The sequence below is a fragment of the Micromonospora zhanjiangensis genome, from assembly GCF_042650605.1.
Taxonomy (GTDB): Bacteria; Actinomycetota; Actinomycetes; order Mycobacteriales; family Micromonosporaceae; genus Micromonospora_J; species Micromonospora_J zhanjiangensis.
Map to the genome: position 1 here is coordinate 113041 of NZ_JBHSBN010000001.1, position 114023 is coordinate 227063.

The 114023-nt window shown below is 73.1% G+C and carries 102 protein-coding genes, 1 tRNA gene and 1 riboswitch (2 of these 104 only partly in view); of the genes, 44 read left to right on the forward strand and 59 right to left on the reverse strand.

From position 1 onward, the window contains the following. The 4 genes in view from hisC to hppD are tightly spaced (at most 31 nt apart) and all read right to left on the reverse strand, a layout consistent with a single transcriptional unit that may run on beyond the window. Window positions 1–412: the start of a histidinol-phosphate transaminase gene (gene hisC / locus ACFOX0_RS00525; RefSeq protein WP_377541350.1), read on the reverse strand. The gene continues 695 nt to the left of window position 1, outside the view; 412 of the gene's 1107 nt are visible here — the first part of the coding sequence; it begins with the start codon at window positions 410–412; the stop codon falls past the left edge of the window. Next, window positions 409–1467, reverse strand: coding sequence for an RDD family protein (locus tag ACFOX0_RS00530; protein ID WP_377541352.1), 1059 nt, complete (start codon window positions 1465–1467; stop codon window positions 409–411). The genes hisC and ACFOX0_RS00530 overlap by 4 nt, the downstream gene beginning before the upstream one ends. A 31-nt stretch (window positions 1468–1498) precedes the next feature. Continuing rightward, window positions 1499–2161 carry an RDD family protein gene (locus tag ACFOX0_RS00535; RefSeq protein WP_377541354.1) on the reverse strand — a complete coding sequence of 221 codons (663 nt, stop codon included), beginning with the start codon at window positions 2159–2161 and terminating at the stop codon, window positions 1499–1501. Between the two features lie 10 nt (window positions 2162–2171). Then, a complete protein-coding gene (gene hppD / locus ACFOX0_RS00540) occupies window positions 2172–3386 on the reverse strand; it encodes a 4-hydroxyphenylpyruvate dioxygenase (protein ID WP_377541356.1) in 1215 nt (404 codons plus the stop codon). Between the two features lie 137 nt (window positions 3387–3523). Here hppD and ACFOX0_RS00545 point away from each other — a divergent pair, with 137 nt between their 5' ends. The 4 genes from ACFOX0_RS00545 (at window position 3524) to ACFOX0_RS00560 (ending at window position 10544) form a co-directional block, all read left to right on the forward strand. Continuing rightward, a complete protein-coding gene (locus ACFOX0_RS00545; RefSeq protein WP_377541358.1) occupies window positions 3524–4054 on the forward strand; it encodes an Lrp/AsnC family transcriptional regulator in 531 nt (176 codons plus the stop codon). Between the two features lie 35 nt (window positions 4055–4089). Beyond that, window positions 4090–5523, forward strand: coding sequence for a hypothetical protein (locus ACFOX0_RS00550; protein WP_377541360.1), 1434 nt, complete (start codon window positions 4090–4092; stop codon window positions 5521–5523). A gap of 68 nt (window positions 5524–5591) precedes the next feature. After that, window positions 5592–7262, forward strand: a complete 1671-nt coding sequence (locus tag ACFOX0_RS00555; RefSeq protein WP_377541362.1) for a fumarate hydratase — start codon at window positions 5592–5594, stop codon at window positions 7260–7262. A gap of 282 nt (window positions 7263–7544) precedes the next feature. Next, window positions 7545–10544 carry an AfsR/SARP family transcriptional regulator gene (locus ACFOX0_RS00560; protein WP_377541364.1) on the forward strand — a complete coding sequence of 1000 codons (3000 nt, stop codon included), beginning with the start codon at window positions 7545–7547 and terminating at the stop codon, window positions 10542–10544. Window positions 10545–10626: 82 nt separating this feature from the next. Here ACFOX0_RS00560 and ACFOX0_RS00565 read toward each other — a convergent pair whose 3' ends face one another. Then, on the reverse strand, window positions 10627–11871 hold the full coding sequence (locus ACFOX0_RS00565) for an acyltransferase family protein (RefSeq protein WP_377541366.1): 1245 nt from the start codon (window positions 11869–11871) through the stop codon (window positions 10627–10629). 100 nt (window positions 11872–11971) lie between these two features. On the opposite strand from ACFOX0_RS00565, the gene ACFOX0_RS00570 reads away from it, so the two are divergent. Beyond that, on the forward strand, window positions 11972–13372 hold the full coding sequence (locus tag ACFOX0_RS00570) for a class II fumarate hydratase (protein ID WP_377541368.1): 1401 nt from the start codon (window positions 11972–11974) through the stop codon (window positions 13370–13372). Between the two features lie 136 nt (window positions 13373–13508). Here ACFOX0_RS00570 and ACFOX0_RS00575 read toward each other — a convergent pair whose 3' ends face one another. From ACFOX0_RS00575 to ACFOX0_RS00585, 3 genes are all read right to left on the reverse strand, one after another. After that, window positions 13509–13976 (reverse strand): GNAT family N-acetyltransferase, encoded by a 468-nt coding sequence (locus tag ACFOX0_RS00575; RefSeq protein WP_377541847.1) that lies wholly within the window; start codon window positions 13974–13976, stop codon window positions 13509–13511. A gap of 73 nt (window positions 13977–14049) precedes the next feature. Then, window positions 14050–14322: a hypothetical protein gene (locus tag ACFOX0_RS00580; protein ID WP_377541370.1), complete on the reverse strand. Its 273-nt coding sequence runs from the start codon at window positions 14320–14322 to the stop codon at window positions 14050–14052. Then, entirely contained in the window at window positions 14319–14498 is a 180-nt protein-coding gene (locus ACFOX0_RS00585; RefSeq protein ID WP_377541372.1) for a hypothetical protein, read from the reverse strand. Before ACFOX0_RS00585 ends, ACFOX0_RS00580 begins: the two co-directional genes overlap by 4 nt. Window positions 14499–14753: 255 nt before the next feature. On the opposite strand from ACFOX0_RS00585, the gene ACFOX0_RS00590 reads away from it, so the two are divergent. Together ACFOX0_RS00590 and ACFOX0_RS00595 are read left to right on the forward strand one after the other, a co-directional pair. Beyond that, on the forward strand, window positions 14754–15563 hold the full coding sequence (locus tag ACFOX0_RS00590) for a helix-turn-helix domain-containing protein (protein ID WP_377541374.1): 810 nt from the start codon (window positions 14754–14756) through the stop codon (window positions 15561–15563). Next, complete coding sequence (locus ACFOX0_RS00595; protein WP_377541376.1) at window positions 15554–15733, forward strand: DUF397 domain-containing protein; 180 nt, start codon at window positions 15554–15556, stop codon at window positions 15731–15733. The genes ACFOX0_RS00590 and ACFOX0_RS00595 overlap by 10 nt, the downstream gene beginning before the upstream one ends. A gap of 369 nt (window positions 15734–16102) precedes the next feature. On the opposite strand, the gene ACFOX0_RS00600 is transcribed toward ACFOX0_RS00595, so the two are convergent. Both ACFOX0_RS00600 and ACFOX0_RS00605 read right to left on the reverse strand, forming a co-directional pair. Beyond that, entirely contained in the window at window positions 16103–16582 is a 480-nt protein-coding gene (locus ACFOX0_RS00600) for a DnaJ family domain-containing protein (protein WP_377541377.1), read from the reverse strand. Between the two features lie 55 nt (window positions 16583–16637). Then, a complete protein-coding gene (locus ACFOX0_RS00605) occupies window positions 16638–17192 on the reverse strand; it encodes a CGNR zinc finger domain-containing protein (RefSeq protein WP_377541378.1) in 555 nt (184 codons plus the stop codon). Between the two features lie 87 nt (window positions 17193–17279). Between ACFOX0_RS00605 and ACFOX0_RS00610 the strand changes: the two genes are divergently transcribed. The 3 genes from ACFOX0_RS00610 (at window position 17280) to ACFOX0_RS00620 (ending at window position 20983) form a co-directional block, all read left to right on the forward strand. Beyond that, a complete protein-coding gene (locus tag ACFOX0_RS00610) occupies window positions 17280–18293 on the forward strand; it encodes an EamA family transporter (protein WP_377541379.1) in 1014 nt (337 codons plus the stop codon). A 77-nt stretch (window positions 18294–18370) separates the two neighbouring features. Beyond that, on the forward strand, window positions 18371–20053 hold the full coding sequence (locus tag ACFOX0_RS00615; RefSeq protein WP_377541380.1) for a S8 family serine peptidase: 1683 nt from the start codon (window positions 18371–18373) through the stop codon (window positions 20051–20053). 279 nt (window positions 20054–20332) lie between these two features. After that, entirely contained in the window at window positions 20333–20983 is a 651-nt protein-coding gene (locus tag ACFOX0_RS00620; protein WP_377541381.1) for a hypothetical protein, read from the forward strand. A 17-nt stretch (window positions 20984–21000) separates the two neighbouring features. On the opposite strand, the gene ACFOX0_RS00625 is transcribed toward ACFOX0_RS00620, so the two are convergent. Continuing rightward, window positions 21001–21684, reverse strand: coding sequence for an IclR family transcriptional regulator (locus ACFOX0_RS00625; RefSeq protein WP_377541382.1), 684 nt, complete (start codon window positions 21682–21684; stop codon window positions 21001–21003). A 56-nt stretch (window positions 21685–21740) separates the two neighbouring features. Between ACFOX0_RS00625 and cysS the strand changes: the two genes are divergently transcribed. Then, window positions 21741–23156 (forward strand): cysteine--tRNA ligase, encoded by a 1416-nt coding sequence (gene cysS, locus ACFOX0_RS00630; protein ID WP_377541384.1) that lies wholly within the window; start codon window positions 21741–21743, stop codon window positions 23154–23156. Continuing rightward, on the forward strand, window positions 23156–24316 hold the full coding sequence (rlmB, locus tag ACFOX0_RS00635) for a 23S rRNA (guanosine(2251)-2'-O)-methyltransferase RlmB (protein ID WP_377541385.1): 1161 nt from the start codon (window positions 23156–23158) through the stop codon (window positions 24314–24316). The genes cysS and rlmB overlap by 1 nt, the downstream gene beginning before the upstream one ends. 77 nt (window positions 24317–24393) lie before the next feature. On the opposite strand, the gene ACFOX0_RS00640 is transcribed toward rlmB, so the two are convergent. Further along, window positions 24394–25008, reverse strand: coding sequence for a hypothetical protein (locus ACFOX0_RS00640; RefSeq protein WP_377541386.1), 615 nt, complete (start codon window positions 25006–25008; stop codon window positions 24394–24396). Window positions 25009–25171: 163 nt separating this feature from the next. Beyond that, window positions 25172–26263, reverse strand: coding sequence for an ABC transporter ATP-binding protein (locus tag ACFOX0_RS00645; RefSeq protein WP_377541387.1), 1092 nt, complete (start codon window positions 26261–26263; stop codon window positions 25172–25174). A gap of 363 nt (window positions 26264–26626) precedes the next feature. Here ACFOX0_RS00645 and ACFOX0_RS00650 point away from each other — a divergent pair. Continuing rightward, window positions 26627–26700 (forward strand) — tRNA-Thr (locus tag ACFOX0_RS00650). An 85-nt stretch (window positions 26701–26785) separates the two neighbouring features. Here ACFOX0_RS00650 and ACFOX0_RS00655 read toward each other — a convergent pair. Together ACFOX0_RS00655 and ACFOX0_RS00660 are read right to left on the reverse strand one after the other, a co-directional pair. Beyond that, a complete protein-coding gene (locus ACFOX0_RS00655; RefSeq protein ID WP_377541388.1) occupies window positions 26786–27322 on the reverse strand; it encodes a hypothetical protein in 537 nt (178 codons plus the stop codon). A 38-nt stretch (window positions 27323–27360) separates the two neighbouring features. Continuing rightward, on the reverse strand, window positions 27361–27555 hold the full coding sequence (locus ACFOX0_RS00660; protein WP_377541389.1) for a hypothetical protein: 195 nt from the start codon (window positions 27553–27555) through the stop codon (window positions 27361–27363). Window positions 27556–27800: 245 nt separating this feature from the next. Between ACFOX0_RS00660 and ACFOX0_RS00665 the strand changes: the two genes are divergently transcribed. Both ACFOX0_RS00665 and ACFOX0_RS00670 read left to right on the forward strand, forming a co-directional pair. After that, window positions 27801–28988, forward strand: coding sequence for a GDSL-type esterase/lipase family protein (locus ACFOX0_RS00665; RefSeq protein WP_377541390.1), 1188 nt, complete (start codon window positions 27801–27803; stop codon window positions 28986–28988). Window positions 28989–29105: 117 nt separating this feature from the next. After that, entirely contained in the window at window positions 29106–29342 is a 237-nt protein-coding gene (locus tag ACFOX0_RS00670; protein ID WP_377541391.1) for a hypothetical protein, read from the forward strand. Between the two features lie 150 nt (window positions 29343–29492). On the opposite strand, the gene ACFOX0_RS00675 is transcribed toward ACFOX0_RS00670, so the two are convergent. Together ACFOX0_RS00675 and ACFOX0_RS00680 are read right to left on the reverse strand one after the other, a co-directional pair. After that, window positions 29493–29936, reverse strand: coding sequence for an HNH endonuclease (locus ACFOX0_RS00675; RefSeq protein ID WP_377541392.1), 444 nt, complete (start codon window positions 29934–29936; stop codon window positions 29493–29495). A gap of 142 nt (window positions 29937–30078) precedes the next feature. Further along, the gene (locus ACFOX0_RS00680; protein ID WP_377541393.1) at window positions 30079–31674 is read right to left on the reverse strand and encodes an FAD-dependent oxidoreductase; all 1596 of its coding nucleotides are present in this window, start codon (window positions 31672–31674) and stop codon (window positions 30079–30081) included. Between the two features lie 149 nt (window positions 31675–31823). Between ACFOX0_RS00680 and ACFOX0_RS00685 the strand changes: the two genes are divergently transcribed. Beyond that, window positions 31824–33641 carry a potassium channel family protein gene (locus tag ACFOX0_RS00685; protein ID WP_377541394.1) on the forward strand — a complete coding sequence of 606 codons (1818 nt, stop codon included), beginning with the start codon at window positions 31824–31826 and terminating at the stop codon, window positions 33639–33641. Window positions 33642–33645: 4 nt separating this feature from the next. On the opposite strand, the gene ACFOX0_RS00690 is transcribed toward ACFOX0_RS00685, so the two are convergent. Further along, window positions 33646–34866: a DUF4032 domain-containing protein gene (locus ACFOX0_RS00690; protein WP_377541395.1), complete on the reverse strand. Its 1221-nt coding sequence runs from the start codon at window positions 34864–34866 to the stop codon at window positions 33646–33648. Window positions 34867–35004: 138 nt separating this feature from the next. Between ACFOX0_RS00690 and ACFOX0_RS00695 the strand changes: the two genes are divergently transcribed. Together ACFOX0_RS00695 and ACFOX0_RS00700 are read left to right on the forward strand one after the other, a co-directional pair. After that, entirely contained in the window at window positions 35005–35820 is an 816-nt protein-coding gene (locus tag ACFOX0_RS00695; protein WP_377541396.1) for a phosphatase PAP2 family protein, read from the forward strand. 245 nt (window positions 35821–36065) lie between these two features. Beyond that, on the forward strand, window positions 36066–36809 hold the full coding sequence (locus ACFOX0_RS00700) for a DUF4232 domain-containing protein (protein WP_377541397.1): 744 nt from the start codon (window positions 36066–36068) through the stop codon (window positions 36807–36809). A 47-nt stretch (window positions 36810–36856) separates the two neighbouring features. Here the strand turns inward: ACFOX0_RS00700 and nagA are convergent, their stop codons facing one another. The 3 genes from nagA to ACFOX0_RS00715 are packed head-to-tail and all read right to left on the reverse strand — an operon-like array spanning window position 36857 to window position 39883. Beyond that, window positions 36857–37972, reverse strand: coding sequence for an N-acetylglucosamine-6-phosphate deacetylase (gene nagA / locus ACFOX0_RS00705; protein WP_377541398.1), 1116 nt, complete (start codon window positions 37970–37972; stop codon window positions 36857–36859). 16 nt (window positions 37973–37988) lie between these two features. Further along, entirely contained in the window at window positions 37989–38936 is a 948-nt protein-coding gene (locus ACFOX0_RS00710; protein WP_377541399.1) for an ROK family protein, read from the reverse strand. Window positions 38937–38953: 17 nt separating this feature from the next. Further along, window positions 38954–39883 (reverse strand): SIS domain-containing protein, encoded by a 930-nt coding sequence (locus tag ACFOX0_RS00715; RefSeq protein ID WP_377541400.1) that lies wholly within the window; start codon window positions 39881–39883, stop codon window positions 38954–38956. A gap of 189 nt (window positions 39884–40072) precedes the next feature. Between ACFOX0_RS00715 and ACFOX0_RS00720 the strand changes: the two genes are divergently transcribed. The 4 genes from ACFOX0_RS00720 (at window position 40073) to ACFOX0_RS00735 (ending at window position 43590) form a co-directional block, all read left to right on the forward strand. Next, window positions 40073–40858: a DeoR/GlpR family DNA-binding transcription regulator gene (locus ACFOX0_RS00720; RefSeq protein WP_377541849.1), complete on the forward strand. Its 786-nt coding sequence runs from the start codon at window positions 40073–40075 to the stop codon at window positions 40856–40858. Between the two features lie 189 nt (window positions 40859–41047). Then, the gene (locus tag ACFOX0_RS00725; RefSeq protein WP_377541850.1) at window positions 41048–41965 is read left to right on the forward strand and encodes an ABC transporter ATP-binding protein; all 918 of its coding nucleotides are present in this window, start codon (window positions 41048–41050) and stop codon (window positions 41963–41965) included. Next, entirely contained in the window at window positions 41962–42975 is a 1014-nt protein-coding gene (locus tag ACFOX0_RS00730) for an ABC transporter permease subunit (RefSeq protein WP_377541401.1), read from the forward strand. Before ACFOX0_RS00725 ends, ACFOX0_RS00730 begins: the two co-directional genes overlap by 4 nt. 123 nt (window positions 42976–43098) lie before the next feature. Then, a complete protein-coding gene (locus ACFOX0_RS00735) occupies window positions 43099–43590 on the forward strand; it encodes a DUF3263 domain-containing protein (protein WP_377541403.1) in 492 nt (163 codons plus the stop codon). A 4-nt stretch (window positions 43591–43594) separates the two neighbouring features. On the opposite strand, the gene ACFOX0_RS00740 is transcribed toward ACFOX0_RS00735, so the two are convergent. Next, window positions 43595–43807 carry a hypothetical protein gene (locus ACFOX0_RS00740; RefSeq protein WP_377541404.1) on the reverse strand — a complete coding sequence of 71 codons (213 nt, stop codon included), beginning with the start codon at window positions 43805–43807 and terminating at the stop codon, window positions 43595–43597. A gap of 406 nt (window positions 43808–44213) precedes the next feature. On the opposite strand from ACFOX0_RS00740, the gene ACFOX0_RS00745 reads away from it, so the two are divergent. Further along, window positions 44214–44708, forward strand: coding sequence for a GNAT family N-acetyltransferase (locus ACFOX0_RS00745; RefSeq protein WP_377541405.1), 495 nt, complete (start codon window positions 44214–44216; stop codon window positions 44706–44708). 66 nt (window positions 44709–44774) lie between these two features. Here the strand turns inward: ACFOX0_RS00745 and ACFOX0_RS00750 are convergent, their stop codons facing one another. Genes ACFOX0_RS00750 through ACFOX0_RS00810 form a run of 13 tightly spaced genes read right to left on the reverse strand, consistent with a single transcriptional unit; the run spans window position 44775 to window position 60623 of the window. After that, entirely contained in the window at window positions 44775–46232 is a 1458-nt protein-coding gene (locus ACFOX0_RS00750; RefSeq protein WP_377541406.1) for an amidase family protein, read from the reverse strand. Continuing rightward, window positions 46225–47406: a 3-deoxy-7-phosphoheptulonate synthase gene (locus tag ACFOX0_RS00755; RefSeq protein WP_377541407.1), complete on the reverse strand. Its 1182-nt coding sequence runs from the start codon at window positions 47404–47406 to the stop codon at window positions 46225–46227. The genes ACFOX0_RS00750 and ACFOX0_RS00755 overlap by 8 nt, the downstream gene beginning before the upstream one ends. Beyond that, the gene (locus ACFOX0_RS00760; protein ID WP_377541408.1) at window positions 47403–48704 is read right to left on the reverse strand and encodes an ATP-grasp domain-containing protein; all 1302 of its coding nucleotides are present in this window, start codon (window positions 48702–48704) and stop codon (window positions 47403–47405) included. Before ACFOX0_RS00760 ends, ACFOX0_RS00755 begins: the two co-directional genes overlap by 4 nt. 2 nt (window positions 48705–48706) lie before the next feature. Further along, the gene (locus ACFOX0_RS00765) at window positions 48707–50146 is read right to left on the reverse strand and encodes an MFS transporter (RefSeq protein WP_377541409.1); all 1440 of its coding nucleotides are present in this window, start codon (window positions 50144–50146) and stop codon (window positions 48707–48709) included. After that, a complete protein-coding gene (locus tag ACFOX0_RS00770; protein ID WP_377541410.1) occupies window positions 50143–51468 on the reverse strand; it encodes an ATP-grasp domain-containing protein in 1326 nt (441 codons plus the stop codon). Before ACFOX0_RS00770 ends, ACFOX0_RS00765 begins: the two co-directional genes overlap by 4 nt. Beyond that, on the reverse strand, window positions 51455–52882 hold the full coding sequence (locus tag ACFOX0_RS00775) for an amidase family protein (protein WP_377541411.1): 1428 nt from the start codon (window positions 52880–52882) through the stop codon (window positions 51455–51457). The genes ACFOX0_RS00770 and ACFOX0_RS00775 overlap by 14 nt, the downstream gene beginning before the upstream one ends. Beyond that, complete coding sequence (locus ACFOX0_RS00780) at window positions 52879–54159, reverse strand: phenylacetate--CoA ligase family protein (RefSeq protein ID WP_377541412.1); 1281 nt, start codon at window positions 54157–54159, stop codon at window positions 52879–52881. The genes ACFOX0_RS00775 and ACFOX0_RS00780 overlap by 4 nt, the downstream gene beginning before the upstream one ends. Then, window positions 54156–55211: an AMP-binding protein gene (locus tag ACFOX0_RS00785; protein ID WP_377541414.1), complete on the reverse strand. Its 1056-nt coding sequence runs from the start codon at window positions 55209–55211 to the stop codon at window positions 54156–54158. The genes ACFOX0_RS00780 and ACFOX0_RS00785 overlap by 4 nt, the downstream gene beginning before the upstream one ends. Then, on the reverse strand, window positions 55208–55492 hold the full coding sequence (locus ACFOX0_RS00790; protein ID WP_377541415.1) for an acyl carrier protein: 285 nt from the start codon (window positions 55490–55492) through the stop codon (window positions 55208–55210). The genes ACFOX0_RS00785 and ACFOX0_RS00790 overlap by 4 nt, the downstream gene beginning before the upstream one ends. Continuing rightward, window positions 55489–55902, reverse strand: a complete 414-nt coding sequence (locus tag ACFOX0_RS00795; protein WP_377541416.1) for a hypothetical protein — start codon at window positions 55900–55902, stop codon at window positions 55489–55491. The genes ACFOX0_RS00790 and ACFOX0_RS00795 overlap by 4 nt, the downstream gene beginning before the upstream one ends. 9 nt (window positions 55903–55911) lie before the next feature. Continuing rightward, the gene (locus ACFOX0_RS00800) at window positions 55912–57849 is read right to left on the reverse strand and encodes a prenyltransferase/squalene oxidase repeat-containing protein (RefSeq protein ID WP_377541417.1); all 1938 of its coding nucleotides are present in this window, start codon (window positions 57847–57849) and stop codon (window positions 55912–55914) included. Further along, a complete protein-coding gene (locus ACFOX0_RS00805) occupies window positions 57846–59162 on the reverse strand; it encodes a phenylacetate--CoA ligase family protein (RefSeq protein ID WP_377541418.1) in 1317 nt (438 codons plus the stop codon). The genes ACFOX0_RS00800 and ACFOX0_RS00805 overlap by 4 nt, the downstream gene beginning before the upstream one ends. Before the next feature lie 15 nt (window positions 59163–59177). Next, the gene (locus ACFOX0_RS00810; protein WP_377541419.1) at window positions 59178–60623 is read right to left on the reverse strand and encodes a KamA family radical SAM protein; all 1446 of its coding nucleotides are present in this window, start codon (window positions 60621–60623) and stop codon (window positions 59178–59180) included. Between the two features lie 277 nt (window positions 60624–60900). Between ACFOX0_RS00810 and ACFOX0_RS00815 the strand changes: the two genes are divergently transcribed. Beyond that, on the forward strand, window positions 60901–61629 hold the full coding sequence (locus ACFOX0_RS00815; RefSeq protein ID WP_377541421.1) for an SDR family NAD(P)-dependent oxidoreductase: 729 nt from the start codon (window positions 60901–60903) through the stop codon (window positions 61627–61629). Window positions 61630–61687: 58 nt separating this feature from the next. Here ACFOX0_RS00815 and ACFOX0_RS00820 read toward each other — a convergent pair whose 3' ends face one another. From ACFOX0_RS00820 to ACFOX0_RS00845, 6 genes are all read right to left on the reverse strand, one after another. Continuing rightward, window positions 61688–64630, reverse strand: a complete 2943-nt coding sequence (locus tag ACFOX0_RS00820) for a helix-turn-helix transcriptional regulator (protein ID WP_377541422.1) — start codon at window positions 64628–64630, stop codon at window positions 61688–61690. 535 nt (window positions 64631–65165) lie between these two features. Next, on the reverse strand, window positions 65166–65588 hold the full coding sequence (locus ACFOX0_RS00825) for a VOC family protein (protein WP_377541423.1): 423 nt from the start codon (window positions 65586–65588) through the stop codon (window positions 65166–65168). A gap of 1 nt (window position 65589) precedes the next feature. Further along, window positions 65590–66363 carry a GNAT family N-acetyltransferase gene (locus ACFOX0_RS00830; protein WP_377541424.1) on the reverse strand — a complete coding sequence of 258 codons (774 nt, stop codon included), beginning with the start codon at window positions 66361–66363 and terminating at the stop codon, window positions 65590–65592. A gap of 323 nt (window positions 66364–66686) precedes the next feature. Then, window positions 66687–67109, reverse strand: coding sequence for a hypothetical protein (locus tag ACFOX0_RS00835; protein ID WP_377541425.1), 423 nt, complete (start codon window positions 67107–67109; stop codon window positions 66687–66689). 51 nt (window positions 67110–67160) lie between these two features. Continuing rightward, the gene (locus ACFOX0_RS00840) at window positions 67161–67352 is read right to left on the reverse strand and encodes a DUF397 domain-containing protein (protein ID WP_377541426.1); all 192 of its coding nucleotides are present in this window, start codon (window positions 67350–67352) and stop codon (window positions 67161–67163) included. Further along, window positions 67340–68083 (reverse strand): Scr1 family TA system antitoxin-like transcriptional regulator, encoded by a 744-nt coding sequence (locus ACFOX0_RS00845; RefSeq protein WP_377541427.1) that lies wholly within the window; start codon window positions 68081–68083, stop codon window positions 67340–67342. The genes ACFOX0_RS00840 and ACFOX0_RS00845 overlap by 13 nt, the downstream gene beginning before the upstream one ends. Window positions 68084–68317: 234 nt before the next feature. On the opposite strand from ACFOX0_RS00845, the gene ACFOX0_RS00850 reads away from it, so the two are divergent. Then, window positions 68318–68617, forward strand: coding sequence for a hypothetical protein (locus ACFOX0_RS00850; RefSeq protein WP_377541428.1), 300 nt, complete (start codon window positions 68318–68320; stop codon window positions 68615–68617). Window positions 68618–68881: 264 nt separating this feature from the next. Here the strand turns inward: ACFOX0_RS00850 and ACFOX0_RS00855 are convergent, their stop codons facing one another. From ACFOX0_RS00855 to ACFOX0_RS00885, 7 genes are read right to left on the reverse strand one after another with little or no spacing between them, the layout of a single operon-like run. After that, a complete protein-coding gene (locus ACFOX0_RS00855; protein WP_377541429.1) occupies window positions 68882–71197 on the reverse strand; it encodes an AAA family ATPase in 2316 nt (771 codons plus the stop codon). 44 nt (window positions 71198–71241) lie between these two features. After that, window positions 71242–71763 carry a hypothetical protein gene (locus tag ACFOX0_RS00860; RefSeq protein WP_377541430.1) on the reverse strand — a complete coding sequence of 174 codons (522 nt, stop codon included), beginning with the start codon at window positions 71761–71763 and terminating at the stop codon, window positions 71242–71244. A gap of 42 nt (window positions 71764–71805) precedes the next feature. Next, the gene (locus ACFOX0_RS00865) at window positions 71806–72606 is read right to left on the reverse strand and encodes a GTP-binding protein (protein WP_377541431.1); all 801 of its coding nucleotides are present in this window, start codon (window positions 72604–72606) and stop codon (window positions 71806–71808) included. Next, the gene (locus ACFOX0_RS00870) at window positions 72584–73075 is read right to left on the reverse strand and encodes a DUF742 domain-containing protein (RefSeq protein ID WP_377541432.1); all 492 of its coding nucleotides are present in this window, start codon (window positions 73073–73075) and stop codon (window positions 72584–72586) included. Before ACFOX0_RS00870 ends, ACFOX0_RS00865 begins: the two co-directional genes overlap by 23 nt. Continuing rightward, a complete protein-coding gene (locus tag ACFOX0_RS00875; RefSeq protein ID WP_377541433.1) occupies window positions 73072–73545 on the reverse strand; it encodes a roadblock/LC7 domain-containing protein in 474 nt (157 codons plus the stop codon). Before ACFOX0_RS00875 ends, ACFOX0_RS00870 begins: the two co-directional genes overlap by 4 nt. Continuing rightward, a complete protein-coding gene (locus ACFOX0_RS00880; RefSeq protein WP_377541434.1) occupies window positions 73542–76307 on the reverse strand; it encodes a sensor histidine kinase in 2766 nt (921 codons plus the stop codon). The genes ACFOX0_RS00875 and ACFOX0_RS00880 overlap by 4 nt, the downstream gene beginning before the upstream one ends. Then, window positions 76294–77634 (reverse strand): hypothetical protein, encoded by a 1341-nt coding sequence (locus ACFOX0_RS00885; protein WP_377541435.1) that lies wholly within the window; start codon window positions 77632–77634, stop codon window positions 76294–76296. Before ACFOX0_RS00885 ends, ACFOX0_RS00880 begins: the two co-directional genes overlap by 14 nt. Window positions 77635–78007: 373 nt before the next feature. Between ACFOX0_RS00885 and ACFOX0_RS00890 the strand changes: the two genes are divergently transcribed. The 3 genes from ACFOX0_RS00890 (at window position 78008) to ACFOX0_RS00900 (ending at window position 82430) form a co-directional block, all read left to right on the forward strand. Next, window positions 78008–80887 carry an alpha/beta fold hydrolase gene (locus tag ACFOX0_RS00890; protein WP_377541436.1) on the forward strand — a complete coding sequence of 960 codons (2880 nt, stop codon included), beginning with the start codon at window positions 78008–78010 and terminating at the stop codon, window positions 80885–80887. Next, window positions 80887–81858, forward strand: coding sequence for an ABC transporter permease (locus ACFOX0_RS00895; RefSeq protein ID WP_377541437.1), 972 nt, complete (start codon window positions 80887–80889; stop codon window positions 81856–81858). The genes ACFOX0_RS00890 and ACFOX0_RS00895 overlap by 1 nt, the downstream gene beginning before the upstream one ends. Window positions 81859–81980: 122 nt before the next feature. After that, window positions 81981–82430, forward strand: coding sequence for a DoxX family protein (locus ACFOX0_RS00900; protein ID WP_377541438.1), 450 nt, complete (start codon window positions 81981–81983; stop codon window positions 82428–82430). Between the two features lie 143 nt (window positions 82431–82573). On the opposite strand, the gene ACFOX0_RS00905 is transcribed toward ACFOX0_RS00900, so the two are convergent. Continuing rightward, complete coding sequence (locus ACFOX0_RS00905) at window positions 82574–83209, reverse strand: flavin reductase family protein (RefSeq protein ID WP_377541439.1); 636 nt, start codon at window positions 83207–83209, stop codon at window positions 82574–82576. A 249-nt stretch (window positions 83210–83458) separates the two neighbouring features. Here ACFOX0_RS00905 and ACFOX0_RS00910 point away from each other — a divergent pair, with 249 nt between their 5' ends. Together ACFOX0_RS00910 and ACFOX0_RS00915 are read left to right on the forward strand one after the other, a co-directional pair. Beyond that, on the forward strand, window positions 83459–84001 hold the full coding sequence (locus ACFOX0_RS00910; RefSeq protein ID WP_377541440.1) for a dihydrofolate reductase family protein: 543 nt from the start codon (window positions 83459–83461) through the stop codon (window positions 83999–84001). Between the two features lie 241 nt (window positions 84002–84242). Next, window positions 84243–84371: a GntR family transcriptional regulator gene (locus ACFOX0_RS00915; RefSeq protein ID WP_377541851.1), complete on the forward strand. Its 129-nt coding sequence runs from the start codon at window positions 84243–84245 to the stop codon at window positions 84369–84371. A gap of 3 nt (window positions 84372–84374) precedes the next feature. Here the strand turns inward: ACFOX0_RS00915 and ACFOX0_RS00920 are convergent, their stop codons facing one another. Continuing rightward, complete coding sequence (locus ACFOX0_RS00920; RefSeq protein ID WP_377541441.1) at window positions 84375–84752, reverse strand: VOC family protein; 378 nt, start codon at window positions 84750–84752, stop codon at window positions 84375–84377. Window positions 84753–85111: 359 nt separating this feature from the next. Continuing rightward, window positions 85112–85246, forward strand: a riboswitch (SAM riboswitch). Between the two features lie 21 nt (window positions 85247–85267). Between ACFOX0_RS00920 and thrC the strand changes: the two genes are divergently transcribed. The 3 genes from thrC to paaN all read left to right on the forward strand — a co-directional run bounded on the left by thrC (window position 85268) and on the right by paaN (window position 89616). Next, the gene (thrC, locus tag ACFOX0_RS00925) at window positions 85268–86575 is read left to right on the forward strand and encodes a threonine synthase (protein ID WP_377541852.1); all 1308 of its coding nucleotides are present in this window, start codon (window positions 85268–85270) and stop codon (window positions 86573–86575) included. A 286-nt stretch (window positions 86576–86861) separates the two neighbouring features. After that, on the forward strand, window positions 86862–87881 hold the full coding sequence (locus tag ACFOX0_RS00930) for a GNAT family N-acetyltransferase (protein WP_377541442.1): 1020 nt from the start codon (window positions 86862–86864) through the stop codon (window positions 87879–87881). A 61-nt stretch (window positions 87882–87942) separates the two neighbouring features. Next, entirely contained in the window at window positions 87943–89616 is a 1674-nt protein-coding gene (gene paaN / locus ACFOX0_RS00935) for a phenylacetic acid degradation protein PaaN (protein WP_377541443.1), read from the forward strand. Between the two features lie 93 nt (window positions 89617–89709). Here the strand turns inward: paaN and ACFOX0_RS00940 are convergent, their stop codons facing one another. Continuing rightward, entirely contained in the window at window positions 89710–90165 is a 456-nt protein-coding gene (locus tag ACFOX0_RS00940) for a GNAT family N-acetyltransferase (protein WP_377541853.1), read from the reverse strand. A 445-nt stretch (window positions 90166–90610) separates the two neighbouring features. Here ACFOX0_RS00940 and ACFOX0_RS00945 point away from each other — a divergent pair, with 445 nt between their 5' ends. Continuing rightward, window positions 90611–90814: a cold-shock protein gene (locus ACFOX0_RS00945; protein WP_377541444.1), complete on the forward strand. Its 204-nt coding sequence runs from the start codon at window positions 90611–90613 to the stop codon at window positions 90812–90814. Between the two features lie 520 nt (window positions 90815–91334). Further along, the gene (gene groL / locus ACFOX0_RS00950; protein WP_377541445.1) at window positions 91335–92957 is read left to right on the forward strand and encodes a chaperonin GroEL; all 1623 of its coding nucleotides are present in this window, start codon (window positions 91335–91337) and stop codon (window positions 92955–92957) included. A 78-nt stretch (window positions 92958–93035) separates the two neighbouring features. On the opposite strand, the gene ACFOX0_RS00955 is transcribed toward groL, so the two are convergent. Beyond that, window positions 93036–93980 carry a GNAT family N-acetyltransferase gene (locus tag ACFOX0_RS00955; RefSeq protein WP_377541854.1) on the reverse strand — a complete coding sequence of 315 codons (945 nt, stop codon included), beginning with the start codon at window positions 93978–93980 and terminating at the stop codon, window positions 93036–93038. 151 nt (window positions 93981–94131) lie between these two features. After that, the gene (locus ACFOX0_RS00960; RefSeq protein ID WP_377541446.1) at window positions 94132–96831 is read right to left on the reverse strand and encodes a S8 family serine peptidase; all 2700 of its coding nucleotides are present in this window, start codon (window positions 96829–96831) and stop codon (window positions 94132–94134) included. Window positions 96832–96907: 76 nt separating this feature from the next. Here ACFOX0_RS00960 and ACFOX0_RS00965 point away from each other — a divergent pair, with 76 nt between their 5' ends. After that, window positions 96908–98746, forward strand: a complete 1839-nt coding sequence (locus ACFOX0_RS00965) for a glycerol-3-phosphate dehydrogenase/oxidase (RefSeq protein ID WP_377541855.1) — start codon at window positions 96908–96910, stop codon at window positions 98744–98746. 44 nt (window positions 98747–98790) lie between these two features. Here ACFOX0_RS00965 and ACFOX0_RS00970 read toward each other — a convergent pair whose 3' ends face one another. Further along, window positions 98791–99195: an SH3 domain-containing protein gene (locus ACFOX0_RS00970; protein WP_377541447.1), complete on the reverse strand. Its 405-nt coding sequence runs from the start codon at window positions 99193–99195 to the stop codon at window positions 98791–98793. Window positions 99196–99301: 106 nt separating this feature from the next. Beyond that, complete coding sequence (locus ACFOX0_RS00975) at window positions 99302–100696, reverse strand: FAD-binding oxidoreductase (protein WP_377541448.1); 1395 nt, start codon at window positions 100694–100696, stop codon at window positions 99302–99304. Window positions 100697–100901: 205 nt separating this feature from the next. Between ACFOX0_RS00975 and ACFOX0_RS00980 the strand changes: the two genes are divergently transcribed. After that, on the forward strand, window positions 100902–102245 hold the full coding sequence (locus ACFOX0_RS00980; protein WP_377541449.1) for an FUSC family protein: 1344 nt from the start codon (window positions 100902–100904) through the stop codon (window positions 102243–102245). Between the two features lie 73 nt (window positions 102246–102318). Further along, complete coding sequence (locus ACFOX0_RS00985) at window positions 102319–103866, forward strand: PrsW family intramembrane metalloprotease (protein ID WP_377541450.1); 1548 nt, start codon at window positions 102319–102321, stop codon at window positions 103864–103866. Between the two features lie 13 nt (window positions 103867–103879). Here ACFOX0_RS00985 and ACFOX0_RS00990 read toward each other — a convergent pair whose 3' ends face one another. Next, entirely contained in the window at window positions 103880–104218 is a 339-nt protein-coding gene (locus ACFOX0_RS00990; protein ID WP_377541451.1) for a GroES family chaperonin, read from the reverse strand. A 38-nt stretch (window positions 104219–104256) separates the two neighbouring features. Between ACFOX0_RS00990 and ACFOX0_RS00995 the strand changes: the two genes are divergently transcribed. Beyond that, on the forward strand, window positions 104257–105681 hold the full coding sequence (locus ACFOX0_RS00995) for an AI-2E family transporter (RefSeq protein ID WP_377541452.1): 1425 nt from the start codon (window positions 104257–104259) through the stop codon (window positions 105679–105681). 99 nt (window positions 105682–105780) lie between these two features. Here ACFOX0_RS00995 and ACFOX0_RS01000 read toward each other — a convergent pair whose 3' ends face one another. Next, window positions 105781–107946, reverse strand: a complete 2166-nt coding sequence (locus tag ACFOX0_RS01000; RefSeq protein ID WP_377541453.1) for an ATP-dependent DNA helicase — start codon at window positions 107944–107946, stop codon at window positions 105781–105783. Window positions 107947–108115: 169 nt separating this feature from the next. Between ACFOX0_RS01000 and ACFOX0_RS01005 the strand changes: the two genes are divergently transcribed. The 4 genes from ACFOX0_RS01005 to ACFOX0_RS01020 all read left to right on the forward strand — a co-directional run bounded on the left by ACFOX0_RS01005 (window position 108116) and on the right by ACFOX0_RS01020 (window position 111440). After that, on the forward strand, window positions 108116–108619 hold the full coding sequence (locus ACFOX0_RS01005) for a DUF402 domain-containing protein (RefSeq protein ID WP_377541454.1): 504 nt from the start codon (window positions 108116–108118) through the stop codon (window positions 108617–108619). Between the two features lie 48 nt (window positions 108620–108667). After that, complete coding sequence (locus ACFOX0_RS01010; RefSeq protein ID WP_377541455.1) at window positions 108668–109555, forward strand: PPK2 family polyphosphate kinase; 888 nt, start codon at window positions 108668–108670, stop codon at window positions 109553–109555. A gap of 169 nt (window positions 109556–109724) precedes the next feature. Next, complete coding sequence (locus tag ACFOX0_RS01015) at window positions 109725–110351, forward strand: DUF47 domain-containing protein (RefSeq protein ID WP_377541456.1); 627 nt, start codon at window positions 109725–109727, stop codon at window positions 110349–110351. Between the two features lie 81 nt (window positions 110352–110432). Further along, the gene (locus tag ACFOX0_RS01020; RefSeq protein WP_377541457.1) at window positions 110433–111440 is read left to right on the forward strand and encodes an inorganic phosphate transporter; all 1008 of its coding nucleotides are present in this window, start codon (window positions 110433–110435) and stop codon (window positions 111438–111440) included. 56 nt (window positions 111441–111496) lie between these two features. On the opposite strand, the gene ACFOX0_RS01025 is transcribed toward ACFOX0_RS01020, so the two are convergent. After that, entirely contained in the window at window positions 111497–112555 is a 1059-nt protein-coding gene (locus ACFOX0_RS01025; RefSeq protein WP_377541458.1) for a Gfo/Idh/MocA family protein, read from the reverse strand. Between the two features lie 182 nt (window positions 112556–112737). On the opposite strand from ACFOX0_RS01025, the gene ACFOX0_RS01030 reads away from it, so the two are divergent. After that, complete coding sequence (locus tag ACFOX0_RS01030) at window positions 112738–113592, forward strand: NUDIX hydrolase (protein WP_377541459.1); 855 nt, start codon at window positions 112738–112740, stop codon at window positions 113590–113592. Window positions 113593–113595: 3 nt separating this feature from the next. Here the strand turns inward: ACFOX0_RS01030 and pstB are convergent, their stop codons facing one another. Further along, a protein-coding gene (gene pstB, locus ACFOX0_RS01035; protein WP_377541460.1) for a phosphate ABC transporter ATP-binding protein PstB crosses the window boundary here: on the reverse strand, window positions 113596–114023 show its 3' portion. 349 nt of this gene lie beyond the right edge of the window; only the last 428 of its 777 coding nucleotides appear in the window; its start codon lies beyond the right edge, outside the window; it ends in the stop codon at window positions 113596–113598.

Consider the following 114023-nt stretch of genomic DNA (forward strand, 5'->3'; position numbering starts at 1 on the left):
CGCCGCTGGTCGCCGCGATGATCGGGTACGCCTCGAACGAGCGCCACGCGTAGAGCAGTTCGTCGCCGGGCAGGCAGGTGGCCCGGACCAGGTGCTCGGCCAGCGCCACCGACCCGCAGCCGGTGGCGATCCGGTCGGCCGCCACGCCGTACTGGTCGGCCAGGGCGTCCCGCAGGGCGACCACGCCCATGTCCGGGTAGCGGTGCGAGCTGACCACGGCCTCGGTGACCGCCTCGACCACGCCGGGCAGCGGGCCGTACGGCACCTCGTTGCTGGCGAGCTTGATCGCCTTCGGCAGGCCCAGTTCCCGGGCCAGGTCGGCCGGGTTGCGCCCGGGTACGTAGTTGGGCAGCACGTCCAGGTCGGGCCGGGTCAACCGGGCCGACGGGTCGGGGCGACCGGGCGTGGTCATGCGGAACCTCCAGGGGTCTCGGCGTGGTCGTCGGACCGCGTCGTCGGGTCAGCGACGGGGGTCCGGGGCACCTGGACCACGACCGTCATGGCACGTTTGTCGTGCAGGGCCTGCCGCAACGGCCGGTCGAACAGCGGGAACGCGCAGTCGACCAGCTGCAGCAGCAGGCCGGCGAAGCAGCAGTACCAGAGGAACACCGGCAGGCCGAGGGTGTTCCAGCGGCGCATCGACTGGCCGAAGCTGAGCTGCGCCTGCTCGCCGAGCCCGACGACCCGGACCCCCAGCAGCCGCTTGCCCAGGGTCTGCCCGTTGTTGCGGGTGGCCGGCACCTCGTAGGCGAACCAGAGCGCGACGGCGATCAGCAGGATGGCCACCATCAGGCCGTCGGCCTGCGCGCCGGGCTGGGGCAGGTCCGTGTACGGGGTGCCCGGCGAGCGCAGCGCGGCCCGGTAGACCGGTGCCACCTCCTGCGCGTACCGCCAGACGAACCACCCGTTCACCACGACGTTGAGCAGCAGCACGACGCCGATGTCGATCAGCCGGGCGGCCAGCCGCGCGCCGAGCGGCGCCAGCGCCATCCCGTGCGGTCGGGGCGCCGGCTGGCCGTACGGGTAGGGCGGCCAGCCGGGCGGCAGCTGGCCGGGCGGGACGGCCCCCCACGACGGCGGTGTGCCGGGCCCCCACGGCGGCGGTGTGTCGGATCCGCCCGCCGGCTGGCCGGGCGTCGGTTGGCCCCAACCGCCCGTCGGCGTGGGCCAGCCGCCGCCGGTCGGTCCGGTCGGCGGCGGCGAGCCGGGGGCCGGGGACTCCCCGGGCGAGACCGGGCGGTCGCCCGGACCGCCGCCGATCGCCGGGCCCGCGCCGATCGCCGGACCGGCACCGGCCTCCGCCGCGGCACCGGGCGCCTCCGGTTCGGGTTCCGGTTCGGGCGGCGGCGGACCGTCGGGCGGGGTGGCGTCGGCGGGCAGCGGCGCGCCGACCCAGCCGTCGCCGTCCCACCACCGCTGGGTGGTCGGTTCGGCGGGGTCGCGGTACCAGCCGGGTTGTACCGTCACGGTGCCAGCCTCTGTTCGTTCACCCTGTCGTTCACCCTGGAACCTTAACCACCACGGTCCGGGCGAACTTGTCGTGGAGGCACTGCTGGTAGGGCTTGTCCCAGAGCTGCCACAGCCCGTCGAGGTAACTCAGGAACGGAACCACCGCGCTGGCCGGGTACTGCACCAGGTAGCGCCGGGCCGCGTGGCCGCGTCCGAGGGTCTCCGCCGGGTCGAGCGGTACCACCCGCAGCTTCATCGTCTTCTTGCCGAAGGTCTGCCCGGACCGGAACATCATCTCGACGTAGTAGACGTAGGCCAGGATTATCATCAGCGCGAACAGGCCGAGTTCGACCCAGAGCAGCGGCAGGAAGACGTCGAGGAAGTCCGGCGGTGGCACCGTCCCGTCGGGGTCGACCCGTACCGCGTCCGGCAGCACGGTGAACAGGACGATCAGGACGGCCGGGACGGCGAGCACCATTCCCACCGCGACGAAGATCGCCGAGTCGATCAGATGGGCGAGGAACCGGTCGCCGAAGCCGGCCAGCGGCTGGCCGGCCGGGCTGACCGGGGGCGGCGGGAACGGCGGGTGGCCACCGGGGCCCGGCATCGGCCGGTGCCCCGGTGGCTCCCACTGCCGCGGTACGTCCGGCCGTCCGGCCGGGTCCCAGGGCTGCGCGCCGGCTGGATTCGCGGCGTACGGGGGCTGCGTCACGGGAACAGTGTTACAAATTCCCGCGAGCCTCCTGCTCCCGCTCGATCGCCTGGAACAGCGCCTTGAAGTTGCCCTTGCCGAAGCCGAGTGAGCCGTGCCGCTCGATCAGCTCGAAGAACACCGTCGGCCGGTCCTGGACCGGCTTGGTGAAGATCTGCAGCAGGTAGCCGTCCTCGTCCCGGTCGACCAGGATCTTGCGGGACTGCAGCTCCTCGATCGGGACCCGGACGGTGCCGATCCGCTCGCGCAGTTCCGGGTCCTCGTAGTAGGAGTCCGGGGTGTCCAGGAACTCGACCCCGGCGGCCCGCATCGCGTCCACGCTGGCCAGGATGTCGTTGGTGGCCACCGCGATGTGCTGGGCACCCGGACCGTCGTAGAACTCCAGGTACTCGTCGATCTGCGACTTCTTGCGGGCCACCGCCGGCTCGTTCAGCGGGAACTTGACCTTGCGGGTGCCGTTCGCCACCACCTTGGACATCAGCGCCGAGTAGTCGGTGGCGATGTCGTCGCCGATGAACTCGGCCATGTTGGTGAAGCCCATGACCCGCTTGTAGAACTCCACCCACTCGTCCATCCGGCCGAGTTCGACGTTGCCGACGACGTGGTCGACCGCCTGGAAGTACCGCTTCGGCTGCAGACCCGCCTCGATCATCGGCTTGCGGTCGACGATCGGTCCGCGGGCCACGAAGCCCGGCAGGAACGGGCCGGTGTAACGGGACCGGTCGACCAGGGTGTGCCGGGTGTCGCCGTACGTGGCGATGCTGGCCACCCGGACCGTGCCGTGCTCGTCGTGCAGGTCGTTCGGCTCGACCAGGCCCTTGGCGCCCTGCCCGACGGCGTGCGCGTACGCGGCGTCGACGTCCGGCACCTCCAGCGCGATGTCGATCACCCCGTCGCTGTGCCGGGTGACGTGCTCCGCGCCGGTGGCGTCCGGGCGGACCGCGCCGGTGAACACGAACCGGGCCGAGCCGCTGGTCAGCACGTACTCGGCGTGGTCCCGGAAGCCCTGCTCCGGACCCCGGTACGCGACGCAGGTCATCCCGAACGCGGTCGAGTAGTAGTGCGCCGCCTGCTTCGCGTTGCCGACCATGAAGTGGACGAAGTCGAGTCCCTTGACCGGGAACGGGTCGTGCGTGATGTCGTGGTCGACGGCGCCGATCAGTTCGTCGACGTCCACGTGGTCGCCGGGGCCACCGGCCTGTGGCCGGTCGATCGCCTGGGTCATCGCGACTCCCTCCAGTTGCCGTGTTGCTGTCCGCTTCGTGGGCGGCGTCCTGTGGCGAGGATCGCGTCCGGACCTGATGTTGGGCAACTGTCTCGGAAAAAACTGGTCAGCTTGCGCATTCGGTATGGTGTTGACCCGTGACCGCTGCACAGAATGTCCAGCTCGACCGGCTCGACGTCGCCCTGGTCGAACTGTTGGCCGCCGAGCCCCGGATCGGCGTACTGGAGTGCTCGCGGCGGCTGCGGGTGGCCCGCGGCACGGTTCAGGCCCGGCTGGACAAGTTGGTGGCCAAGGGGGTCGTGCTGGGGTTCGGGCCGGATCTCGCGCCGGCCGCGATCGGGTTCGACGTGACCTCGTTCGTGACGCTGGAGATCAGTCAGCGGCACGGGCACGACGTGGTCACCGCCCACCTGTCCCGGATCCCGGAGGTGCTGGAGGCGCACACGATCACCGGTTCCGGGGACATGCTCTGCCGGATCGTGGCGCGGTCCAACGCCGACCTGCAGCGGGTGATCGACGAGATCCTCTCGCACGAGGGGATCAGCCGGGCGTCGACGATCATCGCGTTGGCCGAGCAGATCCCGTACCGGGTGTTGCCGCTGGTCCGTTCGGTGGCCGGCGCCCGGGAGGTAAAAGATGAAAGCCGCGACACGGACAAATCGGCTTAACGTTCTCCGGTGGTACGCGCCGCTACCGTAGCCGGGTGGCGAAGGGGAGCGGCCCGTGCGTGAAGTGCTGGCTCGCCCTGGCGCTGGTCGGCGTGATCATCCTGGTCGCCACCGGGGTGTGGAACCCCTTCCCCGACCTGTGGCAGTGGGCCAGCCAGAACCGCGCGCTGTCCGAACCCGCCCCGGCCTGGCAGCAACGGCTGGGCGGCAGCCCGACCAGCGTCACCATCGCCGGCAACACCGCCGTGGTCGAGGAACGCACCTCGGTCGAGGCGCGCAGCCTGGCCACCGGGGTCAAGCTCTGGGACCGTAAGGCCGACTGGGCCGCGGTCGCCGGCGCCGACCGGGACGCGGTGGTCGCGGTGGGCAAGCTGCTGGAGAAGGGCTACCAGGTCCTCGACCCGGAAACCGGGGCGGTACGCCGGAGCGACAAGGACGCCGTCGCGGTCTGGACCTACCGCAACGCGCTGCTGGACGTGCGCTGCGTCAACGCCAAGGACTGCACGCTGACCGCCTGGGACCCGCGTGGCAGCACGCCGGCCTGGAGCGCCTTCCTGCCCGGGGTGCACGCGGGGCTGCTCGCCGACAACCCGAAGCTGCTCGGCACCCGCCGGCTGACCGCCCGTCGGGTGGCCGACGACGCCAGCGGGCCGGAGCTGATGCCCGGCCTGCTCGGGCTGCCGGTGGACGGGCGGGTGGTCATCGTGGACACCGCCGCCGGTCGGGTGATGCAGGACGTCCAGCCCGGCCGCGAGGACCGGGTCGTCGTGGTGGGCGGCCGGATGCTCCGGATCGAGGCCCGCGCGCGGGACGCGAGCTGCTACTTCACGGTCATCGCCCGGGACCCGGCCACCGGCCAGGAGGTGTGGCGGCGGACCAGCCTCAACCTGCGGACCGCCGACGGCGCCGGGTGCGTGCAGCGGGACGATCCGCAGGGCGGCCAGAACGTCGTCGTCGCGGTCGGCCCGGACGGCCGCGAGGTGGTGCTCGACGCGTACGACGGGCGGTACCTCTGGGTCGGCGCGGCCGGCGAGAAGCTGCTCGCCGTCGACGACCGGTACGCCCTGGCCCGGTCCGCCGACGGCGGCTCGGTGAACGTGCACGAGCTGCCGGTTGAGGCCACCCGGTGGAGTCGCCCGCTGGCCAAGGAGGGGCCGGCCGCGCTCACCCGGTACGCGGTCGTACTGATCGACGAAAAGCCGGACCGGATCATCGCGACGGAACCGCGCGGCGGCCGCGAGCTGGTCAACATCCGGTCGGACGCCAAGGTGTTCGCCGTCGGCCCCGGCGGGATGATCATCGGGGACGGCCGGGACCTCGGCTACGTCCGGTTCAGCGGCTCGGGGTCCGACCGGCCCGGTCCGGGTGCCGGGCGTCCGGACGCCGGACCGGGCGACGGGAAGGCGGGCACCACCGGCCCGACCTGCGACGGCCCGAAGAACGAGGTGTGCCCGCCGCGGGGTGGGTGAGATCTCCGGTCCCAGGAAAGCCCCGTCGGGTACGACCGGACCGACCGGCTGGCCTAGGCTTGCGGGTCATGAGCAGTGCCGCCGCGTTCTCCTACGCACCCCTGCTGCCCCTCGGCCCGGACGCGACCGAATACCGCCTGGTCACCGACGAGGGCGTGGACGTGGTCAACGGTCCGGGTGGCCGCCGCTTCCTGACCGTCGAGCCGGCGGCGCTGACCGCGCTGACCGCCGAGGCGATGCACGACATCGCCCACTTCCTGCGGCCGGCGCACCTGGCCCAGCTCCGCTCCATCCTCGACGATCCGGCGGCGTCGCCGAACGACCGGTTCGTCGCGTTGGACCTGCTGCGCAACGCCAACATCGCGGCCGGCGGCGTACTGCCGATGTGTCAGGACACCGGCACCGCGATCGTGATGGGCAAGCGCGGCCGGCACGTGCTCACCGACGGCACCGACGCGGAGGCGATCGCGACCGGCGTCTACCAGGCGTACACCCGGCTCAACCTGCGCTATTCGCAGCTCGCCCCGCTGACGATGTGGGAGGAGCGCAACACCGGCAGCAACCTGCCGGCCCAGATCGACCTGTACGCCGAGGACCCGGACGGGCACCCGGACGCGTACAAGTTCCTGTTCATGGCGAAGGGCGGCGGCTCGGCCAACAAGTCGTACCTCTACCAGGAGACCAAGGCGCTGCTCAATCCCACCCGGATGATGCGGTTCCTGGAGGAGAAGCTGCGGCTGATCGGCACCTCGGCCTGCCCGCCGTACCACCTGGCGATCGTCATCGGCGGCACCTCCGCCGAGTACGCCTTGAAGACCGCCAAGTACGCCTCCGCGAAGTACCTGGACAGCCTGCCCACGCACGGCTCGATGAGCGCGCACGGCTTCCGGGACCTGGAGCTGGAGGCCGAGGTGCTGGAGCTGACCCGGCAGTTCGGCATCGGCGCGCAGTTCGGCGGGCGTTACTTCTGCCACGACGTACGGGTGGTCCGGTTGCCCCGGCACGGCGCGTCCTGCCCGGTGGCGATCGCGGTCTCCTGCTCGGCGGACCGGCAGGCGGTAGCCAAGATCACCCCCTCCGGGGTGTGGCTGGAGCGGCTGGAGACCGACCCGGCCCGGTTCCTGCCGGACGTCACCGACGGCCAGCTCGAATCCGGTTCCGAGGTGGTCCGGGTCGACCTGAACCGGCCGATGGCCGAGATCCGGGCCGAGCTGTCGAAGTATCCGGTGCAGACCCGGCTGTCGCTGACCGGCCCGCTGGTGGTGGCCCGGGACATCGCGCACGCCAAGATCGCCGAACGGCTGGACGCGGGCGAGCCGATGCCGCAATATCTGCGCGACCACGCCGTCTACTACGCCGGCCCGGCCAAGACCCCGGAGGGCTACGCCTCCGGCTCGTTCGGCCCGACCACCGCTGGCCGGATGGACGCGTACGTGGAGAAGTTTCAGGCCGCCGGCGGGTCGCTGGTGATGCTGGCCAAGGGCAACCGGTCCGCCCAGGTGACCCGGTCGTGCGCCACCCACGGCGGCTTCTACCTCGGCTCCATCGGCGGCCCGGCGGCCCGGTTGGCCCAGGACTGCATCAAGCACGTCGAGGTCCTGGAATACCCCGAGCTGGGCATGGAGGCGGTCTGGAAGATCGAGGTGGAGGACTTCCCGGCCTTCATCGTGGTCGACGACAAGGGCGAGGACTTCTTCGCCGAGGTCACCAAGCCGGTCCTCACCATCGGCCGCCGCTGATCCACGTGGTCAGCGCCGCCGGCTCGGGTGGCGGAACGGACAACCGGACCGGCCGGCGTGACGACGGTCCGGCCGGTCCGGGTAGCGCGGCGATCCGGTGCGCCCGCCCGCCATACCCTGCGGGCGGGCGCGCCGCCCCCGTCAGGCGCCGTGCCGCGCGGTCCGAACTGGATCCTCCGCCCGCGCGCTCTCAAACCGCTTTCAGACCGCTATCAGCCTCCCCTGGCGCGCAGTGAGCGACGGACTACTCTGCATGAGAGCGAGGCTCGGGCGGGAGCGCGGATGCGGTGCGGAATTCTGGGTCCGCTGCAGGTCGGTGATGGCCGTGCGGCGATCACGGCCGGTCGGGACCGGACCGTGCTCGCCGTGCTGCTCCTGCGGGCCGGCCGGGTGGTCCCGGTCGGCGACCTGATCGACGCGGTCTGGGAGGACGATCCGCCGGCCACCGCTCGGGCCCAGCTGCAGACCTGCGTCTCCCGGCTGCGCCGCAGATTGAGCGAGAGCGGCCTGCCGGGCGAGGTCATTGTGACCGACCCGGTGGGCTACGGGCTGCGAGCGGGCGCCGTTCTTCTCGACGTCGACGAGTTCCGCCGGCTGACCGCCGCAGCCCGCGCCGCGGTCCTGGCCGACCGGCTGCCGGCCGCTAGTCGGGAGTTCCGGGCCGCCCTGGCGTTGTGGCGCGGGCCGGCCCTGAGCGGCATCACCAGCCCGGCGGTGCGCCGCGGCGCCGTGCCGTTGGACGAGCAACGCGCCGCTGTCACCGAGGAGTGCCTCGACGTCGAGCTGCGGCTGGGCCGGGCTCCGGATCTGATCGGCGAGCTGACCGACCTGGTGGAGCGGCATCCGCTGCGGGAGCGGCTGCGCGGCCAGTTGATGCGCGCCCTGTGCGCGGTGGGCCGGCAGGCCGAGGCGTTGACCGTCTACCGGGACGGGCGCCGGATCACCGCCGACCAACTCGGCATCGAGCCCGGGTCGGCGCTGCGGGAGCTGCACCAGCAGGTGCTGGACGGCACCGCCGACGTCGGCAGCGTGCAACGGGCCGGGGCCGCGGCCGGGGCGCGCTGCCTGCCGAGGGCGATTGACGACTTCACCGGCCGGCAGGACGCGGTGTCCCGGCTGGTCAAGGAAATCGAGGAGGGCGGGTCGGGGATCCAGGTCGTCGACGGCATGCCGGGCAGCGGCAAGACGACCCTGGCTGTGCACGTGGCCACCGTGCTCGGGTCGAGATACCCGGACGCCCACCTCTTCGTCGACCTGCACGGCCACAGCGAGCGCCGGCCGGTGCCGCCGGTCGAGGCGCTGGCGGTTCTGCTGCGCCAACTCGGCGTACCGGGTGACGACATCCCGACCGAGCTGGAGGACCGGGTCGCCCGGTGGCGCAGTGAGCTGTCCGGCCGGCGGGCGGTGATCGTGTTGGACAACGCCGCCAGCGCCGCGCAGGTCGCCCCGCTGCTGCCCAACGGGCCCGGCTGCCTCACCCTGGTGACCAGCCGGCGCCGGCTGACCGGGCTGGACGGCGTCCGCCCGCATGCGCTGGCCGTCCTCGATCAGGACGAGGCGACCCAGCTGCTGGCCCGGATCGCCGGTGCGGAGCGGGTCGGTGCCGATCCGGCCGCCTCGGCCGAGGTGGTCCGGCGGTGCGGCTATCTTCCGCTGGCCATCCGGTTGGCCGGCGCGCGACTGGCCCACCGACCCCGTTGGCGGGTCGCCGACCTGGCCGAGCGGCTCGGAACGGATCGATCCGTGCTGGCCGGTTTCACCGCCGAGCACCGCACCGTCACCGACGCGTTCGCCCTCTCGTACGCCCAGCTCACCGAGCCGGCGCAGCGGGTGTTCCGGCTGCTCGGCTGCCACCCCGGCGACCGGTTCGACGGATATGTCGCGGCGGCGCTCGCCGCCCTGCCGTTGCCGGTGGCATGGGACCTGTTGGACGAGTTGGTGGACGCCCACCTCGTCGAGGAGCCGGAGGTCGGTCACTACCGCTTCCACGACCTGGTCCGGGAGTACGCCCGCGGGCTGGCCACCGCCACGGAGAGCACCGACGGGCGGCGGGCCGCGGTCGAACGCCTGCTCGACTTCACCCTGCACGCGGTGAGCGCGCTGACCGAGCCGATCGAGTCGCCGGCCAGCCGGGTCAACTTCGTCCTGTCCCCGCCGGGGCGGCCGGACCTGGTCGAGGACTGCGTCCGGCAGGAACCGGACTGGTTGACCGGTCAACGCGCCAACCTGGTCGCGCTGGTCCGGTACGCCGCCGACGGGGGGTTGCCGCGCCAGTGCTGGCAACTGGCCAGGGCATCATGGCGGTACTGGTACATGCGCGGGCACCTGGACGAGCTCATCGAGACGCACACCATCGGGCTGCGGGCGGCCGACGCGCTGGCCGACGACTGGGCGAGCGCCACGATGCGCAACTACCTGGCGTCGGCCTACTACCGGCTCGGTCGCTACCAGGACGCGATCGACGCGGTGGAGGCGGCGCTGACCATCCGGGAGCGGATCTCCGACCTACTCGGGATCGCGTCCAGCCACAAGAATCTCGGGATCGCGTACGCGATGAGCGGCCAGCCGCGGATCTCGCTGGAGCATCTGCACCAGGCGTTGGCGATAGCGCGGCGGCTGAGCCATCTGGCGATGATCGCGAACGTCCTCAACGACGTGGGAATGGCCTATCTTCAGATCGGCCGCTACGACAAGGCGCTCGAGGTCTTCCGGCGCCAGTTGCCGCTGAGCAGGCAGCTGGGCGACCTGCACCAACTGGGCAGTGCCATCGGGCACATCGGAGCCGTACTGAGCCAGCAGGGTCGGTACGAGCCGGCGCTGCGCCGGCTCCGCCTCGCCCTGTATCTCAAGCGGACCACCGGCAACCGGGTCGGCGAGGGGGAGGTGCTCAACGACATCGGATTCGTCGAGCGCGCCCTCGGTGACCCGGAATCGGCGGTGGCCCGGCACCGGGAGGCCCTCGCCGCGATCGTCGACGGCCGCGATCGCACCGGCGAGTGCGCCAGCCGGAACCTGCTCGGCCGGGCGCTGCTGGACCTGGGTGACATCGCCGCCGCCGTCGAGTCGCACCGCCGGGCCCTGGCCGACGCCACGAAAATCAAATCCCGGTACGAGCAGGCGCGCGCCCTCGACGGTCTGGCCGCCTGTGCGCGGGCGACCGACCCGGAGCAGGCCCGCGCGTACTGGCAGCGGGCGCTGGCGCTGCTGGAACAGATCGAATCGCCGGACCGGCATGAGGTACGGGCCCGGCTCGCCGACCTGACCGCCTCGCCGACGCGCTGACCCCGGCGGGTCGGCCGGCCCGGGCCCGCGGCACGGCCACCGGGCCGGTTCGCACGATCGGCAGCCGGTAACCGCCGGACCGTCATAAACGCGGGCCGGGCGTGCGGGTCGGTTCGTCGAGCCGGACGGCCGGCGTGGCTTTCTGACCCGGTGGCCGCTGCCCGGTCGCCGTCCGCCGGGCGGCCACCCCGCTCCGGTCGGTCACCCAGCGCCGGGCAAGGGCGTGCCACCACTCGCTCCGGTGGTCCAGGATCCGGGTGAGCGCCCGGCGGAGGCGGGGTTGCAGCGGCACCTCGACCAGGCGGTTCATGGCCCACGCCAGCAGGCAGAGGCCGACCACCAGGCAGCCCAGGAGCAGCCATCGGTTGACGGCTGACCCGAACACGTTGAGCACGGCGTACCCGACGGTCGCGTGCACGAGATAGAGCGGATAGGTCAGGTCGCCGACCGGTTTCCAGCTCCGGCTGCCGAACCGGGCCAGCGCGCCGGTGGCAACCAGGATCATGACCAGGAAGAACGCGGTGATCACCGCGACGACGACCGCCGGCTGCAGAGGAACGAGCTGCCGGGAGCGTTCCGCGGCGTGCTGGACGCCCTGGTGGAGCGCGTTGCCGTAGGCGACGGCGAGCAGCGCGGCCCGGTTCGCCGTGAAACCGGACCGGTGGACCAGATACAGCGCCATCCCGGCGATGAAGTAGTGGCTGTAGACCGGCTGGAGGACCAACTCGATCGGGTGACCCACGGCGTACGGCAGCGGCAGGACCTCGACCAGAAGGGTCGCCACCAGCCAGCCCCAGAGGAACACGTGAGTGCGCCCGAGGGTGATCCCGATCAGGCTGAACGCGAAGAGCAGGAAGTAGAACCGCCACTCGGCCCAGAGGGTCCAGTAGACGCCCTCGACGACCGGTACGTCCAACGGCTGGGCGAACATGGTCAGGTTGACCAGGTAGTCGCGGAGCGTCGGTGCCGGGCGGGTGACCGCCCCGGACAGCAGGACCAGGCTGGTCGTCGTGACGCCGGCCCAGAAGGCGGGATAGAGGCGGGAGACCCGGGACACCACGAAGGCACCGGGCGTGCGCCCCCACAGGCTCATGAACACGACCAGCCCGCTGATCATGAAGAACAGGTCGACACCCAGGTAGCCGTAGCGGCCGACCCGGCCGACGCTGTCGGAATAGTCGATCCTGGTGACGCCGAGCCGACCGCCGCAGGACAGGTGGACCAGGACCACCATGATCGCCGCGAGGAACCGCAACAGGTCGATCTCGTACAGCCGCCGCTCCGGCGTGGCCGGCGCCGTGAGCCGGCCGGGCGATGGTGGACGCACACCGGGGACAACCTCCGACCCGCCGGCCGCGTAACGGACGGTCCGGTCCCCGGTCCGCGATCATCTGCGGCCGGCCCGGCGGCGAGGCAGGATGGAACGCGTGACGACTCCAGAGGCTGCCGGGTACCGGATCGAACGCGACACGATGGGCGAGGTGGAAGTGCCCGCCGACGCACTGTGGGGGGCGCAGACCCAGCGTGCGGTGCAGAACTTCCCGATCTCCGGGCGTGGCCTGGAGCCGGCGCACATCCGGGCGCTGGCCCAGATCAAGGGCGCCGCGGCCCAGGTCAACGGCGAGCTGGGCGTCCTCGACGGGGACGTCGCGGAGGCGATCGCCACCGCCGCCGCGCACGTCGGCGACGGCACCTACGACGAGCACTTCCCGATCGACGTCTTCCAGACCGGCTCGGGCACCTCGTCGAACATGAACGCCAACGAGGTCATCGCCACCCTGGCCGCCCGGGAACTGGGTCGCAAGGTGCACCCCAACGACGACGTGAACGCCTCCCAGTCCAGCAACGACGTCTTCCCGTCGTCGATCCACCTGGCGGCCACCCAGTCGGTGCTGCACGACCTGATCCCCGCGCTGGAACACCTGGCCGGCACGCTGGAGACCAAGGCGGACGAGTTCGGCACGGTGGTCAAGGCCGGCCGTACGCACCTGATGGACGCCACCCCGGTCACCCTCGGGCAGGAGTTCTCCGGGTACGCCGTCCAGGTCCGCTACGGCGTGGAGCGGCTGCGGGCGGCGCTGCCCCGACTGGCCGAGCTGCCGCTGGGCGGCACCGCCGTCGGCACCGGCATCAACACCCCGTACGGCTTCGCCGGCAAGGTGATCGAGAAGCTGCGCGAGCAGACCGGACTGCCGGTGACCGAGGCCCGGAACCACTTCGAGGCGCAGGGCGCCCGGGACGGCCTGGTCGAGGCGTCCGGCCAGCTCAAGACCGTCGCGGTCGGCCTCTACAAGATCGCCAACGACATCCGCTGGATGGGCTCCGGCCCCCGGGCCGGCCTGCGCGAACTGCACATCCCGGACCTGCAGCCCGGCTCGTCGATCATGCCCGGCAAGGTCAACCCGGTGGTCTGCGAGGCGGTCCGGCAGGTCTGCGCCCAGGTGATCGGCAACGACGCCGCGGTGAGCTTCGCCGGCAGCCAGGGCGACTTCGAACTCAACGTGATGCTCCCGGTGATGGGCCGCAACCTGCTGGAATCGATCCGGCTGCTGGCCGCCGTCGGCCGGTTGCTCGCCGACCGCTGCGTGGCCGACCTGGTCGCGAACGCGGACGTCTGCCTGGCGTACGCGGAGGGCTCGCCGTCCATCGTCACCCCGCTGAACCGGCACCTCGGCTACGACGAGGCGGCCTCGATCGCCAAGGAGGCGCTGGCCAACGAGACCACCATCCGCGCGGTGGTGCTCTCCCGCGGCCACGTCGCCGAGGGCCGTCTCACCGAGGAACAACTCGACGAGGCGCTCGACGTCCTCCGGATGACCCACCCCTGAGCGCCCGCGGCCCGCATGACTCACCCCTGAGCAATCGCGGCGGCCCCGGGCAGCGGCCGGTCTCGCCGCAGGTCGGGGCGCCGGGCGGGCCGGCGGCCGTACCGCCGCAGGTCAGTGCGCCGCGCGGGCCGCCGATTCAGTCGCGCGGCGTCGGCAGCGGTTTGACCCAGCGGGACCACTCTTCCTGCCGGGTGTAGCCGGCGGCCCGCCAGGCATGGTGTGCCAGCTCGTTCTCGTCGAGGACCATCGCGTCGACCCGGGTCCCGCCGAGGGCCACGAACCGTTCCTCGGCCGCCCGGACGAGCATCCGGCCGATGCCCGTACGCCGCCGGTCCGGCGCCACGGCCAGCCGGTACAGGTGGCAGCGCCAGCCGTCCCAGCCGGCGATCACCGTGCCCACGATGATGTCCTGCTCGACGGCGAGGATGAGCGCGTCGGGATCGCGGGCCAGCAGCGCGCGCAGCGCAGCCGCGCTGTCCGGGGGCCGGTGCGCGTCCTCGGCCGCCACCGCCCACAACTCCAACACGGCCCGCACGTCATCCGACGTCGCCCCCCGCAAGATCACCGCCCGAGTGTAGGCCCCCGCCTCCTGGGCGTTGATCATGAAGTTGTTGTCAGCCTTTCCGGCGTGTCGCGACAACAACTTCATGATCAACCGTGAGACGGCGGGGGTGGGGTCAGTCGGGGAGGCGGGGTTTGGCCCAGGCTACGAAGCGGGTGAAGGTGGCGTGCGGGGCGGGCGGGTTGGCCGGGTCGAGGCGGCACAGGTCGGCGATCGCCTCGTGCAGCACCGAGCAGAGGTAGACCGACAGGCCGGTCCGGTCGTCGGCGTACTCGCACTTGAGCTTGAGCCGGGCGGTGGCGCACGGCCACGGCGTGCCGCAGACCCGGCACAGCCAGAGTGGACGCAGCGGCAGGTGCGGGCGTACCCCGTCGGGCAGGCCCGTCACCAGCGACCGCCGTTCGCGCGCCGCGCGGCGGCGGTCGGGCCGGCGGCCCGCCGGTCCGGGCAGGTGGACCAGCGCAGCCCACAGGAGCAGTAGCGGCGCAGCCGCCGCCAGACCGGGCGGTGCGCCGGCGCGAGCGGCACCGGCTGCGCGGACCGGTCGCGGTGGGACCAGGGCATGACAGACCTCCGGGTACGACTGGCAGGTGCGACGTCGTCCGGGAGGCGTCCCGTTGCCGGTCGGGACGCCTCCCGCCGGTCCCGCCGGTCCGTTCGGGTCGGATCGGTGGGATTTCGGCCTTCACAGTCTGGTGATCGGGCCGCTACGGTGTGAAGCTGTTGCGCTCGCTGGTTGGGAGACCCTGCGGGCGTCCCCCGGGTTGCCGCCGTGCCGGTGGAGTCGATCGTGGGCCGAGTGGCAGGAGCATGCGGACAATGGACGAACAGAAGACGGCGGCGGCGTTCCTGATTGCCGAACTACGCCGGGCCCGGCTGCGTCGGGGTTGGAGCCAGGAGGAGTTGGCCAAGGCCATCAACTACTCGGCGTCCCTGGTCAGCGCGGTGGAGAAGTTCCAGCAGCCGCCGACCCTCAAATACCTGGAGCTGGTCGACACGGCACTGGACACCGGCGGCCTCTTCACCCGGATGCTGACCGAACTGGTCACCCTCGACCAGGCACAGCCCTGGCTGCGAGGTTGGAATGCCATCGAGGAGCAGTCCAAGACCCTGCGTTGGTACCAGTCGCTGTATGTGCCGGGAATTCTTCAGACCGAGGACTATGCCCGAGCGGTCTTCGAAGCGGGTGGCTTGCTCGACCCTGACGAGGTGGAGAAGCGTCTCGCTGCGCGGACCCGGCGGCACGAAATCCTCTTTCGCGAATGTCCGCCCATCTTGGTCGCGGTGCTGGACGAAAGGGCCATCCAGCGACCGGTCGGTGGCGAGAAGGTGATGCGTGAGCAGTTGCTCTATCTGGCAAAGCTGGCCGAGCAGCACCGCCGCATCTGGATCCACGCGGTTCCAACGTCGGCTGGCGAGTATCCCGGCCTTGGTGGCCCCTTCATCATCGCCACCGCCCACGACGGCTCGGAGTTGGCGTTCCAGGACAGCCAGGTGCGTGGCCAAGGACTGGAACAGCCGGTGGATCTGGCGCGGCTCCGACGGGTCTGGGAAATTAGCCTGGGCTGTGCGTTGCCCGTGCAGGAATCGACCGACCTGATCCGGAAGGTGGCGGAACAATGGGCTTGACCGGCGCCCACTGGCGAAAGAGCACCCGCAGCAACCAGGACTCGACCTGCGTCGAGGTGGCGACGAATCTGGTGGGGGTGGTCGGGGTGCGGGACAGCAAGGATCGCACCGGTCCGACCCTCACCTTCGGTCCGGCGGCCTGGTCCACCTTCCTCACCGGCCTCCGATGACCCGATCCCGGTCTGCGGTTGATCTGGGCATCGTGGGTCGGCTCGCCGCGGTCCACCCATAGGCGTCCATTCGGGCCCACATCGAAAATGGTGTTTTTCACATCATCTTCGATGTGGGCTCGAACGCGAGGCCGGCTTCCCTGCGGCGCGCTGACATCGGCAAGGGGTTTGTGCGCATCTGGTGTCGTTCCAGCGACACTGGATGCGCACAAATCCGGGGCGCGGGATGCCCCAACCGGTCGTCGACCTGCGGACGGGTCGGAGCGGCGCGGTGAGCGGGCGCGGGGGCAGGGGCAGGGGCAGGGGGTAGGCAGGGATCTTGATCCTTGCTGGTGAGCCGCCGCGCGGCCGGCGTGATCGAGTGCCGCCTCAGGCGGACGTACGGCGGCGGTGGAACCAGCGGCGGCGCGGGCGGGCCGGCGGCGCGGGGGCGGGTGCTTCGCCGGCCGTCGGTGCGCGGGCGGCCTGCCAGTCACGGACGACCTGGTCCGGGTCGAGCCGGCGCAGCGGCACGTACGGGCCGGGCGGGGGGAGGCGGAGGTGGTCGGCGATCCGGCGGTTGAGATCGGCCACCGCCTCGCGGACCAGGCTCTCGGCGGCCAGCCCGGCGACCCGCCCGGGGAGGTGTTCGATCTCCCGGGCGAGGCGCAGGGCGGGCGGCAGCAGCGCGTCGGTGGGCAGGCCCTCGCGGGCGATGTAGTCCTTGATCCACCACAGTTCGTCGTCGGGGCTGTGCCGCTTGGGCAGCGGCTTGCCGGCGCCGGGCAGGTTGTCGAACTCGCCGCGCTCCCGGGCGGCCCGTAGTTGCGCGTCGACCAGCGACTCCAGCCGGTTTGAGGCGTCGGACACCTGGTCACCTCCTCGGCGCGTCGACCAGACCCGATGCTACCCGGGCGTACCGCGTTCAGACCGGGTCGGCGGACTTGCGGGCGCGGTAGGCGGCGACGGCGGCGCGGTTGCCGCAGACGGTGCCGCAGAACCGCTTGGACCGGTTCTTGGACAGGTCGACCAGGACGTTCCGGCAGTCGGGGCGTTCGCAGGTGCGCAGCCGGCTCAACTCGCCGCCGCGCACCAGGTCGGCCAGCGCCATCGCGAACTCCACCGCCATCCGGGTCGCCAGCGGTGCGTCCAGGGGGACCGCGTGCACGTGGTACGGCTCGTCGTCGTGCCGGATTAGTTGGGGGAGCGCGGCGTGCTCGCGGAGCAGCCCGTTGACGATCTCCACGATGGTGTCCTCGTCGGACTCCCAGATCGTCCGTAGCCGGGGGCGCAGGGCGCGCACGGCCGCCAGTTCCGTCTCGGTGCGTTCGTGCCGGCCGGTGTACCGGTGGATGACCATGAACTCGGCCAGCGCGGCGACGTCGGGCAGCTCCTCGTCGTCGCCGGCCGGGTCGGGCGCGGTGTTGACCAGCGCGGCGGCTGCGGTCAGCGCGCACTCGGTGTCATGAGCAAAAAGCAACTTGACTCCTGTCGGAGGTCGGCCTAGCGTCATGAGCATAACTTCTTTTGCTTGTGACGGGTGAATCGTGCCTGAGGGGGAGAGGCGATGCGTCACCGTTCGTCCGCCGGGATCGGCCTGATCCTGGCCCTGTTGTCCGCGCTCAGCTTCGGCACGTCCGGGACGTTCGCGCACAGCCTGCTCGAGGCCGGCTGGTCGGCCGAGGCTGCCGTGATCGCCCGGGTCGGCATCGCCGCCCTGGTCCTGGTGGCGCCCGCGGTCTGGTCGTTGCGCGGCCGGTGGCAAACGGTGCGCGGCAACCTGCGCCTGATCGGGCTGTTCGGGGCGCTCGGCGTGGCCACCGCGCAGGCGTGCTTCTTCAACGCGGTCCGCTACCTGCCGGTCGGGGTGGCGCTGCTGCTGGAGTACCTCGGCGTCGTGCTGGTCGTCGGCTGGTTGTGGCTGGTCCGCGGCCAGCGACCGGGACGGCTGACCCTGGTCGGTTCCGCGGTCGCCCTGGTCGGGCTGGTGTTGATCCTCGACCTGACCGGCGCGGGCCGGCCCGACCCGGTGGGCGTGCTCTGGGGACTGGGCGCGGCGTTCGGGCTGGCCGGCTACTTCGTGATCGCCTCCCGCGCCGACACCGGCGTACCGGCGGTCGCCATGGCCAGCGGCGGGATGGCGGTCGGCGCGCTCCTGCTGACCGTCCTCGGCCTGCTGCGGGTGCTGCCGCTGCACGCCACCTTCGGCGAGGTCACCTTCGCCGGGCAGCGGACCAGCTGGCTGGTGCCGATCCTCGGCCTGTCGCTGGTCGCCGCCGCCTTCGCGTACGTCACCGGCGTGGTCAGCGTACGGATGCTGGGCGCGCACCTGTCCTCGTTCGTCGGGCTGACCGAGGTGATCTTCGCCGTGCTGATCGCCTGGCTGGTGCTGAACGAGCTGCCGACCGCGATCCAACTGCTCGGTGGCGCGCTCATCGTCGCCGGAGTGGCCCTGGTCCGGCTCGCCGAACTGCGCACCGACCGGACGGCCGCGCCGTCCGTACCGGACGCCCCGCCAGCGCAACCGGCCCTCGTCGGCGACGGCCGACCGGCGTCGACCTCCGCCTACAAAGCCCCATAATCCGGTCGCCCCCCTGGCGAACACCCTGATCATCGGGTGTGATGGCCACCACGTCCCTCAACGAGAGGATCCATGTGGTGAGCAGACGCTTCACCGCCAGCGCCGTCGCGACCGCGGCGGCCCTGGCATTCGTGGTGACGGTGCCGGCCTCGCAGGCCACCGCCGGTACCGGCAGCACCACCGAATACACCGTGGTAGCCGAGGACGGTGTCTCCGCCGACGCGGCCGTCGCGGCGATCAAGGCGGCCGGCGGCACGGTCGTCTCCCGGACCGACGACGTGGGCATGTTCCAGGTGGTCAGCGACTCCGCCGGCTTCGCCGCCCGGGCGACGGCGTCGTCCGCGCTGGTCGGCGCCAGCCAGAAGCGCGCGATCGGCGTGGCCCCAAAGGCCAAGCGGCTCGACGGGGTCGAGCGGGAACAGTTGCTCGCCGACCGGAAGTCCAAGGGCACCGAGAAGAACCGGGCCACCAAGGCCGACCCGCTGGACGACAAGCTCTGGGGCCTGGAGATGATCCGGGCCGACAAGGCCCGCGCGGTCGAGCCCGGCAAGCGGGGCGTCACCGTCGGCGTGCTGGACACCGGCCTGGACGCCAGCCAGCCCGACCTGGCGCCCAACTTCAGCTGGTCGCTGTCCCGCAACTTCGCCCCCGACAAGACCGACATCGACGGGCCGTGCGAGGTGGCCAGCTGCCTCGACCCGGTCGGCACCGACGACGGCGGGCACGGCACGCACGTCGCCGGCACCATCGGCGCCGCCGCCAACGGGTTCGGCCTGTCCGGCGTCGCACCGAACGTGACCCTGGTCGAACTCAAGGGCGGCCAGGACTCCGGCTACTTCTTCCTCGACCCGGTGGTCAACGCGCTGGTCTACGCCGGCAAGGCCGGTCTCGACGTGGTCAACATGTCGTTCTACGTCGACCCGTGGCTCTACAACTGCACCGCGAACCCGGCCGACTCGAAGGAGGCGCAGGCCGAGCAGCGGGCGATCATCAAGGGCATGACCCGGGCGCTGAACTTCGCGCACAAGCACGGCGTCACCCTGGTCGGCGCGCTGGGCAACAACCACGAGGACCTGGGCGCGCCACGTACCGACGGGTCCAGCCCGGACTACGGCAGCGACCCGTACGACCGGCCGATCGACAACAACACCTGCCTCGACCTGCCGGCCGAGGGTCCGCACGTGATCGGGGTCTCCGCCCTCGGCCCGTCGGGCCGCAAGGCGGACTACTCCAACTACGGCACCGAGCAGATCTCGGTGGCTGCGCCGGGCGGCTGGTTCCGGGACGGGCTCGGCACGCCGACCTACCGGACCAACGGCAACGAGATCCTGTCGACGTACCCGAAGAAGGTCCTCCAGGAGGAGGGCTCGGTGGACGAGAACGGCAACATCGTGCCGGGCAACGAGGACCTGGTCTACAAGGAGTGCAACCGCAAGGGTGAGTGCGGCTACTACACCTACCTGCAGGGCACCTCGATGGCGTCGCCGCACGCCGCCGGGGTCACCGCGTTGATCGTCAGCCGGTTCGGCAAGGCCGACCGTAAGAACGGCGGGCTGACCATGGACCCGGACGCGGTGGAGCGGCAGCTCTACCGGACCGCGGCCGAGCACGCCTGCCCGGAGCCGCGCCTGGTGTCGTACGTCGACGTCGGCCGCAGCGCCGAGTTCGACGCGTACTGCGCGGGCGGCCGAAGCTTCAACGGCTTCTACGGTCACGGCATCGTCGACGCCTACGCGGCGGTGAAGACGCCGCTGCGGTAACCCGGAGTCGGTACGTCGCGCGGGGCCCGGTCGCCTGTCGACCGGGCCCCGTTCCGCGCCCGGCCGGACCCGTCACGGTGTGCTGCCGGCGCGGATGGCTGTCCTTTTCGATGGCTAATGCCGTTTGTGCTGGTCGGAGCCGATGTGTCGGATTGGTAGCCCTGGCAACACGGGCGCCTTCTGTCGTTGACTTACTACCGACAGTCACCGCATGGTGCGGGTGGGGTCGAGGCGCGGACGGCCCGGAAGGGCCCCGCCGGGACAGACAGGAGTGGGCCGATGTCGGACAGGCTTGCCCGTATCCCCACCGGACGTCCACCGGACGTCGACCGGGACCCGGTGGTCCGGCTGCTGCCGGACGTACCGACCGGACTGGTCGCCACGCCGGCCTGCGGAACACCCACCGTGCCCCCCGCGATCGTGCTGGTCTGGACCAACCACGGCGACCCGGCCACCCCGGCGGTCCGCAACCGGCTGGAGCGGTCCGCCGACCCGTCCTTCGCCACCGGCCTGACCAGCATGGTCCTGCCGGGTGCGATCAGCCGGCACACCGATGGCGACGTCCTGCCGAACACCACCTACCACTACCGGGTCCGGGCCGAGTACCCGACCGGACACTCGGCCTGGTCCAACCTGGCTCCCGGCTGCGTCCCGCTGCTGGCGCCGGTCCGGTTGACCGCGCTGGTGCCGCAGGTCGGGCCGCCGAGGCTGTTCTGGACCAACCGGTCCTTCGCCGACGGCGTGGAACTGCAACGCGCGACCAACCCGACCTTCAGCTCCGGCCTGGTCACCCTCGCGCTCCCGACCTGCGCGACCTGGACGGATCCCACGGTCGGCCCGGAGACCACCTACTACTACCGGGTGCGCACCGGTTACCTCGGCACGTTCTCGCCCTGGTCCACCCTGGCCGTGGTCAGCACCCGCCGCTGACCGCCGGACCGGCCGGATCAGGCCAGGGACCGGCCGACCGCCTCCGCCGCGGCCAGCACCTGCCCGCCGACGACGGTCACGTCCAGTGGGGCCAGCGCCACCACCCCGACGCTGGCCTCCAACCCCGGCACGTCCAGCACCGGCGCGGCCACCCCGTACGCCCCGGGTTGCAACTCGCCGGTGGTGGCGACCGGGCCGGGCTGCCCGGCGCGGCCGGCGAGGATCGCCTGGCCGGCGGCCCCGCGGTCGAGCGGGTGCCGGGACCCGGTGCGGTAGGCGACGTGGAACGCCGTCCAGCTCGGCTCGACCACGGCGAGTGCGACGCCCTCGCCGTTCTCGACGACGGTGAGATGGGCGGTGGCGCCGGTCTGCTCGGCCAGCCGGCGCAGCGCCGGCAGCGCGCCGTCGGCCAGCAGCGGCTGGGCCCGGCGGGCCAACTGCAGCACGGCGGCGCCGAGCCGGAGCCGGCCGCCGGCGTCCCGGCGGACCAGGCCGTGCTCGACCAGCGCGCCGACCAGCCGGTAGACCACCGTCCGGCCGACGCCGAGCCGGGCCGCCGCCTCGGTCACCGTCAGACCGCCCGGCGCGTCCGCCACCAGATGCAACAGCCGCAGGCCGCGGTCCAGGGTCTGCGCCGTCTCACCGGTACGCCCGCCCGCCTCCGCCACTCCCGCAGCGTACGCGGACCCGGTCGGGCACATACCCTGGCGGGAAGCTCGGGTCAACCCGGAACAGGCGTGACGGCTACCCTTGTGAGGTGACGCTACGCCTGTATGACACCGCCACCCGTACGGTGCGGGACTTCGTTCCGCGGGAAGCCGGCAAGGTGGGGGTCTACCTGTGTGGGCTCACCCTCCAGTCAGCACCGCACATCGGCCATCTCCGTTCCGGGGTCAACTACGACGTGCTGCGCCGGTGGCTGCTGCACCGTGGCTTCGAGGTCACCTTTATCCGCAACCTGACCGACATCGACGACAAGGTGCTGGCCAAGGCGGTCGAGCAGGACCGGCCGTTCTGGGCGATCGCGTACGCCAACGAGATCAAGCTGGAGCACGCGTACCGGTCGTTGAACGTGCTGCCGCCGACGTACGAGCCGCGGGCCACCGGGCACATCCCCGAGATGCACCAGCTGATCGCCCGGCTGATCGAGACCGGGCACGCCTACCCGGCCACCGACGGTTCCGGCGATGTCTACTTCGACGTGGCCTCCTGGCCGGCGTACGGGTCGCTGTCCGGGCAGTCGCCGGACGCCATGCAGCCCGCCGGGGACGCCCCCGACCGGGCCAAGCGCGACCCGCGTGACTTCGCCCTGTGGAAGGGCGCGAAGCCGGACGAGCCGGCCGACGCGTACTGGCCGTCGCCGTGGGGCCGGGGTCGGCCCGGCTGGCACATCGAGTGCTCGGCGATGTGCTGGCGCTACCTCGGCCCGGAGTTCGACATCCACGGCGGCGGGCTGGACCTGACCTTCCCGCACCACGAGAACGAGATCGCCCAGTCCCAGGCCGCCGACCTGCCGTTCGCCCGCTTCTGGGTGCACCACGGCCTGCTCAACCTGGGCGAGGCCAAGATGAGCAAGTCGCTGGGTAACGTCCTCGACCTGGACCACGTGACCGGGCTCGGGGTGCGCCCGGTGGAGCTGCGCTACTACTATGTCGCCGCGCACTACCGGTCCCGGATCGACTTCTCCGAGGACGCCCTGCGCGAGGCCGCGACCGCGTACCGGCGGATCGAGGGGTTCGTGCAGCGGGCCGTCGAGCGGGTCGGCGCGGGCGAGCCGGGCGGGCTCCCGGCCGGGTTCACCGCCGCGCTGGACGACGACCTCAACACCTCGGCCGCGCTGGCCGTCCTGCACGAGGTGGTCCGGGACGGCAACACCGCCCTCACCGGCGGGGACGATGTGACGGTGCGCACGGCACTGGCCGCCACCCGGGCGATGCTGGATATCCTCGGCGTCGATCCCCTGGACCGGGCCTGGACCGGCGGCGGCCGCGCGGACGACCTGCGCGGCGTGGTGGACTCCCTGATCGCGCTCGCTTTGGAGCAGCGCGCCCAGGCCCGCGGCCGTAAGGACTGGGTCGCCGCCGACGCGGTGCGCGACCAGCTCAAACGGGCCGGCGTCGTCGTCGAGGACACCCCGCAGGGGCCGCGTTGGACTATTGGAGGGCAGGACTGATGGCCGGCAACTCGCAGCGCCGTGGCCGACGGGTGACCACCAAGTCGAGCGCCCAGAAGGGCTCCGGCGGCAAGAACCGCGGCTCGCTGGCCGGCAGGGGACGCACCCTGCCGGCCGACGAGCGGCCCTGGCACAAGGGTTACTCGGGCACCGAGAAGCTGCCGCAGCGCACCGCCTGGAAGCAGGAGAAGGAGCGCCGCGCGGCGGCCGAGGAGGGCCGAGCCCCCAAGATCGGCAAGCCGGGCACCAAGGACACCACCTGGGGTGCGGGCAGCGCCACCGGCAAGGGCGGCCGGGGCGCCGGCGCGGCCAAGGTGCCGACCCGGGGCGCCGGCGGCCGGGGCGCGGGCGGCCGGACGCCGACCCGGTCCGGGCCGCGGGTCGCGCCGGGCCGCCGGTCCAACCCGGCCCGGGACACCCCCGAGCTGCTCGTCGGGCGCAACCCCGTGCTGGAGTCGCTGCGCGCCCAGGTGCCGGCCACCGCGCTGTACGTGGCGCAGGGCATAGACATCGACGACCGGGTCAACGAGTCGGTGCGCACGGCCGCCGACCGGGGCATCGCGATCATGGAGATCAGCCGCGCCGAACTGGACCGGATGACCGGGGGCGTGCTGCACCAGGGCATCGGCCTGCAGGTGCCGCCGTTCGCGTACGAGCCGTTCGAGGATCTGGTCACGGCGTCGCTGGAGCAGACCGCCCCGCTGCTGGTCGCACTGGACGGGGTGACCGACCCGCGGAACCTGGGTGCGGTGATCCGGTCCGCCGCGGCGTTCGGCGCGCAGGGGATCTTCGTACCGGAACGACGGGCCGCCGGGATCACCGCGACCGCCTGGCGGACCAGTGCCGGCGCGGCGGCGCGGGTGCCGGTCAGCCAGGTGACCAACCTGACCCGCTCGCTCAAGGCCTGCCAGCAGGCCGGTTTCATGGTCGTCGGCCTGGACGCCGACGGCGAGACCGATCTGTACGACCTGGAGATCGCGGTCGGACCGCTGGTGGTGGTGGTCGGCTCGGAGGGCCGTGGGCTGTCCCGGCTGGCCGGGGAGACCTGCGACCTGCGGGTCAGCATCCCGATGGTCTCCGAGGTCGAGTCGCTCAACGCCAGCGTCGCCGCCGCGGTGACCCTGGCCGAGGTGGCCCGCCGCCGCGCCGCGGCCCGCTGACGGTCCGGGACGGCCCCCGCCTGGCGACCCGGTGTCGGCTCCCGGGCGCCCGGCGGGTGGCGGGTGGCGGGTGGCGGTCAGATCTGCCGGGTCCAGGCGAAGACGAACAGGCCACCGGCCAGGGCGACGAGCAGGGCTACCGGGACCAACCAGCCGGCCCGCCGGTGCCCGTCCAGGCCCCGGGTCAGCCGCTGGTGCACGGCGGCGATGCCGACCAGCGCCGCCAGCGAGGCCAGCGTGAACGGGACGCCGACCAGGAAGTGCGCCAACCACGCGCCGGCCCTGGTCGGACCACCCCATGACGTGTCGTACGGGCCGGGGTCGACCAGGCCGTAGAGGACGCCCCGGAACACCATGAGCACGAGGACGCCGAGCGGCGCCAGGGCCGCCGCGCCGAGCAGCAGACTGAGCAGGGCGTGGCCGGCGGCGGCGAGCACGCCGGGCGTACGCCGGGCCGGCTCCGGACCGGCGCCGAGCACCCTGGTCCGCATCGTCCGCCACCAGTTGGCGGTCGTAGCCGCCCCGCCGGCCAGGCCGGTCGGCAGGGCGGCCACCGCGACCGGCAGCAGCAGGGCGCAGTAGAGCGTGGCCCGCCCCGTGGCCCGGACCAGCCGACGCGGCCACCGGCTCGGGCCGGGGCGGCCGACCCCGGTCGGGCGGATCGGGGTTTGGGCGTCCAGTTGCGCGTTCACGGCGTCTCCTCGGTCGTTCGATCGGCAACGACCAGGACCGTACGAGTGCGCGACCGACTACCGGATCAACCCACGGAGCCACGTTCGCGGTAGTCCCCGGGTACTACGAACGACGGAGGGCGGCCCGCGAAACGCGGACCGCCCTCGCACGGGTGCTCGCCGGTCAGATGCGCGACCCGCTCACGGCGTGGAACGCGTGGTTCTGGCCGGTACGCGGCTTCACGTAGACGGTGTCGCCCATGTTGGGCATGTGCCGCCGGTCGGTGCGCACGACGAACCGCTCCGAGGAGCCCTCGAGCGCGGCGTGGCCGTACACGTTGGCGTCCGAGCCGAGGTCCTCGACCAGCTCGACGACGACCGGCATGCCGCCCTCGGTCGCACTGACCAGGTCGCAGTCCTCCGGGCGGAACCCGACGGTCACCTTGTTCTCGCCGCCCTCGGCCTTGGCCGCCGCCACCTGCTCGCGGGTCAGCGGCACGATCATGTCGGCGAACTTGGCGCCACCGTCGGTCAGCGGGACGGTCTTGATGTTCATCGCGGGCGAGCCGATGAAGCCGGCGACGAACACGTTGGCCGGGGTGTCGTAGAGCGCCCGCGGGGTGTCCACCTGCTGGAGGACGCCGTCGAGCAGGACCGCCACCCGGTGGCCCATGGTCATGGCCTCGACCTGGTCGTGCGTGACGTAGACGGTGGTGATGCCGAGCTTCGCCTGCAGCGTCGCGATCTGGGTACGGGTCTGCACCCGCAGCTTCGCGTCGAGGTTGGACAGCGGCTCGTCCATCAGGAAGACCTGCGGCTCCCGGACGATCGCCCGGCCCATCGCGACCCGCTGGCGCTGGCCACCGGAGAGCGCCTTCGGCTTGCGGCCGAGGTACTCCTCGAGCTGGAGCAGCGCGGCGGCCTCCTTGACCCGACGGTCGATCTCGGCCTTCGAGGTCTTGCGCAGCTTGAGGGCGAACGCCATGTTCTCGTACACCGTCATGTGCGGGTAGAGCGCGTAGTTCTGGAAGACCATCGCGATGTCGCGGGCCTTCGGGGGCAGGTGCGTGACGTCCCGGTTGTCGATGTGGATCGAGCCCTCGTCGACGTCCTCCAGGCCGGCGAGCATCCGCAGGCTGGTGGACTTGCCGCAACCGGACGGGCCGACCAGGACGAGGAACTCGCCGTCGCCGATCTCGAGGTTGAGGTGATCCACCGCGGGACGCTCGGTGCCGGGGTAGATCCGGCTCGCGTCGGTATAAGTAACCGTGGCCATGGTGAGGTGCTTCCTTTCACCGGCAGGAACGTGCCGGACGATCCGAGTGAAGGAGCGACCGGCACGCGTGTGCCGGCCAGGCGGAGGACGAGCCGGGCGGCCAGGGCAGCGTCGGGGTGTCGTCCGCGTCACGCCACCGTAAACGGCTTTTCGCGTTGTGCCAAGGTGGGCGCCGCCGAATGAGACCGGACGAACGTACATTCCGGTCATCGAGGCACGGCCGACTATCAATGGGACAGTGCTGGTCGCCGCGTTCCGCTACGGCCCGCTACCGTCCGGTCGCCCAGGCAATCTTCCCGCTCGTCGAACCGCTTCGAGAGGGCCGAAACCCGACGTCAGTGGCTATGCTGACCCCGAACAACTGCCCCTGTAGCTCAGTTGGCCAGAGCACTCGCCTTGTAAGCGAGATGTCGCCGGTTCGATCCCGGCCGGGGGCTCCGAGTGGCACCGACGGTTTCCGGTCGAGCTTGCCGCCGTCCGTTCGTGCCGGCGGCCGGGCCCCGGCACTGGCTTTCGTCTTCGTTAGCGCATGTTCGGCGCAACGCTCCAGGTTCGGTACAGGACGTGCGGCGTCTCGGCTGCCGTCAACCTGTCGTCCCAGTCGGCACACAGTGGTTCGACGCCGTATTCGATGGCTTGGCGAATCACCTGCTCGAAGGTCACCCTTCCGGTCAACAGGTGCTGCTTCTTCGTCATGACAGCGTTGGGCCGAAGTTGGGCGGTGCCGAGGTGCACGTGCGGGCGGTCCTCGTGTGACAGCCCACCCGGGTGCCAGTGGTACTCGACGACCGCTTGACCACCGGATTCCTGAAGTGAGTATTCGTACCACCGAGTGGTGACGCGGTACGGCCCCATACCCTCGCGGTCATCTTCGATGATCTCGTACCGCATCCGTGCGCGTAGCTCTAGATCAACATCACCCTTGAGTTTGACGTAGGCACCTTCGTCAACGCCGCCTAGCAGAAGTAGGTGGACCTTGCCGAGTTGGCTGTTGCCGCCCCTCGTGCAAACGATCTTCGCTCTCGCGACGCAAGACAGCGCGCTCGCGAGTGGGGTCACGAACGCGCTGTATGCGTTGTACGGGCTCCGGCCAGGCATCAGGGCAGCAGCATTGCCACCTGTGTGACCCGGGGGTCTTCGTCTTCCTTGTAGAGCCCTGCCTCCCAGCGTTGCCGGAACTCTGCTGCGGTCAGGTTGAGCAGGCTCCGTGCCGCACGCTCCAGCATGCCCTGCTGCTCCTCGGCGGAAATCTCACCGAATTCGATCAACTCAGCGCCGGTCTCCGTGGCCATCTTCGCTGCCCCCGTCCTCGTCGCTCCTGCGCTACTTCCCAGGGTAGATGCGAACAGCATGGCACGCTGGGGTGACGAATTGTAGTAAGCAAAGCGCGCAAAAGGGGTCGAGACTTCCAGTCGACCTTTGGACGCCACAACAGCTCCCGTCAAAAGCCGAGACGGTTGCACCTTAGGGGTGCCCTGTGCCACAGGTGGCGCAAAATCACCTGCCGTTCTGATGTCCGGTCGGCAGGCTGGAGCTCATGAACTCCCGGCCGGACAACTGGACCACCACGCTCATCACCATGGATCTGCTGCGTGGCGCGCTCGACCTGGAACGCACCGAACGCGGGGTACTACCGCACCGACTACCGGCCCGGGCCCGCGCGCAGTGCGCCGACGGGCAGCTCGCCATGGCGGAGGCGATGCCCTCCGGCGTACGGCTGGTCTTCCGCACCGCGGCGACCGCTGTCGAGTTGGACGTGTTGCCGACCAGGACGGTCTACCGGGGGGTCCCACCCCGGCCGGAGGGCGTCTACGAGGTGCTGGTCGACGGGCGGTCGGTCGCGCGGGCGACGGCGGCCGGCGGCAACGTCCGGACCATCGACATGAGCACCGGCGGGGTGAAGTTGCGGCCCGGCCCGGTCGGCACTCTCCGGTTCGCCGAGCTGCCCGCCGGCGAGAAGGACGTCGAGATCTGGCTGCCGCAACGGGAGGCCACCGAACTCGTCGCGCTGCGGACCGACGCTCCGGTCGTGCCCGCGCCGGACCGTGGTCGTCCGGTGTGGCTGCACCACGGCAGTTCGATCAGCCACGGCTCGGACCTGGAGGATCCCACCGCGACCTGGCCGGCGGTGGCCGCCGCCCTGGGTGGCGTGGAGCTGATCAACCTGGGCTTCAGCGGTAGTGCCCTGCTCGACCCGTTCACCGCCCGCGCGATGCGGGACACCCCGGCCGACCTGATCAGCGTGAAGATCGGCATCAATCTGGTCAACGCCGACCTGATGCGGTTGCGGGCCTTCGGCCCGGCGGTGCACGGCTTCCTCGACACCGTCCGGGACGGGCACCCCGACGTCCCGTTGCTGGTGGTCTCGCCGATCCTCTGCCCGATCCACGAGGACACGCCCGGCCCCGGCGCGCCGGACTTCAGCACCGGGACGTTGCAGTTCCGGGCCACCGGCGATCCGGCCGAGCGGGCGGCCGGGAAGCTCACGCTCACCGTCATCCGGGACGAACTGCGTCGGATCACTGCCGAACGGGCGGTCGACGATCCGAACCTGGCCTACCTGGACGGGCGGGAACTCTACGGCGAGGCGGACTTCGCGGAGTTGCCGCTGCCGGACCAGCTGCATCCGGACCCGGCCGCGGACCGGCGCATCGGTGAACGCTTCGCCAAGCTGGCCTTCGGTCCGGGTGGACCGCTCGCCGGGACGCCGGCACGGCAACGATGAGGAACATTCACTTTTGATCCGCATTACTCATGGTGTTCGATCGGTTACCCAATATTGCCCGATCTGTCGCCGAACGGCCGATGCCGATCGGGTAAAGCGCTACTTAACAATGTGTCGATGGATCGTCCTCTGAGCGCTGTCAGCCTCACGATCGGTGTCGTACTGGGGGTAGCCGTCGGGATCGCCTACGCGGTGGCCCGTCGGGCCTGGAAGGACTACAAGGTCACCAAGGCCAGCCTGACCGGCCTCCGGTCGGGTGCCCTGGGCCTTGTCCGGGTCGCCTTCACCCGGGGTGGCCTGGTGATTCTGCTCTGCCTCGCCGCCATGGGCTGGGCCGCCGTCGGCAAGAGTTGACCGGCGGTTCGTGGCCGGCGAGACCCCCGTCCCCGCCGGCCACGAACCGTCGACCGGGCCGCCGGCAACGAACCGGCAGCACCGGGCCGCCGGGCGCGAGCCGGTAGCACCGGTCCGCCGGCCACGAACCGGCAGCCCTGGGTCGCACGGTCAGCGGGCGGTGAGCGCGGCCCAGGTCGGGACGGCCGGCTCCCGCCGCAGCGGCATGCCGGCCTCGGCCGGCGTCCGGTCGCCCTTGCGCTGGTTGCAGCCGTAGCAGGCGGCCACCGTGTTCTTCCAGGTGTTCCGGCCGCCCCGGGACCGGGGCAGCACGTGGTCCACCGTGCTCGCCGCGGCCGCGCAGTACGCGCACCGCCGGTCGTCCCGGGCCAGTACGCCCGACCGCGACCAGGCGGGACCCGAGGAGAACCGCCAGCGGGTCACCACGTACCGGACCAGCCGGACCACCCGCGGCATCGGGTAGATGCCGATCAGCCGGTCCGGCTCGGCCTCGTGGATCTCGGCGACCCGGCGGCACAGCATCCGGATCGCGTGCTTGACGCTGACCTTGTGCAGCGGGCCGAGATCGGCGTTGATGACCAGCACGGCGTCCACCGGGTCCTCCTCCCGAGAATGTCGACCGGGGCAGAAAATTGTCGTTCGGCAATATGAGTTGAATCGACGAGCGGCTGTCGGTGCAGCTCCGCGTGCTGATAAAAGTAGATCCACTAATCGCCGCCGGCAACGGATTTCCGGATCAGCGACGGGCGAGCAGGCCGTGTCGGCGTACCGAATGAATCGGTTCGGCGGCCGCGCCCTCATGCCGCAGGATGTGGTTGGCGGCGAGGATCCCGGTGGCGGCCGAGCGTTCCATCAGGGCGCTCGGGAAATCGGTCCGGATGCCGTCGCCGGCCAGGTACAGGCCGGGCAGCCCGGTGTCCACCGCCGGCCGGTCCGGGTGCGCGCCGGGCCGGAACGACGGGGCCCGCGCCTCGACCCGGGCCCGTGCCTCGACCACCGGCAGTCGGCCCACCTCGGGCCAGAGTCCGGCCAGCTCGGCCCGCATCCGATCGGCGAGCGCGGTCGCCGGGAGGCCCGGTTCGCAGGCGTACGCGTGCAACTCCACGACGGCGCCGCCGGTGCGGCGGGCCCAGGCCGCGGCCTGGCGTTCCAGCCGGTGGTAGAGGGTGACCGAGTCGAGGGTGGCCTGCCGGGAGACGCCGCTGAACACCGGCCGGTCCGGCGCCACGTCCCCGCCGAGCCAGAGCCGCGCCACCGCGTACGGCGGTCCGGGGGTCAGCGTGCGGATCCGGGCGGCCAGGGCGGGCGCCGCGGCGGCCAGCGCCGGCGAGCCCGCCAGCAGCGCGACCAGCGCCGGCGGGTCGACGGCGAGCACCAGGTGGTGGGCGGTGTGCACGGTCCCGTCCGCGGTGACCACCCGCCAACCGGCCTCCGCCGGCCCGTCCCCGGCCGCCCGGGCCACGGCGTCGGCTCCACCCGGATCCACCGTGGCCGCCCGACCCGCCGGTTCCACCGCGACCGCCCGGCGGCCGGTGCGCACCGATCCGCCGAGCCGTTCGAGGTACGCCCGCAGCGGCCGCCAGATCGCCGTCCCGTAGTCCCGGTCCGGCGCGTCGAAGGCCAACCCCTCCGGATTCCCGAGCAGGTAGAAGTGGAAGTTCGCCACCAACTCGGCGGCCGACATGTCCGCCTCGTGGTTGAAGAACGAGTGCGCGAAGACCTCGAACAGCATGGCCCGGCCGCGGTCCGGCAGGCGCAGCGAGTCGAGCAGCTCGGCGGCGGTGCGCCGATCGAGGTCGGCGTAGGTCCGGTCCGGGTGGTAGCCGAGCAGCGGCAGCGCGGCCCGGCGGTCCATCCCGCGCAGGTCGCGCAGCCGCAGGCTGGGGCTGCCCGCCAGCAGGGCCAGCAGGTTGACCGGCGCCGCCGCGGGCAGCCGGCCGAACTCCTCCGCCGGCCAGGCCGCCGACAGCACCGGATAGCCCGGCACCGGCCGCAGGAACCGCAGCCGGGGGTCGATCCGGCGCAGGATCGACCGCCAGTTGTAGTACTGCCGGAAGAACGCGTGGAAGCCGTGCTCGACGGCCTGTCCGGTGCCGTCGGTCAGGGTGTCCGGCCAGGCCGCCAGCCGGCCGCCCAGGTGCCGCCCGGCCTCCAGCACGGTCACCCGGACGCCGCGTTCGGCGAGCACCGTCGCGGCCGACATGCCGGCGATGCCGGCGCCGACGACCAGGGCCGTCACCCCGGCCGGCACCCGGGCCGGGCCACCGCCGCCGGGGTCGACCGTCTCCCGGCGTACGCCGAGCAGCCGGCCCACCGGTCGGGACAGATCCACGCGCGCACCTCATCCCGTACGGGAGGGGTGCCCGGCGGAGCCGGTGATCCGGCCCGGCTCCCAGACTCCGGCCGACCGGGCCGGGTGGCAAGCCGCCTCGCGGATCGGCCGTACCCGCGAACGTTGATCGTCTTCGTTACCATCCCGGCATGGCGGATCTCTGGCGCGACCGGGCCCGGCAGCCGCGGTGGCTGCTCCGCCCGGGTGGCGACGCCCGGCCGCACTACGTGGTCTGCGGTCAGGAGGCGCTGGCCTTCCACCTGGTCAACACGTTGCTCGGCACCGAGCTGTCGACCGGTTCGGTCCGGGTCACGGTGATCGTGCCGCACCGCCGCCGGCTCAATGAGCCGGACATCCGCTCGATCCGGGGCATCCGGCTGATCAAGTCGGACCGGCTCGACGAGGACACCTTCCGGGCGGCCGGGCTGGCCGGCGCGGCCGGGCTGGCCCTGATGCGCCAGGACGACGTCGGCAACATCCACGCCGCGCTGTGCGCGCAGGCGGTGGAGCCGGGGATCCGGGTCGTGCTGCGGATGTTCAACGGCAGCCTGGCCAACGGCGTACGGCAGCTGTTGCCCGACTGCGCGGTGCTGTCCGACGCGTCGATGGCCGCGCCGGCCTTCGTGGCGGCGGCGCTCGGCGAGGTGACGCCCACCTACTTCCGGCACGGCGGCCGGACCCTGCACGTGGCCCGCCGCGTCGAGGTGCGGCCGGAGCAGGTGGTGTGCGGGCTCGCCGACACCCGCGAGCGCAACGACCAGCGGGTGCTGCCCGAGGACGAGGACGAGGCGGACCTGGTGTTGGCCGAGGCGACCGGGCAGCCGTCCGACGTCGAGCGGACCGCCCGCCGGGTCAGCCGGGACCGGCAGCGGCGAAACCCGCTGCGGGTGTTCGGCCGGGCGGTCCGGTCGTTCGTCACCCGCAAGATCGGCATCGCCACCATGGTGGTCCTGGTGGTCATCGCGGTCTTCGGTTTCCTGCTCTCGTTCACCCAGCCTGGGGTGACTCTGCGGCAGGGGCTCTACCTGGCCGTGGTGATCACCCTCAGCGGCGCCGACGCGGGGCTGGAGAAGAACGGCCCGGTGCAGGTCATCGAGGTGGTGCTGAACCTGGCCGGGCTGGCGCTGGTGCCGCTGATCACGGCCGCGGTGGTGGACGGCATCGTCAACGCCCGGTTGGCGCTGACCGCGGACAAGGCGCAGCCCCGCCGGGAGGACCACGTCGTGGTGGTCGGCCTCGGCAACGTGGGCACCCGGGTGATGGCCCAGTTGCACGACCTTGGCATCGAGGTGGTGGCCATCGACAAGGATCCCAACGCCCGCGGCGTCCCGCTCGCCCACCGGCTCGGCATCCCGCTGATCATCGGGGACGCAGCCCAGGAGGAGACCCTGGTGGCCGCCTCGGTGGCCGGTTGCCGGGCGCTGCTGGTGCTCTCCACCGACGACGTCAGCAACCTGCAGGCCGCGTTGAACGGGCGGTCGGTCAAGGAGGACCTGCGGGTGGTGCTGCGGCTGTTCGACGGCGACTTCGCCAGCCGCATCCAGCGGGCCTTCAACATCAACATTTCGCGCAGCGTGTCGTACCTGGCCGCGCCGTCGTTCGCCGCCGCATTGCTGAACCGGGCGGTGATCGCGACCATCCCGGTGGAACGGCACGTCCTGCTGATCGCCGAGGTGCCGGTGGTGGCCGGCGCCCTCCTCGTCGGCCGGCCGGTCGGCGCCGCCGGCCAACCCCGATCGGTACGGGTGATCGCGCTGACCCGGGCCGGCCAGTCCCGCCCGCTGTGGTCACCGGGTGTCGACGAACGTCTGGCCGCCGGGGACCGGCTGACGGTGGTGGCGCGCCGGGCCGGGCTGAGCTGGCTGCTCAAGCAGGCCGGCCCGCCCACCGACCCGGATCCGGACACCGGCCCGGCACGGGGCCCGCTGCCGACGCAGCCGGCCCCACCGGCCGGAGAGGTCGACTGACCGGTCAGCCCGTCGGCACCTCGACGCCGAGGACGGCCTTCTCGTCGGGCCGGTGGACCAGTTCGTCGGCGAGGAACGACTGCACCGCGGGCGCCATCCCCACGTCCCGGCCGGCCCGTTCGGACAGCAGCCACTTGTGCTCGATGATCTGCAAGAACAGCTCCTGCGGTTCCAGCTTCTGCCGCAGGTGCGCCGGCACCGCGCGGACCACCGGTTCGAACACCTCGGTCAACCAGCGGTGGGCCGCCTGCTGCTCGTCGATCAGGTCGCTCTCGGCCCGGTACGCGTCGAGGTCGTTGAGCAGCCGGCGGGCCTGGTTCTCCTCGGCGTCCAGGCCGGTCAGCCGGAGCAGCCGCCGGGTGTGGTAGCCGGCGTCGACCACCTTGGGGCGGACCAGGTACCGTCCGCCGTCGACGATGGACATGGCCACCTCGGCGACGTCGAAGCCCAGTTCGTTGAGCCGGCGGATCCGACGCTCGATGTCGTGCCGGTGGTCCCGCTCGACCTGCTGCTCGTAGGTGATCTCGTGCCAGAGGCCCTCGTACCGGCGGACCACCTCGTCGCAGACCACCTCCGGGTCGATCGACTCGTGCAGCAGGCCGGCGGCCTGCAGGTCCAACGCCTCGCCGAAGATGTTCAGCCGGGCGATCTCCAGGTCCTCGCCGCGCTGCCCGTCGGAGAGCCTGCTGTGCAGCGCCCCGGTCTCCGCGTCCACCAGGTAGGCCGCGAACGCCCCGGCGTCCCGCCGGAACAGCGTGTTGGACAGCGAGCAGTCGCCCCAGAAGAAGCCGGTGAGGTGCATCCGGACGATCAGGGCGGCGAGCGCGTCGAGCAGCCGGGTCATCGTCTCCGGACGCAGGGTGTGCGAGAACAGCGCCCGGTAGGGCAGCGAGAACTGCAGGTGCCGGGTGATCAGTACGGGGTCCAGCGGTTCGCCGGCGTCGTCCTGCCGGTCGGCCACGATGGCCACCGCCTCGACCGAGGGGAAGTCGATCCGTTCCAGGGCGCGGAGCAGGTCGTACTCGCGCTCGGCGACCCGCTCGCCGGTCTCCTTGACCGCGTACACGGTGTCACCGAGTCGGACGAACCGCACGACGTGTCGCGAAATACCCTGCGGTAGTGCGACAAGGTGGTCAGCAGGCCACTCCTCGAGCGGCGTGGACCAGGGGAGGTCCAGCAATGCCGGGTCGATCAGGGCCGAAGTGATGCGCACGGGGTCCAGCATGACCCGTCGGCCGGCCGGCTGGCTCGTCGGCGTGGCTCGCCCCACACCACCCGTGCGGGCGGTGGTCGGACCCGTACCGACTGTGCGGGCGGCGGACGCGGGCGGCGGACGACCGGGCGCCGCCGGTAGCGTGTCCGCGTGCGGGAAACTCCGACGGTACGACGGCAGACGCGGCCGCGTCCGGTCCGCCCGGCCGGCTGGTGGTACGACCTGCTGCTGATCGCCCTGCTGGCCGCGCTGACCTACGCGCTGAGCCGGGGGCAGCTGCTCGGCCTGGACCGGACGGTCAGCGGCTGGGCCGAGGGGCACCGCCCGACCTGGGCGTACTGGGCGGCCCGGGGGTTCAACCTGCTGGGCCAGGGCGGCTGGCTGCTGATGCCGGTGGCCGGTGCGCTGGGCGGGCTGCTCGCCTGGCGGATCCGGTCGGTCCGGCCGGCCCTGGTCTTCGGCGCCGCCCTGGTGGTGCTCTACCTCACCGTGGGCCCGTTGAAGCTGTGGACCGACCGGGCCGCGCCCAGCGCGACCAGCCACGAGCCGTATTTGCCGCAGGCGGAGGCGGTGCAGATTTTCAACGACCTGCCGCCGGGGACGTACTCCCAGTCGTATCCGTCCGGCCACGTCGCCAACGCCCTGGTCTGGTACGGCGTGATCGCCCTGCTGCTCACGGCCCTGCTGCGGGCGTACGGCCGGCCGGGCCTGCCGGTGGCGGCCTACCGCGCGATCCGGGTGCTGCCGCCGGCGATCCTGATCTTCACCACCACCTACCTCAACTTCCACTGGTTCACCGACGGCGTCGCCGGCCTGCTCGTCGGTCTGATCCTGCGCCGGCTGCTGGACCGGGTGCCCTGGGACGACCTGCCGCTGCCCACGCTGCCCGGCGGCTGGGACCGCCCGGCCCGGCTCGACCCCCCGGACCGCCCGGACCGCCCGGCGGACGCCACCCGCCGGGCCTGACGAGGCGCCGCCCGGACCGCCCGGCGGGCGCCACCCGCCGGGCCTGACGAGCCGCCGACCGGGCCCCCGACGGGCGCCGTCCGGCGGGTCTGCCGAGGTCACGGGCCCTGACTGTCGTGAAATTGACCCGGCGTGCCGGCAACTCGCCCCCCGCCACCGACGTCTGGAAGGTGTCGGCCGATCGGCACGACGAGATTGCGCCGCCGGGTCCGCCGGACCCCGGCGCGGCGGTCAGGAGGCACCGGATGAACATTTTTCCACCTTCCCTCGCGGTCGGTCGTCGGCGCGGCGACGAGCCGACGGGCGGGCGCCCCGGGATTCGCGCCCAGCACGGCCGCTCCGCGCGCGGGTCGATCGCCGTGCTGTTGACCGGCGCGGCGCTGCTGCTGCCCACAGCCTGCACGTCGGCCCGTCCGGCACCGGTCGGCCAGCCGTCGAACGGATCACCCACCCCGGCGGTGACCGGCAGCCCGGCGACCGGCGGCCCGACGACCGGCACGCCGGTGACCGACAGCCCGGCGGCGGTGCCCTCCCCGGCGGCGCCGCCCGCGGGCGGGGGAACGCCGGTCTGTCACGCCGCGGACCTGTCGGCGCGGGGCATCGGCAGCGACGGCCACGCCGGGAGCGGCACCTCCTTCTACGCCCTGACGGACACCTCGGGACATGCCTGCTCGTTGACCGGCTTCGCCACCTTCCGGGCGGTGGACGTGCGCGGCTCGACCCTGCGGACCACGACGCAGCGGACCGGCACCGCGAAACGGGTGGTGCTGGGTCCGGGCGGTACGGCGTACGTGTCGATCACGACGACCAACGTCCCGACCGAGGGCTTCGAGAAGGCGCCGTGCGAACCCGGCGCCGCCGCCCTGTGGCTGAGCCCGCCCGGCGACTCGGCGCACCTGGTCCTCACCGGACCGTGGCGGATCTGCGGGCGGGGCAGCCTGGAGATCACCCCGTTCGACCCGCAGCGGCCGGCCGCCGCCCACTTCTGACCGGCGCGGTCGCGCAGGCGGCGGCGAGCCACTCGCGGGGCGTCGGGTCAGTCGACCCAGGCGCCGGCGCGCATGACCCGGACCACCTGCAGGTCGTCGTCCAGGACCACCAGGTCGGCCCGCCAGCCGGCCAGCAGCGAGCCGACCTGGTGGTCCAGGCCGAGCGCCCGGGCCGGGGTGGCGGAGGCCATCCGGGAGGCGTCCGGGACGGCGATGCCCGCCCCGACGGCCCGGCGCAGGGCGGCGTCCATGGTCAGGGTGCTGCCCGCGATCGGGCCGGGCGTACCGTCCGGGTTCGCCAGCCGGGCGACCTGGTCGGCGACCAGCACCGCCTGACCGCCCAGTTCATACTCGCCGTCCGGCATACCGGCCGCGGACATCGCGTCGGTGACCAGGGCGGCCCGGTCCGGTCCGGTGACCGTGGCGGCGAAGGCCAGCGTGCCGTCGTGCAGGTGCACCCCGTCGGCGACCAGCTCGCAGATCACCTCGTCGGAGCCGAGCAGGGCGTACACCGGGCCGGGCTCGCGGTGGTGCGGCGGCCGCATGCCGTTGAAGACGTGGGTGCCGACGGCCGCGCCGGCCGCGACCGCGGCGCAGGTCTGGTCGTACGTGGCGTCGGTGTGCCCGATCGCCGCCACCACCCGGTTCTCCGTCAGGAACCGGACCGCGTCGAGCGCGCCGGCACGTTCCGGGGCCAGGGTGACCATCCGGACCGCGCCGCCGCCGAGATCGATCAGTTCGCGCAGTTCCTCGATCGACGGGTCGCGCAGGTGAGCCGGGTTCTGCGCCCCGCAGCGCGCCGTCGACAGGTACGGCCCCTCGAAGTGGAGACCGGCGATCACCCGCTCGGTGACCAGCGGGGACAGCGCCGCGGTGGCGTCCCGCATCAGCTCGAAGGGCGAGCTGACCAGGCTGGCCAGCATGGTGGTCGTGCCGTGTCGCAGGTGGAAGTCGGCCGCGGCCCGGGCCTCGTCGACGTCCCCGGTGGTGAAGGTGTGCCCGCCCCCGCCGTGGGTGTGGATGTCGACGAAGCCGGGCAGGATCCAGTGCCCGTCCCGGACGCTCGGATACTCGGCCACCGCGGTGATCCGCTCACCGTCGGTCTCCACGCAGCCCTGTCGGATGACCCCGGACGGGGTGACCACCTTGCCGTTGACCCGCACTGTCTACCGCACCTCCTCAAGTGTCGAGGGCGAGCAGGGCCGCGCCCAGGCAGCCGGCCTCGTCGCCGAGCGTCGCGCGGACCAGTCGCGGCTCGCGATGGAAGGTCAGTCGGTGCCGCAGCGCCACCCGTAACGGGTCGAGCAGGTCGGCGCCGGCCTCGGCCAGTCCACCACCGAGGACGATGGTCCGTACGTCGAGGAGGGCCTGTGCGACGACCAGGCCGTCGGCGAGGGCGTCCACCGTCTCGGCCCACACCCGGACGGCGGCCGGTTCGCCGGCGCGGGCCAGGGCGGCCACCTCGGCGGCGGTCGCCGGCGTGCCGGTCAGCTCGGCGTACCGCCGGCCCACCCCGGCCGCAGATGCTACCGCCTCCAGACAGCCGGACTGGCCGCAGCCACAGCGCGGCCCGCCGGGACGTACCACGACGTGACCCAGCTCGCCGGCGGCGCCGTGCGCGCCGGCCGCGGCGGCGCCGCCGACCACGTGCGCGGCGGCGATGCCGGTGCCGATCGCGACGAACAGCACGTGGTCCTCGCCCCGCCCGGCACCCAGCCGGGCCTCGGCCAGGCCGCCGGTCCGCACGTCGTGGCCGAGCGCCGCCGGCAGGCCGAGCCGCGCGCCGACCAGGTCCCGCAGCGGTACGTCCCGGAAGCCCAGGTTCGCCGACCAGACGGCCACCCCGGCGGCCTCGTCCACCACCCCGGGTACCGCGAGGCCCACCGCGACCGGGGTGTCACCGGCGGCCCGGGCCCGGTCGGCCAGTCCGGCCGCCACCGTCACGATCGTGTCGACCACCGCGTCGGCTCCCCGGTCGGCGCCGGTGGGGTGCCGTTCGAGGTGCCGGGGGGTGCCGTCCAGGTCGACCAGGGCGCACTTGATCCCGGTGCCGCCGACGTCGAGCGCGACGACGACCGTGCCGTCGGGGGATTCCGCTCGGACGTCGCCCGGCGACGGTTGATCCACTGCCACCTGCGGGCCGGTCAGGTGAGCACGACGGAGCGGGTGAGGTGCCGCGGCGCGTCCGGGTCCAGACCCCGGCTGGCGGCCAGCGCCACCGCGAACCGCTGGGCCAGGATCAGGTCGGCCATCGGGTCCAGCGGGGTACGCCCGGCGGCCCAGGAACCGAGCACGGTGTGGCGGCCGTGGGTGCGGCTGTGCACGAAGACCGCCCCGGTCGCCGCGATGTCCTCGGCCAGCCCGGCCGGGATCTCGCCGAACGCCCAGACCAGCCGGCCCGGTCCGGCGACCGAGATCGGGCCGTGCCGGTAGTCCATCGCCGGGTACGCCTCGGACCAGAAGGTCGCGGCCTCCCGGCACTTGAGGGCGGCCTCGTGGGCCAGCCCGACGGTCCAGCCGCGGCCGAGGAAGGTCGCCTGTTCCACCCGGCGCGGGTCGATCGGCAGCGGGGCCCGCACGGCCACCTCGGCGTCCGCGGCCAGCGTCGACACCTTCGCGCCCAGGTGGGCGCGGAGCAGGGCGAGCGCGCTGGTGGCGAAGCGGGTCTGCACCACGGCCCGCTCGTTGGCGAACGGCATCGCCAGCACGTCGGTGGCCAGCCGGGCGGCGGGCGCCGCCGGGTCGCCGACCAGCACCGTGCTCGGGGTACGCCCGGCGAGGCCGGACAGCAGGTCGGTGACCTCGGTGGTGGTGCCGGACCGGGTGATCGCGAGGACCCGGTCGTACCGCCGCCCGGTGGGGAACTCGGACGCCTGGAACGCGTCGGTCTCGCCCTGTCCGGCGCTCTCCCGCAGGCCGGCGTAGGCCATCGCGACGAACCAGGAGGTGCCGCAGCCGACCACGGCCACCCGCTCGCCCGGTCGGGGCAGGGCGGCGGCCGATCCGGCGGCGAGCGCGCCGGCTTCGAGCCAGCATTCGGGCTGGCTGGCGATCTCCGCGTCGACGTACGACATGCAGGGCTCCTCGCGGACGCGCGCTCTGCGCAATACGGTTCGGACAGGCCTTCTTTCGCGCGTCATTCTGCGTGAAATTCGCCGACCCTGGCAACATTTTGCTCGATCGCGCAGGTCAGCCGTTTGCGCGGCGAGGTTTTGCGCACTATTGTGCACGCAATCACTCACCGTCCGTGCATGGAGGCCGCGGTGGACCGGTACGCCAGGTGGAACGCGCTGCTCGAACTGCTGACCGACAGTGGCCGGGTGAGCGTGGAGGACGCGGCGAACCGGTTGGCCGTCTCGCAGGCCACCATCCGTCGGGACTTCGACCAACTCGCCCAGCAGCAGATGATCACCCGTACCCGGGGCGGTGCGGTGGCGAACGGGGTCTCCTACGACCTGCCGCTGCGCTACAAGACGGCCAAGCACTCCGCCGAGAAGCAGCGGATCGGTACGGCCGCCGCCGCCCTGGTCTCGCCGGGCATGGTGGTCGGTCTCAACGGCGGCACCACCACCACCGAGGTGGCCCGGGCGCTGGCCGTCCGCCCCGACCTGAACACCAGCGCCGAGGGCGCGCAGCTGACCGTGGTGACCAACGCCCTGAACATCGCCAACGAGTTGCTGGTCCGCTCCCGGATGAAGGTGGTGGTGGCCGGCGGGGTGGTCCGCCCGCAGTCGTTCGAGCTGGTCGGTCCGCTCGGCGGCGCGCTGCTGCGCGAGGTGACCCTGGACGTGGTGCTGCTCGGGGTGGACGCGATCGACCCGCAACTCGGCGCGGCGGCCCACCACGAGGGCGAGGCGTCGATGAACAACCTGATGGTGGCCCGGGCGAAGCGGGTGGTCATCATCGCCGACTCGTCCAAGCTGGGCGGTCACGCGTTCGCCCGGATCTGCCCGGTGGAGCGGGTGGAAACCCTGGTCACCGACTCCGGCGCCGATCCGGCGGTGGTCCGCGCCTTCGCCGACGCGGGCGTGCAGGTCATCACCGCCTGAACCTTTACCCCGTTCTGTCCGTTCCGGGTGGACGGGCACCGGACCTGATGCATACCGGGTATGGTGTCGCCTGTCATATCACTCCGACTCCGGGAGCTCGGCTTGACTGCCGTACTCGAGATCGAAGGTCTCCGGAAGACCTACAAGAGCAGACGCCGGGGCACCCGGCAGGCCCTCGACGGCTTCGACATGCTTGTCGAACAGGGCCAGGTGCACGGCTTCCTGGGGCCCAACGGCTCCGGCAAGACCACCACCCTGCGTACGCTGCTCGGGCTGATCAAGCCCAACGGCGGCCGGATGCGCATCCTCGGCCAGGATGTCCCCGCCGCGCTGCCCGACGTCGCCGGCCAGGTCGGCGCCATCGTGGAGAGCCCGCAGTTCTTCCCGCACTTCACCGCCCAGGACACGCTGTCCCTGCTGGCCGGGGCCGGCGACGTGGCGCAGAGCCGGGTCGCCGAGGTGCTGGAACTGGTCGGCCTGCGGGACCGCGCCAAGGAACGGGTCAAGACGTACTCGCTGGGCATGAAGCAGCGGCTCGCGGTGGCGTCCGCACTGCTGAAGAACCCGAAGCTGCTGATCCTGGACGAGCCGGCGAACGGCCTCGACCCGGGCGGCATCCGGGAGATGCGGGCGCTGATGCGCCGGCTGGCCGAGTCCGGCATGACCGTCGTGCTGTCCAGCCACATCCTCGGCGAGGTGCAGCTCATCTGCGACTCGGTCACCATCATCTCGCTGGGCCGCCGGGTCGCCGCCGGCCCGGTCGCCGAGGTGCTCGCCCGACACGCCGGCAACGGCGTACGGGTCCGGCTGGAGGCGGTCACCGACCTGCCGCTGGCCGCCGAGGCGCTGACCGCCTCCGGCGCCCAGGTCACCACCGCCGACGACCACCTGATGGTGCACGGCGTCGACAAGCCGGCGCTGATCACCCGTACGCTGGCCGGCCGCGACCTCTACGTCAGCGAGCTGGCGCCGGTCGCCGTCGACCTGGAGAGCGTCTTCCTGGAGCTGACCGCCACCGCGCCGGTGCCCGGGCAGAACCGGCAGGTCGACCAGTCCGCGGTGGCCGGCGAGCCGACCGCACCGGCCCAGGGAGGTTGGGGAGTATGAGCCTCTACAAGACCGAGTTGCGCCGGCTGCGCAAGCGGCGGTTCGTCCGCTACCTGACGCTGGCCGGGCTGCTGATCCTGCTCGCGGTGGCGGCCGGCACCTTCCTCACCAACCAGAAGATCGGCCCGGCCCAGCGGGCCGCCGCCGAACAGGAGGCCCAGGCGCAGTACCAGGAATCCGTCCGGGGCGCCGAGCAGTTCAAGAAGGAGTGCCAGCAGGCCAAGGCCGCCGGCTCCAAGGACGACCACTTTCCGTCCGACTGCGAGCAGATCACCCCGCCCACCCAGGACAGCTTCCAGGCCGCCTGGTTCATGCCGGCCACCTTCGACTTCCGGGGCAAGTTCGAGGTCATGATCACCGCGTTCGCGGGGATCCTCGCCCTGGTCGCGTTCGCCGCGGGCGCGTCCTTCGTGGGCGCCGAGTGGAACACCGGCGGGATGATGAACCTGCTGCTCTGGCGACCCCAGCGGCTCAAGGTACTGTTGATCAAGCTTGGCGCGCTGCTGTCCGCGACGCTCGGCGTCACCGTGCTGGCGGCCGCCGCCTGGACCGGGATCTTCTGGCTCATCGCCAACCTGCGCGGCAGCACCGAGAAGATGACCTCGGGGGTCTGGCAGTCGTTCGGGCTGACCGGCCTGCGTGGCGTGGCCCTGGTGCTGGTGGCCGGGATCGTCGGCTTCGCGCTGGCCTCGCTCGGCCGGAACACGGCGCTGGCGCTCGGTGGTGCGCTCGGCGTGGCCGTCGTCGGCCAGTTCGGCCTCGGCATCCTGCTGTCGATGGCCAACGTCAAGTTCACCGAGGCGTACCTGCTGCCGACGTACCTGTTGGCCTGGATGCAGAAGAAGATCGAGTTGCAGAACTGGAACTCCTGCAACGCCTCGTACTCCGGCGAGTGCAAGCCGGAGACCTTCGAGATCACCTGGCAGATGTCCTCGACCCTGCTGGTGGTCGGCGTGGTGCTGACCCTCGGCGCGGCGATGTGGACGATGCGCCGGCGCGACATCACCTGACCGGCGAGCGGTCCGACCGACCGCGGTACGGGGGCGGCAGCGTCCCCGTACCGCGGTTGCTGCGTGCCCGGCCCGGTCCGACTAGGCTGATGGACCCAGCTCACCCGACCGTTGAGGAGCGCCGTGCAGCCCGCCCGCGACGCGCGGCAGGTCGACGAGTCGACCACCGGACCGGTGGCCGGGCCGGCAGGTCCGGCGGGCCCGGTGGCTGCGGGCCCGGCACCGGTGCCCGCCCCGCGCCCGGCGACCGAGGCGTCGGCGCCACCCGTTCCCGGCCAGCCGGTGCCGGCCCAGCCGGGCCCGGACGACGCGGCCGACACCGCCGGCACCGCCGAGATCGACGACCCGCGGCCGGGCGAGGCGAAACCCGAGGCGGGCGCGCCGGCGGCGCTGACCGAGCGGGACCGGCGGATCCTCGCCTTCGAGCGGCAGTGGTGGAAGCACGCCGGGGCCAAGGAGCAGGCCATCCGGGACACCTTCGACCTCTCGGGCACCCGCTACTACCAACTGCTCAACGGGCTGCTCGACAATCCCGCGGCGCTGGCCGCCGAGCCGGTGCTGATCGGCCGGCTGCGTCGGCTGCGGGCCACCCGCAGCCGTACCCGTCGGCGGTGAGCGACTACTTCTCGTAGGTGCGCAGTGCGTTGCCCAGGCCGATGAAGGTGGGCGCCCACTCGCCGACGAAGATGCCCCACCGGTCGGCCCGGTCCACCCCGGCGTGCTCGAACTTCTGCGAGATCGCCCAGCAGACGACCGAGATACCGATGCTGGCGAAGCCCGCCATATACATGTGTTCGGACCGCAGGCCCCGCTCGTGCAGCATTTCCACCATCGTCCGCACCCCCTCCTCGTGGAGCCGGCCGCGCCGACCGTGCCGGCTCCGCCGATTCACTACCGAACGTGATTTTGACGCTACCCGTCGGCGTGATGTCCGTCCCCGCGTTGTCCGGATCCGCCGCCGGATCCGCCGCCGGATCCGCCGCCGGATCCGCCGCCGGATCCGCCGCCGGCCCGGACGGCCGGGCAACCGGTACGACCATGTCCGCCCTGTTCGGCCCCGATGGCCGGATCCGGACGGCGCAGGGTAGCGGTTCCGGCGCCTCGGGGTGTGCCGTCGTGAGTCGGGACACGGCCGCCCGGTCACCCACCGTGGCCCACCAGCCAGTCTTGCCGACCGCTCGGCGGGGATCGCTGGAAACGGCTGGACGGCTCGACGCGTGCGGGGAAAACTCCCGCTCGTGGTGAGCGATGTCCGGCTGACGCCGGTTGACGAGAGGACCCTGGAACCGTTGCTGTCGGTAGCCGTCGCCGAGGCGGAGCCGGGTGACGTGATGCCGCCGGTCGACGCGCCGGCCGGCTGGTCCCAGGCCCGGCGGGAGGCGTTCCGCGAGTTCCACCGGGCCAGCTACGGCGGCCTGGACGGACCGACCCGCACCCTGATGTACGCCATCGAGGCCGGCGGTCAGGTGGTCGGCATGATCCGGATGACCCGTCGGGACGAGCGGGAAACCCTGGAGACCGGCATCTGGCTCGGCCGTTCGGCCCGGGGCCAGGGCATCGGGTTCGCCGCGCTGCGCGCGCTGCTGGACGAGGCAGCCCAGGTCGGCGCCCAGGTGGTGGTGGCCGACACCACCGCGGGCAACTCGGCGGCGCTCGGCGTGCTGCACCGCTGCGGCGCGCTGATCAAGCGGGAGGGCGACACCGTCCGGGCCGAACTACGCCTGCACGACTGACACCGACCCGGCGGAGCGGGCGCCGCCGGGTCGTCGCCGGCCCGGCCGCCGCCCGCCGCCCGCCGGTCAGCGCGGGACGAGCTTCAGGTCGCCGACCGCGGCGGCCAGGTCGCCGGCGAGCCGGACCAGCGTCGCCTCGCTGTGCGGCGGCCCGACGAGCTGCATCGCCAGCGGCGCGTCGTCATCGGTACGGCCCACCGGCAGGGTGATCGCCGGCAGCCCGAGAAAACTCGCCACCGGCGTGTAGCCGATGTCCCGGGCGTAGTCGTCCTGGTCGGCGGTGGGGATCGTCTTGGCCGGTGGTGCGGCGTCCCGGGCCCGGGGCAGGTCCGGGTCGAGCGGCAACAGCCAGGCGTCCACCTGCTGGGCGGTGAACCAACCGGCCACCGCGGCGCGTCCCCGGGCCTGGGCGGCCCGGATCTCCGCGTACCGCCGGTCGGTGACCGTCCGCCCGGCCGCGAGGGCGAGCCGGGTGGATTCCGACAGGTCGTCGCCGAGCCACCGCCGCCAGACCTGGTAGCCGTCCCACGCCTCCCGGGCGCACAACTCCCAGGCGGCGCCGCGGTAGAGCCACGCGGCGCCGATCCGGACCGGCCGGACCTCGTGCCCGGCGTCCGCGAGACCCCGGACGGCCACCTCCAGACCGGCCAGCACCTCCGGCTCGGCGTCGTCGTCGAGGACCTCCTGCACCAGCCCGAGCCGCAGCCGGCGACCGCCGTCCACGGCCTGCGGCAGACCCAGCAACGACCAGAGGAAGGCCAGGTCGTCCGGGGTACGGGCGATCCAGCCCGGGGCGTCCATCGAGGGCGACAGCGGGAAGATCCCGTCCAGCAGCCGCTCGTCGTGGGTGGTCCGCAGGCCCACCACACCGCACCGACCGGCCGGCCAGCGCGCCGAACCGAGCACGTCGGTGGCCAGCGACAGGTCGCAGATGCCGGCGGCCACCGCCACCCCCGAGCCGGTGCTGGAGCCGGCCGGGTCGATGTGCGGGAAGTACGGGTTGCCGCAGCCGGAGCCGAGCCCGATGTTCAGCTCGGTGGTGACCACCTTGGCGTTCACCGCCACGGTCAGCGTCCCGTGGGCGCGGCCCGGTGGACCGGCGCCGTCCGGCCCGCCCGTCCGGCCCGGCGTGCCCGGCCCACCCGGCCCACCCGGCCCGGCGGGGCCGACCGACGCCCCGGCCGGGAACCCGCGCAGCACGGCCGCCGACCGGCGCGGGTGGTGCCGGTGCCGGCGCAGGCCCAGCCGGGTGGGGAAGCCGGCCACGTCGACGGTGTCCTTGACGCCCACCCGGACCGGTGCCTCGGTGGAGCGCAGGTCGACGCAGGCGCGGTAGCGGGCGTCGGCCCGGAACGCCCACTCGTCGACGGTGTCGCGCCAGTGCGCCGGATCGAGCCGGCCGGTGGCGATCCGGTCCAGTCGTTCCCGTACCGGCAGGGCGAGCAGGTCCGGGCGGACCGGTGGCGCGGCGTCGAGACCGGCGCCCTCGGCGAACGCGCGGAGCGCGGTGGCGGGCTCACGCATGACTGACCTCCAGAGTCGGTGGCGACTGTGGGCTGGTGGCCGCGGCGAAGGCCGCCACCACCCGCCGGGCCTGCCGGTCGTTCAACCGTGGGTCGCAGCCGGTCCGGTAGCGGGGCAGCGCGGGCTGCCCGAGTGCCTCGGCCCGGTGCTCGACGCACTTGGTGACGTCCTGCGGGGACATCTCCAGGTGCAGCCCGCCCGGGTGCCCACCGGCCGCGCGCAGCACGTCGACGAAGCCGAGCACCTCCGCGACCAGGTCCCGTACCGCCCGGGTCTTGCGTCGGTCGGCGGTGTGGATGGTGTTGCCGTGCATCGGGTCGCAGAGCCAGACCGGCCGGGCGCCGTGCCGGTGGACGGCCGCCACCAGGGTCGGCAGGTGCCGTCGTACCTCGCCCGCGCCGAACCGGGTGATCAGGGTGAGCCGGCCCGGCTCCCGGTACGGGTCGAGCCGGTCCACCAGCGCGGTCAGGTCGGCCGGGGTGGTACCCGGGCCGACCTTCACCGCGACCGGGTTGGCGACGTCGGCCAGCAGGTCGACGTGCCCGCCCGCGGGTTGCCGGGTCCGGTGCCCGGCCCAGAGCAGGTGCGCCGACGAGCAGTACCGCCGGCCGGTGGCCGGGTCGGTCCGCACCAGCGCGCGCTCGTACTCGGTCAGCAGCGCCTCGTGGCTGGTGTACACCCCGGACGGCAGGTGCGCCAACACCCGCCCGGCCATCTCGTACGCGGTGAGCAGGCGCCGGGGGTCGGGGGTGCGCGCCGGCGCCGTGGGCTCGACGGAGTTGACCGCGTCGCCCCGGTACACCGGCAGCGGGGTGCCGTCCGGTCCGGGCTCCACCGCCGCCGAGCGGGGCTTGGCGAACTGCCCGGCGATCCGGCCGATCCGTACCACCGGCCGCTCGGTGCCGGCGGCCAGCAGCTCGGCCAGCTCGTGCAGTTGCGCCGCCTTGCCGGCGGTGGCGGCCGGTGAGATCTCGGCGAACAGCTCGGCGCAGTCGCCGCCCTGCAACACGGTGGCCGTGCCGGCGGCCACCCCGGCGAGCTGGCGGCGCAGCGCCGCGCAGTCGGCGAAGTCGACAAGCGGCGGTCGTCCACGCAGTTCGGCGGTGACCTCGGCGACCCGCTCCGCCGACGGCCAGTCCGGCAGCGCCCCGGACCCGGTGTGGTCGGCGTTCACGGGAGCACCCGTACGGTGACGGCGGCCCGGCAGCGCCGCTCGACGGCGTCGAGTTCGTCGGCCGTCGCGGCGTCCACCACGAACATCGCCGCCCGGTCGGCGGACTCCCGGAGCGGGCCCAGCGGCGTACCAGGTGGTTTGAGCGCCACCACGCAGCGCACCGCGGCCGGTCCGTCGTCCGCGCCCCGGTCGGTGACCTGCGCGCGCAGCAGCGACGGGTCGAAGCCGATCGGTTCGACGCCGAGCGCGGGGTCCACCGTCAGCCCGGCGAGCACCCCGGGCCGGTGCGGCAGGTACACCTGCCGGGCGACCCGGCGCGGTGCCGGCAGCGACCCGTCCGCACCGACGGCGAGCCCGACGATCGCGTCCTCCGGCGCGGCACCGGTGGCGAGCCAGTGCAACGCCAGGATGCTGTCGCCGGGCGGCCGCGCCGCGATCTCGATCAGCACCGGTCGACCGCCGGGACCCAGCCGGTACTCGGCGTGCGCCATGCCGGTGCCGAAGTCGAGCCGGTCGAGCACCGCCCGGTGGGTGGCGAGCAGCTCCCGCCGGGCGGCCGGGTCGAGTTCGGGCGGCGGGGTGGTGTGTCCGGTCTCGACGAACCAGGCCGACTCCTCCTCGGTGGTCCGCTTGCGGGTGACCTCGGCGTACCGGAGCCGGCCGGCGCGGCTCAGCGACTCGACGGAGAACTCCTGGCCGGTGGCGCGTTCCTCGAACAGCAGCGTCTCCTCCGGCGGGTAGCCGGCGAGGCACTCCCGCAGTTCGACGGCGTCGGTCACCAGCCGTACCCCCGAGCTGGCCAGCCGGCCCACCGGCTTGACCACCGCCGGGTACGCCCGCCAGCCGGCCGCGGCCCGGTCCCGGTCGCCCGGCGGCACCAGCGTGGACGCCGGACTCCACCGGGCCAGGTAGCGGCGCTGGAGGAACTTGTTGCGGCAGACCAGGGCGGCCCGCCGGCCCGGTGACGGCAGGCCGAGCAGGTCGGCCACCTCGGCGGCCGGCCCGACGTACTCCTCGCGCAGCGTGCAGACGCCGCGCAGGTCGTACCGGCCGGCCCAGTCGGTGGCCCGGTCCACGATGGCGGTGGGCTCGGTGGCCGGCAGCAGCGCGACCTCGGCCGGATAGCTGTCGGCGTGCTCGCCGTCGCGCCAGTGCCGCAGCAGGTCGGCCACGTGCGCACCGGGCGCGTCGACGACCAGGACGGTGAGGCCGCGGTCGGTCGCGGCGCGCAGGTAGCGCTGGTTCCAGGCGACGGCGAAGCCGCCGAGCAGCAGCAGCGCCGGAGGTCGTGCGGACACGGTCAGCTCCGTTCGGGATGGGAGGCCACGGCGACGGCCTCGCGGTCGGTCCGGTCCGGTCCCGGCGCGCCCCCGACGTCCGGCCCGGCACCCGGGTCGGTGGCCGAACGGGCGTCCGGGTCGGCGCCCGGGCCGGCGGCCCGTCGGGACCCGGTGACGACGGTGGCCGCGGCCAGTTCGGGTTCGGTGGGCGGCGCGGAGGCGAACGGACGGCGGAACGCGCCGACCGTCACCACCACGCCGAGCACCGCCAGCGCGGCACCGCCGACCGCGTACACCCCGCGCAGCGCGGAGTCCGAGGCGAAGATGGCCAGGATGCCGTACACCACCAGGCGGCACAGCCCGACGCTGGTGATCAGCAGCGCCATCACCCGGCCCTGCAGGGCCACCGGTACCTGCTCCTGCACCCGGGTGCGGAAGATGTAGAACGACTGGAAACAGATGCCGCAGGCGGCGTAGAGCAGCATCGGTACGGCCAGCCCGGACGACCAACCCAGGGCGACCAGGGCCAGGCCCAGCCCGATCACCCCGAGCGCGGCGATCCGGTCCCGGTTGAGCCGGGCGGTGAACAACGGCAGCAGGATCCCGCCGACGATGGCGCCGATGGCGAACATCGCGTCGATGAAGCCCAGCCCGCTCGCGCCGACGTCCAGCACGTGGTCGGCGAACGGCGCCAGCAGGGTGTTCAGCAGGTACAGGGTGGCGAACAGGACCAGCAGCATCCCGTACGAGGGCAGCATCTTCGGGTGCGTACGCAGGTAGTCCAGCCCTTTGGCGGCCCGCTGGAAGGACGCCTTCCAACCGTCGCCGCCCTCCCGCTCGATCCGGCGGGTGGTCCGTACCCCGACGATGAACGCGGCCGACAGCAGGAACGACACCATGTTCAGCGCCAGCACCCCGGCGACCGAGGTGGCCGCGATGATGACACCACCCAACGCCGCGCCGATCACGTTGCCGGTCTGCACGGCGACACCGGTCGTCGCGTTCGCGGCCAGCAGCCGGTCCACCGGCACGATCTCGCGGACCAGCGTGGTGCCGGTCGGCACCGACGTCGACTCGGTCAACGCCAGCAGGAACACCGCGGTGAACAGGTGCCAGGTCGCCAGGTGCTGGGTGACGTAGAGGGTCAGGGTGACCGCGAGCACCACCGCGGCGAACACGTCGGAGCCGACGAACACCAACCGGCGCGGGAACTTGTCGATCAGGACGCCGATGATCGGGCCGAAGAAGACCCCGGGCAGTGCCGTGGTGAGCAGCACCAGGGAGACCGCCCGCGGGCTGCCGGTCAGTTGCAGGACCAGCCAGACGTTCGCCACGAACTGGGCACCGTTGCCCAGGTTGGTGACCATCATGGCGGCGGCGACCCGCCGGTAGCCGGGCGGGCGCAGGGCCTCGATCCGCTCGGCGAACAGGCCGGCGACCGCCGTACCGGCGCGGCTCACGCGGCCACCGCCGTCGGCAGTTCGGCGCGTACCTCGACGGTGACGGCCGCGACGCAGCGGGCCTCCAGCCGGTCCAACTCGGCCGGGCTCGGCGCGTCGATGACGAACATGGTGGACCGGTCGCCGGACTGCCGGATCTCGGTCAGCTCGGCGCCGACGCTCCGGCCGGCGACCACCATCTGCACGCTGGCGTCGGCGTCCGCCGGCCGGGGCTGCACCGGCGGCCACATCCAGCGCTCGGCCAACCAGGTCACCGGGGCGTCGAGGCCGTCGGCCCGGACGTCGGCCAGCACCCCGGGCGGGTGCGGCAGGTAGACCTGACGGGCGTACCGGCGGGTCGCCGGGTAGCTGGTCGGCTCGCCGAGCGCGACGGTCAGCAGTGCCTCCTCCATCGGGGCACCGGTGGCCAGGTGGTAGAGCTCGAGGATGCTGTCCCCGGCGGCCCGGGCGGCGATCTCCATCAGCACCGGGCGGCCGTCGGCGGTGATCCGGTACTCCGCGTGCGCGATCCCGTCGGCGAACCCGAGCCGGGCCAGCACCTCCCGGTTGACCTGGAGCACGGCGGCGGTCCGTGCCGGACCCAGCTCGGGGTCCGGCGCGGTGTGTCCCATCTCGACGAAGAACTCGCCGCCGGACTCGTTGGTCCGCTTGCCGGTCGGTGCCGAGAAGATCACCTCACCGTGCTGGACGAGCGCCTCCACCGAGATCTCGTGACCGGCGACGAGTTCCTCGACGAGCACCGGCTCGGTGTCGTCGTACCCGGCCAGGGCGGCCCGCAGCGCGGCCGGGTCGGCGACCCGGCGTACCCCGGAACTGGCCTCCCGGCCGACGGGTTTCACCACCGCCGGGAAGTGCGCCCAGTCCGTGGCCGCCTCGACCCGCCGGTCGGCCGGCAGCAGCCGGGAACGCGGGCTGACGTCCGCCAGGTAGCGCCGTTGCAGCAGCTTGTTGCGGCACACCCGGGCGGCCCGCAGGCCGGGACCGGGCAGGCCGAGGCAGTCGGCGACGACGGCCGCGGCCTCCACGTAGTCCTCGCCGAACGCCAGCACCGCCCGGATCCGGTGCCCGGCGCTCCACCGGACGACCTGGTCCAGCACCTGTTCGGGCCGGTCACCCGGGATCCAGACCAGCTCCGCCAGGCCGGCGAGCGGGTGCTCGGGGTGGCTGCGGCGGGCCTGGTCGAACCGTTCCTTGCCGGGCGTCCGGGTGTCCACGCCGAGTACGGTCAGGCCCCGTTCGGTCGCCGCCGGCACCAGCCGGGGGTAACGGGCGCCGAAGAGCGCGCCGAGGACCACGACCGCCCCGGGTTCATCGGTCTGCACGACAGGTTCTCCTCTCATCGTTCGTACCGGCCGGGACCGGGTGGACGGAGCCCGCGGGCCCCTCGAAACGGCCCGCCTCGGCGAGCGACTCCAGCAGCCGACCGGCGGCGAGCAGCACGGGTTCCGCGCCGGGCGCGGCGAGCAGTTGCACGCCGAGCGGGGAGCGTTCGCCGGAGAGCGCCAGCGGCAGGGCGAGCACCGGCAGCCGGGCGAAGTTGGCGACCAGGGTCAGCGCCACACCGGTGCCGCCGTCGTCGTCCCCGCCCAACGGGGGCAGCGCGCCGCCGCCCGACGGCGCGTCCACCAGGTCCGGCAGGCCGGTCTCCAGCGGCATCAGCAGCACGTCGTACTCGTCGGTCAGCAGCGCCGCGACCCGGTCGGCCGCGACCCGCTGCCGCCGCCGCAGCGCCCGGTAGCGGTCGTCGTCGATGCCGGCGCCGTGCGCGACGGCGGCCCGGGTGTCCGCGCCGAGCCGGACGTCCGCCCGGTCGGCCAGCGCGGCGAAGCTGTCGTGCGCCTCCCGGGCCAGCAACGCCGCCGCCGGGCCGCGCTGCCGCCACACGTCGGGCAATCCGACCGGTACGGCCCGGTGCCCGGCGGCGCCCAGCGCCGCGCGTACCCGGTCCAGCAAGGCCGCCACCTCGGGATGTGCGGCCTCGTCGGGCGGCACGCTGACCGCGAACCGCAGCCGCTCCGGCACCGGCCCGGCCGCCGCCCCGGTGACGGTCGCCAGGTCGTACCGGCGCCACAGCCAGTCCAGGTCGGCCACGGTACGGGTGACGAACCCGACCGACTCCATGCTCGGCGCCACGCAGTGCACCCCGGTCAGCAACTCTGGTCGGGGCGTCAACCGCAGCGCGGTGACCCCGCAGTACACCGCGGGCCAGCGCAGTGAGCCGCCCGAGTCGCTGCCCACCGAGACGTCGCAGAAGCCGGCCGCCACCGACACCGCCGAACCGGTGCTGGAACCGGCGGTGCTCACGTGCGGATGCCGCGGGTTCCGGCTGGGCTTCACCGAACCCAGCGCGCACTCGGTGGTGGTGACCTTGCCGAGGCAGACCCAGCCGAGCCCGGTGAGCCGCTCGACCAGGCCGGCCGAGCGGTCCGGCTCCCGGCGGTAGCCGGACCGGATGCCCAGCCCGGTCGGGTACCCGGCGACGTCGATGGTGTCCTTGACGGTGAACGACGGGACGGCCGGCAGCGCGGGGTCGGCGAACACGGCCGGCCGCAGGCCGACGAAGGCGGTCACCGTCGGCTCGACGGTGGCCACGTGCGCGGCGAGCCGCCGCCGGTGCTCGGCCGGGTCGAGCAGTCCGGCGCGGAACAGCTCGTCCCGCCGGGCCAGCGACGGCGGGTAGCGGTCGTCGTCCGTCGTGGCGGCCTCGCCGCCGGCGGTGTTGGTGGGCGCGGTCACGGTGCGGTCTCCCGGACCAGGGCGGGGGTCTTCGCGGTCTGCGGACTGCTGGTCAGCCGCTCGACCAGCCGCACCCGGAACGTTTCGTCCTCGCCGCGCAGCCCGAAGTCGAGGTCCACCTGCGAGCCGAGGACCCGGTCCCGGATCTCGGTCGGATCGGGCGCGGCGCCGGGCGCCGGGACCACCCGGACCTCCATGGTCTCGGTGCCGACGCCGGCGATCACGGCGATCTGCGCGGCGCCGACCCCGGCCACGCCGCGGGCCACCGCCACCAGGTCGGTCGGGCTGACCAGGGTGCCGGCGAACTTGATCAGGTTGCCCTCCCGGCCGGCCAGCCGCAGCGCCCGGCCCGGGGCGCCGCACGGGCAGGCCACGAACGCGGCCCGGTCGCCGATCCGGTAGCGGATCACCGGGCTGACCGCCTGCGGGTGCAGCGTCGTCACCAGCACCGCGCCGTCGACCAGCTCGACGTGCTGGTACGGCAACGGGTGGAAGGTGTCCACCGGGCAACCCGGCCCGTTGTGTCCGATCACCCAGGTCTCGGTCGAGCCGTAGTTGCCCCACAGACCGAAGTCGGGCGCGTACCGGTCGCGCAGCTCCAGCAGCTCCGGCTCGCAGGGTTCGCCGAACCAGATGCCGGCCCGCAGTCGGGACAGGATCGGGTGCCGCCGCTCGCCCGCGTACCGCAGGATCTTCAGCAGTTGGGACGGCACGCCGGCCAGCGCGGTGGTGCCGTTGGCGTGCAGGAAGTCCAACCACCGGCCCAGCTCGTCGTCGCCGATGTTGCCGAGCCCGATCACCCCGGCCCCGGCGTGCTCCGCGACCCGGTTGTAGCAGTAGTGCGCGGACCACAGCCGGCCGGGCATCGCCAGGTTGGCCAGCACGTCCCGGGCCGACAGCGGCTGCCAGTGGGCCAACAGCTCGGGCAGGTGCATGGCGCACGGGATCCAGGCGAGCTTGGGGTCGGCGGTGCTGCCACCGCTGGTGAACAGGAACGCCGGCCCGCGCCGCCGCCCGGCCCGCAGCACCTGCGCCGCGGACGCGGTCACGTCCTCGCGGGTCATCTCCGGTACGCCGGCGAAGTCGAACTCGTCGACCAGCGGCACGTCGCGGTACTTCTCGGCGAAGTACGGCAGCCGGGCCGCGTCCCGGACCAGCTCCCGCAGGACCGCCGGACCCGCCGTCGGGACGGTCGAGGGCGCCGGTCCGCCGCGGCCGACGTCGACCGGTTCGTCCGGCGGGACGTCGGCCCGGATCGGTTCGGACAACTGGGTCATGACAACTCCAGGTGGGTGGTGGGATCGGCGTGCACCGCGCGGGGCTGCTGCCACGGCGGCAGGTCGCGGCAGGCGGCCCGGACGGCGGCCACCGCTGCGGCGTCGGCGGTGTGCACCAGCACGGTGAACCACTCGCCGCGCAGCCCGTCGCGGTGCGGCCGGGCCGACAGTCGTACGCCCGGCGCGGCCACCGCGAGCCGGGCCAGTACGGCGTCCAGTTCGACCCGGCGGCCGTTGACCTTCACCAGCTCACCGCGCCGCCGGTGCCACCGGAAGGTGTCCGGACCGGTCACCGTGACCAAATCGTCCAGGCGCAGCTCGGTCGGCACCGGCTCGCCGGGCCGGCGGGCCAGCCGGGGACTCCGCACCACCAGCGGCACCGGCCGGGCCCCGCCCGGTCCGAAGGTCCCGGGTCCAGCCGGTGCCTCGGAGCGGGATCCGGACGCGGCCGGGAGGAGAGTGTCATGATCGGCCCCGGCCGATGCTTCGGTGTCGGGCCGGGTAAGCGATCCGGCGCCGAACGTCACGTCCGGCGCGAGGGTCCACTCCGGATCGTCCGGCGAGGTGCGGGTGGCCACCAGGCCGGTCTCGGTCGAGCCGAACAGCTCGACGAACCGGGCGCCCGGCCCGAGCGCGGCGAGCACCGCCGCCGCGTCCTCGGGCAGCGCGGCGCTGCTGTGCACCACCACCAGGTGGTCCAGGTCCCGCAGCGCCGACCGGCAGCGCGCCAGGTGGCCGAAGCTGGCCGGCAGGGCGGCGATCAACGGCCGGCGCAGCCCGGCCAGTGCCTCGACCGGCGATTCGGTCAGCGCCACCGGGCGGCACGGCACCCCGAGCAGCGCCGGCAGCGCGGTGCCCATCAGGTAGCCGTAGAGGTGGTGCCCGGGCGCGTAGGTCAGCACCCCGTCGACGCCACCGGCGGCGCACAGGTCGGCCAGCAACCGGGCCTCGGCCGCCACCTGCCCGGCGGTACGCAGCCAGCGCACCGGCTCACCCGTGGAACCGGACGTGGCGAACGCGATCTCGTCGGTCCCGACGGCGACGGTGGTCACAGCGCGGCCCGTAGGACGGCCTGGTCGCTCTGCTTACGCGCGACCAGGGCGGCGATGGCCGCGACGCTGGCGAAGGTGCTGCGCAGGTCGTCCTCGACCAGGTCGACGGAGACGTCGAAGCGCTGCTCGATCAGCCCGACGCAGTCGAGCACGCCGAGGCTGTCGTACCGGCCGGGGGCCAGCTCGGCGAGCAGGGTGTGGTCGGTGTCGGCGGTGAGCGGCACGGTCAGCAGCTCGGCCACCGACTCGCGGACGGCGGTGCGCAGTTCGGTGTCGGTCATCGGTGCGCCTCCTCGGCGGTGACGGCTTCCGGTCCGCCGTCCCAGGCCGGGCTGCCCGGGGTGAAGTGGTCGGCGGGGTCGGTCGGCTGGAACGAGACGAAAACCCGGTCGGGCGGCACCTCCGGGCCCAGCGCGGCCCGCACCGCGAACGCGTACGCGCGCCGGAACTGCGGTCCGCGGTCGGCCGCGAGCACGCAGGCGACCAGCGCGAAGGGTCGGGTCGGGGCGCCCGGCGGTCCGTCGAGCGGAAACGGTCCGCTGTAGACGGTCTCGCCGGGGAGCGGCACGAAACGGGTGATGACGTGGTTGATGTCGGTGCCCTGGCGGCGCCACCAGAAGCTCAGTTCCTTGGCGATCCGGCGCCGGAAGCGCGGGTCGGCCACCGTGGTCTCGATCGTCGTGGTCGGCATGACTCCGCCTCACAGATTCAGTCGGGGGAGGGCGCCACCGGCCGGGGCGTCGTCGTCGACGAAGGCGGCCAGGGCGGCGCCCAGACAGCCGGCGAGCGGACCGGCCGGTTCCCGGCTGAGCGGGCTCCAGGCGTACCCGGTGCCGGCGCGCACCTTGGCCAGGAACCGGTGCAGCGCCGGCCGGTCGACGGGCAGGCCGAACACCGTGCTGGTGAGCACCGCCTGGTAGGTGCTGAGCAGGTCGGGCACGGCCCGCGCGACGGCGGCGTACCCGCCGAGCGGGCTGGCCCACCGGGTGAGCGTGCCGGCCAGGTCCCGGCCCCGGCCCGGCTCGCCGAGCAGCGCCAGCGCCCGGGCCGTCTGCGCGGTGCCGATCACCGTCGGGCCCGTCGGACCGGCGGCCGGTGACGTCCCGGTGTGGCCCGGGCCCGCTGCCGGGTCGGCCCGGAGCGGACCGGGCAGGTGCGGGTTGGCCGGCCCGGTCAGGAACCGGCGGACCGCCGGCACGTCCAGGGTGGCGGCGAGGTCCAGGCCGGCCAGGTACGCCGTCTCCAGCGCGGACACCGTGGAGGTGAGGTCGGAACCCCGCCCGTGCCAGTAGCCGAACCCGCCGTCCACGTTCTGCAGGTCGCGCAGCCAGCCGCGCAGCCGGTCGACGTCCAGCCGCCGGCCGTGCGCCCGCAGCGCGGCCACCGCCCACAGCGTGCAGCGCATCTCCGCGCCGCGGCCGGGCATATACATCACGCCGTCCTCGTACGGCAGTTGGGCGGCCCGCAGCCAGTCGGCCAGCGAACCGGCGCGCTGGTCGCCCGGCTGGGTCCGCAGCAGCGTCGCGGCGGTGGCCAGGCTGTCCCCGGCCGCCTCCGGCGCCCGGTAGGTGAACCCCGAGCCGGGCAACTGGTAACCGCGGACCAGATCGACCAGGCGGGCCCGGTCGGGCAGGTCAGGCAGGTCAGGCAGGTCGGCCCGGTCGTCCGGCCGGGCCGGCACGGGTGCCTCGTTGGCCAGGGTCTGCAGCGCGCCGACCGTGGTGAAGCAGGACCAGACGTCCGTCCGGCCGTAACCGGTCCAGCGTTCGTAACCGCCGTCCGACAACCGGCGGGCGGCCAGCCAGCGGCGCAACCCGGCCGGGTCGGCGGGTGCCGCGCCGAGCGCGGCCAGCGCCCGTACGCCCCGGAACGCCGCCCACGAGCAGGGCTGCGCGCCGGGCGTGAAGGCCATCCCGCCGCTGTCGTCCTGGCGCTGCCGCAGCCAGTCCACCAGCCCGGCCCGGTGCACCGGGACCGGTGCCGACCCGGCCGCCGCCCGCCAGGCCAGCGCCGCGTAGTAGCCGGCCCGGACGTCGGGCTGCCGGCTGCCGGGCTGCCAGGCGACGCCGGCCCGCTCGTGCTGGCAGGAGGCCAGCCACCGGCCGAGCCCCGGCACGTCCGGCACCGGTACGCCGAGCACCTCGGCGTAGGTGCGGGTGGCGTAGTAGGTGGCCCACACGTCGGGCGGCTGTCCCGGGCTCATCCCGAACCCGCCGTCCGCCGCCCGCAACCGGGGCAGCCAGTCGGCCAGCCGGTCGGTGTCCGGCACCGGCCGGCCCAGGTCGACCAGGGACTGGGTGCAGTAGTACGTCGCCCAGATGTCCGACGGCAGGCCGCGCTGCCAGGCGTACCCGCCGTCGGCGTTGCGTCGGCCGAGCAGGAACGCGGCCACGGCGTCCGGGTCGGCCGGCGCGCCGCCCAGCCAGCGCAGCGTCCGGACCGCCGCGTAGCTGCACCACAGGTCCGCCTCGGGCACCCGGGCACCGCCGTCGACAGTGGACAGCCCGCCGCCGTCCGGGGTCGCGCGGACCCGGCCGTCGGCGGTCGGCAGCCCGCCGCCGGCGCGGATCGATGGTCCGCCGGCCGGTACGGCGACCGCGTCCGACGCCGGTCCGGAACGGACGGTCGGGGCGCTCATGGGACGGTCACCAGGTTGGTCCGCTTCCAGCTCTTCTGACTGCCGCCGGACTTGCTGCCGGCCGGCAACTGGCGCACCACCGCCACGTCGTCCCAGACCACGCCGGCCTCGGCGAACCGCTTCGCGGCGGCGGTGGCCAGCACCTCGTCCGGTTCGGTCACGTCGACGTCGCGTTCCAGCACCAGCCGGCCCCGGCTGCCGTCGGCCTTGAGCTGGATGAGATAGCCGGTGAGCCGCGGATCGTCGTACACGATCGAGCCGACCAGGTGTTCGGTCAGCGCGGTGCCGCGCAGCTCGACCCGGTCGGTGCCGCGGCCGTGCACCCGCAGGGTGGGCAGCGGCAGGCCGCAACCGCACGGGTCGGGCAGTACGTCCACCCAGTCACCGGTGCCGTACCGCAGCAACGGCCGGGCGTGGTTGTTCAGTGTGGTGTCGACAAGTTCCCCGCTGGTCCCCGGCTCGGCCGGGCGGACCGTGTCGCCGTCCCGCAGCTCCACCAGGTGCCCGTGGCCGAGCAGGTGCAACCCGCCGCGTTCGCAGGAGGCGGCGATGGTGCCGGTCTCGGTGCTGCCGTACGAGACGTCCAGCACGTCGGCCTGCCAGTCCAGGGCCAGCTTGCGCCGCTGGCCCGGCAGGCACACCTCGCCGAGCAGCAGGACGGTCCGGACGCTGGCCCGGACCTCGGCCAGCACACCCCGGGTCTTGAGGATCCGGGTCCACTGGGCCAGCACCCCCGGCGCGGCGAAGACCCGCTCCGGCCGGTACGCGGTGAACAACGCCGTCAACCGGTCCCAGTCGCACATCCCGACGCTGAACGGGTAACCGCGCAGCAGTTGGTGGCCGAGGTACTCGCAGGTCGCGGCGACGAAGTCGGCCACCGGCACCACGTCGGACGGCAGCAGCGAGGCGACCCGGGACGGTTCGGCGCCGAGCACCCGCCGCCACAGCGGGCTGACCCCGATGACGTTGGCGATCACGTCCTCGGCCAGCCTCGGGGTGGGCGTGGGCACCCCGGACGAGCCGGAACTCTCGTAGTACTTCACCGCGCCGGTCAGGTCGGTCCGCAGGAAGTCGGCCGGGCGGGACTTCAGCAGGTCCTTGCCGGTCACCGGCAGCCGGTCCAGCTCCCGGTCGGCGAACCCGGGCAGGTCACGGTAGTACGGCACCGCGGCGGCCCGGTCCCAGAGCGCGTCCAGCTTCTCGTGCTGGACCCGCCGGACGGCGTCCGCGGCGAAGCCGGCAGCGGTCAGCTCATGCAGTTGCCGGTGTGCGGTCTCGAAGGCGTCCCGCGCCTGCGGGTTGTTCCACCACATGACAGATTCCGTCCTCTACGGTCGGGCGGTGAGTTCGGACAGCAGGCCGGACCGGTCATCGGCCAGCCAGTGCCGACGGCCCGACTCGGGCAGCGTGTCCAGCGGGTCGTAGTACTCGTACCGGCGGTCGGCCGCGCCGGGGTCCGCCTCCTCGACCGGGCCCCGGAAGCTCTTCGTCCAGTACGAGATGCCCAGCTCCCGGTCGTACCGGTCGACCTGGTGCACCCAGCGCTTGCCGGCGTACGGCACGTCGCAGACCAGGCGCGGGGTGGCGAAGCCAGGCAGGTAGCCCATGATCGAGTCCTGCAGCTCCTGCGCCCGGGACAGCGCGAGCCGCCAGTGCTCGCAGTTCGGGATCATGTCGCAGAGGTAGAAGTAGTACGGCGTGATCCCGGCCGAGTCCCGCAGCGCGAAGCACAGGTCCAGCAGCGCCGCCTGGCTGTCGTTGACGCCCCGCATCAGCACGCCCTGGTTGCGCACGTCGCGTACGCCGGCGGCGAGCATCGCCCGGGACGCCTCGGCGACCAGCGGGGTGACCTGCTGGGCGGCGTTCACGTGGGTGTGCACGGCAAGGCCCACCCCGCGCCGGGCCGCGGTGCCGGCCACCCGGGCCATCCCGGCCCGTACCTCGGTGCCCAGCCAGTGTTGGGGCAGCCCGGCCAGCGCCTTGCTGGCCAGCCGGATGTCCCGGACGGACTCGATCTTCAGCAGTTGGTCCAGGAACGCCTCCAGCCGCGGCCAGGGCAGATTGGCCACGTCACCGCCGGAGACCACCACGTCCCGTACGCCGGGGGTGGCGCGCAGGTAGTCGAGCATCCCGGCCAGCCGGTCGACCGGCCGCAGCGCGAAGCGGTACTTGTCCACCTGCGGGGTGGACGGGCCGACCAGGTCCATCCGGGTGCAGTGCCCGCAGTACTGCGGGCAGGTGGAGACGACCTCGGCGAGCACCTTCGTCGGGTACCGGTGGGTCAGCCCCTCCCGGACCCACATCTCCGCCTCGTGCAACGAGTCGCGGGTCGCGTACGGGTGGCTCGGCCAGTGCGGGTGCCGGTCGGAGGCGACCGGCAGCATGTACCGGCGGACCGGGTCGGCGTACAGCCGGTCGGCGTCGGGCGCGGCGTCCGGCACCATCGTGTTCAGCACGTGCGGCGGCAGCAGCAGCGACATCGTGGCGTGCCGGGCCTGGTCGGTGGCGAGGTCGGCGTAGAACGCGTCGTCGACCAGGTTGCCCATCACCTCGCGCAGCTGTCGCTCGTTCTTCACGCAGTGGGCGCGCTGCCACTGGGCGTCCCGCCACTGCGCCGGCGTGACGTTCCACCAGCCGGGAAACCGGCGCCAGTCCGGTTCGACGATCTCTCGGTAGCGGTACTCGTACCGCCGCACATCCTCGGGCATCTCGCTGTCCGGCCTTCCCCCACGCGGTCGACACCGGCCCGACGTCGCCGGGCCGGGGACGAGCATCGACGGCGCGCCGAGGTGCCGGCATGAGTAACCGCTACCCGTATTTGCCGACCGTGGTGACGGAACGTGACTGTCCTGGGCGGTGCGACAGGCTTCTCCGGGTCCGGCACGGGCGGGTCGGCGACGATCCGCGCTGCTGGCGCGGCCCGGCGGCCGATCGGCGAATATGGGTAGATCCGCGACCGTCCGGTAGCTCGGTGTGACCGGTGTCGGGATGGTGACCTGGGTCGTCGGGGTCCCTTGCGCGGTGCCGAGGCGGGCACCTACCGTCGCCGTCATGCGTAATGTCATCGTCACCGGAGGCGGTACGGGTATCGGCTACGCGATCGCCGAGGCGTTCGTCGCCGCGGGCGACCGGGTGGTGGTCACCGGCCGGCGCAAGGACCGGCTGGACGCCGCGGTCGAGCGGCTCGGCGGGTCGGCCCGGGCGGTCGCATTCGACGCGACCGATCCGGCCGCCGTCTCGTCCGCCCTGACCGAGCTGCCCGAGCGGGTGGACGTCCTGGTGAACAACGCCGGCGGCAACACCGACTTCGTCCAGCCCGCGGCCGACGACGACGACCTGGTCGCGCTCGCCGCGGCGTACCGGGCGAACCTGGACGCCAACCTGTTGTCGGCGGTGCTGGTCACCGCGGCCGTGGCGGCGCGGCTGGCCGACGGCGGACGGATCGTCACCCTCGGCTCGATCGCCGCCCGCAACGGCGCCGGAGCCTACGGCGCCGCGAAGGCCGCCGTCGAGGCGTGGAGCGTCAGCGTCGCCACCGAGTTCGGGCCGCGCGGGGTGACCGCCAACGTGGTGTCACCCGGCCTGACCGTGGACACCGAGTTCTTCCGCGGCCGGCTCACGCAGGAGCGCACCAACCGGCTGGTCGCCGCGACGCTGAACAAGCGCGCCGGTACGCCCGCCGACGTGGCCGCGACCGTGCTCTTCCTGGCCAGCCCGGCGGCCGGCCACCTCACCGGTCAGGTGCTGCACGTCAACGGCGGCGCCTACCGCGCCCTCTGACCCGACCGCCGGGCACGGCCGGCCCGGCCTCCCACATCGGACGGAGGCCCGGCCGGCCTTACCTCGGACGAAGGCCGGCCCGGCCGGTGTCCGAGCGGTCCGGGGCGAGGCCGGCGGCGACCTCGCACAGCGCGCCCCGGCCCGGTGCCCCGGTCTTGCTGATCAGGCTGGCCACGTGTTTCTCGGCGGTGCGGGGCGAGATGTGCAGCCGGTCGGCGATCGGTCGGTTGCCCAGCCGCTCACCGAGCAGGATCAGCACCTCGTACTCCCGGACCGTGATGCCCATCGCGCGCAGCGCGGCGGGCACCCGGAGCGAGCCGCTGCGGCGCTGCCGGACCGGCGCGCCGGCCTGCCGCAGCAGGCTCCGGCAGGCGGCGGCGACCGCCGGCACGTCGGCGCAGTGAAAGTGTTCCTCGGCCTCCCGCAGCCAGGCCGCCGGGTCGCCCCACCCGTCGCGCAGCGCGGCCTCGGCGACCAGCCGCCGGCCCAGGTGAAACGCCATCGGGTACGCCGCGGCGACCCCCTCGACCGCCGCGACGACCGCCTCGGCCCGGTCCGGCCGGCCGTCCCGACCGTGCCGGACGGCCTCGGCGAGCTGTCCGAAGCAGCGGTTCCACCGGGTCCGCCCGGCGCCCGGGGCCGGGCCGGCCGGGTCGTCCACCCGGTCCAGCGCGTCCAGCAGCAGCGCGATGCCCTGCCACCCGCCCAGCGGGTCGTCGCCGGCGGCCCGGGCCCGGCGCAGCTCCGCCCGGGCGCGGGCCCGGTCCTCCTGCAGCAGCGCGCCGAACACCCCGGCCAGCCCGTGCACGACCGGCCCGTGCCGGCCACCGTCGCCCCGCCAGCGCAGTTCCCGCAGCACCTCGTCCAACTCCCGGGACCGGCCGCGGTGTGCGGCCAGCACCGCCCGGGCGACCAGCAGCTCCCGCGCCGCGTGGCCGAGCCGGAGCTGGTCGGCACGACGCAACCGGTCCGTCAGGTCCACCACCCCGGACGGGTACCGGCCGGCGAGCACCTCGTGCAGCGCCAGCACCGCGTCGGTGTGATGCTGCGCGGCCACCGTGCCGGTGCGGGCGACCTCGTCGCGGACCCGGCGCAACGGACCGGGATCGCCGTCGCGCAGGGCCGTGTCGGCGGCGAGCAGCACCCGGGCGTACAGGCCCCAGCGGGGCAGTCGGGCGTCGGCGGCCAACCGCCGCAGCCGGTGCAGGCAGACCGTGGCCTCGTCCGGGTCGCGTCGCTGGACGGCCGTCGCGAGTGCGTGCCAGGCCTGGCAGGCCACCTCGGCGGCGGCGCCGGTCGGTGTCGCCGGCCCGGCCGGGTCCGCGTCGATCGCCCGCAGCGATCGGCGGGCGAGCGCCTCGGCCGCGCCGAACGGATCGGCACCGGGCGACTCCAGGGTCAGCTGCGCCTCGACCGCGTCGACGGCGGCCAGTTCCGTGGCGGTGGCCCCGGTGCCCAACGCCGCGCGGGCCGCGGCCACCTCGGCCAGGCCGTCCGCGTACCGGCCGGCGACCAGGGCCGTCCAGGCCAACCGTACGTGCAGCCCGGCGCGGTCCTTCGGGGCCCACTCCCGGCCGGCCATCGCGTCGGCGACGGCGAACGCCCGGTCGAGCAGCCCGGCCCCGGTCAGCGCCTGCAGCAGGGCGTCCACCACCCGCAGTTGCACCGCCGGGTCGGGGTCGTCGCGCAACAGCTGCCGGGCCCGGTCGAGCAGGCCGATGGCGTCGCCGGTGTCGCCGCCAACGAGGGCACGCCGCCCGGCCTCGGCCAGCAGCCGCCCGGCCGCCGGTTCGTCACCCGCGTCGAGCCGCAGGCCGGCCACGAGTTCGCACCACAGCCCGGGCAGGCCGGGATGTCGGGTCTCGGTCTCGTCGGCGGCCCGCCGGGCCAGCTCGACCCGGGCGGCGGGGAGCAGTTGGCCGAGCAGCGCGTCGGTGGCGTACGGCTGGGTGAAGACGTACCAGTCGGGGTCGGTGGGGTCGGCGGCGACCAGCCGGAACTCCATCGCGGTCCGGAGGTGCCGGTGCATCCGCTCCTCGTCCACCCCGGCGACCGCGCGGACCACCTGGACCGGGAACCGGGAGCCGAGCACCGCGGCCACCGTGAGCAGGTGCCGCCCCTGCGGGCCTAGCCGGTCCACCCGCCGGACGACGCCGCGGGCCACCCGCGGCGGCACGGTACGGCGGACCGGCCCGGCCAGCCGGCACGCGTCGCCGGTCACCACGAGCTGGCCGGTGGTCTGGACGGACCGCAGCACCTCCTCGACCACGAACGGGTTGCCGGCGCTGTCCGTCCACAGCCGCTCCAGCAGGGGCTCGGTCACGAGTTCCGGCCCGCCGCCGAGCAGCGCGCCGGCCAACCGGCGGACGTCGTCGCGGGTCAGCCGGTCCAGTGTGATCAGTGTGCGGCCGGGCCGGCGGGTCGCGGTGTGTGCCAGGTCGAGGGCCGGTCCGGGCTCGTCCCGTACGGTGGCGAGCAGCACCGTCGGTTGTTCGCCGAGATTGTCGGCGAGGTATTCGACCACCGCGAGGGTCTGCGGGTCGGCGTCCTGGAGGTCGTCCAGGACCAGCAGGCAGCCCCGGTCCCGACCGGCGACCGCGGTCAGCCGCAGCACCGCCTCGGCCAGGATGATCATCGACTCGCCGTCGGGTTCCGGGCCCCGGCTGATCCAGTCCGGCACCAGCCGACCCAGCACCGGCAGGTACGGGCCGAGCCCGGCGACGTCCGGCGGATCCGCTCCGCGCAGCAGCGACAGCAGTGCCTCGGTGAGCGGTCGCAGCGGGGTCACCGGTCCGACGCTGCTGCCCCGACCGCGGAGCACCCGGATGCCGGCGGCGGCGGCCCGCTGTTCGGCCTCCAGGGCGAGCCGGGACCGGCCGATGCCGTCCTCGCCGGTAATGAAGATGGCCGATCCTCGACCCGCCTGCGATTCGGCGAGTGCCTCGTCGAGCAAGCGAAGTTCGAGGGCCCGCCCGGTTAACCGGGCCACACGAGTTCGCATGGCAAATGACCGTACCGGAACGTAAACAAGGCGCTGTCGGATACCCGCAGCTTGTTTGTCCAATAACCGGGACGGGGATGTCACACGAACCTGACAGCGCCGTCGAACCTGCTTATCGAGGGGAAAATGCCGATAGGCGGTGGCGAAATCCGCGAATCCGGCTCCCGGCCCGTGCTGTCCGCGACGGCGGCCCAGGCGGGTCTGACCAGCACTTTCGGCTCGCCGGGCCCGGTCGCGGCCGGGCCGGTCCGGCGAAGCCGGCCGCCCGGCGCCGGCCGAATACCGGTTTCGGTGGCGGAAAATCGTGAGCGGTCAATCAATCGATTGGTCAGTAAAGCCGGGCGAAAATGCCTAACCGCTATTTTGCCGGTCGGGCGTGTCAGATCCACCGACACTGGTAATGCCCGGTCACCGCCGATCTCCTATTCTTCAACCGTTCTGCGGTGACCCGCTGCCGTACCGGCCAACGACGGATCGGTCGATCGGCCGCCGGGCGTACGGCCGTCGCCCGTACGCCCGGCGGCCGCCGGAACGGTCAGTCCGAGCCGGCGGCCGGCTGCTGCCCCCGGATGATCGCGTCCTTCTCGGCGGCGCTGATCTCGACGCAGAACTCGTTGCCGGCCGGGTCGGCGAAGACCACCCACCCCCGCCCGTTCGGCTTGCGCCGATCGTCGACGATCCGCGCCCCGAGCGCCGCGATACGGTCCACCTCCCGGTCGCGCGGCTGGTCCGGCTCCAGGTCGAGGTGCACCCGGTTCTTCACCGTCTTGGCCTCCGGGACCCGGACGAACAGCAGGGTCGGCTGCCCGACCGGTACGTCGAGGGCCACCTCGTCGTCCCCGGGCGCATCCTGCGCGTCCACCGGACGTCCGAGCACCTCGCCCCAGAACCGGGCCAACTCGTACGGCTCGTGCGGTGGCGCGCAGTCGATCGTGATGTGTCGGACGACGGAACCCATGTCAATTCCCCTCCGAGGTCGTGCCATCGAGTGCAAAGTAAAGGCGCTTGCCGGTCGGCGCGTAGCCCACACGTTCGTAGACGCGCCACGAGTTCTCGCCGGACGCCTCCAGCCAGGCGGCATCGGCGCCGGTCGCGAACAGCCGTTCGGTGATCGCCCCGGTGAGCGCCGCGGCGATGCCGCGTCGGCGGTACGGCTCGCGGACCGCGATACCGGTCACCTCGGAAACTCCCGCTCCGGGCGGGCTCGCCGCCCCGCCGCCGAGGTGGTGGCCCGCGACGTCGCGGGCCGACAGCACCACCCCGCCGGCCTCCCCGGTACGCCGCAGCCGGGCGACGTCTTCCGGGGTGGCCACCGGTTCGCCGCCGAACGCCTCGTTCTGGGCGGCGATCACGCCGGCCCACTCGTCGTCGGTCACGGGTTCGGCGATCTCGACCCCTGCCGGTACGCCCGGCAGGACGAGGGATTCGGGCGTGCAGGTGAGGTAGTCGTGCCGGGCCTCGACGGTGAAACCGGCCGCGAGCAGGCGTTCCTCCAGGGTCGGGGCGCAGCTGGTGACGTACTCCAGGCGCGGCACCCGGTCGATCCGCCGGAACGCGGCGACCAGGGCAACCACGTCGGCCGCCCGGACGGCCGCGCCGACCCGGGGCGTGGCGTAGTTGACGTAACGGCTGTCGGTGCCCGGGTCCCAGCCGATGACGAACGGCCCGACCTCGACGGTCGCGGGTCGACGGGACAGATTGACGACGACAGAATTCTGGACGATGTTGTCCATGATCAGGATGACCTCATGTCAGGTGGGAAGACGCTGCGGACGCGCGCCCACGCAAGGGGGCGCGGCAAGGTGTAGGGAACGCAGCGGAACGATGAGGTGTGCCGGCGCGGGCCGGCGTGGCCCGTCAGCCTTCGGAGCACCCAGGATGGCCGCTGCCGGTCGCCGAGATCACAGGCATCATCCTTCGTCGGAGGTCGCGCCGAGCGCGAGTCGGCGCCAACTCTCTCATCAAGATCTTTCTGCGTCAACGCTTTTTCGGGGCCGGCCCGGTGCCTCACCTGGCCGTCCCGGGACGACCACGCCGCCGGACCCGACGGCCACGGTCAGGACTGCTGGCCGGCCCGACGCAGCCGGCCGGCGCGGGCCTGCAGGTGCCGCCGCTCGGCCAGGCCGGCGGTGGCCTTCGCGGCGCGTCGGTAGTGCTCGTACGCCCTGGCCGGGTCGTCCGCCTGCTCCAGCAGGTGCGCCCGGACGGATAGCAACCGGTGGTGCCCGGCCATCCGCTCGTCGCCGTCCAGTGTGCGCAGCAGGGCCAGCCCGGCCGCCGGGCCCTCGACCTCGGCCAGCGCGACGGCCCGGTTGAGGGTGACCATCAAACTGGGTGCGATCCGTTCCAGGATCAGGTAGAGGGCGTGCACCTGCGGCCAATTGGTCTGCTCGGCGGTGGTCGCGTCGGCGTGCGTGGCGGCGATGGCTCCCGGCGCCTGGCGTTTCGACCGGGCGCAGTACATCAAGGCCCCGCCCACAAAAAACCCCCGGCGCCCGCCATGGGTACCGGGGGTTTCGTCGTCTGCGGCTCAGCGGCCCTTGGTGAACGCGACGAACTGCGCCCACTGCGCCGGCCCGAAGGTCAGCGTTCCGCCGTCGCGGTCCTTGGTGTCGCGGACGAGCACAACGCCGTGGAGGTTGTCGGCAACCTCCACGCACGCCCCGCCGTTGGAGCTACTGCGGGTGCTCTTGCGCCACTGGGCGCCGGTCAACTCAGCCATGATCGCGCTCTCAGAAAGTCGGTGGTCAGGTCGCGCGGCAGCGCTACCGACCTCACGGTATCCCAGACCGCCCGCAGCGACGCAACGTCATATGTCACGCGCCCGGCCTCTTGGTCGTCCAGGTAGCCGACGTCCTCACCGTCCGGCGTCGTGGCGATGACGAACGGTCCCGCCTGGCCCGGGTGCAGCCCGGCCGAGAACGGCACGACGTTGATCATTGTCCTCTCGGCCATGTCGACCAGGTGGTCGAGCTGCGCGGCCATGATGTCGACCGGCCCCCGGCGCAACGCCGCCTCGTCAATGACGAAGACGGCCAGCGGCGGCCGGCTGCGGTCGAACACGGCGACCTGCCGGCGCATCCGGGCGTCTACGTCGTCGTCCGCGTCGCCGGCACGCGGGCCGCTGGCGAGCACGGCACGCGCGTATGCCTCGGTCTGGAGCAGTCCGGGGATGACGGCGGACTCGTACCAGCGCAGAGCCACGGCAGTCCGCTCGATCTCGATCCACTGCCGGACCCACGCCGGTTGCCCGCGCCGGCCGGCGTCCGGCCACAGTTCCTCTGGGTCGCGGTCAAGCAGCCCGGCGACCTGCGCCCGGTATCGCGTCTGCGGTATCCGTCCCTGGGTGACCCAGCGCGCGACTGTCTTGGGATCGACCCCGATCCGCTCAGCGAGACTGTCCGCAGTCTGTCCGGCAGCGGCCATGGCCGCCTGTACGGTGCGGTTTCGCATAGATCCGTGCCTCCAATCAGGATATCCAGCTATGCCCCTAGTACAGACTGCTACGCGGTGTAGCTATCCCGCAACCCCGAGGCAGGATGTGTCAGCGGGACCGCTCGGGCGCCTGACCGGCATCAGGCATCGGACCCGAACCGACCACGGGCGGAACCGCGCGGGTCGCCCCGTTCGGGAGCGCGGGGCGGCCCCACCTACCTCGTCGGCCCGCAGCTCGACCGGAGGCCCGCCATGCCCTTGCACCTGTACCGAGGCCGCGAGGTGACCCCGGCCCCGCGCCCGCCCCACGTCCCGCGCCGGCCCCTGTGGCTGTGCCGCGCCTGCTCGGAAAACTGGCCGTGCCCGACCGCCCGTCTGAAACTCAAGGCCGAGTACGGCGACGACCGCACCGCGCTGATCATCTACCTGTGCGGCCTCCTCCACGAGGCAATCGAAGACATGAACCGCCTTCACCCGGACAACGGCCCGGACCCTGGCAGCCTGTTCAACCGCATCGTCGGATGGGCACGCCCCCGCACGCACATCGAGTAGCGGCCCGCCCTGGCCCCGTCGCTCACTCCCCGACGACGGGCCCGGGCGGGTTTCTATCGCATGCCGTGAACACCCCGGGCACCGCAGGGGCAAGCGTGACAGCCCGCCGCGCCCGGACCGCCACTCGCACCGTGGACGCACCATGGCTCGCGGCCTGGCCGTCGGCGTGCCTGGCAGCGGGGTCTACGTCGCGGAGTAGCCCGACCAGCGCTAACCCATGTGAGGGCCGCCTTGACATCCTCCGCCGAAATTTCACCGATCCGCTCAGCCGGTGGCGTGCTGTTCGGCGTACGCGGCGAGCCAGGCGACCTGGCCGGGGTCCAGCGACGGCCGGACCCGCCTGCGCGCCGTCGCCACGTGCTCGGCGGTGACCGTGGACGCCTCCAGCGACTCGCGCATCGCCGCGAGCGCCGACTCGCGGACCAGCGCCGCGCAGTCGGCCGCCGAGAAGCCGTCCAGCTCACCGGCGAGCCCGGCCAGGTCCACGTCGGACGCCATCGGCACCGCTCGCGCCGCCGCGGTCAGGATCTCCCGCCGCGCGTCGGCGTCCGGCGGCGGTACGTAGACCAGCCGCTCCAGCCGGCCGGGCCGCAGCAGCGCCGGGTCGACCAGGTCGGGGCGGTTGGTGGCGCCGACCACGACGACGTTGCGCAGCGGTTCCACCCCGTCCAGTTCGGTCAGCAGCGCGGCGACCACGCGGTCGGTCGTACCGCCGTCGGTGGCCTGGCCGCGGACCGGCGCGAGCGCGTCCACCTCGTCCAGGAAGACCAGCGTGGGAGCGGCCTCGCGGGCCCGGCGGAACAGTTCCCGGACGGCGCGTTCGCTCTCGCCGACCCACTTGGTCAACAGTTCGGCGCCCTTGACCGACAACACGTTGGCCCGGCCGCTGCCGGCCAGCGCGGTGACCAGGAAGGTCTTGCCGCAGCCCGGCGGACCGTAGAGCAGCACCCCGCGCGGCGGCCGGACGCCCAGCCGGGCGAAGGTGTCCGGGTAGGTCAACGGCCACAGCACCGACTCGGTCAGGGTCTGCTTGACCTCGACCATGTCGCCGACGTCGGCCAGCGTGACCTCGGCCAGTTCCAGGTCCGCCGAGCCGGCCATCGAGGTCGGCCGGACCACCTCCAGCGCCGCCGCGAAGTCGGCCATCGCCACCGTGGGCGTCGGCGCGTCCTTCTGCCGCAGGGCGGCCCGCACCCCGGCCTCCCGGGTCAGCGCGGCCAGGTCGGCGGCGACGAAACCGGGGGTACGCCCGGCGACCTCGTCCAGTCGTACGTCCTCGGCCAGCGGCACCTCGCGGGTCAACACGGTCAACTGTTCCCGGCGCAGCGCGGTGTCCGGCAGCGGTACGGCGATCTCCAGCGACAGCAGGGCCGGGGCGCGCAGTGCCGGGTCGACCGACTCGGGGCGGCTGCTGGTGCAGACCACCGCCGCGCCGGCCCGTACCGTCTCGGCCAGCACCTGCCGGAACACCGTCGCCAGCGGGCCGGGTTGGTCGCGCGGCGCCAGCGCGTCCACGTCGGAGACCAGCAGCAGGGCCGGCCCACCGGCCCGGACCGCGGCGGCGGCCTCGCGCAGCCGGCGGGCCGCGGAGTCGTTCGACAGCGCGGCGACCTCCGGCGCCCAGAGCGGGTGCACTAGGGCGCCGACCTCGCCGGCCACCGCCCGGACCAGCGCGGTCTTGCCGGACCCGGCCGGCCCGGTGACCAGTACGCCCAGCGAGACGGCGGTGCCCAGCCGGGTCAGCACCTCACGGTGGTGGAAGCCGAGGTCGAGCAGTTCGGTCAACTCCTGGGCCTGGGCCCGCAGACCGGGCAGGTCCTCGACGTTCGGCGCCGGCCCGGTGTCGGCCGCGACCGGCGTCGGGGCGGTCGGCGCGGGTCCGGTCACCGCGGCGTCGGCGGAAACGGTGCCGGTGTCGTGGCTCGACGCGACGATCCCGGTCGGGCCGTCCGGCGGGCCGGGACGGGCGGAACCGGCCCGCACGTCGGCGGCGGTCGAGCCGTGGGTGACCTGACCGTCCCGCCAGCCGACCACGGTGTCCATGGTGACCAGCGCGGCCTCCGGCTCGGCGGTGGTCACGGTGAGCAGGGTGCTGGTCCACGCGTAGCCGACGGTGTTGGCCAGGCTGCGTCGGGCCGCCTCGACCAGCCCACGCGCCGCCGCGTCGGGCAGCACGTCCTGCGGCAGCAGGGACACGTCGTCCCCGACGGTCACCATCTTGCCGAGCAGCGCCAGCCGGAGCATCTCCGGCGTCACCGCGGCGGTGATCTCCACCGGGCCGGTCAGGGTGACCCGCCGGGCGGCGGCCAGCGGCGCGGGCGCGACCGTGACCTGCCCACCGTCCCGGATGCCCAGATTGCCCAGGATGAGGTCGTCGGCGTAGAGCAGGCCCCGGCTGGCGGTCGGCTCGGCCCGTACGGCGATGCCGGCGGTGATCCGGCGGCCGGCGAGGCGTACCGGCTCACCCGGCCGCAACCCGAGCGCGGTGAGCACCTCGGGGTGCAGCCGGACGATGCCGCGCCGGGCGTCCAGCGCGGCCGGTCGCAGGCTCGCGGTCAGGGTCAGTTCACGCTCGGCCATCCGCCGAGACTATCGGCCCGCCGCCCGCCGGCCCGGCCGCGAGGTCAGCGGCGGTCGTCGTCGGCGCGCAGCAGCGACGGGTTGCGCCGGATCATCTCCGCCAGGCGGGCCGCCGAGGCGTTGGCGCCCTCCTCGGTCGGCGGCGTCCAGGCCGTCGGCGTCTGCGCCCGAGGCTGCACCGTCATCGGGTACGACGGTGGCGGCGCGCCGGCCGAGGGCATCGCCACCGGCTCCTCGTCGGGCGTGACGGTGACCACCCCGTCGACCCACTCGACGCGGACGGCCGCGCCGGTGGTGCCGTCCTCCGCCCACAGCGTGACCGCGAGCTGCGGATGGTGCCCGACCACCAGCCGGACCGCCTCGACCACGTCGTCCACCGCCGACCACGGCCGGACGGCGGGGTCGACGGGCGGGTGGGGCTCGTAACGCTGATCGGTCGGCGGCCGGTCCTGCTGGGCCGGTTCGCCGGAAGCGCGGAGGTCGCGTGGCGCACCGTTCGCCAGGCGCCGCTGCAACTCCTCCATGCGCGCCATCCGAGCCAGCGCGTCGTCCAATTCGCCCCGCATCCCGAACCTCCTTCCCGTCGCGCGCCGAACCCTCCCCGGCCCTCAGGCGGGCCGCTGCTGCATCGCCCGGGCCAGGGCCCGGTCGAGGAGCACCAGCAGAGCATCCCGTACGGACAACCGGTCCCGCGCGTCGAACCGCAGGACCGGCACGTGTTCGCCGACTGCCAGCGCCCAGCGGATCGAGTCGAGATCGTGTACGAGGTGCCCGTCGAAGGCGTTCGCCGCGACAACGAAGGGTATCCCCGCGCGCTCGAAGAAGTCGACTGCCGGGTAACAATCGTCGAGTCGCGCGCTGTCCACCACGACGAGTGCGCCGAGCGCGCCCCGGGCGAGGTCGTCCCACATGAAACCGAACCGCGCCTGCCCGGGCGTGCCGAACAGATACAGCTTGAGGCTGCTGTCGATGGTGACGGATCCGAAGTCCATCGCGACGGTGGTGGTCGTCTTCGCCGACCGTACGCCGGGGTCGTCGATCCCGATCCCGGCGGCGGTCATCTCCGCCTCGGTGGTCAACGGGTCGATCTCGGAGATGGCACCCACCGCGGTCGTCTTGCCCACCCCGAACCCGCCGGCGATCAGGACCTTCACCGGAACCGGCGGCGCGGCCCGGCACTCGGCCCGGGACGGCGGCGCCGGCAGCCGGGCTCGACCGGCGTCGCCGCCGGCCATGCCCGCGCGGCCCGGCCATGGCGGCGGGCTGGCCCCGGCCCGGAAACCGACAGGCTGACCGTTGCCGTTTGGTACCGGTTCGCCGATCGGCGAACCGTAGCGACCCGGCGCGGCGTTGCCGGCCTGCTCGGTGCCCGCGGCGGCCGGCCAGTCAGGAGATCGCACGAAGTCCATCGATCACTCGCATAATGATGTCCGGGTCGAGGGAGGGCTCGACGTCGCTGGTGTGTACGTCCAGGTGGCCGGCCGCCCGGAGGTCGCCGACCAGGATCTTCGTCACGCCGAGATGCAACCGCAGCCGGGCGGAGATCTCGGCCACGGAGAGCGGTTCGCCGCACAGCGTCACGATGCCACGCAGCTCCGGAGTCAACTCGGCCAGTGCGGTGGCCGGCCGGGACGGGTCCGGCTCCCGCGCGGTGACCTGCGTCTCCACGCCGATCTTGGGGTCGATGCACGCCACCCGGCCGGAGGTCAGCACGAACGGCCGTAGTCCCGGTGGTGCCGGTGGTCCGTCGTCACCGGTCGGCCGATCTCCGTCGGTGGGGGTCGCGGGGATCGGCCCACCGGCCGCCGGCGCCCGCAGGTAGGGCCGGATCCGCACCTGCGGCTCCGGTCCCGGCGGCTCGGCAGACGGCGCGGTCATGCCTGGACGGAGTTCTTCAACTCGACGATCAGCCGCGGGGTGAGGGCGCTGCCGGCCCGACCCGCGAACAGGGTCATTTCGTACGCCACCGTGCCGAGGTTGGCCGATCGGTCCGCCACCACGCCCAGGACCGAGCCGCTGCTGATCGAGCTGACCAGCAGGTATCCCTCCTCCATGTCCACGATGACCCGGTTGAGCCCGCCCAGCGCGTACCAGCCGGCAGCGCCACCGGCCAGGCTGGTCAGGCCGGACACCACCGCCGCGAGCCGTTCGGCGTTGGACCGGTCCCGGATCGCCGACATGGCCATCAGCAGGCCGTCGGAGGACACCGCGATCGCCTCCAGCACCCCGGCGGTGCCGGAGGTGAACGAGTCCAGCAACCAGTTGAAGGTACGCGCCTCCGGGCTGAGTTCGCCGCTGTTCTGCGCGGCCTGCAGCTCGACGTGGTTCTGGATGAAGGGGCTGGTCATAGGGTTCCCTCTTCGTTGCGGTGGGCTGAACTGATCTCACGCAGGGCGCGGGCGACACCGAGCTCGAACTGGTTGATGCGGTCGCGTACCTCCTCCGGATCCGACGGGCGGTCGGCGAGCGGCGGCCGGGCCGGTGGGGTGGCGGGGGCGTCCGGATCCAGCGTGGCGCCCGGCACCCGCCGGTACAGCCGGGTCTGCACGGACGGGATCGGCGCGGTCCGTCGGGCCGGCGCCGCGAAGCCGCGCTCCGCCCGGCGCACCCCGGCCTCGAACTCCTCGACCAGGGCGCGTACCCCGTTCGGGTCGACGTTGCCGCCCTCCGCGGGGCCTCGGGTGGATCCGCCGGCCGGCAACTGGGCGCCGGGTACCCGCTGGCGCAGTGCGGCCCGGTCCGACGTCGCCGGCACCGGTGCCGAGCCGACTGCCGGGTACGTCGGGGTGGTCGCCGGGGCCGGCGTACCGGCGGTCGGAGCGGACGCCGGGGCCGGCGTACCGGCGGTCGGGCCGGCGGTCGGAGCGGCCGCCGGGGCCGGCTCGGACGCGCTGGTGAGATGCCCGAAGGCGTCCCACGGCTTGCCCTGCTCCAGCGACCGGGTGGCCCGGCGCAGCAAGACCAGGTCGAACGGCGGCGTCTGGTCGGGCTGGTCCGCCGGCGCCCCCCGCTCCGCCGCGGCGACCGGCTCCGCGGGGACCGGCTCCGCGGGGACCGGCTCCGCGGCGACCGGCTCCGCGGCGACCGGCTCCGCGGCGACCGGCTCCGCGGCGACCGGCTCCGCGGGGACCGGCAGCGCGCCGGCCCGTTCCACCCGCGGGGTCCGGACGGGCAGCGCGCCGGCCTGTTCCGCACCGCCCCGGATCAGCGTGACGGTCTTCAGCCCGGCCCCGTCCGTGTCGTAAGCCGGGTCCGGCAGGCTGGGCAGCAGGGACCGCTTGCCGAGCTCCAGCCTCGCGGTCAGCCCGCCGCCCGGGGTCTGGGACAGTTCGACCCGCCAGTCGTGCCGGCGGGCCAGCCGGCCCACCACGAACAGGCCGAGCACCTCGGTCGGTGCCAGGTCGAGCCGCTCCCGCTGGGTCAGTCGGGCGTTCTCCTCGGCCAGCCGCTCGTCGGTCAGGCCGATACCGTGGTCGACCAGGGTGATCCGGGCGCCCCGGTGCAGCCGTTCGGCGGTGACGGTGACCCTGGTGTGCGGCGGGGAGAAGGCGGTGGCGTTCTCCATCAGTTCGGCCAGGGTGAGCACCAGGTCACCGACCGCCGCCGGCGCCACCATGAGGTCCGGCCGGACCAGCACGTCGACCCGGGTGTACGCCTCGATCTCGCCGAGCGCCAGCCGGACCACGTCGGTCAGCGGCAGCGGCTTGGTGTGGCTGTCCGTGCCGGGCGACCCGGAGAGCACCACCAGGCTGCTGGCGCTGCGGCGCAGTCGGCTGGACACGTGGTCGAGGCGGTAGAGGTCCTGCAGCCGGGCGGGGTCGGTCTCCCGCTGCTCCAGGCGGTCGATCAGCGAGAGCTGCCGGCCCACCAGGTTCTGGGTACGCCGACCGACGTGTCCGAACATCTCGGCCACGTTGCGCCGGCTGGCGACCTGCCGTTCCACCAGCCGGGCGGCGGTGCCCTGCACCCGGTCGAAGGCGCGGGCCAGGTCGCCGATCTCGTCCCGGCCCCGGATGTCGACCGGATCGAGACGTACCGGAGTGGGGGAGTCCGTCTCGTCGTCGGCGACCCGGACGAGTTCCTCCTCGGCGAGCCGGGCCACCCGGTCGGCGGACCGGGTGAGCCGGGTCAGCGGCCGGGCCACCGTACGGGCGACCAGCAGGCTCAACATGACCACGACGAGGAGGGTGACCAGGGCCACCCCGGCGACGCCGTACGCGGCCACGGTCGCCTGCCGTTGCTGCCTGGTCACCTCGGCGATGACGTCGACCGCGACCTTCTTCTCGACGAACTGACCGAGCGAGATCAACGAGGAGGCGATGGGGAACAGCGCCTCCAGCGGGATGTCCTGCAGGGCCTTGAGCGGGTCCGACTCGGCGATGGTGAGCAGGTCGCTGTTGGTCCGGGCGGTGACCGCCTCCGTCTCGGACACCGCGACGGCGACCTGCTCCGGGGTGGCCAGGGCGAGGAAGGCCTTGCTGCTGACGGTGAGGGAGCCCAGGACGTTGACGTACGCGGCGGTGCTCCGCTGGCTCCTGGTGGCCACGATCTGCGGCCCCAGCGTGGCGGAGATGCTCAGCCCCTCGTCGGTCCGCAGCAGTTGGTCCAGCGCCAGCACCTGGCGTCCGGCGGTGGTCCGGGTATCGACCGCGAAGGGCAACTGGAGCGCGTCGATCAGTGCCAGGTTGATCGGCGCGAAGGTGTCCATGACCTGGTCCATGCTGGCCCGTCGGGCGAGCACGGCGGTACGGAGTTCGGCCAGCCGGCCCGCCCCTTCCAGGGCGCTGGCCAGCCGGCCGGTCATCGTGTCGCCGAAGTCGGCGCGCAACTCGGCGGTCAGGTCGGTGACGGTGGCCGACTTCTGGGCCAGGTCGGTGCGCGGGGTGACGTTCAGCAGGTAGCCGATCGACATGAGCCGTTCCTGCTGGAGTTCCTGCACCAGACTGCCCACCCGGCTGGCGATCCGGACCAGATCGGCGGTGTCCGAGGCCCGTCCGGCGGCGGCGAACCGGTCCATCGCGACCGGCACCGCCATCGCGACCATGCTCAGCAGCGGCACGACGACCAGTAGGGCGAGTTTGCCGCGAATCCGCAGCCTATCGAGCAGCATCGTTGCGTCCCCAGTGCGCCGGCTGGTTGTCCCGGGAGCCCACGCCGGTCGGTGCCGGCCGGCTGTTCAGCCCGGTCGCCCCCGGGTCGGACCAGTCGGCCGCCAGCGGTTCCCAGCGGCGCTGACCGCCGAACGGTTCCGCGGGCGGCGGCGCCGGCTCGGGGTCGGTGGGGAGGTCGCCGGTCGCGGCCCGCCGGCCGGCGGGCCTGGCCCGGATGGTGACCACGACCCAGGTCAGCACGGCCAGGGCGACCAGCACCGCCAGGGCGGCGGCGCCGAGGGCCAGCCAGCGGCCGGTGTCCGTCCGGTCCGACCGGGCCGCGATCAGCGCGTCGAGTTCGGTGAGCGCCACGGTGGACAGGTCGACCGCCGCGGCCTGGGTGTCGGCCCGGGCGGCGGCGACCCTCGCCGGGTCCGGCAGGGGGAGCCGACCGACCGGGTTGCCGGTGCCCGCCGTCGGCTGATCGGCCGCGTCGGTGCCCTTCGCGCCGGTCCCGTCGGTCGAACCCGTGCCGGCGGGCTGTTTCGGCGCGGCGGCCGGTGGTTGGGCGGAGGTGAACGCCAGCTGTTCCGCCGCCCGCTGGTACCGGTCGAACTTGGTCAGCACGTTGCCGCCCAGTTCCGTGCTCTCGGTGCTGTCGACGGCCGAACGCAACGCGTTCACCACCGCGTTGACCGATCCCAGCGCGGCCAGCCGGGCGGCGGTGAGGTCGGCGACGGTGTTCATCGCCTCGCTGTTCGGCCGGGCCGGCGCCAGCGCCACCGCGTCGGCCAGGCGGCCCGTCGCGATCAGCGCGGTGGGCAGGTCCCGGCCGGCGGCCTGCTGGAGTTGGGCCGCGTCGGCGTCCGGGTCGCGGACCAGTCCGGAACTGTCCCGCACCTTGTCGAAGAGTGCCAGCAGCAGGTCCGTCGTCTCCCGGTACGCGGTCAGGGTGTCGTTCGGGTTGGCGAGCCGACGCTCCGGCAACGCCTCGATCTTGGCGCGCAGGCCCGCCCACCGTTCCTGGGTGCGCAGCGCGCCACCGAGCCGACTGTCGACCGCAGCGGCGTTCTGGACGGCCCGGTCCACCGCCTCCCGGTTGGTCGGTCGACCGGTGAGAGCGGTCGTCTGCGCGTCGGCCAGCGCGGTCGCCACCGGTATCAGCGCGCGCAGGTAGCCGACCCCGTCGCGTTCCCGGGCCGCGAACGTCCGGTCGGCGTCGACGTCCCGCCACACCTGCCCGAAGAGCACCCCGACCGGGATGAGTAGCGCGACGGTGAGCAGCAGGGGCAGCAGGACGCCGGGCCCCGACGGCCGGGTGCTGGCCGGGGCGGCGGGGTTCGTCATCGTCGATCTCCTCCGGCGACGGCGGCGGGAACGGGGGTGGCTGCGCGGGAAGTCGCCGGTCCCGTGCACTGGACCGGAAAACTAACCGAATGCTTTCCAACAGCCATCCAGCGTCAACCGTCGGTTTTCCGTCACAGTGACTTATGGCACCTTGAGTACTCGACAACGCACGTTGAGTAGTAGCAAGCGGTTCGACATGCAGTCCAATGCCGGCTGTGTAGGTAATGTTCGTAATTCACGGGATCCGAATTCATCCCACCACGATCTGCGAACGTTGCGCGTTACGTCCGAACAGTCTGCCGATCGGGCGACCGGATGCGGACGTACGGGGGATCTCAGGCAGCGCTCAGGAACCGGCCCGTACGGTGAGCGCATGTCGACTCCGCTCCCGGCGCGGTTGCGCCGTGCGCTGCCCCGTCCCACCCGACGCCGGGTGGTCACCGTCGCGGTGGTGACCGCGTTGGCCGCCGGGGCGGTCGGCTGGGCGGTGTGGCCGCAGCCGAAGGCATTTTCCACCGCCGATCGCATGGTCACCATCCGGTCCGGACCGGACGGCGACCAGCCGGTCGATCTGGACACCCGGCTGTACCTGCCGAAGGGTGCCTCGGCCGCCAGTCCCGTGCCCGCGGTGCTGCTCGCCCACGGCTTCGGCGGGAGCAAGGAGTCGGTCGGCTCGCAGGCGGAGGAGATCGCCGGGCAGGGCTACGCGGTGCTGACCTGGAGTGCCCGTGGCTTCGGCCGCAGCGGTGGCCAGATCCACCTGGACAGCCCGGACTACGAGGTCCGCGACGCGTCCCGGCTGCTGGACCTGTTGGCCGACCGCCCGGACATCCGCAAGGACGCCGCCGGGGACCCCCGGGTCGGCGTGGTCGGCGGCTCGTACGGCGGCGGTCTCGCGCTGCTGCTGGCGGCGCAGGATCCGCGCGTCGACGCGATCGTCCCGATGATCACCTGGAACGACCTGGCCCGGTCCTTCCTGCCCGAGTCGACCGGGAAGCCACCGACCGAGGGCGTGTTCAAGAAGGGCTGGGCCGGCATCTTCTTCGGCAGCGGCGGCAACGCCGGCCCGGGCGGCCCCGCCGGCACCGCTCCCGGCGGCACCGGCACCGGCCAGCAGAGCGCGGACCAGCAGGGTGCCGGCCAGCCCGACCCGGGTGCCGGTGCGGCGGGTACCGGACCCGGCGTTCCGTCCGGCCGGGCCGGCGCCGATCCGGCGTGCGCTCGGTTCGCGGCGGACGTCTGCCGGGCGTACCTGGAGATCGCCACCACCGGTCGGGCCTCCGCCGACGCGGTGGCCCTGTTGCGCCGGTCCAGCCCGGCCGGCGTGCTCGACAAGATCAAGGCACCCACGCTGCTGGTGCAGGGCGAGGTGGACACCCTCTTCCCGCTCGCCGAGGCGGACGCCAACGCCCGCGGCATCGCCGCCGCCGGCACCCCGGTCCGGGTGGCCTGGTACACCGGCGGTCACGACGGCGGTGAGGGCCCGCAGTCCGATCAGGACCGGACGAAGTTCCTCACCCTCCAGTGGCTCGACCACTACGTCAAGGGCTCCGGCGCCGCCCCGGCGGACAGCTTCACGTTCTCCCGGATCGCCGGTTTCGACGCCCTGGAGCGGGGCCTGGTCGCCACCGGCTACAGCATCCGCGACTACCCCGGCCTGGCCGGCACCGCGAACCGGACCGTCGGGATCGCCGGGCCCCCGCAGCCGATCGCCAACCCGCCCGCGGGCAACCCGGCGGCGATCTCGTCGCTGCCGATGGCCGGCCGGTTGTCGTCGCTGCTCGACGGGGTGGCCGGCGATCTGGCCGGTCAGCACGCGAGATTCGAGTCGGCGCCGCTGACCGAGCCGATGGACGTGATCGGTTCGCCCACGGTCTCGATCCGGGCCGCGTCCCCCACCGGCGAGGCGGTCCTCTTCGTCAAGCTCTACGACGTCGACCCGAAGGGCGCGGCCACCCTCTCCAACGGTTTGGTCGCGCCGGTCCGGCTGACCGGTCTGCCGACCGATCTGGCCGCCGCGCGACCCGTCCAGGTCACCCTGCCGGCGATCGTCCGCCGGATCGATGCCGGACACCGGCTGCGGGTCGTCGTGGCCACATCGGACCAGGCGTACGCGACGCCGGCCCAACCCACCGTCTACACGGTGGGTCTGGGCGGCGACGCCGTGACCCTGCCGACCGCGACCGGCACGCCCATTCCCACCGCCGCCTCGATCTGGCGCTGGGCCCTGGTCGGACTGCTCGCCGCCATCCTGGTCGGGCTCGTCGTGGTCGTCCTGGTGGCCCGCCACCGGGCCCGTCGGCACAACCGCTCGGTCGACCCCGCGTACGCCGACGTCCCGCTGGTCGTCAAGGGCCTGCGCAAGGAGTACGCGGACGGCTTCGTCGCGGTCAAGCGGGTCGACTTCGAGGTACGGCCCGGTCAGGTGGTCGGCCTGCTCGGCCCGAACGGCGCCGGCAAGACCACCACGCTGCGGGTGCTGATGGGGCTGACCCAGCCGACCGCCGGTGAGATCTACGTCTTCGGGCATCCGTTGGTGCCCGGCTCGCCGGTGCTGTCCCGGATCGGGGCGCTGGTCGAGGGGCCCGGCTTCCTGCCGCACCTGTCCGGGCTGGAGAACCTGCGGTCGTACTGGCGGGCCACCGGCCGGCCGGTCGAGGACGCCCACTTCGAGGAGGCGCTGGAGATCGCCGGCCTGGGCGACTCGGTGCACCGCAAGACCCGCAAGTACAGCCACGGCATGAAGCAACGGCTGGCCATCGCGCAGGCCATGCTGGGCCTGCCCCAACTGTTGGTGCTCGACGAACCGACCGACGGGCTGGACCCGCCGCAGATCGCCGAGATGCGCCGAGTGCTCAAGCGGTACGCCACCGACGGCCGGGCGGTGCTGGTCTCCAGCCACCTGCTGGCCGAGGTGGAGCAGACCTGCACGCACGCGGTGGTGGTGAACAAGGGCGAGATCGTGGCGTCCGGCCCGGTGGACGAGATCGTCGGCGAGTCGCCGAGCGTGCAGTTCGACGTCACCGACCCGGCGACGGCCCGGGACGTGCTGTCCCGGATGGGCGGCGTGCACGTGCTGCCGGACGGCGACGGGGCGCTGGTGGTGGACACCAACGGCACCGCCCGCAGCGAGGTGGTGGCCGAACTGGTCCGGGCCGGGATCGGCGTGGACCGGGTGATGCCACGCCGCCGGCTGGAGGACGCGTTCCTCGCCCTGGTGGGCGACAACTCTCGGGGAAGCGGGGACCGCTGATGTCCACGGTGAACGGTGCGAGCGAGGCTCCCGGCGGTGCGGACCGGCCCGGAGCGGGCGGCGGTTCGTCGGGCGCCGGTTCGTCGGGCGGCGGTTCGTCGGTCGGCCTGGTCGACGCGGCGGGCGGGGCGGCCGGCTACCGGCCGTCGGCCACCCTGTCGGTCTGGGCCGAGGTCCGCCGGCAGGCCAGCCGGCGGCGTACCCAGTTGGCGCTCGGGTTCATGGTGCTGCTGCCGTTGATCATCCTGGTGGCGTTCCAGTTCGACTCCGGCAAGGACGACAACAACGGCGGCGGCGAGTTCGCCAGCCTGATCGACCAGGCCGTCTCGGGTGGGCTGAACTTCACCCTGTTCGCCATCTTCGTGTCGGCGTCCTTCCTGCTGGTGGTCGTGGTGGCGCTGTTCTGCGGCGACACGGTGGCCAGCGAGGCGAGCTGGGGGAGCCTGCGCTACCTGCTCGCCGTACCGGTGCCCCGGGCCCGGCTGCTGGCGGTGAAGCTGGTGGTGGCGCTGGCGTACTCGGGGTTCGCGCTGCTGCTGCTGGCCGGCACCGCGCTGCTGGCCGGGACGCTGCGCTACGGCTGGCATCCGCTGCGCAGCAGCATCGCGGACGAGATCCCGACCGGCGAGGGAGTGCTCCGACTGCTGGGCATCCTCGGCTACCTGGCGGTCGTCCTGCTGGTGGTGGCCGGCCTGGCGTTCCTGCTGTCGGTCTCGACGGACGCCGCGCTGGGCGCGGTCGGCGGTGCGGTGCTGCTGTGGATCCTGTCCGGGATCCTGGACCAGATCACCGCCCTCGGGGTGCTGCGCGACTTCCTGCCGACGCACTACTCGTCGGCCTGGTTGGGCCTGTTGTCCACCCCGGTGCAGACCGATGACATCGTCCGGGGCTGCATCTCGGCCGTCTCCTACGCCACCGTCTTCTGGGCGCTGGCCTTCTGGCGCTTCACCCGCAAGGACGTCACCAGCTGAGCGCGAAACTCATGCGCCGTGACCTGCGGCGGAAAAAGTAGTTGAGCGTTCTATATCGACAATCATAAATATTTGTTGCATCCTGAGGGCTCCTGGTAGCGCTCCCAAAGGAGGCGTCAAAGATGAATGATGTCCGATTCAAGGGCTCGGTACTGTCCCTGTTCCGCATTGTGGTCGGGCTGCTGTTCGTCTGCCACGGTCTGGCCTCGATCTTCGGGGTGCTGGGCGGCAACCGGGGCACCGGTCAACCGGTCCCGATGGGCCAGTGGCCCGGCTGGTGGGCCGCGCTGATCCAGTTGGTCTGCGGCGGCCTGGTGCTGATCGGGCTGCTCACCCGCCCGGCGGCGCTGCTCGCCTCCGGCTCGATGGCGTACGCCTACTTCACCGTCCACCAGGAGAAGGGCCTGCTGCCGATGACCAACGGCGGCGAGGCCGCGGCCATGTTCTGCTGGTCGTTCCTGCTGGTCGCCGTGCTGGGCGCCGGACCGTGGGCGGTGGACGCCCTGCTCCGCCGGGACCGGACCGAGTTGACCGACCGGTCCACCGACCGCCGGGCCGCGGCCACCGCCTGACGGCCCGTCCGCGGGCCGTCCATCGGATGGTCGGCGAAGGCGGCCACGGTCCGGTCGCGCTCGGACCCGCCCCGGTACGACAGACCGTGCGATCCGGAAGACCTCGACCCGGTCACCCACCTGCCGAGGTCTTCCGGATCACGTCACCGAACGGGTCGCAGTTCGTGCGGCATCCGCCAGCCGGCGGCCAGGCGCGACGGACGCAGGTTCCCCCCGCCGCCGAAGAACTCGCAGAACTTCATGATCAGCGGGTCCCACCGGATCGGGTCGACGTAGTGCGTACCCGGGATGATCAGTTCCTCCTCGACGTGCGTCCGTTCGACGGTCACGTGGAAGGCGGTGGCGGACAGCCCCGGCTGGGTCATCGGGTGCGCCTCGGTGACCAGGCACTCCAACTGGATCGGGCACTCGGCGACCCGCGGCGGCCGGACCAGGTCCGCCGGTTGCGGGGTGAGGCCGGCGACCGCGAACTTGTCCGGCTCGTACCGGTAGCCCTGCTCCGCCTTGCCGGTCGGCACCACCGGCCGGCCGGTGGTGAGCGCGATCCGGTCCACGGCGTCGACCAGCGACGACGGCACGAGGTTGAGCACGCACTCCCGTTCGCGCAACAGGTTGGCCGTGGTCTGGCCACTGTTGCCGAGGCCCAGCACGCAGGTCCGACCCAGCCACCACGCCGACGACATCGGCGCGAGGTTGAACCCACCGTCCTCGTTCCGGGAACTGATCAGCACCACCGGGGTGCCGAAGTAGAAGACTTTCGTGTCGGACACGCGATGCATCGTCGATCCCATCTCTCCGGCCCGGGTCGGGCCGCGCGCGGCTCGCGCGCCGTCCAACTCTGACCCGACACGCCCCGGACCGCTGGCGGCGATCGGACGTCGCGTTCGACCGACCCGGGCCCGGACGTGGTGTGCGAACGCCCTGTGCGGCGCACGTCGCGGCCGACCGGCTCTCGGGCCGACGAGAATGTGACAGGTCGCTGGTAGAACGCCAGGGGACGCTCGGGCACCCTCGGCAGGAGGCAGGCGATGGGGAAGCTGCTGTACTCGGTCACCATGTCGTTGGACGGCTTCATCGCCGGTCCCGGTGGCGACATGTCCTGGCTCACCGAGCACCTCGGACCCAACCCGATGGTGGACGACCTGATCGGACGGATCGGCGCGCTCCTGGTCGGCAACCGCACCTTCGGTGGCGACGACCCGTACAAGGGGGTCGAGGAGCGGGAGGGCAAGGCGTTCGGCGGTGGCTGGGAGGGACCACAGTTCGTGCTCACCCATCACCCGCGACCGGCCTCGGCGGACATCACCTTCGTCGACGACCTGGCCGAGGCCGTCACCGCGGCCAAGGCGGCGGCCGGGGACAAGTACGTCAACGTGCTCGGCGCCGACGTCGCCCGGCAGTGCCTGGCGGCCGGCCTGCTTGACGAGATCCTCACCCTGGTGGCGCCGGTGCTGCTCGGCGACGGCGTCCGGCTGTTCGACCATCCCGGCGGCAGCAACGTCAAGCTGGAGCAGCTCAGCGTCAGTCACGTACCGCACGCCGTCAACATCTGGCACCGCGTCGTCAGGTGAACCGGCCCGGGCGACACCGAGGCGGGCGGGGCCGGTCGAAGGCGATCCCGGGCCGCCGCGACCGGAGCCCGGCAGCCACCCCGGGCCATTTCCCGCTTCCGACCACCGCGTCGGGCAGGGCCGGAAGGAGGCATCAGCCGGTCGCGGGACCGGTCAGTTCCTCGGCGTACGTCCTGAGCGCGCCCACCGCCGTCATCAGGCTGGCGGCAAGCCAGGCGACAAACTGCCGTCGACCTCCGAGCTGTGCGCCAAGTACGACGTCTCCACGCAGGTCATCCGGTCCGCGATGCTCATCCTGCGCGCCGAGGGTCTGGTCGAGGGCCATCAAGGGCGCGGCGTTTACGTCCGAGCTCCGAACGCCGACCGTTGAGCATCAGACCTCCCGGGTGCGGTTGCGCAGCACGCAGAACTCGTTGCCCTCCGGGTCGGCCAGCACGACGAACGGGTCGGCGTCGGTCTGGCCCACGTCCGTGTGCCGGGCGCCGAGCGCCAGCAGCCGCTCGACCTCGGCCTCGACGTCGCCGTCGGTCGGGTTCAGGTCGGGGTGGTTGCGGTTCTTGCCGGCCTTGGAGGCGTCGACCCGCTGCAACCAGACGGTGAGCGTGCCCGGGGGAGCGTCGTCCGGCGGGTAGAGCTTCGCGCAGCCGTCGTCGCCCTTCTCGACCCGGTAGCCCAGAACCCGCGACCAGAACTCGGCCATCCGATCGGTGTCCCGCACGTCCAACGTCCACTGCGTGATCTGACTGACCACCCCGCCCACCTCCGACCTCCGGTGGCTCTACCAACACCACGATCATCACCCGAACCCACCCCGCCCGCACCCGGACCGCCCCAAGGCCCCCATGATCGTTGGCAGTTTTTCCGTACGACACGCCGATTCGGCAACGGAAAAACTGCCAATGATCATGGAGCTGCGCTGTCCCGGATCGGCGCGGCGCTGGGCACCACGAAGCAACCGCCCTCGGCCGGACCGTCGAGGTGGTGCCGCGGGCCGGCGGTCGGCCGACGCCGGCCGGCGTGAGCCGGACCACTCGACTTGCCGCCCACTGCGTGGGACGGCGGCTCGGCGCGCCCGCGGATGCGCCGTAAACTCGGCCGGGACAACTGAATACCTCATCCAGAGGGGCTGAGGGATACGGCCCGATGACGCCCCGGCAACCACCCCGCCGGCTCGACGCAGAGCGAGAGCGGGACAGGTGCCAATTCCGTCCCCGCCGCAGATCGCGATGCGGGGAAAGATGAGAGGACCTCGACGTGACGTCGATCATCGAATCCGGATCCCACCACGCCACCTCCGACGAGCGCGCCGACGCCGGCCGCGTCGCGGCCGGACCGGCCCGCGGCCTGGTCTGCCGCGGCTGCGGCGCCGAGTACCCGTTGGTCGCGCAGCACGCCTGTTTCGAGTGTTTCGGCCCGCTGGAGGTCAGCTACGACCCGGCGGCGCTCGCCCGGGTCACCCGCGCCGACATCGAGGCCGGGCCGCACAACATCTGGCGGTACGCGCCGCTGCTGCCCGCCGGACAGGACCCGGCCGGTCGGATCACCCTCGACCCCGGGCTCACCCCGCTGGTGGCGGCCACCGGACTCGCCGCCGAGTTGGGCATCCACGCCCCGCTGTGGGTCAAGGACGACAGCGCCAACCCCACCCACTCGTTCAAGGACCGGGTGGTGTCGGTGGCGCTGACCGCCGCCCGCGGGCTCGGCTTCACCCGGTTCGCCTGCGCCTCCACCGGTAACCTGGCCAACTCGGTCGCCGCCCACGCGGCCCGGGCCGGCGTACCGTCGATCGTCTTCATCCCGGCCGACCTGGAACCGGGCAAGGTGATCACCACCGCCGTGTACGGGGGCGACCTGGTCGCCATCGACGGGTCGTACGACGACGTCAATCGACTCTGTGGCGAGTTGGTGGAGACCGACGAGTTCGAGGACACCGCGTTCGTCAACGTGAACGTCCGGCCCTACTACGCGGAGGGTTCCAAGACGCTCGGCTACGAGGTGGCCGAGCAGTTGGGCTGGCGGATCCCGGCGCAGGTGGTGGTCCCGATGGCCAGCGGCGAGCTGCTCACCAAGATTGACAAGGCGTTCAGCGAACTGGTCGAGATAGGACTGGCGACCGCCCCGGACGGCGGCTGGACGGTGTTCGGCGCGCAGTCCACCGGCTGCAACCCGATCGCGACCGCGCTGCACGCCGGCACCGACACTGTCACCCCGGTACGGCCCACCGGCATCGCGAAGTCGCTGAACATCGGCGACCCGGCCGCCGGCCTGTACGCGCTGGAGGCGGTCCGGCGTACCGGTGGCTGGATGGACCACGCCGACGACGACGAGATCCGGGCGGGGATCCGGCTGCTGGCCCGGACCACCGGCGTGTTCGCCGAGACCGCCGGCGGGGTCACCGTCGCCGTGCTGCGCAAGCTCGTCGAGTCCGGCCGGTTGGACCCGACCCGGGAGACGGTCGTCTACAACACCGGTGAGGGGCTGAAGACGATCGACGCGGTCGCCGGCCAGGTGGGACCGTCCCATCGGGTAAAGGCTTCGTTGCGGGCGGTACGGGACGCAGGACTGCTGGGCTGAAACTTCCACGTTTTGCTGCGGTTGGTAGCTGGGGATTTGCTGTCAGTAGAAGAAAACTCCTTCCGGGGACTTGACGGACGCAACTGCGCAACGCAAGATGCTCCGTGCGGGAGGGCGCATCGCCGTAGACTTTTGAAGTTCTTACGACCCAGCGCCGGAGGCGTTGTGCGATCGCCCTCCCGACCAAGCAGGTGACGACCCGGACGCCGAGGTCGACCCTTTCTTCCCGACCGGCCGACGGCTAAATCGTTCGCGGTCCCACCGCTCCCCGGGGCACCCTCGCCCCATGGACATCACCGTCGACTCGATCCGGCAGGACGACCACACGAGCTTCGAGCGGGCGTACGAGATCAAGGCCGCGAGTCTCGCGGCGGACCTGCCCGGCTTTCCGCCGTTGTGCCGGCAGCGCTTCTTCGGCGGCCTGCGGCATCCGATGCCGGTGACGGGCTATCGCTGGCTGCTCGCCCGGCTCGACGGGGAACCGGTCGGCTTCGCCGAACTCGAACTCCCCCAGGCGGACAACACCGCGATGGCGGTGGTGCAGGTGCACGTCCGGCCCGGGAGTCGCCGCCGGGGCGTCGGGCGGGCCCTGCACCGGCGGGTCGTCCGGTTGATGGGTGACCTCGGTCGGAAGCGGATCATCGGCCAGACCGCCGGCACCCTGCCGGACGGCCCGGAACGCGATCCCGCGGGTGACGCGTTCGCCCGCGCGGTCGGCGCGACGGCCGCGCTGGTCGACGTCCGCCGTCGGCTCGACGCCACCGGGCTCGACGAGGTCGCCCTCGACCGGCAGCTCGCCGAGGCGCGGTCCCGGGCCGGGGACTACCGGACCGTCCGCTGGCCCGGCATCCCGCCGGAGGAGTACCTCGCCGATCTGGCCTACCTGGACGGTCGGCTGCTGCTGGACGCGCCGACGGGCGAACTCGACTACGAGCCGGAGAAGATCGACGCGACCCGCGCCCGGGGGATCGCCGAGGCGCGGGTGGCGGCGGGCCGGCGGACGTACCACACGGCGGCGCGGCACGAGGCGACCGGCCGGCTGGTCGCCTGGACGACCATCGACGTCGGTGCCACCCCGGACTGGCACGCCTTCCAACAGATCACCATCGTCGATCCGGCACACCGCGGGCGCCGGCTCGGCACCCTCCTGAAGATCGAAAACCTGCGGTACGCCATGGCGAACGAGCCGGCCCTGCGGTCCGTCGACACCTGGAACGCCGCCGACAACGAGCACATGATCTCGATCAACGAGGCGATCGGATTCCGGCCGGTGGACCGCTGGACCGACTGGCAGCTGACGCTCTGACGATCCCGGGCGGCAGCGCCTGAGGTGCTGGCCCGGGGCCGGCTGGGGCATGATGGCGGGCATGACGGAGACCCCGCATCCCCTCTACGCCGCGCACGCCGAGACGCTGACCCGCGCGCTGACCGCGATCACCGAGCGCGGCTACTGGTCCGCCTACCCGGAATCACCCAGCCCCCGGGTGTACGGCGAGACCGCCGCCGCCGACGGTGAGGCCGCCTTCCGGGCGTACCTGGGCGGTGACTTCCCGCTCGACCAGCCGGGTGCCGGCGATCGGGTGGCCACCGAGGTCAGCCCGTTCGGGGTGGATCTCGGCGTGCGCTATCCGCACGCCGACCCGGACGCCCTGATCGCCGCCGCCACCACCGCGCTGCCGGCCTGGCGGGACGCCGGCCCGCGGACCCGGACCGGGGTCTGCCTGGAGATCCTCGCCCGGCTGCACCGGCACGTCTTCGAGCTGGCCAACGCGGTGCAGTTCACCAGCGGCCAGGCCTTCGTGATGGCCTTCCAAGCCGGCGGGGCACACGCGCTGGACCGGGCCCTGGAGGCGGTGGCCTACGCGTACGCGGAGATGAACCGGCACCCCGGCACGGCCGACTGGGAGAAGCCGGCCGGCAAGGGCGAGCCGCTGCGGATGGTCAAGACCTTCCACGTGGTGCCCCGCGGCGTCGCCCTGGTGATCGGCTGCAACACCTTCCCGACCTGGAACTCGTACCCGGGGTTGTTCGCCTCGCTGGTCACCGGCAACCCGGTGCTGGTCAAGCCGCATCCGCGGGCCGTCCTGCCGCTGGCGATCACGGTGCGGTACGCCCGCGAGGTGCTCGCCGAGGCCGGGTTCGACCCCAACCTGGTGCAGCTCGCCGTCGAGGCGCCCGGCGAAGGGCTCGCCTCCGGCCTGGCCACCCGGCCCGAGGTCAAGATCGTCGACTTCACCGGTTCCACCGAGTACGGCGACTGGCTGGAGGACAACGCCCGGCAGGCCGCCGTCTACACCGAGAAGGCCGGCCTCAACACGGTCGTCGTCGACTCCACCGACGACTTCGCCGGGATGTGCCGCAACCTCGGCTTCACGCTGACCCTGTACAGCGGCCAGATGTGCACCACCTCGCAGAACATCCTGATCCCGGCCGGCGGCATCGAGACCGACCAGGGGCACAGGAGCTTCGACGAGGTGGCCGCCGGGATCGCCGCCGCGGTCGGCAAGCTCACCGGGGATCCGGCCCGGGGCGTCGAGCTGACCGGTGCCATCGTCAACGACGGGGTGCTGGAGCGACTGACCGAGGCGGCGAAACTCGGCGAGGTGGTGCTGGAGTCGCGGACGGTGGAGCACCCGAAATATCCGGGCGCGGTGGTGCGTACCCCGACGATCGTGAAACTGGCGGCGGACGCGGCGGAGATCTACGGCCGGGAGTGGTTCGGACCCATCTCGTTCGTCATCGCGACTGACTCCACCGAGCACAGCCTGCGGATCTTCCGGGACACGGTGGGCGCGGGCGGCGCGCTGACCGCGGGCGTCTACTCCACGGACGAGGACGTCCTCGACGCGGCCGAGAAGGTGGCCGTGGACGTGGGGGTGCACCTGTCCTGCAACCTCACCGGCGGGGTGTTCGTCAACCAGTCGGCGGCGTTCTCGGACTTCCACGCCAGCGGCGCGAACCCGGCCGCGAACGCGGCCCTGACCGACGGCGCCTACGTCGCCAACCGGTTCCGGATCGTGCAGAGCCGCCGACACGCCTGAGCGCACCGGTACGCCCGAGCGGCACCGCGCCGCCCGACCCGAGGACGGGCCCTCGCCCATCGCGCAAGCGGTCGGCGGGGGCCCGTCGGGGTGTCAGGCCGGGCGGCGCATCCGCAGCTCGGTCAGCACGGGGACGGTGGGGTGCGGGACCCGGACCCCGGTGTCGACGAAGCCCAGCCGCCGGTAGGCGCGGACCGCCCGGTCGTTGCCGACCACCACCTCCATCAGCAACTCCGGCCGGCCGGTGGATCGGGACCAGGCGGCCACCGCCTCGACGAGGTCGGCCAGCAGGCCCGTGCCGCGCCGGGCCGGGGTGACGTAGACGGCGAAGATCAAGGTCAGGTCCGGCTCCCCGGGTACGACCGTGCCGCCGGCGTGCCCGACGAACCGGCCGTCGACCTCCGCCACGAACTGGCCCCGGATCGGACCGGTCGCGCACCCGGCGATCCGGGCCACGTGCTCGGCGTGCGGACGGGCGGCGTGCTCGGCGAGCGTCTCCAGGAAGGCCAGCGGCGTGTCGGCGAGCATCTCCAGACGCAGTGCCCGCATCCGGGCGGCGTCCCGGGTGGTGACCCGTCGGACCCGGGGCGCGGGCGGACGGGCCGGCCGGCACGTCGGCCGGTCGACGGAGGAGGTGTCCACGGCCGGCGGCCACACACTGGTCACACCGCAACAACTACCGTGGTCCGTCCCGGTTGGCAACTAGATTGATTGCGATGCGTGTGTTTCAGGAGTGGAAGCGCTCGGACCTGGGGATTCAAATTTGAAAAGCAAGCGACGCGCGACGATGGGCGATCGGATGTCCAAGCGCTTTCCCGGATCCCGATCGCTGTCCGATTTGGGGTAGTGCGCCGTCGTCACCGCTCGTGTAACGTGCGATTTCGGTCGCTGTTTCACCGCGAGGGAGTGTCGGTCGGAAAACCGCGACCGGGGCAGGCGCACGCGGTGTCAGGGGCTCAAGTGGGTTCGGCACCATCGAAGTAAGGAAGTCACAATGGCTCAGGGCACCGTCAAATGGTTCAACAGCGAAAAGGGCTACGGATTCATTGCCGTCGATGGAGGATCGGACGTGTTCGTCCACTTTTCCGCCATTGAGATGGACGGCTACAAGTCGCTCGACGACGGCCAGCGGGTCGAGTTCGAGGTCGCCCAGGGGCAGAAGGGTCCGCAGGCCGAAAAGGTGCGTGTGATCGCCTGAGCTTTGTATCGACGTTTTCCGATCTGGACCCGCACGGTGGCCGCTCCCCGTGCCGACCCCGAGGCCCGACGTCTTCGCCGCAGGCCCGTCCGTACCCGCTGCTGCCCGCCCGGTCGGGCCGGCACCGGGTGCGGGCGGGCCTGACGCGCTTCGACTCCACCGATCGGACCGCACGCCGCCGGCGGGGCGGCACGATCGGGCCGGACGCGCTTGCACTCGGCAGGGGAGAGTGCTAAACAAGTCATTGGCACTCGCGCCATGTGAGTGCCAATGGTCGGGGCGGTAGGGCCACGGTCACGGACCCATGGAGACGGGGACGAGGCACGTGGCCGGTCGTCGCGGGCTGTCCGCCCGGCCGGCGGACGTCCCTGTCGCCTTGCGCGTCGGAGTCGGTCAAGCGCCTCGTGCGCCGTCGACGCCGCGGGCAAGCGCAGTAGTGACGTCCGAAGGTGCGTAGTCAGACGGCGCATCCGGGACAACCGTCCGGGGAGCCGTTGAGTGTCCAGGAGGACAACGCCGTATGGCCAAGATGATCGCGTTCGACGAAGAGGCGCGCCGCGGCCTCGAGCGGGGCATGAACCAGCTCGCCGACGCCGTGAAGGTGACGCTCGGCCCCAAGGGCCGCAACGTCGTGCTCGAGAAGAAGTGGGGTGCCCCCACCATCACCAACGATGGTGTGAGCATCGCCAAGGAAATCGAACTCGAGGACCCCTACGAGAAGATCGGCGCTGAGCTGGTCAAGGAGGTCGCCAAGAAGACCGACGACGTCGCCGGTGACGGCACGACGACGGCGACCGTCCTGGCCCAGGCGCTGGTCCGCGAGGGCCTGCGCAACGTCGCGGCCGGCGCGAACCCGATGGCCCTGAAGCGGGGCATCGAGGCCGCCGTCGGTGCGGTGACCGAGGAGCTGGCCAAGCTCGCGAAGGACATCGAGACCAAGGAGCAGATCGCCTCCACGGCCTCGATCTCCGCCGGTGACACCAGCGTCGGCGAGATCATCGCCGAGGCGATGGACAAGGTCGGCAAGGAAGGCGTCATCACCGTCGAGGAGAGCAACACCTTCGGGCTCGAGCTCGAGCTCACCGAGGGTATGCGCTTCGACAAGGGCTACATCTCGCCCTACTTCTGGACCGACCCGGAGCGGATGGAGGCCGTCCTCGACGACCCCTACCTGCTGATCGTCAACAGCAAGATCTCGTCGGTCAAGGACCTGCTGCCGATCCTCGAGAAGGTCATGCAGTCGGGCAAGCCGCTGGCCATCATCGCCGAGGACGTCGAGGGCGAGGCGCTGGCCACCCTGATCGTCAACAAGGTGCGCGGCAACTTCAAGTCGGTCGCCGTCAAGGCGCCGGGCTTCGGTGACCGCCGCAAGGCCATGCTGGCCGACATCGCCATCCTCACCGGTGGCCAGGTCATCAGCGAGGAGATCGGCCTCAAGCTGGACGCCGTCAACCTCGACATGCTGGGCCGCGCCCGCAAGGTCGTGGTGACCAAGGACGAGACGACCATCGTCGACGGTTCCGGCGACGCCGACCAGATCCAGGGTCGGGTCAACCAGATCCGCGCCGAGATCGAGAAGAGCGACTCCGACTACGACCGGGAGAAGCTGCAGGAGCGCCTGGCCAAGCTGGCCGGCGGTGTTGCGGTGATCAAGGTCGGCGCGGCCACCGAGGTCGAGCTCAAGGAGCGCAAGCACCGCATCGAGGACGCCGTCCGCAACGCGAAGGCGGCCGTCGAGGAGGGCATCGTCCCGGGTGGTGGTGTCGCGCTGGTGCAGGCCGGCAAGACCGCCTTCGACAAGCTGGACCTGACCGGTGACGAGGCCACCGGCGCCCAGATCGTCAAGATCGCTCTGGACGCGCCGCTGCGGCAGATCGCCGTCAACGCCGGTCTCGAGGGTGGCGTCGTGGTGGAGCGGGTCCGCAACCTGGACACCGGCCACGGCCTGAACGCCGCCAGCGGTGAGTACGTCGACCTGCTCAAGGCCGGCATCATCGACCCGGCCAAGGTGACCCGGTCGGCGCTGCAGAACGCGTCGTCGATCGCGGCCCTGTTCCTCACCACCGAGGCAGTGGTGGCGGACAAGCCGGAGAAGACCCCGGCAGCCCCGGCTGCGCCGGGTGGCGGGGACATGGACTTCTGAGTCCGGAAACACCTGCCGGTGGGGGCGGGCCGCGCGAGCGGTCCGCCCCCACCGCCGTCCCGGCTGTCGTCGCGCGGGCTAGCCGGCGCCGACCAGCGGCTTGCGGTAGAGGGAGAAGACCCGTTCGATCCGGGCCCCGACGGTGCGGGAGTAGAACGGCACCGGGCCCACCCAGCCGATCTGTACCCGGTCGTGGCCGGCGGCCCGCTGGTCGGCAAGACAGCGACGTAACAGGATCGAGCCGATGCCGAGGCCCTGCGCGGCCGGCGCCGTGCCCGTCGGGCCGAACCAGGTGGGCCGGGACGACCCCCACGCCGCGAAGGCCAGCAGCTTCCCGTCGCGTACGGCGAGGTGACAGCCGGCATCCGGGCGGCCCACCGAACGGGTGAGCTCGCCGGGCCACGATCCGCCGAAGACCTCCTCGGCGAACGCGACCAGGGCCGGAAGGTCCGCCGGCTCGGCCCGGCGTACCGTGACGCCCTGCCCGGCCAGCCGCCGCTCGGCCGGCGCGGTGTCCCGCAGTCCCGGGGCGTCCGGCGCCGACAGGTCGGCGGTCATGTTCCAGGCGGTCCGGTACTGCTCGTAGCCGAGCGCCAGCGCGGTGCAGATCGCCGGGGTGTAGCGCACGTCGATGCCCGGCCAGGCGTACCGCGGTGGGTTGCCGGCAAGCACCACCTCGCGGGCGCCGAGTCCGGCCAGGACCAGCTCCGCCCGCTCCAGCAGGGCGCGACCCAGCCCGCGCCGGCGCGCCGAGGGATGGACCGCGAGCAGTTCGACGTGCCCGACCGTCGGATTCGTGTGCGAGATCGAACCCAGCAGCACCCCGACGGGCGCTCCGCCCGCGGCGCCGGTCGGGGCGAGGGTGCCGGTCGACGGGCTGACGGTGGCCGGCGCCGGGCGGCCGACCAGGGCGACCGGGCGGCGGCCGACCGTCGGGTCGGGATCACTCAGCAGGGGCACGATCGCCGCCGCCTCGGCGGCGTCCTCGGGCAGGTCCAGCGCCGCGCGGCACAGCTCGACCAGGCCCGCCGACCAGCCGCCGGACGGCTCGGTCCCGGCAGAGCCGGTTCCGGTCGGGCCGGTTCCGGCAGACCCGGTTGCGGTCAGCACGTCGATCGTGAACTGGGGATCCACGGGCACAACCTTAGATCAGCTCGATCTGGCGGGGACACCCTCAGCCGGCGGCGGTGGCCGCCCGGACCGCGGCGTACGCGTCGACCAGTCCGGCGCCGGTGACGTTCGCCGAGCCGCCGCACCGGTCCGCCGGTTCGCCGGGTGGATACCGAGCCGGCCTCCCGGTCGCCGTGTCCCGCAGGATGCGCCGGGTCCGGTCCAGGTCGCCGACCAGCGCCGGATTCGCCGACCACATCAGCGCCACCACGCCCGCCACCTGCGGCGTCGCCATCGACGTACCGTTCTCGGTGGCGTAGCCGCCGCCGGGCCAGGCGGACAGTACGTCGGCACCGGGGGCGACGACGTCGGGCTTCGCGGCGCCGCCGGGCGCCGGTCCCCGGCTGGAGAATTCGGTGATCCGCCCCTCCTGGTCGACCGCGCCCACCGTGAGCACGTCCGGGTACGGCGCGGGCGGATCGCTGACCGAGCCGCAGTACGGGCCGCTGTTGCCGGCCGCGACCACGGTGAAGATCCCGGCCGCGGCCAGGGCCGCGGTGGCCGGCCGCAGGACGTCCCGGTCGCAGCCCTCGATCGGCGGGCAGCCCCACGAGTTGGTCAGCACCTGCGGCGCCCGGTCCGGCCGGCCCGCCGTGAACGGGTCCGCGCCGGTGGGGAACGGCGCCAGCATGAACTGCAGGCAGTCCAGGTAGTGCGCCGGGTTGCCCAGGTTGCGGCCCAGGTTGACGCAGCCCACCCAGTGGGCGCCCGGGGCCACGCCGACCTGTCGGCCACCGACCGCGCTGGCCAGCGTGTGCGTACCGTGGCCGCCGCGGTCGGTCGGCGTCCGGCTGCCGTTCCACGGGTCGTACCAGGAGTCGTCGCCGCCGCGGAAACCGCCGGCCAACGCCGGATGGGCACCGTCCACTCCGGAGTCGGAAGTGCCCACCACGATGCCGGCGCCGGTGACCCCCAGCCCCGAACGGACCCGGTCCGCGCCGATCATTGTGATGTTCCACGGCGGCGCGGCCGGCTGTGCCAGCGCACCCCGGTCCGGCCGGGGTGCCGCCGGGAGCGGTCGGAGCCGCTGGCTGAGCAGCACGCGGTCCACGTCGGACCGGCGGGACAGCCACTCCCGTACCGCCGGGCCACCCTCCACCTCGACGGCGTTGACCAGGTAGTAGGGCGTGTGGCGCAGGTGCAGCCGGCGCAGGTCCCGGCGGAGCCCGGCCTGTGACCGTTCGGCGGTGTCGACCAGTCGCCGGTAGACCGCCTCGCCCCGGGTGGCCCGGCCGGCGAAACCGGTCAGCCCCACCGGCACCCCGGTCAGGTCGGCCTGCTCACGCAGCACGACGAAGAGCTTCTCGCCGTACAGGCCGGGTTGGCCGGCACCGACGTACAGGCCGGCGACCGCGACCAGCAGCAGTCCGAGCGCGGCGGCCACCGGACGCCGTCCGGGCCGACGCGGGCGCAGCCGGGCGAACGCCACCGCGTACCCGGCCGCGACCAGCAGCGCGATGGTGAGTGACCCGCCCGCCGCGACCGCGACCCAGAACGGCACGTCCCGGCCGAGCAGCAAGAGCGAGATCTCCTCCGGGTCGGCGAAGGCCAGTGGACCGACGGCCGCGAGCCCGACCAGCCAGCCGACCGGCCGCCACGGCCGGCCACCGGGCGGGTACGCACCGGACCCCGCCAGCGTGGCGGTGGCGAAGCCGAGCGGTGGCAGGGTCAGCAGCGCCGCCAACTGCGCACCGTCCTGCCCGGTGCCGGCCGCGACCAGCAGCAACGCCACCCCGGCGACCGGGCCGCCGAGCAGCAGCAGCCGGACCGGGTGCGGTCGGCCGTCCGGCCACCTCCGGTAGGTCGCCCAGAACCGGACGTCCAGGATCGACGCCGCGAGTCGACCGACCGCGACCGCGGCCGTCACCGCAAGGACGGTTTCCAGCAGGCCGCCCAGCGCGCCCACGCACACCCAGGGCAGCAGCACCGCCAGGCCGGCCGTTGCCGCGAGCCCGGTCGCGGCCGGGGCCTCCCGGTCCGGCGGCCCGGCGGTGGCCGGATCCTGGCGGCCCGGCGGTGCCGAGTTCGAGCCCACATCGAAAACGTTGTAGCTACTACGTTCTCGATGCGGGCCCGAAACCGCGACGTCAGCCGGCGGGGCGGTCGCGCGACCGGACCGGGCGGCCGATCCGGGACGCCACGTCCGCCGCCGGTCGGATCCGCCGGGCCGGTCGGTCCGGGCGATCTCGCTCGGGCCACCGGTGCGGCGCCGACCGGTGCGGAGCACCGACCCGAGCGCGACGGCGACGACGGCGAGGGCGGCCAGGTAGAACTCGTTCTGCGGCGTCGGTACCGCCCGTACCAGACCGAGCCCGGCCAGCGCCGCCGCGCCGAGCAGCCAGGCCCGGCCGGCGGCCCGGACCGCGGGACCGCGCGGGAGCAGGGCCAGCGGCGTCGCCGGCAGTGCGACCAGCAGCCCGGCGGCCAGGCTCGGGACGAACCGGACCCAGGCCGGCTGGTCCAGCCCCAGGGTGAGCAGGAGCTGCGTCACCAGCCAACCGATCGCCTCGGCGCCCGCCACGACCGCGACGGCCCACAGGCCGGTCAGCACCGCGGCGACCACCGACCAGGGGTTCGTGCCGCCCGGCGTCGGCGCGGTCCGCGGTGGTGGCCACGGCGGCGTTGCCGCGCCGCCCGTGACCGGTGGCGGGGCCGGTGCGAGCGGGTGCGCCGCATCGCTCGGTGGAGGGGGGCCGACCTGCATGGAGACAGACACTACGGCCCGCGACGGGCCCGGACGCGCCGCAGGCGGTTACGGTGGAGGGGTGCGTGACCCGAATGTGTCCCGATATGTGGCCGGTCAGCTCTCACCCCAACGCCGCGCCGCCGACCTGCGCCGGTTGCGCAGCGAGCGGTTCGACGTGCTGGTCATCGGGGGTGGGGCGACCGGGGCCGGCGCGGCCCTGGACGCCGCCTCCCGGGGCCTCAAGGTGGCCCTGGTCGAGGCGCGCGACTTCGCCGCCGGTACGTCCAGCCGGTCCAGCAAACTGATCCACGGCGGTCTGCGCTACCTGGAACAGTTGGAGTTCCACCTGGTCCACGAGGCGCTGACCGAACGCGGGCTGCTGGCCACCCGACTCGCGCCGCACCTGGTCCGGCCGGTGCCGATCCTGGTGCCGCTGCCGTCCCAACCGGGCGCCGGGCTCCGGGAGTTGCCGGGTCGCGCCTGGCGCCGGTCCTACTACGGCCTCGGGGTCGCGGTCTACGACGTGTTCGCCGGTCTGTTCGGCGGTGGCCGGGGAATGCCGTTGCACCGGCACATGACCCGGGAGACCACGCGCCGGGTCTTCCCGAGCCTGCGTCCGGACGTGGTGTCCGGCGCGATCCGCTACTACGACGGTCAGGTCGACGACGCCCGGCTGGTGGTGAACCTGGTCCGGACCGCGGCCAGCCAGGGCGCCGCCGTGGTGAGCAGCGCCCGGGCGGTCGGCCTGGTCCGGCAGGCCCGCGAGGTCACCGGCGTACGGGTCCGGGACATGGAGGCGCCAGCGGGTTCGCCGGACGCCGAGTTCGAGGTACGTGCCCGTACCGTCATCGCGGCCACCGGCGTGTGGAGCGACGACATGTCCAGGCTGCTGGGAGACGCCGGGTTGCGACCGGGACTGCGGGTCCGGGCCTCCAAGGGGGTGCACCTGGTGGTGCCCCGCTCGGCGATCACCGGCGACGCCGGACTGATCCTGCGCACGGCCACCTCGGTGTTGTTCGTGATTCCGTGGGGCGGGCACTGGATCATCGGCACCACGGACACCGACTGGCAGCTCGACCGGTCCCACCCGGCCGCCTCGGCCCGGGACATCGCATACCTGCTGGACCAGGTCAACACCGTGCTGGACCGGCCACTGACCACCTCGGACATCGAAGGGGTGTACGCCGGACTGCGCCCGTTGCTGTCCGGGGAGGCCGACTCCACCTCGAAGCTGTCCCGGGAACACGCCGTCATCGAGCCGATGCTCGGGCTGCTGCTGGTGGCCGGCGGCAAGTACACGACGTACCGGGTGATGGCTGCGGACGTGGTGGACCGGGCCGCCCGGCGGCTGGGCGGGGCACGCCCGTCCCGGACGGCCGACCTGCCGCTGCTGGGTGCCGACGGGTTCGCCGCGATGTGGCGGGACCGGGCCGACCTGGCCCGGCGGCACGCGGTCCAGGTGGGCGTCGTCGAGCACCTGCTGGAGCGGTACGGCACGCTCACCGTCGACCTGCTGCGCCTGATCGGCGCGGATCCGCTGCTCGCCTCGCCGCTGGCCGGCGCACCCGAGTACCTGGCCGCCGAGGTCGCCTACGCGGCCGGCTCCGAGGGCGCGCTGCACCTGGACGACGTGCTGACCCGACGGACCCGGATCTCCTTCGAGACCGCCCACCGGGGCGCCGAGTCGGCGGAGCACGCCGCCGAGGTCATGGGCGCGGTGCTCGGCTGGAACGCGGCGGTACGGGCCCGGGAGGTCGAGCACTACCTGGCCCGGGTCGAGGCGGAACGCCAGTCGCAGCGGATGCCGGACGACGCGACCGCGGACGCGGCCCGGCTCGGTGCGCCGGACGTCCGGGGCTTCGCGGCCGACCGGGGCGAGGACCCGTTCGGGCCGCCGGTGGCGCCGCTGCGGCCACCGGCGACCAGCCAGTGATCGTTTTCCGGCCGTCCGGCCGTCCGGCCCGGGTGGCGGGCGGCTCAGCCGGAATAGGTCCAGTTCACGCACCGCTGGGCGACGTAGCCCCTGGCGCCCTTCCAGGTGATCTTGATCCACCACGGGCTGGACCCGCTTCCGCAGGCGGAATAGCTGCCGCCCCGGGTGGCGGAGCAGGCGGCCGTGGCCCGCTGGCCGGGGTACATGAGTCCGATCCGGGTCCCGCTGGTCGAGGCGGTACGGCGGACGGCCACCGCCGAGACGCCCTTCTTCGGCGAGACGTAGCAGGTCCTGGCCAGCGCTCCCGCGGTCGGTATCGCGGCGACGGCGGCCGGGGCGGTGTCGGGTCGATCGTATGGTGCGGCGGCGTTGGCGGCGGTCACCGGCATTCCGAGCGCGGCGACCAGGAACACGACGAGTAGCGCGGCACGGCGCGGACTGCGATTCATCTCCGCCTCCTCACAACGGTGGTCCACCCGGAGCGGTGTTCCATCCGGTTCAACGGGTGACCGGTGGTGCGGTCACGGAGGGCGGGCGCGGTCCGCCGCCGGACGGTCAGATCACCTTGCCCGGGTTGAACAGCCCGGTCGGGTCCAGGGCGTCCTTGATCGCCCGGTGCACCCGCAGGCCCACCGGTCCGATCTCTCGGGCCAGCCAGTCCCGCTTGAGCAGCCCCACGCCGTGCTCGCCGGTGCAGGTCCCGCCCAGCGACAGCCCGAGCCGCATGATCGCGTCGAACGCCTGCCGGCCGCGTTCCAGGATGGCCGGGTCGGCCCGGTCGACCACGATGTTCGGGTGCATGTTGCCGTCGCCGGCGTGGCCGACCACGCCGATCGGCACGTCGTACTCCTCGGCGACCTGTTCCACCCCGTCGAGCAGGGCGGCCAGCGAGCCGCGCGGCACCGCCACGTCGTCGATGATCAAGCCGCCGTTGCCGGCCGGGTACGTCTCGGCGGCGAACCGTTCCATCGCCGGGTGGGCCAGCCGGCGGGCCTGCAGCAGGGCGGCGGCCTCGGTCGCGTCGGTGGCCGCGTACACCTCGCCGGCGCCGGCCGCCTGGCACACCTCGGCCAGCCGGGCCAGGTCGTCGGCAGCCCGGGAACCGGTGTCCGCCGCGGCCAGCAGCAGCGCCCTCGCGTCGGTGCGCAGGCCCATCGGCTGGTACGCCTCGATCGCCCGCAGGTGCGTCCGGTCCAGCAGTTCGAACATGCTGGGAGTGAGCCCGCGGACGGAGATGTCGGCGACCGCCGTACCGGCCGCGGCGGTCGAGTCGAAGACCGCGACCAGGGTCAGCGACTCCTCGGCGGCCGGCCGCAGCGCGACGGTGATCTCGGTGATCACGCCGAGGGTGCCCTCCGAGCCCACGAACAGCCGGGTCAGGTCGTACCCGGCCACGCCCTTGGCGGTCCGCCGGCCGGTGCGCAGCACCTCACCCGAGGCCAGCACCACCTCCAGGCCCAGCACGTACTCGCTGGTGACGCCGTACTTCACGCAGCACATGCCGCCGGCGTTGGTGGCGACGTTGCCGCCGACCGTGGACGACTCCCAGGAACCCGGGTCGGGTGGGTAGCGCAGGCCGTGCTTGGCCACCGCGCCGGCCAGGGCCGCGTTGACCACGCCCGGTTGCAGCACGGCCGTGCGGTTGACCGGGTCGATCTCCCGGATCTCGGTCATCGCCGTCATGGACAGCACGACCGCGCCGTCCACCGCGTTCGCCGCGCCGGCCAGCCCGGTCCGGGCCCCCTGCGGCACCACCGGTACGCCGTGTCGGGCGGCGATGGTGACCGCCCGTACCACGTCGGCGGTGTCCCGCGGTCGGACCACCACCGCCGGCAGACCGGCGTCACACAGGTCGGCCTCGTCCCGTTGGTGACCGCGGAGCAGGTCGGGATCGGTGAGGACGGCGGCCGCGCCGAGGGCGTCCCGCAGGTCGTCGAGGAGGTCTGGCATGGGTGGCAGGTTACTCACCGGGCAACGACGGTGACCACGCCGTCCGTCGATCCGAGGACGGCCGCGGAACCCGGCCGTACCTGGTCGGTCGGTCGCCGGTCCACGATGGACGGCGGCGACCGATCCGCGAAATAGTGCAATCGGCTACAGAACGCCCCGGTGCCGCGCGGAGGCATCAAACCGTGCGTGGCGGGTAACCCCCGCCGTGGCTTCGAAACGGGACAAGGCGGCCGACTGGCACCGCAACGGCCTGAACCTCGCCACCGACCCTCGTCGGCTGGCCGAACTGCTGGCCGAACTGCGCAGCAGGTCCGTTCCGACCCTGCGGGACCGGTGGAACCGGGTCCGCTACAACCTGGTGCTGGCCCTGCAGGCCGGCCTGGCCGCCGGCCTGTCCTGGGTGATCGTGACCAGCTGGCTGAAGAACCCGGACCCGGTGTTCGCCCCGATCGCGGCGGTCGGCACCCTCGCCGCGTCGGTGGGCCAGCGGTTCCGCCGTACGGTGGAACTGATCATCGGGGTGACCGTCGGGATCGCCATCGGCGAGGTGTTCATCCTCCTGTTCGGCATCGGGGGGTGGCAGCTCGCCGGGATCGTCACCCTGGCCGTGATGATCACGATCTTCCTGGGCGGCGGCCCGGCGGTGGTGATCCAGGCCGCCGTGACCGCGCTGCTGCTCGTCGCGCTGACCCCGAAGAGCTCGAACCTGGCGTTTCCCCGGGTCGTCGACGCCCTGGTGGGCGGCGTCGTGGCGCTGATCGTCGCCTGGCTGCTGCTGCCGTTCAACCCGTTGCGGGTGGTGGACCGGGCGGCCCGGCCGGCGCTGAACACGCTGGCCAACGAACTGTCGGTGACGGCCGCCGCGTTGTCCGACCGCGATCCGGAGCGGGCGCAGAAGGCGCTGGACCAGGTTCAGCAGGTGGAACACCACATGCAGGGCCTCCAGGAGGCCCTGGAGGGTGGCCGGGAGACGGCCACCCTGGCACCGGTCCGGTGGCGCCGCCGGGGTGCGTTGAGCCAGTACGTGGAGAGCGCCCAGTACATCGAACACGCGGTGGCCAACAGCGGCACGTTGATCCGCCGTACCGTCACCGCGCTGGAGGACGACGAACCGGTGCCGCCGTCGCTGCCCTCGGCGGTCGCCCAGCTCTCCGACGCGGTGCGGTCGCTGCTGCAGGAGCTGGGTGCCGGCCTGGAACCGGAGGCGACCCGCGAGCGGGCGTTACGGGCGGTCAGCGAGGCGGGCCAGGCCTACGCCGATGGGGTGGGCTTCTCCGGCAGCGTGGTGGTGGCGCAGATCCGGACCACCGCCAGCGACCTGCTGCGGGCCACCGGTATCGAGCGGGTGGAGGCCAACCGGCTGGTCCGCCGGGCGGTGGAGACCGGCAAGGAGCACTCGCCGCGCACCAGCCCGGTCGGGCAGCCGTCGGCCGAGAGCGACGCCGGGGCGAACGCCCCGGACCGGCCGGCCCCGGAGCGGGCGGGCGGCCGGCCCGCCGAGCAGCCCGAGCAGCCCGAGCAGGCCGACGAGCGGCTCGGCCGGCCGTGAGCCGGCTCGGCCGGCCGTGAGCCGGCCCGGTCGGCCGTCCGCCCGTCGGGCACCGGATGACTAGGCTGTTCCCATGGCAGACACCCCGTCCGGATCGGGTTTCCCGCCGCCGTCCTCCCCGCCGCCCGCCGCGCCGGCCCCGTACCATGCCGGCCCGCCGCCGGTAGAGGCCGCCGCCGGTCGCCGGCTGAGCTGGCGGCGCGCAGTGACGCTCGGCCTGGTGATTGCGGTGATCGCCGGCTGCGCGGTCGCGATGCTGCTCAAGCTCGGCGAGAATCTCGGCGCCCAGGCGCTGCTGATCGGCCTGGTCGCGGCGATCCTGCCGGTCCCGGTGCTGGTCGCCTGCTTCCTCTGGCTGGACCGCTACGAGCCGGAGCCGACCGGCTACCTGATGCTCTGCTTCGCCTGGGGCGCGTCGGTCGCCACCTACACGGCGTTGCAGGTGAACACCTTCGCCTCCCGGCAGTTCGAGTCCTGGGGGCTGCCGGACGCGCTGGTGGCCGTGCTGGTCGCGCCGTTCATCGAGGAGTTGATGAAGGCGCTCTTCCCGATCCTGCTGCTGGTCTTCCGGCGCCGCGAATGGTCCGGCATCACCGACGGCATCGTCTACTGCGGGCTCTCCGCGGTCGGCTTCGCGATGGTGGAGAACATCCTCTACCTCGGCGGCCACGGCTACGCCGCGGGTGCCCACCAGTACGGCCCCGCCACCGGCGCGCAGAACCTGTTCGCCATCTTCATCGTTCGGATCCTGTTCACCGGGTTCGCTCACCCGCTGTTCACCTCGATGACCGGCGTCGGGCTCGGCATCGCCGCCCGGTCCGCCGATCGCCGGGTCCGGATTCTCGCCCCGCTGGCCGGCCTGCTGGTGGCGATGATGCTGCACGGCACCTGGAACCTGATGCCGTCACTGGCCGTCGCGCTGAAGCAGAACCTGATCCTGCTGTACGGCTACATCGGCGTGATGATGCCGATCTTTTTCGGCACGGTCGGGCTGGCCGTCTGGCTACGCGGTTGGGAGGGACGGCTCACCGAGCGCCGGCTGCCGGACTACGTCCGGGCCGGCTGGCTCACCCCGCCGGAGGTGGCCTCGCTGGGCAGCCTCGGTCGTCGGCACTCGGCCCGACGCTGGGCCCGCCGGGTCGCCGGTGAGCCCGGCCTGAAGGCGATGCGCGGCTACCAGTTCGCGGCCACCCGGCTCGCCCTGCTGCGCGACGGACTGCACCGCGGCCTGGAGACCAAGCCCGCCGACGTGGCCCGGGTGGCGGCCGAGGAACGGCAACTGCTGGCGGCGATCGCCGGCTACCGGCAGGTGTTCGTCGGCCGTGATCCGCAGGCGCCGGCCGCCACCTGGGACGGCAGCCGTTACCACGTCACCTTCCCGGACGGGGTGCGCCGCACCCTGGACGCGCCGGACGAGCCGGTGGTGCCGATCCCCGTGGTGCTCACCCCGCCGCCCGCTCCCCCCGCGCACCACTTCGGCCCGGCCGGCCAGCCGCCCGGTGGCTACGGCCAGGGCGGTCAGCCGGGTGCCTACGGCCAAGGCGGTCAGCCGGGTGGCGGTTACGGCCAGGGTGGTTACCGGCCGGGCGGCTTCGGCCCGGGCGGTCACCCGTACCGGTGACGTCGCCGGTCGGCTACAGGTAGAGGCCGGTGGCGTCGTTCTCCACCCGCTGCGCGGCGACCGCGTGCACGTCCCGCTCGCGGAGCAGGACGTACTGCTGGCCGTGCAGTTCGACCTCGGAGCGGTCCTCCGGGTCGAACAGCACCCGGTCGCCGACGACGAACGAACGCACGTTGGGCCCGACGCCGACGGCCGTGGCCCAGGCGAGCCGGCGCCCCATCGACGCGGTCGCGGGAATGACGATGCCCGCGGTCGAGCGTCGCTCACCCTCGCCGCCGTCGAGACGGACGAGTACGCGGTCGTGCAGCAGCCGGATGGGCAGGCCGGAGTCGATATCTGGGTCGGCGGTCACGACCCAGACGCTACCGTGCGGTGATCCGGGCGCCGCCGGTGGTTTCGCGGGTCGGTCCGGCGGGGCAAGGTCGAGGGGACTCCGGCTGGGCAAGCTCGGGGGGAACTCAGGGTTCCGCGGGACCGGGCGGTCCGGCGACCGCCCGCTACCGTAGGGGAACCATTCACCGGCAGGGGGTGCGCTTGAACCGCTTGGAACAGCTACGCGCGAGGGTTCGCCGTGCGTACGCGTCAGGGCGGGCGGCGGCCCGTTCCTCGTCCGGCGACGCCGGCCCGGGGAACGAGTTGACGGTCGACCAGTCCGTGGCGTCGCCACCCGCGCCGCCGGCCGAGGTCGGCCCGCCGGTGGGTGAGCAGCACTCGTCGACCGTCAGCCGGGACGACGCCGAGGTGCCGCACGCGCTGCGGATCGCGGGTTCCTGGTCGTGGCGGTTGATCGCCGTTGGTGTGGTGTTCTGGGCACTGATCAAACTGGTCAGTCTCATCCAGGTCGTGATGATCCCGGTGGCCGTCGCGTTGCTGCTGTCCGCCCTGCTGGCGCCGGCGGTGGGTTGGCTGCGTCGGTTCCTGCCGGCCTCGCTGGCCACCGCGCTGGTGCTGATCACCGGTCTGGCGGCGGTGGTCGGCACGCTCACGCTGGTGGTCAACCAGTTCATCAGCGGGTTGCCGGACATGAGCAAGAACGTCACCGAGGGGGTCCGGCAGATCCAGAACTGGCTCCGCACCGGCCCGCTGCACATGTCGGACAACCAGCTCAACAATTACATCGACCAGGGGCAGAACTGGGTGAACGAGAACACCCAGTCGTTGACCAGCGCGGGACTGGCCACCGCCACCACGCTGTTCGAGGTGCTCACCGGGGCCCTGCTGGTGCTCTTCGCGACGTTCTTCTTCCTCCGCGACGGGCGGAAGATCTGGCGGTTCGTGGTCCGGCTGATGCCGGTCAACGCCCGCTGGCGGGTCGACGACGCCGGTACGGCCTCCTGGAACACCCTGGTCGCCTACGTCCGGGCCACCGTGCTGGTCGCCTTCATCGACGCGGTCGGCATCGGTATCGCCCTGGTGATCTTCAAGATCCCGTTCGCCTTCCCGCTGGCCGCGCTGGTCTTCCTGGGTGCGTTCATCCCGATCGTCGGCGCGGCGCTGTCCGGCGCGGTCGCGGTGCTGGTGGCCCTGGTCGACCAGGGTCCGGTGACCGCGTTGATCATCCTCGCCGCGGTGGTGGTGGTGCAGCAGGTCGAGGGGCACGTGCTGCAGCCGCTGATCATGGGGCGGGCGGTGGCCATCCACCCGCTCGCCGTGATCATCGGAATCGCGTCGTTCGCGGTGCTGGCCGGGATCGTCGGGGCGATCGTCGCCGTACCGATCATCGCCATGCTGAACACGGCCATCCGGCGGTTGTCCAGTCGATCCGTGCCGGAGGTGCCGCCCGACGCCGTGGTGGTAGCCGCCGACGCACCCTGATCCCACGGGCCGCCACCGCGGCCCGTGGCCTGCGGCCCTCGGTGCTTGACCCGACCCGCGGACGTGGGCCCGGTGCCCGGTGCGGCGCCGGGCTCACCGTCACTCGCCGGCGAGCCGCTCCAACGCTGCCCGCGCCACGTCCGGCCGGGTCGTGTACCAGAACGGCGGCAACGACCGGCGCAGGAAGGCGCCGTAGCCACGGGCGGTCTCCAGCCGGGAGTCCAGCACCGCCACCATCCCCTTGTCACCGGTCGAGCGGATCAGCCGACCGGCGCCCTGGGCGAGTCGTACCGCCGCGATCGGCACGCTCACCGCGGCGAACCCGGAACCGCCGGCGGCGTCCACCGCCGCCGCCCGGGCCGCCGCCAACGGCTCGTCCGGCCGGGGGAACGGCAACCGGTCGATCACCACCAGTTGGCAGGCGTCGCCGGGCACGTCCACCCCCTGCCACAGCGACATGACGCCGAACAGGCAGCTCGACCGTTCCTCGCGGAACCGGCGGACCAGCAACGGCAGGGCCTCCTCGCCCTGCAGCAGCACGGTCAGGTCGGTCCGCGCCCGGACCAGCTCGGCGGCCTGGGCCGCCGCCCGCCGGGAGGAGAACAACCCGAGGGTACGACCGCCCAGCGCGCCGATCAGGGCCAGCAGTTCCTCGCCGGCCGGGGCGGGCAGTCCGGAGACGCTCGGCCGGGGCAGGTGCGCGGCGACGTACAGGATTCCCTGGCGCGGATAGTCGAAGGGCGAGCCCACGTCCAGCGACCGCCAGCCCGGTCCCTCGGTGGCCGGCTCGTCCGGCCGGCGGTCGGTCGGGGCCGGTGGTGGGACCCGGCCGGCCCGACCCGGCCCCGCGGCCCGTTCGGCCAGCGCGGCCGCGGCCGGGGACGGCGTCGGATCGGGCGCCGGTCCGAGCCCCAGCGCCCGCGCGACCGTGTCGAACCGGCCGCCGAGCGCCAGGGTGGCCGAGGTCGCCACGACGGTGCGCTCGTCGTACAGGTGGGTGGAGAGCGTGCCCGCGACGGAGAGCGGCGCGACGACCAGGGCCCGCCGGCCCGCGGCCGACCCGTCCGGCTTCTCCACCCAGGCCACGTCGTGGTCGCCCTCGTCCAGCAACCGCTGGGCGGTGGTCGACAGCTCGTCCAGGACGGCCTTGGCCTGTTGCTTGCGGACCGGGTCCGGGTCGTCGGAACGGATCTCGCCGATCTTGTCCAGGGCCGCCCGGGTGGCACCGTCCAGCAGCGTGCATGCCTCGCGCAGCGGCCCCGGCAGGCCGGCGGTGATTCGCCCGGCCGGCACCTCGGCGAGCCCCACGGCCAGCGCGTCCCCGGCGGCGACCAGGGACTCGGCGGCCTCCGGGGTGATCAGCGGGCGGGCCCGCCGGGCGGCCCGGTCGATCAGCTCCGGGACCAGCTCGGCCTGGGCCGCCGACGACACCCGGTCGGCCAACTCGTGCGCCTCGTCCACCACCAGCAGCTTGTGCGGCGGAACGATGTGCCGCCCGGCGATCATGTCCACGGCGAGCAGGCTGTGGTTGGTGACCACGATGTCGGCCTCCCGCGCGCGGGCCCGGGACGCCTCGGCGAAGCACTCGGCGCCGAACGGGCAGCGGGACGCGCCGACGCACTCCCGGGCCGGCATGGAGACCATCCGCCAGGCCTGGTCGTCCACGCCCGGGTCGAGTTCGTCCCGGTCACCGGTGTCGGTGCGCTCGGCCCAGTCGCGCAGCCGCTGGATCTGCTTGCCGAGCCGGCCGGCCTCACCCAGCCACCGGGTGCCGCCACCGCTCGCCGGCTGGTCGAACAGGGCGTCCGCCGGTTCGTCCTCGGTGGAACCGTCCAACCGGGCCAGGCAGAGGTAGTGGTGCCGGCCTTTGAGCACCGCGAACGTGGGACGGCGACCCAGCACCGGCTCGACCGCGGCGGCCAACCGGGGCAGGTCATGGTCGACCAGCTGGGACTGCAGGGCGAGGGTGGCGGTGGAGATCACCACCGGCCCGTCCACGGTCAGCGCGGGAGCCAGGTAGGCCAGCGACTTGCCGGTGCCGGTGCCGGCCTGCACCAGCAGGTGCTCGCCCGAGGCGATGCTGTCGCCGATCGCGTCGGCCATCGCCTGCTGCCCCGGTCGGGCCGCCCCACCGGGCACCGCGCCGACCGCGGCCGCCAGCAGCTCGGCGCCGGTGGCCCGGCCCGACGAACGGCGCCGGGCCGACCGGGCGACGGATCCGGTGGCGGTGGAGGTCGACTGGCCGGCGGGCGGTGGCGGGGTCACGGTGCGACGGTACCCGGCGCTGCCGACACGCCTCGGTCACCACCCGGCGGGTCATTGTGGACCGCCATTTCGCGTCGGCCGACATCCGGTGCCGAGCCCGCTGCGGCGCGAAACGGGACAGGGCCTTCGGTCGCACCGGAGGTTCACGGCCATCAGTTAAGGTGCGGGCATGTCCAGTGACACCGTCCGGGTCGTCTTCCGCAAGTACGACGGGGCCCAGCACCGGGACTACCCGGCGAAGCGGCTCGCCGAGGACGACCTGGGCGTCTGGCTCGGTGTCAGCACCGGCACCCCGTCGGTCTACCACGGACGGCCGTCGGTCGAGCAGATCCCGTTCGTGCTGCTGGTGCCGCACGCCGCCTGGTGGACGGGGATGTTCAACCCGCCGCCGCGGACCAGCGAGGTCTACTGCGACATCACCAGCCCGGCGGTCTGGGAGGGCGACACCGTGCACCTCGTGGACCTCGATCTCGACGTGGTCCGGCGCCGCGCCACCGGCCTGGTCGAGCTGCGCGACGAGGACGAGTTCGCCGAGCACCGGACCCGGTTCGGCTATCCGGACGACCTGGTCGCCAACGCCGAGGCGGCCTCGCGGTGGCTGCTCGGCGCGCTCGGTGACGGCACCGAGCCGTTCGCCACGGCGTACCGGAAGTGGCTCGCCCTGGTGGTCTGACCGGGCGCCCGGGTGGCCCGGGGGTCGGCGGTGGGTGATGATCAGGGCATGGCTGCCAGTTCGATACGGGCGTTGTTGCGGGTGCCGGCCGGCGACGGCGGGTCGGTGGATCTCGCCACGATCGATCCCCGGGCCACCCCGGGGTTGCCGGGGAAAGAGGTGACCGGCCGCAGCCGCAAGCAATGGGCCCGGGACCGGGTGGTCGGGATCGGCGCCGAGCTGTCCCCGCAGCAGGAGATGCTGTACGCCTCGGCCCAGGTCGACCCGGCGGCCGACCGGCGGGTGCTGCTGGTGCTGCAGGCGATGGACTGCGGCGGCAAGGACGGCACGATCCGCCGGGTGGCCGGGGCGATGAACCCGCTCGGCCTGCACATCCGGTCGTTCGGTCCGCCGACCCGCGAGGAGCTGGACCACCCCTTCCTCTGGCGGATCCGCCGGGCGCTGCCCCGACCCGGGTACGTCGGGGTGTTCAACCGGTCGCACTACGAGGACGTGCTGATCGCCCGGGTGGAGTCGTTGGTGCCCGAGCGGGTCTGGCAGAGCCGGTACGACGAGATCAACGACTTCGAACGGGAACTGACCGACGGCGGCTTCACCCTGGTCAAGGTCTTCCTGCACATCTCGTACGAGGAGCAGCGGGAGCGGCTGCTCAAGCGGCTGACCGACCCGCACAAGCACTGGAAGTACAACCCGGCCGACGTCGACGCGCGGGCCCGCTGGCACGACTACCAGGCCGCCTACGGTGCGGCGCTGGCCCGGTGCGACACCGACGGCGCGCCGTGGTACGTGGTGCCGGCCGACCGGAAGTGGTACCGCGACTGGGCGGTTTCCCACCTGCTGCTCGAAACGTTCACCGATCTGGGGCTCCGTTACCCGCCGGCCGATTTCGACATCGAGCGGGAACGGCGTCGGTTGAGCGACGAACGCGTCTGCTGAGCGTGACCACCCGGCGCGCTCAGGTGAACAACGGGTGAACGCCGAATTAATGGTGGTTGAGCAGGGGGAGGCCGCGGAAATGAGGGTTTTCGGGTTTCCTAGCATCTCCCACGGCAGGCTCCCCCTGATGGCTTGCCACCCGTCCACCGAGCATTCGAGGGTCCGTGCCGTGAAGTTTTCCTTTCGCCCTACCGAGGGCGCCTTCTACGAGCTCTTCACCAGGGCCGCCGAGAACCTGGTGAAGGGCACCGAGCTGCTGCAGGAACTGGGCCTGCCGGACGCCGACGTGCAGTCGGTCAGCGACCGGCTCACCGAGGTCGAGCACGACAGCGACCAGATCACCCACGCGCTGTACAAGAAGATCAACTCGACCTTCATCACGCCGTTCGACCGGGAGGACATCTACCGGCTCGGCTCGTTGCTGGACGACGTGATGGACCATCTGGAGGCGGTCGGCAACCTGCTCTACCTGTACGGCCTGACCAAGCTGCCGTCGCTGCCCCGGGAGATGCACGAGCTGGTCAACGTGCTGGACCAGCAGGCGAAGCTGACCGCCCAGGCGATGCCCCGGCTGCGTTCGATGAAGGACCTCGAGGACTACTGGATCGAGTGCAACCGGCTGGAGAACGACGGTGACCAGGCGTACCGGATGTTGCTGGTCCGACTCTTCTCCGGGGAGTACGACGCGCTGACCGTGCTGAAGATGAAGGAGGTCGCCGACGAACTCGAAGCCGCCTGCGACGCCTTCGAGCACGTCGCGAACACGGTCGAGACCATCACGGTCAAGGAGTCCTGAGTCCGTGAGCGCACACACTCAGCGAACGCCCGGGCACGCCCCGCGCCGCCGCCCGACCGGTACGTCCGGTGAGGTGGTCGCGTGAGCCCCGAACTGATCGCCGTCCTCGCGGTGATCGTCGCCGCGATGATCTTCGACTTCACCAACGGCTTCCACGACGCCGCGAACGCCATCGCGACAAGCATCTCCACCCGCGCGCTCACCCCCCGGGTCGCCCTGGCGATGGCCGCGGTCGGCAACTTCATCGGCGCGCACTTCGGCGCCGGGGTGGCCAAGACCGTCGGGGACGGCCTGGTCACCCTGCCGACCGGGGTGGCCAGCCTGGGCGTGGTCCTCGCCGGGGTGCTGGGCGCCATCGTCTGGAACCTGATCACCTGGTATTTCGGGCTGCCCTCGTCCTCCTCGCACGCCCTGTTCGGCGGCCTGGTCGGTGCCACCCTGCTCGCCTCGGGCGGCGTCGTGCAGTGGGGCAACATCCTCGACAAGGTGATCGTGCCGATGGTGCTGTCGCCAATGGTCGGCCTGGTGCTGGGCTACCTGGTGATGCTCGCCGTCCTGTGGATCTTCCGGAACGGCCAGCCGGGCAAGCTGAACCGGGGCTTCCGGCACGCGCAGACCGCGTCCGCCGCGGCGATGTCGATCGGTCACGGCATGCAGGACGCCGCCAAGACGATGGGCATCGTGGTGCTCGCCCTTTACAGCGGCGGCTACCAGAGTGACAAGATGCACATCCCCGGCTGGGTCTTCTGGACCTCGGCGACCATGCTCGCGCTCGGCACGTACGCCGGGGGGTGGCGGATCATCCGGACCCTGGGCCGGAAGATCATCGACCTCGGCCCGCCGGAGGGCTTCGCCGCCGAGACGGTGGCCAGCGCGGTGCTCTACTTCAACGCGCTGGTGCTGAAGGCGCCGATCTCCACCACCCACACGATCACCTCCGCGATCATGGGTGTGGGGGCCACCAAGCGCCTCACGGCGGTCCGGTGGAACGTGGCCGGCAACATCGTCATCGCCTGGATCACCACGTTCCCGGCCGCGGCGGCCATCGCCTGCCTGTGCTACCTGCTGGTCCGGCCGATCTTCAGCTGAACCGTCGGGCGGGCTCCCGTCGCGCGTGACGCGGCGACGGGTGCCCGCCCGCCAGGTCAGGGATAGCTGACGCCGATCTGGGCGCGGATGGCGTCCAGCAGGGCCATCACCTCCAGGGTGGCCCGGTGCGGCACCAGCGGGCTCTCCAGCAGCCCGGCCGCCAGGCAGCGCTGCACCTCGGCGGCCTCGTGCTGGTAGCCCGAGCCGACCAACTCGCCCGGCAGCACCGTCGGCGCGTCCGCGTCGAGCCGGTGCACGACCAGTTGACCAGGGCGGATGAACGGCGCGGGCAGCTCGATCCGGCCCCGGGTGCCGGTCAGCGTCGCGACCGTCGGCGTCCGGCCGACCAGTCCACAGCTGAGCGTGGCGATGGCGCCCGAGTCGTAGCCCAGCACCACGCCGGTGTTCTCGTCCACCCCGCCCAGGCTGAGCTTCGCCCAGGAGCGGATCTCGTCCGGCGGGCCGAGCAGCAGGTGCGCCAGGGTGATCGGGTAGATCCCCAGGTCGAGCAGGGCGCCCCCGCCGAGCGCCCGGTCGACCAGCCGGTGCCCGGCCGGGAACGGCCCGGCCAGCCCGAAGTCGGCCTGGACCGAGGTGAGTTCGCCGATCTCGCCGGACCGGACCAGGTCCCGGGCCCGCAGCACCAGCGGGTCGCAGCGCATCCACATGGCTTCCATCAGGAACAGGCCCCGGGAGTGGGCCGCGTCGATCAGCTCCGCGCTGCTCGCCCGGTCCAGGGTCAGCGGCTTCTCGACAAGCACCGCCCGGCCGGCCCGCAGGCAGGTCATCGCGGCGTCGTGGTGGGCGGCGTGCGGGGTGGCCACGTAGACCACGTCCACGTCCGGGTCCGCGGCCAGCGCCTCCCACGAGCCGTACGCCCGCGGGACGCCGTGCCGGTCGGCGAAGGCCCGCGCGGTGCCCTCGGCCCGGGAGCCCACCGCCACCACCTCGGCGTCCGGCACCAGCCGCAGGTCCCGGACGAAGGTGGCGGCGATGCCGCCGGTGGCCAGAATGCCCCACCGGGTGGGCCTTCGTTCGCCGCCGTCCCCGGCCGGTGGCCGGGCCGGGTCGGGGTCGGGCCGGACGGTCGGGGTCGAGGCGGGTTCACTCGTCATGCCGGCACGGTAGGGCCTGGCCGGGCCGGATACCAAGATCGGCGGGCCGGTCTCCCACAGGACGGGCGGGCCCGCGCCCGGCGGGCGGTCTGCCGTCGGGTCGGGTGGCCGGTCTGCCGTCGGGCCGGGTGGGCGGGCCCGCCGTCCGGAGCGCCGGGCCGGGCGCCGACTAGGCTCACCGCATGACGATCGACGGCAGGGGATTCGCGGCGCCGGCGTCGTTGGTCGAGCACGCCCGCCGGTTCGCGGCCGAGGGTGGGACCCCGGCGGAGCCCCGGGTCGCCGCCACCGTGCTGCTGCTGCGGCCGGCCGCCGGCCGGCCCGCCGCCGACGGCGCCGACTTCGAGGTGTACGTCATCCGCCGGGTGGCCGCGATGGCCTTCGGCGGCATGTACGCCTTCCCGGGCGGTGGCGTCGACCGGTCGGACTCGCGGGTGCACCTCGACTGGGCCGGCCCGAGCCCGGCGCGGTGGGCCGAGCGGTTGGCGCTGGCGCCGGACGCGGCGCAGGCCGTCGTCTGCGCGGCGGCCCGCGAGGTGTTCGAGGAGGCCGGCGTCCTGCTGGCCGGCCCGCACCCGGACACCGTGGTCGGCGACGTCAGCGGCGAGGACTGGGAGACCGAACGCCGCGCGCTGGTCGAGCGGCGGATCGGCTTCGCCGAGCTGTTGCGGGCCCGGGGGCTGGCGCTCCGCTCCGACCTGCTGCTGCCGTGGAGCCGGTGGATCACGCCGGACTTCGAGCCGCGCCGGTTCGACACGTACTTCTTCGTCGCCCTGCTGCCCGAGGGGCAGCGGCCCCGGGACGTCTCCGGTGAGGCCGACCACACCATGTGGATCCGTCCGGAGGACGCCCTGGCCCGGGCGGCGGCCGGTGAGATCGGCATGCTGCCGCCCACCATGGCCACGCTGGCCGAGGTGGCCGGCTGTCCCGGGCTGGCCGAGGTGGCGACCATGGCGGCCGGCCGCGAGGTGGCCACTCCGATCACCCCGCGGCTGGAGACCGCACCCGACGGTACGGGCCGGTTCGTGCTCGACTGACCGTCAGCCGAAGCGGCCGGTGATGTAGTCCTCGGTCTTCTTGACGCTCGGGTTGCTGAAGATCTTCTGCGTGTTGTCGTACTCGACCAGGCGACCGGGGTCGCCGGTGCGCTCGATCGAGAAGAACGCGGTGCGGTCGGAGACCCGGGCCGCCTGCTGCATGTTGTGCGTGACGATGATGATCGTGAACTCGTCCTTGAGCTTGAACATCAGGTCCTCGATCGCCAGGGTGGAGATCGGGTCCAACGCCGAGCAGGGCTCGTCCATCAGCACCACCTGCGGCTGCATCGCCACGGTACGGGCGATGCACAGCCGCTGCTGCTGGCCGCCGGACAGGCCGGCGCCCGGCTTGCCCAGCCGGTCCTTGACCTCGTCCCACAGGTTCGCCGACCGCAGCGCCTTCTCCGCCGCGTCCTGCAGGACCGACTTCC

Coding starts and splice junctions, on each gene's coding strand:
- hppD (WP_377541356.1), bottom strand. CDS start 3,386: ATGACCCAGGCGATCGACCGGCCACAGGCCGGTGGCCCCGGCGACCAC.
- ACFOX0_RS00555 (WP_377541362.1), top strand. CDS start 5,592: ATGAGCAGTGCCGCCGCGTTCTCCTACGCACCCCTGCTGCCCCTCGGC.
- ACFOX0_RS00560 (WP_377541364.1), top strand. CDS start 7,545: ATGCGGTGCGGAATTCTGGGTCCGCTGCAGGTCGGTGATGGCCGTGCG.
- ACFOX0_RS00575 (WP_377541847.1), bottom strand. CDS start 13,976: ATGATCAACGCCCAGGAGGCGGGGGCCTACACTCGGGCGGTGATCTTG.
- ACFOX0_RS00585 (WP_377541372.1), bottom strand. CDS start 14,498: ATGCCCTGGTCCCACCGCGACCGGTCCGCGCAGCCGGTGCCGCTCGCG.
- ACFOX0_RS00590 (WP_377541374.1), top strand. CDS start 14,754: ATGGACGAACAGAAGACGGCGGCGGCGTTCCTGATTGCCGAACTACGC.
- ACFOX0_RS00595 (WP_377541376.1), top strand. CDS start 15,554: ATGGGCTTGACCGGCGCCCACTGGCGAAAGAGCACCCGCAGCAACCAG.
- ACFOX0_RS00610 (WP_377541379.1), top strand. CDS start 17,280: ATGCGTCACCGTTCGTCCGCCGGGATCGGCCTGATCCTGGCCCTGTTG.
- ACFOX0_RS00620 (WP_377541381.1), top strand. CDS start 20,333: ATGTCGGACAGGCTTGCCCGTATCCCCACCGGACGTCCACCGGACGTC.
- ACFOX0_RS00625 (WP_377541382.1), bottom strand. CDS start 21,684: ATGTGCCCGACCGGGTCCGCGTACGCTGCGGGAGTGGCGGAGGCGGGC.
- rlmB (WP_377541385.1), top strand. CDS start 23,156: ATGGCCGGCAACTCGCAGCGCCGTGGCCGACGGGTGACCACCAAGTCG.
- ACFOX0_RS00645 (WP_377541387.1), bottom strand. CDS start 26,263: ATGGCCACGGTTACTTATACCGACGCGAGCCGGATCTACCCCGGCACC.
- ACFOX0_RS00660 (WP_377541389.1), bottom strand. CDS start 27,555: ATGGCCACGGAGACCGGCGCTGAGTTGATCGAATTCGGTGAGATTTCC.
- ACFOX0_RS00665 (WP_377541390.1), top strand. CDS start 27,801: ATGAACTCCCGGCCGGACAACTGGACCACCACGCTCATCACCATGGAT.
- ACFOX0_RS00670 (WP_377541391.1), top strand. CDS start 29,106: ATGGATCGTCCTCTGAGCGCTGTCAGCCTCACGATCGGTGTCGTACTG.
- ACFOX0_RS00685 (WP_377541394.1), top strand. CDS start 31,824: ATGGCGGATCTCTGGCGCGACCGGGCCCGGCAGCCGCGGTGGCTGCTC.
- ACFOX0_RS00690 (WP_377541395.1), bottom strand. CDS start 34,866: ATGCTGGACCCCGTGCGCATCACTTCGGCCCTGATCGACCCGGCATTG.
- ACFOX0_RS00700 (WP_377541397.1), top strand. CDS start 36,066: ATGAACATTTTTCCACCTTCCCTCGCGGTCGGTCGTCGGCGCGGCGAC.
- ACFOX0_RS00715 (WP_377541400.1), bottom strand. CDS start 39,883: ATGTCGTACGTCGACGCGGAGATCGCCAGCCAGCCCGAATGCTGGCTC.
- ACFOX0_RS00725 (WP_377541850.1), top strand. CDS start 41,048: ATGCTTGTCGAACAGGGCCAGGTGCACGGCTTCCTGGGGCCCAACGGC.
- ACFOX0_RS00730 (WP_377541401.1), top strand. CDS start 41,962: ATGAGCCTCTACAAGACCGAGTTGCGCCGGCTGCGCAAGCGGCGGTTC.
- ACFOX0_RS00740 (WP_377541404.1), bottom strand. CDS start 43,807: ATGGTGGAAATGCTGCACGAGCGGGGCCTGCGGTCCGAACACATGTAT.
- ACFOX0_RS00750 (WP_377541406.1), bottom strand. CDS start 46,232: ATGCGTGAGCCCGCCACCGCGCTCCGCGCGTTCGCCGAGGGCGCCGGT.
- ACFOX0_RS00780 (WP_377541412.1), bottom strand. CDS start 54,159: ATGACCCAGTTGTCCGAACCGATCCGGGCCGACGTCCCGCCGGACGAA.
- ACFOX0_RS00790 (WP_377541415.1), bottom strand. CDS start 55,492: ATGACCGACACCGAACTGCGCACCGCCGTCCGCGAGTCGGTGGCCGAG.
- ACFOX0_RS00795 (WP_377541416.1), bottom strand. CDS start 55,902: ATGCCGACCACGACGATCGAGACCACGGTGGCCGACCCGCGCTTCCGG.
- ACFOX0_RS00800 (WP_377541417.1), bottom strand. CDS start 57,849: ATGAGCGCCCCGACCGTCCGTTCCGGACCGGCGTCGGACGCGGTCGCC.
- ACFOX0_RS00805 (WP_377541418.1), bottom strand. CDS start 59,162: ATGTGGTGGAACAACCCGCAGGCGCGGGACGCCTTCGAGACCGCACAC.
- ACFOX0_RS00810 (WP_377541419.1), bottom strand. CDS start 60,623: ATGCTCGTCCCCGGCCCGGCGACGTCGGGCCGGTGTCGACCGCGTGGG.
- ACFOX0_RS00815 (WP_377541421.1), top strand. CDS start 60,901: ATGCGTAATGTCATCGTCACCGGAGGCGGTACGGGTATCGGCTACGCG.
- ACFOX0_RS00820 (WP_377541422.1), bottom strand. CDS start 64,630: ATGCGAACTCGTGTGGCCCGGTTAACCGGGCGGGCCCTCGAACTTCGC.
- ACFOX0_RS00825 (WP_377541423.1), bottom strand. CDS start 65,588: ATGGGTTCCGTCGTCCGACACATCACGATCGACTGCGCGCCACCGCAC.
- ACFOX0_RS00830 (WP_377541424.1), bottom strand. CDS start 66,363: ATGGACAACATCGTCCAGAATTCTGTCGTCGTCAATCTGTCCCGTCGA.
- ACFOX0_RS00840 (WP_377541426.1), bottom strand. CDS start 67,352: ATGGCTGAGTTGACCGGCGCCCAGTGGCGCAAGAGCACCCGCAGTAGC.
- ACFOX0_RS00845 (WP_377541427.1), bottom strand. CDS start 68,083: ATGCGAAACCGCACCGTACAGGCGGCCATGGCCGCTGCCGGACAGACT.
- ACFOX0_RS00850 (WP_377541428.1), top strand. CDS start 68,318: ATGCCCTTGCACCTGTACCGAGGCCGCGAGGTGACCCCGGCCCCGCGC.
- ACFOX0_RS00855 (WP_377541429.1), bottom strand. CDS start 71,197: ATGGCCGAGCGTGAACTGACCCTGACCGCGAGCCTGCGACCGGCCGCG.
- ACFOX0_RS00860 (WP_377541430.1), bottom strand. CDS start 71,763: ATGCGGGGCGAATTGGACGACGCGCTGGCTCGGATGGCGCGCATGGAG.
- ACFOX0_RS00865 (WP_377541431.1), bottom strand. CDS start 72,606: ATGGACTTCGTGCGATCTCCTGACTGGCCGGCCGCCGCGGGCACCGAG.
- ACFOX0_RS00870 (WP_377541432.1), bottom strand. CDS start 73,075: ATGACCGCGCCGTCTGCCGAGCCGCCGGGACCGGAGCCGCAGGTGCGG.
- ACFOX0_RS00875 (WP_377541433.1), bottom strand. CDS start 73,545: ATGACCAGCCCCTTCATCCAGAACCACGTCGAGCTGCAGGCCGCGCAG.
- ACFOX0_RS00880 (WP_377541434.1), bottom strand. CDS start 76,307: ATGCTGCTCGATAGGCTGCGGATTCGCGGCAAACTCGCCCTACTGGTC.
- ACFOX0_RS00885 (WP_377541435.1), bottom strand. CDS start 77,634: ATGACGAACCCCGCCGCCCCGGCCAGCACCCGGCCGTCGGGGCCCGGC.
- ACFOX0_RS00890 (WP_377541436.1), top strand. CDS start 78,008: ATGTCGACTCCGCTCCCGGCGCGGTTGCGCCGTGCGCTGCCCCGTCCC.
- ACFOX0_RS00895 (WP_377541437.1), top strand. CDS start 80,887: ATGTCCACGGTGAACGGTGCGAGCGAGGCTCCCGGCGGTGCGGACCGG.
- ACFOX0_RS00900 (WP_377541438.1), top strand. CDS start 81,981: ATGAATGATGTCCGATTCAAGGGCTCGGTACTGTCCCTGTTCCGCATT.
- ACFOX0_RS00905 (WP_377541439.1), bottom strand. CDS start 83,209: ATGCATCGCGTGTCCGACACGAAAGTCTTCTACTTCGGCACCCCGGTG.
- ACFOX0_RS00910 (WP_377541440.1), top strand. CDS start 83,459: ATGGGGAAGCTGCTGTACTCGGTCACCATGTCGTTGGACGGCTTCATC.
- ACFOX0_RS00930 (WP_377541442.1), top strand. CDS start 86,862: ATGGACATCACCGTCGACTCGATCCGGCAGGACGACCACACGAGCTTC.
- paaN (WP_377541443.1), top strand. CDS start 87,943: ATGACGGAGACCCCGCATCCCCTCTACGCCGCGCACGCCGAGACGCTG.
- ACFOX0_RS00940 (WP_377541853.1), bottom strand. CDS start 90,165: ATGCGGGCACTGCGTCTGGAGATGCTCGCCGACACGCCGCTGGCCTTC.
- ACFOX0_RS00945 (WP_377541444.1), top strand. CDS start 90,611: ATGGCTCAGGGCACCGTCAAATGGTTCAACAGCGAAAAGGGCTACGGA.
- groL (WP_377541445.1), top strand. CDS start 91,335: ATGGCCAAGATGATCGCGTTCGACGAAGAGGCGCGCCGCGGCCTCGAG.
- ACFOX0_RS00960 (WP_377541446.1), bottom strand. CDS start 96,831: ATGCAGGTCGGCCCCCCTCCACCGAGCGATGCGGCGCACCCGCTCGCA.
- ACFOX0_RS00970 (WP_377541447.1), bottom strand. CDS start 99,195: ATGAATCGCAGTCCGCGCCGTGCCGCGCTACTCGTCGTGTTCCTGGTC.
- ACFOX0_RS00975 (WP_377541448.1), bottom strand. CDS start 100,696: ATGCCAGACCTCCTCGACGACCTGCGGGACGCCCTCGGCGCGGCCGCC.
- ACFOX0_RS00985 (WP_377541450.1), top strand. CDS start 102,319: ATGGCAGACACCCCGTCCGGATCGGGTTTCCCGCCGCCGTCCTCCCCG.
- ACFOX0_RS01005 (WP_377541454.1), top strand. CDS start 108,116: ATGTCCAGTGACACCGTCCGGGTCGTCTTCCGCAAGTACGACGGGGCC.
- ACFOX0_RS01010 (WP_377541455.1), top strand. CDS start 108,668: ATGGCTGCCAGTTCGATACGGGCGTTGTTGCGGGTGCCGGCCGGCGAC.
- ACFOX0_RS01025 (WP_377541458.1), bottom strand. CDS start 112,555: ATGACGAGTGAACCCGCCTCGACCCCGACCGTCCGGCCCGACCCCGAC.
- ACFOX0_RS01030 (WP_377541459.1), top strand. CDS start 112,738: ATGACGATCGACGGCAGGGGATTCGCGGCGCCGGCGTCGTTGGTCGAG.